Here is a 114338-nt window from a genome sequence, read left to right as displayed (position 1 = left end):
GCTCGCTCGCATTTGGGTTGTTCCGATGACAGGTGGGGTCATCATCGTCGGCGCCGGACATGCCGGCTTCCAGCTCGCGGCGTCACTGCGCCAGGCCGGATTTTCCGAGCGCATCGCGCTGATCAATGACGAAGGCCATTTGCCGTATCAGCGGCCGCCTTTGTCGAAGGCTTACCTGAAGGGGACCGGCGGGCCGGAGACCCTGATGTTCCGGCCCGAGAAGTTCTACCAGGACAACAAGATCGAGCTGATCACTGATCGGGCGCACGCGATCGACCGCCATGCGCGGAAAGTGGCGCTCGGCTCCGGCGCATCGCTCGACTACAGCCATCTGGTGTTCGCGACCGGCGCGCGGAACCGGCTGCTCGATATCCCCAACGCGAAGCTCGACGCGGTCCGCTACCTGCGCATCCTCGACGAGAGCGAGGCGCTGCGCCATTTGATCGCACCCGGCATGCGCGTCGTCGTGATCGGCGCCGGCTTCATCGGGCTCGAATTCGCGGCGACCGCGCGTGGCAAGGGCCTCGAGGTCGACGTGGTCGAGCTCGCCTCCCGGGTGATGGCGCGGGCGGTCACCGCGGAGATCTCCGAGTTCTCGCAGTCCCGCCACAGCGCGGCCGGCATCCGGATTCATCTCGGCGTGCAGGTCACGGCGATCGAGGCCGACGGCGCCAAGGTCACCGGCGTCAGCCTGAGCAACGGCACGCATATCCCGGCCGATCTCGTCGTGGTCGGCGTCGGCGTGCTGCCGAATGTCGAGCTTGCGGGCGAGGCCGGGCTGCCGGTCGCATCCGGCATTATCGTCGATGAGCATCTGTCGACCGCCGATCCGAATGTCTCCGCGATCGGCGATTGCGCGCTCTACACCAGCAAGCGCTTCGGCGGATCGCTGCGGCTGGAGTCGGTGCAGAATGCGACCGATCACGCGCGCTGCGTGGCGGCGCGGCTGACCGGCAAGACCGAGGTCTATGACGGGCTGCCGTGGTTCTGGAGCGACCAGGGCCCCGACAAGCTGCAGATGGCGGGCCTCACCACCGGCTACGATCGCGTCGTGCTGCGTGGCGACCGCGCGCAGGGGGCGTTCTCGGCGTTCTGCTATCGCGGCGACAGGCTGCTCGGCATCGAGTCGGTCAATCGCGCCGGCGATCACATGTTCGGCCGCAGGCTGCTCGGCGCCGGCGGTTCGATCACGCCGGAGCAGGCGGCGGACCCGGGTTTTGATCTCAAGGGTGCGCTGGCGTGACGAACAGATTCGTCGTCCCGGCGAAGGCCGGGACCCATTACCTCAAATCTCAATTGTTGCGCGACGCTGGGGCGACGATCCCGTTCATCACTGAATGCGGTGGTTATGGGTCCCGGCTCCGTGCGCAATCGCGCACTCGGCCGGGACGACGTGTGGAAAGAGCGTCCTCCACTTCCCGTGCCGTCGGCATCGACGGCGCGGCCCCCATCCGTTGCACGCAAATCGAGGCGGCGGCGTTGGCGTAGGCCAGCGCGTCGCCGAGCGGCTTGCCGATGGCGAGCTGGGAGGCGAGGGCACCGACGAAGCAGTCGCCGGCGCCTGTGGTGTCGACGGCCTTGACCTCGCGCCCCGGCACCAGCAGCGGTTGGTCCTCGACCAGCGCCAGCACGCCGCGCTTGCCGAGCGTGACGCAGACGATCTTGCCATGCCCCAGGGTCCGCGCCGCCTCGGAGAAGCGCTCCGGCGCGTCGTTGTCCCGCAGCTCCGTTCCGGTCAGGAAGCCAAGCTCGGTCTCGTTGAGAACAAGGATGTCGACGAGATCGAGCAGCGCCCTGTCGGCCTGTTTCGCCGGGGCCGGATTGAGGATCGTGGTGGCGCCGGCGGCGCGGGCGCGCCTGAAGAACGCCGTGATCGTCGGCAGCGGGATCTCGAACTGGCTGACCGCGACGTCACCCTTGGCAAGTACGGGTGCCGCGACATCGTCGGCATCGACCAGCCCGTTGGCGCCCGGAACGACGACGATCATGTTGTCGGCATTGGCAAGCGTGATGATCGCCGTGCCCGAATGCGTGCCGGCCGTGTCCTTGACCAAGCTGAGATCGACGCCTTGCGCGGCAAGGAAGGTTCGCAGCTCCTTCCCGAACGCATCGGTGCCGAGCCGGCCGATCAGCGTGGTCGGTATGCCCTGCTTGGCCGATGCCACGGCCTGGTTGGCGCCCTTGCCGCCGGGAAAATAAAGTACGGCCTCGCCGGCGACGGTTTCGCCGACCCGCGGATGGCGCTCGGCGGTCGCCACCACGTCCATGTTGATGCTGCCGGCGACGAAGACCCGCCCCATGGCCTAACCTCGCCAACGCGCGATGATCGCGCTTTGGCTCCCTTGTTTGCGCATGATCTCCGCGCCAACGCGTTCCGCGTTTGTCGCGAGGAAAAACCACTTCACACTTTTCCGGATCATGCGATCGGCCCGGTCAGGCCTCGGTGCGAAACTCCTGCTTGACCGCCGCGATATCGGCGAGCGTCGGCAGGCCGGCCTCGTTGCCGAGCTTCTGGATCTTGAAGGTCGAAGCGGCGCGCGCGAACTTGAAATGCTCATGCCAGCCTTTGCTCGGGTTCGAAAGGTAAGAGTAGATGTAGGCGCCGTGGAAAACGTCGCCCGCGCCGTTGGTGTCGATCACCCGCTCGCGCGGGATCGGAAACGCCGGCAGCGTGCGCACCGTGCCCGCCTCGTCATACCAGAGCAGGCCGCGCTCGCCCATGGTGATGCCGCCGACCCGGCAGCCGCGGCTCTTCAGATACTCGAGCATCTGCTCCGGTGTCTTGTCCATCTGCTCGCACAGCCGCTCGGCGACGATCGCAACGTCGATGAACTCGAGCAGCTCATGGGTGTTGGTGCGCAGGCCGCCGCCGTCGAGCGAGGTCATGATGCCGTCCTCGCGGCAGAGCCTTGCGTAGTGGATCGCGGCGTCCGGCTGATGGCCGTCGATATGCAGCGCCCGGCAGCCCTTGATGTTCAGCAGCGGAAAGGGATGGATGTGCTGGTCGTCGCGGCAGCGGACAATCGCGCGCTTGCCGTCGTTGGGCATGATGAAGGACAACGAGGAGGAGTTGACCTTACGGGGATGGAACGAGATGCCGTACCTGTCGGCCATGTCCCAGAACATCCGCCCCAGCCAGTCATTGGCCATGGTGGCGATCAGGTCCGGCTGGATGCCGAGCTTGGCGCAGCAGAACGCCGCGGTCACCGCGTTGCCGCCGAACGACACCGCATAGGCGTCGGCGACGTGTTTTTCGTCGCCAACGGGCATGTGGTCGGTGATGAAGGTGACGTCGATATAGGTCTGTCCGATGAAGAGAGCCTGCATTCGCTTTCCGTCGTGGCTTGCTGTGGTCCCGGCCACCATCCAGACTAGAGCATTTTCGGTTCTGATTGAAATCAGAACCGAAGCTCTAGATTCAGGCATTTGCGCGTTTTCTTCACGCGAACCGGTGTCCACTTCGCTCGAAAACGTTTTGGCACCGCTGGTCGGCCGGTATCACTGAAATTATTCGCATCCCTGCTTGGTTTGCGGGTAGAGATGTGGCGGGCGAGCGGATCGAGGGCCGCTCTGGCATGCGGCATAACGGCCGGCCGCGGTCCACGGTTCCTGGTTGCACAGGGGAGAGCACAATGACGGCAGATTCGGGGAGGCCGCTTCCATGATCACCGGCCTCGATCACGTCGTCGTCCTGACCGGCGACATCACCTCGGCCAGCGCCGCCTATCAGACGCTGTTCGCGCGGGCGCCGGCCTGGCGCAACAGCGGCGACGGCGCGGACCGCGTGCTGTTCACGCTCGACAACACCACGCTGGAATCGATGGCGCCGCGTGGCGATGATGCCGCCGCGCAGCGTGTCCGCGGCGCGCTCGTGACCCAGGGCGAGGGGCTCGCGAGCCTCTGCTTCCGCACCAGCGATATCGCGAAAACACACCGTCGGCTGGAGCGGCTGACGCTGAAGCCCGAGCCGATCGCCGAGGTCGAGAGCCGCGACGAGACCACCGGCGCCACGCTGTCATGGAAGCGCACGCGCGCTGCGACCGATACGACGCGGGGCGTGCGCATGTTCTTCCTGGAAAGGGAGCAGGAACGGCCTCTGTCGGTGCGCACCACGCCCGGCTCGATCACCGCGATGGATCATGTGGTGGTCTCGACCGCCGATCCCGAGCGCGCCGCCGCGCTCTATGGCGCGCGGCTCGGGCTCGACATGGCGCTTGACCGGTCGCATCCCGAATGGGGCCGGCTGATGTTCTTCCGCTGCGGTGACCTCGTGGTCGAGGTCACGCACCGGCCGGGCAAAGCGGAGGCGGACGCGCCGGACCGGCTGCGCGGCATCTGCTGGCGCGTTACCGACATCGATGCCACCCGTGCGCGACTGATTGCCGCTGGCGTCGACGTCTCCGAGATTCGCACCGGCCGCAAGCCGGGCACGCGCGTGATGACGGTGCGCAACGGCACGTGCGGCGTGCCGACGCTTCTGGTGCAGCCTTCGCAGGGAAAACCAGACTAGGTCGGATTTCATCCGCGCGTCGTCTCGGCAACGTGCGCGGCGGGCAAATGAATTTCATTTGTCATTCCGGGGCGTGCGCAGCACGAACCCGGAATCCATCGAGCAACATGTTCCGTGGATGAATGGATTCCGGGCCCGCGCCAAATAGCGCGCCCTCAGGTGCGCAATTGCGCACCGGGGAATAACGAAAGCGGCAGCTGCGACAAATATTCCCGCGCGACCATCACAACAACATTCGTTCTCAAACGTCGCGTGTCATGCTACATTCATCAACCCAGCATCACGGGCGATCGATTTGGCCAAGGCAAAGCGAATACAGCGATGGCAGCGCGACCCTGCGGGGATGCGGCTGCGGATTCTCGAGGCGGCCAAGCAGGAATTCGCCGCCCATGGCCTCGCCGGCGCGCGGGTCGACCGCATCGCGGCCAATGCCGACGCCAACAAGCGCATGCTGTACTACCACGTCGGCAACAAGGAGGACCTCTATCTCGAGGTGCTGGAAGGTGCCTATGAGAAGATCCGCGCCGAGGAGCGTGCGCTCGATCTCGAGCACCTCGATCCGCCCGAGGCGATCGGGCGCCTGATCGACTTCACGTGGAACTACTTCCTGCGCAATCCCGAGTTCTTGGCATTGCTGAACACGGAAAACCTTGCCAAGGCAAAGCACCTGAAGCGCTCGACCAAGGTCAAGTCGATGCACTCGCCCTTTGTCGAGATGATCCGCACCGTGGTGACGCGCGGGGTCGAAAGCGGCGATTTCCGCGTCGCGGTCGATCCGGTGCAGCTCTATATCTCGATCGCCGGGCTGGCGTTCTTCTATCTCTCCAACAGCGCCACGCTGAGCGTGATCTTCGGCCGCGACCTGCTCAAGAAGGACGCCCGCGACGAGCGCCTCGAGCACATGACTGCGCTGGTGCTAGCGGCGCTGACCGGCAAGTCCACGGCCGCCTTTAGCGGCGCGATGCCAGTGCTGCGCGCGGCGGAACACCGGGTGGTGTGAACGCTGGCAGCCCGCAGCCCGGATGAGCGAAGCGACATCCGAGGAGCTGCATCCGGGGATAATCCGGTCCCGGATTTCGCTTCGCTCATCCGGGCTACAGAGCATTCAAGCCCAAAAAATCTCGCCTGACGAAAGTAGCGTGCTTCGCCGCGATTTTGCCGCGCGCGAGGGGCTGGACAGTATTTATCCAACGGGTTAATTTCGTCGCGAGCAGAAAGACTGCAAGAAAGACCGTGAGGGAGCGTGACGTGGCGGAGGCAAAAAGCCCTTCGGGCGTATCGAAGGTGCTGAACGCGGCGTGGCTGCGCCCGTTCCTGTTCCTGGTCGTCATCGTGGCCGCCTGGGACCTCGCGATCCGCCTGTTCCACATCCCGGCCTATCAGATCCCGTCGCCCGGCGACGTCGTCGCGGTGCTCTGGAGCGACTGGCCGGAGTTGCTGCGGCAGTCCTGGCCGACCACTTACGCAACGATCTGCGGCTTCCTGCTCTCGGCGCTGTTCGGCATTCCCACAGCGATGCTGATCGCGGGCTCGAAGACGGTCGAGAGCTACGTCTATCCGCTCCTGGTGTTCTCCCAATCGGTACCGAAGATCGCGATCGCGCCGCTGTTCGTGGTGTGGTTCGGCTTCGGCATCATCCCCAAGGTGATCTCCGCCTTCCTGCTCGGCTTCTTCCCGGTCGTGGTCTCCGCGGTGCAAGGCTTCAAGTCGGTCGACCCCGACATGGTCGATCTGGCGCGCGCGATGCAGGGCAGCCGCTTCCAGGTGTTCCGCGCGGTCAACCTGCCGCACGCGATGCCCGCGATCTTCTCCGGCCTGAAGGTCTCGGTGACGCTCGCCGTGGTCGGCGCCGTCGTCGGCGAGTTCGTCGGCTCGAATTCCGGCATCGGCTACGTGATGCAGCGCTCTATCGGCACCTTCGACCTGCCGACGATGTTTGCGGCGCTGGTGATCCTGGCGCTGCTCGGCGTCATCCTGTTCTGGATCGTCGACCGCATCGAGCGGCTGGTGATCCCTTGGCACGTCAGCCAGCGCGACGACATCAGTTTCGCTTCCTAGGAGCTTGTCTGGATAGTCGCTGTTCAAATCTGGTCGGGTCTGATTCAACATTGGGCGATGAGCAAGTATTTTCGGCCTTGGAACATCGATCAGACGCTGCTTCTGCCGCCGAATGTGCAGGACTTCGTGCCGAAAGGCCATGTCTCGCGGTTTATGGTTGATCTGGTGCGGGAGAGCCTCGATCTCAGGGAGATCATGGGCAGCTATGTGAGCGGGCTTGGGCAGCCGCCGTTTGATCCGCGGATGATGGTGGCGCTGCTGCTGCATAGCTATGCGAGTGGGCTGTATTCGTCGCGTCGGATTGCCAAGGCCTGCCGGGAGCGGAACGATTTTGTGATGATCGTGGCGCTGGATGCGCCGGATTTTCGGACGATCAGCGACTTTCGCAAGCGACATTTGAAGGCGCTCGGCGCGCTATTCGTGCAGGTTCTGAAGTTGTGCGAGACGGCCGGGCTGGTCAAGCTCGGTCATGTCGCGCTGGATGGTACGAAGATCAAGGCGAACGCGTCGAAACACAAGGCGATGAGTTATGAGCGCATGAAGAAGCGCGAGGCGGAATTGAAGGCCGAGGTCGCTCGCATGCTGGCGGCCGCCGAGGCGGCGGATGCCTCGGAGGATGAGACTTTCGGCAACAGCGACGAACTGCCGGACTGGACCGTCGACAAGCAGAAACGGCTGGCGAAGATCCAGCAAGCGATGGCGGCGCTGGAAGCGGACGCCAAACTGGCGGCGGAGGAAGAGCGCCGCATCGAGGCCGAAAAGGAACAGCAGCGCCAGGCCGAAGGCCGCAAGAAGCCGGGCAAACCGGCGGCGCTGCCATCGGAGGAACCCAATCCCAAGGCGCAACGCAACTTCACCGATCCGGAAAGCCGCATCATGAAGTCGAAGGATGGCTTCGTTCAGGCCTATAATGCCCAGGCGGCCGTCGATGCACATGCCCAGATCATTGTCGCGCAAGAACTGACCCAGCACGGCAGCGATCAGGGCCAGTTGGTGCCCCTGATCGAGGCCATCGAGAGCAATCTTGGCCGCAAGCCGCGGCAGGCCTCAGCGGATTCCGGCTACTGCAGCGAAGCCAATCTCGAAGCGCTCGACACACGCAGCATCGATGGCTATGTCGCGCCCGGACGCGCCAAGCACCCGACAGTAGCGAACGGAAAAGTCGGCGGCCCGCTGACACAGGCCATGCGAAAGAAGATCGACGATGGCGGCTTCGAAACACCCTACCGATTGCGAAAGCAAGTGGTGGAGCCGGTGTTCGGACAGATCAAACAGGCAAGAGGCTTCCGCCAGTTCCTGTTGCGGGGCATCGAGAAAGTGCGCGCCGAGTGGACAATGATCTGCACCGTCCATAACCTCCTCAAGCTGTTCAACCTCGCAAACGCAGCCTGAGCCTGCTACTCTACAACAAATGCCCGTCACGAAAACATATCTGGACGGGCTCCTAGCGCAGCAACCGGACAAGCGGCCCACGCAAGGGCCGCGGCACAATAAGGGGAGAACAATCATGAAGCGATTGATTGCGGTGGCCGGCGCCGCGCTGGCCTGGACCGCGCTTGCGGTGGCTCCGGTATCCGCGGCCGACAAGGTCGTGCTGATGCTGAACTGGTACGTCTATGGCGAGCACGCGCCGTTCTACTACGGCAAGGCCAAGGGCATCTATGCCGCCGAAGGCATCGACCTCGAGATCCAGGAAGGCCGCGGCTCAGCTGCGACCACGCAAGCCGTGGCCGCCAAGACCGCGGATTTCGGCTATGTCGATGTGCCGACGATGATGCGCGCGGCGGTGAAGGGCGCGCCTGTGATCGCCACCGGCGTGCTGCTGCAGACCAGCCCGATGTCGGCGATGAGCCTTGCCGACAAGAACATCCGGAAGCCCGAGGACATCAAGGGCAAGACGGTTGCGATCACGCCGGCGGATTCGATGACGCAGATCTGGCCGCTGTTCCTGAAGAAGACCGGCCTGAAGGAAAGCGACTTCCAGACCGTCGCCGGCGACGGCCAGACCAAGCTCAATGCGGTCATCAACGGCCAGGCCGATCTGCTGCCCGGCTACGTCATGGACCAGTCGATGAAGATCAAGGACGCCACGGCTAAGGACGTCTATCCGATCAAGTTCGCCGACTACGGCATCAACATGGTGTCGTCGGGTATCATCGCGAACTCCGACTATGTGAAGGCCAATGCCGATCTGGTCCGCCGCTTCATGTCGGCGACGACAAAGGCGGTGGAAGCCGCGGAGAAGGAGCCGAAGGCCGCCGCGCAGTCGATCCTCGACGCCAATCCGAAGGGCGGCAAGATCGACACGCTGACGCAAGGCTTCGAGCTGACGATCCCGCTCTATCGCACGCCGGAGACCAAGGCCAAGCGGCCGTTCCAGGTCACCGACCAGAACATGACCGAGTCGGTCAATCTGATGGTCGAGTATGGCGGCCTCGACGCCAAGGCCAAGGCCAATCCGAAGGCGTTCTACACCAACGACTATCTGCCGAAGGGTGACTCGTAAGCCATGAAATCGGCGATCAAGAGTGCTGCCGAGCAGCCCGCCGCGCATCTGCGCCTGGTATCGGACCGCGCGGCCGGCGCTGCGCCGGGCATCAAGCTCTCGGGAGTGTCGAAGACGTACCGGTCGCGCGACGGCGACGTGCCGTCGCTGCGGCCGCTCGACTTCACCATCAATGACGGTGAGTTCTTTGTCGTGGTCGGGCCGTCCGGCTGCGGCAAGTCCACGCTGCTCAAGATGATCTCGGGCCTGTTGCCGCCGACGACGGGCGAGGTGCTGGTCGACGGCGAGCCCGTGACCAGGCCGCACGGCAATGTCGGCATCGTGTTTCAGAACGCGCTGCTGCTGCCGTGGCGCAACATCCTCTCCAACGTGATGCTGCCGATCGACATGAAGCAGCTGCCCCGGGACAAATATCGCGCCCGTGCCAGGGAGCTCTTGAAGCTGGTCGGGCTCGAAGGTTTTGAGAAGAAGCTGCCGTGGCAGCTGTCCGGCGGCATGCAGCAGCGCGCCTCGATCTGCCGCGCGCTGGTGCACGATCCCAAGATCATGCTGATGGACGAGCCGTTCGGGGCGCTCGATGCCATGACGCGGGAGCGGATGAATGTCGAGCTGATGCGGATCCAGCGCGAGACCGGCAAGACCGTGCTCCTGATCACGCACTCGATTCCCGAGGCCGTGTTCCTCGCCGACCGCGTGCTCGTGATGACCGAGCGCCCCGGCGCGATCGCCGCGATCTACGACGTGCCGATGCCGCGGCCGCGCTCGCTCGACACGATGTCCGATCCTGTTTTCACCGAGCTGGTGCAGCGGATCCGGAAGCATTTCTTCACGCAAGGGACGCTGGACTAGGGCCAGACCGATCGATGCCGCTTCGCCTCGCCGTCAACGATATCGCCTTCTTCGAACGACCGCTGGTGTTCGCGCGGCCGTTCCGCTTTGGTGCCGTGACGATCACGGCGTCGACGCAAATGTTCGTGCGGGTCGAGATCGAGGTGGAGGGCAAGGGCCGGGCGACCGGCGCCAGCGCCGAAATGCTGGCGCCGAAATGGTTCGACAAGCGGCCGCATTTGACGGAAGCGCAGTCGCTCGACGGACTTCGCCGCTCACTTGCGAGTGCGCGCGAGCTCTATCTGGCGAACAAGGGTTTTGATACCGCGTTCGGCCTGCACGCCCGATGTATCGGCCCGCAGCTTGCGGCCTGTGCTGCAGAAGACATTCCGCCGCTCGCCGCCAGCTTTGGCCCGGCCGAGATCGACAAGGCGATCCTGGATGGGCTTCTGCGCGCGGCCGGCGTGAGCGTTTTCGATGGCATCGCCGGAAACATCGCCGGCATCGACGCGCGGTTGACGCCCGATCTCGATGATCGGGCAATCACGGGCTTCCTTTCGGCGCGCAATCGGCTCGATCGCGTCGCGGTCAGGCACACCGTCGGGATGGACGACAAGGTTGAAGGCGAGGGCGGCGTCGCCGACACCAACGAGAATGCCGGCGCGCGCTATTTCAAGCTCAAGCTGAACGGCGATCCCGCGCACGACGCGGCGCGGCTCGCGCGGATCGGCAACGAGCTCGCACGGCTGCCTTACGGCATCAAGGTCACGCTCGACGCTAACGAGCAGTATGCCGACCTCACCGCACTGAACGCGCTGGTCGACCGGCTCGACCATGACGTGGCGCTTCAGCCCATCGCCGCAAACCTGCTCTACATCGAGCAGCCGATGCCGCGCGATATCACAAAGACGTCGCCGCTCGGGGAGCTGGCTACACGCAGCTTCATTATCGACGAAGCCGACGATTCCTATGACGCGTTTCCGGCGGCGCGCGCGCTCGGCTATCGAGGCATCTCGTCGAAATCGTGCAAAGGCATCTACAAGTCGATCATCAACGCCACGCGCGCCGCTGCGTGGAGCGCGGACGACGCCGGGTATTTCATCAGCGGCGAGGACTTGACCTGCCAGGCCGGGCTTGGCGTGCAGCAGGACCTCGCGCTCGGCGCGCTGATCGGCGTCACCCACGCCGAACGCAACGGACACCACTATGTCGACGGCTTTGCCGACACGCCAGCGAACGAAGCGGATGCCTTCCTCACCGCGCATCCCGATCTCTACACCCGCGCGGGCGGCAAGGTCCGCCTCGCGATCCATGACGGCGATCTCCTGACGGGATCGATCGCTGCCGCACCGGGCTTTGCCAGTTCGGTCCATCCGGACTGGTCCATCATGCAGCCGCTCAAGCGGCCAACACCACGCGTTTCGCAGGAGCAGACAGCATGACGACAAAACGCCTCGGCCTGATCATGAACGGCGTCACCGGCCGGATGGGGCTGAACCAGCATCTGATCCGCTCGATCGTCGCGATCCGCGAGCAGGGCGGTGTGCAACTCGCGAACGGCGACCGCATCATGCCCGATCCGATCCTGGTCGGCCGCGACGCCGAGAAGGTCGCCGCATTGGCCAAGCGCTTCAGCATCGAACGTCATACCACCGACCTTGATCGCGCGCTGGCCGACAAGGGCGATACGGTGTTCTTCGACGCCGCGACCACGCAGGCACGGCCCTCGCTGCTGACCAGGGCGATCAATGCCGGCAAGCACGTCTATTGCGAGAAGCCGATCGCCACCAACCTCGAGGAAGCCGTTGCGGTCGTGAAGCTTGCGAACGCAAAAGGCCTCAAGCACGGCACGGTGCAGGACAAGCTGTTCCTGCCGGGCCTGAAGAAGCTCGCCTTCCTGCGCGACTCCGGTTTCTTCGGCCGCATGCTCTCGGTGCGCGGCGAGTTCGGCTACTGGGTGTTCGAGGGCGGCTGGCAGGAAGCGCAGCGGCCGTCCTGGAACTACCGCGCCGAGGACGGCGGCGGCATCATCCTGGATATGGTCTGCCACTGGCGCTACGTGCTCGACAATCTGTTCGGCGAAGTCGAGAGCGTGGTCTGCATCGGCACCACCGACATTCCCGAGCGTTATGACGAAAAGGGCAGGAAGTATCAGGCGACGGCCGACGATTCCGCCTACGCGACCTTCCGCCTGAAGGGCGGCGTGATCGCGCATATCAACATGAGCTGGGTAACGCGGGTCTATCGCGACGATCTCGTCACCTTCCAGGTCGACGGCACCCATGGCTCGGCGGTGGCGGGCCTGACCGACTGCGTGATCCAGGCCCGCCAGGCGACGCCGCGGCCGGTGTGGAATCCGGACGAGAAGCGGCTGCACGACTTCTATGCCGATTGGCAGAAGCTCCCTGAGAACGTCGTCTACGACAACGGGTTCAAGGAGCAGTGGGAGATGTTCATCCGCCATGTCTGCGAGGACGCGCCCTACAAATACACCCTGCTCGAAGGCGCCAAGGGCGTGCAGCTCGCCGAATGTGCGCTGAAGAGCTGGAAGGAGCGGCGCTGGATCGACGTCGCGCCGATCGTGGTCTGAGAAAGGACCCTGCCATGAACAAGCCAGTCCTGCCCAAGCCTGCCCTGACAAAGTCATCGCTGTCGCTGAAGCTGCCGACCGCTGATGGAGGCCTCGAGACTTATCGCCTGGCGGCGTCGCGGACCTTTCCGGCGAAGCTCGGGGGCACGCTGAACCGCGTCGCATTCTCGGCGGCGCATGTGGTGGCCGATCCGCGCGCCGACGTCGATCCATGGCTGTCGGCCGCGATCGACTGGGACAGGACGATCGCGTTCCGCGAGCACGTCTGGGATCTCGGCCTCGGCGTCGCCGAAGCCATGGACACTGCGCAGCGCGGCATGGGGCTGGATTGGGCGACCTCGCTCGAATTGATCCAGCGCTCGGTGAAGGCGGCGAAGGCCAAAGGCAACGCACTGGTGTTTTCCGGCGCCGGCACGGATCACCTCGCGGTGGAGAATGCAAAATCGATCGACGATGTGATCCGCGCCTATGAGGAGCAGATCGAGGCGGTGGAAAAGGCCGGCGGCCGTATCATCCTGATGGCCTCGCGCGCGCTGGCAAAGCTTGGGAAGAGCGCGGACGACTACGCGAAGGTCTATGACCGTGTGCTGGCGCAGGTCCGCGAGCCCGTGATCATCCATTGGCTCGGCGACATGTTCGATCCGGCGCTGACGGGCTACTGGGGCACCGCCGATCTCGACAAGGCGATGGATACGGCGGTCAAAATCATCAACGCCAGTGCGGCCAAGGTTGATGGCGTGAAAGTCTCGCTGCTCGACAAGCAGCGCGAGATCGACATGCGGCGGCGGCTCGACAGCAAAGTGAAGATGTATACCGGCGACGACTTCAACTATGCCGAACTGATCGCCGGCGACGACAGGGGATTTTCCCACGCGCTGCTCGGTATCTTCGATGCGATCGCACCGGCTGCGTCCTACGCGCTGTCGCGGCTGGCTGCGGGCGATGAGGCCGGCTTCCACGACGTGCTGGGACCCACGGTGCCGCTGTCGCGCCACATCTTCAAGGCGCCGACGCGGTTCTACAAGACCGGCATCGTGTTCATGGCTTACCTCAACGGCCACCAGGATCACTTCACGATGGTCGGCGGACAGGAGAGCGCGCGTTCGACCTTGCATCTCGCCGAGCTGTTCCGGCTCGCCGACAAGGCGGGGCTGCTCGCCAATCCGGAAGCCGCGACGCGCCGGATGGCGACGATCCTGGCGACGCGCGGCATCGACGCCTGATGCGCGATTTTTCCAGAGATCACCGCTGGCTGTCGCTGAACACGGCGACGGTCCGCAAGCAGGGCGACCTCACAGCCATCATCGAGGCCTGCGCGCGCCACGGCATCCGCGCCATCGATCCTTGGCGCGACCAGGTCGCCAGCGTCGGCCTCGATCGTGCCGTCCGCGCGGTCAAGGACGCCGGGCTCGATCTGTCAGGCTATTGCCGCGGCGGCATGTTTACCGCTGACGGCGCGCACCGCAGCGAGGCGCGCGACGACAACCGTCGGGCGGTCGATGAGGCAGCCGCGCTCGGCGCGCCCTGCATCGTGCTCGTCGCCGGCGGGCTGCCGCAATATTCCCGGCCGGGCAGCGTAGCGTCCAGGAATATCGCTGCGGCACGGTCGCAGGTCCATGACGGGATCGCCGAGATGCTCGAGTATGCAAAACAGGCAAAACTGCCGCTTGCGATCGAGCCGCTGCATCCGGCCTATGCCGCCGACCGCGCCTGCGTGAATACCACAAGGCACGCGCTCGATATCTGCGACGCGCTCGATCCTGGCCGCACCGGCGCGCTCGGCGTCGCGCTCGACGTCTATCACATCTGGTGGGATCCGGAGTTGATGAGTCAGATCGCGCGCGCCGGCAAGGATCGCCTGCTCGCGTTCCACGTCTGCGACTGGCTGGTGCCGACCAGGGACATCCTCAACGATCGCGGCATGATGGGCGACGGCGTGATCGACATCAGATCGGTGCGTGCGGCGGTCGAGGCGCAGGGCTTTGCCGGCTATTCGGAGATCGAGATCTTTTCGAATGACTGGTGGACGAAGCCGATGGATGTGGTCCTGACGACATGTATCGAGCGGCACCGCTCGGTGGTTTGACCCAACGAGAGGTTCAGTGGACAAGGCGAAGCGTGCCCGTTATTCCGGATGCTGCGGGTGTGAACGGCACTGGGGGCCGTTGAACTCCCCGGTCCGGACCTTCGGAGCACGACATGCGTTTGAGCGATTGCCACAATTTCCATGACTTCCGCGAGCTGGCGAGGCGGCGGCTTCCGGGGCCGATCTTCGATTATATCGACGGCGGGGCGGACGATGAGGCGACGCTTCGGCAGAACACCGCGAGCTTTGAGCATTGCGATCTGGTGCCCAATGTCCTGCGCGGCGTGGAGAACGTCGATCTCTCGGTCACCGTGATGGGACAGAAGCTTGCGACGCCGTTCTATTGTTCGCCAACTGCGCTGCAGCGTCTGTTCCATCATCAGGGCGAACGGGCCGTCGCCGCCGCGGCGGCGAAGTACGGGACGATGTTTGGCGTGTCCTCGCTCGGCACCGTGAGCCTGGAGGAATTGCGCAAGGCCTACGCTACGCCGCAGGTCTATCAGTTCTATTTCCACCGGGATCGGGGCCTGAACACGGCGATGATGCAGCGCGCCAAGCAGGCCGGCGTCGACGTGATGATGTTGACCGTCGACAGCATCACCGGCGGCAACCGCGAGCGCGACCTGCGCACCGGGTTTTCGATTCCTTTCAGGCTCACGCTCGGCGGTATGCTGCAATTCGCCATCAAGCCGGCGTGGGCCATCAACTACGTCACCCATGAAAGCTTCAAGCTGCCGCAACTCGACGAGCATGTCGACATGAGCGGCGGTGCCATGTCGATCGGGCGCTATTTCACGGAGATGCTCGATCCGGCCATGACATGGGACGACGTCGCGCAAATGGTCCGGCAGTGGAATGGCCAGTTTTGCCTGAAGGGCGTCATGTCGGTTGAAGATGCCAAGCGCGCGGTCGAGATCGGCTGCACCGGCATCATTCTGTCCAACCACGGCGGCCGGCAGCTCGACGGCTCGCGGGCGGCGTTCGATCAGCTGGCCGAGATCGTCGATGCCGTGGGCGACCGGATCGATGTGATGATGGACGGCGGCATCAAGCGGGGCAGCCATGTGCTGAAAGCACTGTCGCTGGGTGCCAAGGCCGTCGGCCTCGGACGCTTCTATCTCTATCCGCTGGCATCGGCCGGCCAGGCCGGAGTCGAGCGGGCGCTTGGTCTGTTGCAGGCGGAGCTGGTGCGGGACATGCGGCTGATGGGGTGTTCCTCGATCAGCCAGCTCTCCCGCGCAAATCTGCGGTTCAGATAGCCGCCCACCTCGCCGTCACGAAAGGTCCTGCGTCAACGCGGCGCCGATCTGCTCCAGTGCCCAATCGACCTGATCGGGCGTAATCACCAGCGGCGGGGCGATGCGGATGGTGTGGTCATGGGTGTCCTTGGCAAGGATGCCTTTCTCGCGCAGCACCTCGCAATAGCGCCGGGCAGGGCCGGCCTCGGGGTGAAGCTCGACCGCGAGCATCAGCCCGCGACCGCGCACCTCGCTGATGGTGTTGGCACGGATGCTTCGCAGGCCTTCGAGGAAGCGCGCACCCTGGGCGGCCGCGTTCTCGATCATCCCTTCGTCGACCAGCACGCGGAGCGCCGCGCGTGCCACCGCGCAGGCGAGCGGATTGCCGCCGAAGGTCGAGCCGTGCTGACCGGGCTTCAGTGTGCCGAGGACTTCGTTGTTGGAGAGCACCGCGGAGACCGGGTAGAAGCCGCCGGACAGCGCCTTGCCGAGCAGCGTCACGTCGGCCTCGACGCCCTCGTGCTGTTCCGCCAGCAGTTTGCCGGTGCGGCCGAGCCCGGTCTGGATCTCGTCGAGGATCAGCATGATGTTATTGCCAGTGCAGAGTTCGCGGACCCGGGTGAAATAGCCTGACGGCGGGATGATGACGCCGGCTTCGCCCTGGATCGGCTCGACCAGGAACGCGACCGTGTTCGGCGTGATCGCATCCTCCAGTGCCCCGGCATCGCCGAAGGGAATGATCTTGAAGCCCGGCGCAAACGGTCCGAAATGCGCGCGTGTGTCCGGATCGGTGCTGAAGCCGACGATCGCAAGCGTGCGTCCGTGGAAATTGTCGGCGCAGACGATGATCTCGGCCTCGCCATCAGGCACGCCCTTGACCTCGTAGCCCCATTTGCGCACCGACTTGATCGCACTCTCCACGGCCTCGGCGCCGCTGTTCATCGGCAGGACCTTGTGGGAGCCGGTCAGCTCGGCGAGTTCCTCGTAGAACGGGGCGAGCTGGTCGTTGTGGAAGGCACGCGAGGTCAGTGTCAGCCGGCCGGCCTGTTCCACCATGGCGGCAAGGATTTTTGGATGGCAATGGCCTTGATTGACCGCCGAATAGGCCGACAGGCAATCGAGGTAGCGCTTGCCATCGGTGTCCCAAACCCAGACGCCTTCGCCGCGCGACAGCACGACGCCGAGCGGCGCGTAGTTCTGGGCGCCAAACTGCGCTTCCCTTGCGATGAAATCGGTGACTGGCGGACGCATGTCTCGTCACTCCAGTTGTGCCGGCACCACGGAGGTGCCGTCCTGCACCTTATCACTGATTTGGGTATCGGCTGGCGCGGCTTAAAGGATTGCTGTGGACCAAATTCGGTCCATCCTGGTGGCGTTGCGCGTCAGTCCTGATCGCGGTGCGCGATCTCGAGGGTGACGAGCCGCGCCAGCAGCGTCGCGGGATAGAGCTGGCCGAAGATCGCCTCGACATTGCACAGGCTGCGCGCGATCGGGTGCAGCGGCGCCACGTCGCCATAGCCGGTCGTCGTCAGCGTGGCGAAGGAGAAATAAATCAGCTGGCTCGCGAGCGACGGGCGGTCCTCGACCTTCATGCCGGCAAACGCATCCGGCACCAGCGTGCCGATGAAGGTGAAGAGCGCCGCGAAGATCACCGCGACCGTGAGATAAAGCAGCACCGCGCCGATCACCCGGTGATAGGTGACGCGTCCCGGCGCGAAGGTCGCCTGCGCGACCGTCACCGCCATCGTGATGCCGACCAAAAGCCAGGCGCCGGCGAACAGATTAAGGTCGAGGATCGAAGGCGAGCGAAGCCGGAGGATCGCGCCGGTCACGATCATCGCAAGCGCGACCAGCATCGTGACGACGGCAAGTGCGCTGCCCGACATCACGAACACGCCGCCGACCAGGAAGACGGCGAGCAGCAGCTCGAATACCTGAAACTCGAACAGGCCGAGCGCCTGCAACGGCGCCACCACAAACATCATGACCAGCAGGAGGACGGTCAGCACTGTCAGCAGCGAATCGCCCCAGCGATCGCGGATTTGCCTTGTCGTCATCGGATCACGCGTCGCGCCGGCATGGCACGCTGAGGAAGCCGCGGAAGCGCACCCGTCCGCCCCGCACCGGCTCGCCGTCGAGCACATAGTTCGGCAAACGCTTGAGGAATCGCGAGATCGCGATGGCGCCTTCGAGGCGCGCCAGCGCCATGCCCGCGCATTGATGCGCGCCGGTGCCGAAGGCGAGATGGCGGTTCGGCGTGCGCGCGACGTCGAAGCGTTCTGGGTCGGGGAATTGCGCGGGGTCGCGGTTGGCGGCGCCGATGCACAGCGTGACCAGCGTGCCGGCCGGCAGCTTGATGCCGCCGAGCTCGGTCTCCTCGACGATCATGCGGTTGCCGAGCTGGTTCGAGCTTTCGTAGCGCAGCATCTCCTCGACCGCGGTCTTGATCAGCTCGGGCCGCGCGATCAGCCGCTGCTTCTCGTCGGGGTATTGGGTCAGCGTCACCAGCCCGTTGCCGATCAGATTGGTCGTGGTCTCGTGGCCGGCGTTGAGCAGGAAGATGCAATTGTGCAGCAATTCCTTCGCGGTCAGCCGCTCGCCATTGTCCTCACCCTGGATCAGCCGGGTCAGCACGTCGCGCTCGGGATTGCCTGGCTTCAAACGGCGGCGTTCGACCAGGGTTTCGAGATAGGCGAGGAAATCCTTGACCGCATTATTGCCGCGGTCGAACGCCTCCTTGCCGATCACCGGCTCCAGCGCCCCCAAGATCGCCAGCGACCAGTCGCGCAGCCGCTCGCGTTCGTCGTGCGGCACGTCGAGCAGATTGCCGATCACCTCGACCGGGATCGCCGACGCGAAGTCGCCGATCAGCTCGAAACGCTCTTTGGTCTCGATCCGGTCGAGCAGGCTGTCGACCAGCGCGATCAGGTCCGGCTCCATGCCGGCGATCGCCCGCGGCGACAATGCGCCCATGATCAACCGCCGCACGCGGGTGTGCGCCGGCGGATCGTTGAAGACGAGGCTCGTCGTGTGGTGCTCATAGAGCAGCGAGTTGCCGTATTTCGGCAGGAACTCCTTCTTCTTGTCGGAGGAGAACGCCTTGGTGTTCTTGTAGGCGGCGATCAGGTCGTCGTAGCGGGTGAGAAAGTAGCAGCCGTTCGGCAGCCGCTTGACCGGCGCAGTCTCGCGCAGCGCCCGATAGGTCGGGTAGGGATTGGCGTAGAAGTCTGGCGTCAGCTTCTCCAGGTTGAAACCGTCAGCCAGCTCTCGCGCGTGCCCGTCCATGGCGGATATCCAACCCTTATTAGTTTCACTTGCAACTATCGTAAGCCGCAGGCGGCGACCGCGCAACACAATTTGCAGGCCGCGGGAACAGCGCGGCGGGCGCGATCCGATGCGAGTAAATCGCAGAGCCATATGCGGTTTTGCGCTTTGATGAAGCGCGCGCGCCCCACTACAGTCGCGGCCAAACAATAGAGACCGGAAACGCCGATGCATGCCCGTGCCGAGACCGCGGCCTCCTGGCCCGAGGAGATTTTCTCGATATTGCAGCGCTTCGAGGTGCGCCAGGTGCCTTACGTGCCGGACGCCGGGCATTCGGAGCTGATCGAGCGCGTGCTGGGCTCGTCCTCGATGCGCGGCATTGCGCTGACCACCGAGGAGGAGGGCGTGGCGCTGCTCGCAGGCGCCTGGGCCGGCGGCCAGCGCGGCGTGCTGCTGATGCAGTCGAGCGGGGTCGGCAATTGCATCAACATGCTGTCGCTGGTGCAGATCTTCCGCTTGCCGTTCCTCACGCTGGTGACGATGCGCGGCGAATGGGGCGAGTTCAATCCGTGGCAGGTGCCGATGGGTTCGAACACCCAAGGCATTCTCGAATTGTCGGGGATCAAGGTGCTGCGCGCCTCGCATCCTGATGAGGTGCGCGAAGTCGTCGAGGCCGGCGCCGCGCAAGCGTACAACGCCTGCACGCCAACCGCCGTGCTGCTGTCGCAGCGCCTGATCGGGGCAAAGGTCTTTACCAAATGAGCAAAGCCAATCTCCTCGACCGCCGCGCCGTCGTTTCCGAGCTGCTGAGGAATCGCAACGGCGCGTTCGCCGTCGGCGGCCTCGGCGCTTCCACCTATGACATCGCCGCCGCCGGCGACCATGACCGCAACTTCTATCTCTGGGGCGGCATGGGTGGCGCCGTGATGATCGGGCTCGGCCTGGCGCTGGCCCAGCCGACGCTGCCGGTCGTCGTGATCACCGGCGATGGCGAGATGCTGATGGGGATGGGGAGCCTCGCGACCGTCGGCCTGCAACAGCCCAAAAACCTCTCGATCATCGTGCTGGACAACGAGGCCTATGGCGAGACCGGCGGCCAGTCCAGCCATACCGGCGGGCCCGCCGACCTCGTCGGTGTTGCCAAAGCCTGCGGAATCGGGGATAGCCGTTCGATCAGCACGATGGCCGAGGTCGAGGCTTTTTCTTCGACTTTGCAAGATGTTACGGCGGGGCCGCGGTTCGCCAGCGCGAAGATCGACGGGGCCAACCTGGAACGCGTGCTGTCCAGCCGGGACGGCACCTACATCGTCAACCGCATCCGCGGGTCTGTCGGCCACACTCCAATTTAAAGTGGCTTTCGCGGTGCAATAGAACCTTGACTTTTGGTAAAGTGAGTGATTACTCACGACCCAAATGTCTACCTTACGCATGACGAGTGACTTGCGGCGTCAGTTGATCCTGAGCGCTGCCAAGCGATGCTTCGCCCGGAACGGCTTTGCCGGCACCACGACAAAGAGCGTGGCGGCCGCGGCTGCCATTTCGGAAGGGCTGTTGTTCAAGCACTTCCCGTCGAAGGCGGCGCTCTACGCCGAAATCCTTGCCGAAGAGTGCGAGGCCGATCCCGACCTCGCGCATCTGCTCGGCCAGGAGCCGTCGACCGCGACGCTGGTCGAACTGGTGCAGGGCATGGTCGGCCACTTCATGCAACTGCGGGATGCGCCGGACCAGGAAGAGGCGCAGCGGATGCGGCTGATGGTGACGAGCCATCTCGATGACGGCGAGTTTGCGCGCCTGCTCTACGACAAGGTCGGCAAGCTGATCGGTCCGACCTTCGCCGCCTCGCTCGAACGGGCGATCGCTGCCGGCGACGCCACGCAGATCGGCGACCAGCTGCTCAACCTGTTCTGGTTTGCGCACCACACCGTGCTTATGAGCGCGTTGACGCAGCTGCCTGCGACACCGTGTCTCCCCTACGGCGATGCCGCCGCGGCCGAGCGGCAGCTTTGCCAATTCATCCTTCGCGGCATCGGACTTACCGAGGCCGCAATCTCAACTCATTTGGGCCGCCAGCCATCGCCGATCGCAGGACCGTCGGTAACTGCAGAAAGTGCATGACATGAATATCCAGACCGAAAGTCACATCTCGGGACAACCGCTCAAGGAAAAACAGGCCAAGCGCCCCGTCCGCATGGTGCGCTGGTTCTTCATCGTAGGCCTGTTGCTGGTTCTGCTGGTCGGCGCGCTGGTCGGCTTCAACGCCTTCCGCAGCCACATGATCGCGCAGTTCTTCGCCAACAATAAGCCGCCGCCGTCGAACGTGACCGCCGTCGAGGCGAAGTCCGAGGTGATTCCGAACCTGTTGAGTGCGGTCGGCGATCTCGTCGCCGTGCACCAGGTCAACGTCACCACCGACGTGTCGGGCCGCATCACCGAGATTCTGTTCACCGCCGGCAGCCATGTGAAGGCGGGGACGCCGCTGGTGCAGCTGTTCGATGCGCCTGAGCAGGGCGACCTCGCCAGCTTCAAGGCGCAGGCGACCGTCGGCGAGCAGCAGCTCGACCGCGCCAAGCAACTCGCGTCACGCCAGTTCGGACCGCAGTCGACCGTCGACACCGCGCAGGCGACCTACGACCAGGCCAAGGCGGGCATCGCCAGGACCGAAGCGCTGATCTCGCAGAAGCTGGTGCGCGCGCCGTTCGAAGGCGATCTCGGCGTTCGCCAGGTCGAAGTCGGCCAGTATCTGACGGCCGGCACGCAGATCGTGTCGCTCACCGATCTGTCGGTGCTGTACGCCAACCTGACCGTGACCGAGAAGCAGAGCTCGCAGATCAAGGTCGGCCAGACCGTGCGGATCGCGGTCGATGCCTATCCGGGCCGCACCTTCGAGGGCAAGCTCACGACCATCGAGCCGCAGATCTCGACCGACACCCGCAACATCCGGGTCCAGGCCACGATCCAGAATCCGGACAGCATCCTCAAGCCCGGCATGTTCGCGACCACCACGATCGTGCTGCCCGAGAAGCCGCCGGTCGTCACTGTCCCTGAGACGGCGGTCGACTACACGCTGTACGGCGACTCGGTGTTCCTGATCACCGAGAAGAAGGGCGACGACGGCAAGACCACGCTGACCGCGGACCGCACCTTCGTGAAGACCGGCAACCGTGTCGAGGGTCGCGTCGAGATCCTCAAGGGTCTCAAGGCCGGAGACAAGGTCGTCGCCGTCGGGCAGATCAAGTTGCAGTCGGGCATGGCGGTCGCGATCTCGACCGATCCGCCGCCGCCGATTCCGGCCGAGCCGCCGCGCTACTGATCTCCATTATCTGAACTCGGAGGGCCGATTGGCCCTCCGTCCCATGCCGCAACCGGCAGACAACACGAATCGAGTTGGCGATGGCCTTCACTGATATTTTCATCAAGCGCCCGGTGCTGTCGGTCGTCGTCAGCCTGCTGATCCTGCTGATCGGCTTGCGCGCGGCGATGGTGCTGCCGATCCGGCAATATCCGAATCTCTCGAACACCGTGGTGACGATCACCACGTCATATCCCGGTGCGTCGCCGGAGTTGATCAACGGCTTCATCACCACGCCGATCGAGCAGGCCGTCGCTTCGGCTGAGGGCGTCGACTACATGACGTCGAACTCGGTGCTCGGCACCTCGACGATTCAGGTCTACGTCAAGCTCAACCACGATCCGAACCAGGCGCTGACCGAGGTGCTCGCCAAGGTCAACTCGGTCAAATATTTGATCCCGAAGGAAGCGTTCGATCCTGTCGTGAGCAAGGCGACCGGTGACACCATCGCGGTGATGTATCTCGGCTTCTCCAGCGAAGAGCTGACCGGATCGGCGATCTCCGACTATCTGACCCGCGTCGTGCAGCCGGTGCTCTCGACGGTCGACGGCGTCGCCTCGGCCGACATCCTGGGCGGCCAGACCTTCGCGATGCGCGTCTGGCTCGATCCGACCCGCATGGCCGGACGCGGCGTGTCGCCCAACGACGTTGCCGCCGCAATCGCCGCCAACAACTTCCAGGCGGCTGCCGGCCAGACCAAGGGCTTCTTCATCGTCTCCAACGTCTCGGCCAATACCGACCTTCAGAACATCGATCAGTTCAAGCGCATGATCGTGAAGTCGAAGGACGGCGGGTTCGTGCGTATCGAGGACATCGCGACGGTGGAACTCGCGGCGCAGAGCACGGATGCCAGCGTCGCCTTCAACGGCGAGCATGCGATCTTCATCGGCATCAAGGCGACGCCGCAGGGCAACCCGCTGACCCTGGTGCAGGGCGTGCGGGCGCTGTTTCCCAGCCTCGAGCGCAACCTGCCGCCGTCGATGAAGATGAAGGTGGCCTATGACTCCACCAAGTTCATCCAATCGTCGATCGACGAGGTCGAGAAGACGCTCACCGAAGCGGTCCTGATCGTCGTCGTCGTGATCTTCCTGTTCCTGGCGTCGCTTCGCTCGGTGATCATCCCCGTCGTCACCATTCCGCTGTCGCTGATCGGCGTCTGCATCCTGATGCTGGCCGCAGGCTTCAGCTTCAACCTGCTGACGCTGCTGGCGATGGTGCTGGCAATCGGCCTCGTGGTCGACGACGCCATCGTGGTGGTGGAGAACATCCATCGACATCTCGAGGAGGGCCTGCCACCGGTGCAGGCATCGCTGAAAGGTGCCCGCGAGATCGTCGGCCCGGTCGTCTCGATGACGATCACGCTGGCGGCGGTGTACGCGCCGATCGGCTTCCTTGGCGGCGTGACCGGTACGCTGTTCCGCGAATTCGCCTTCACGCTGGCGGGCTCGGTGATTGTGTCGGGCGTGATCGCGCTGACGCTGTCGCCGATGATGTGCTCGGTGTTCCTCAAGAGTGCGGAAGAGGGGCGTTTCGCCAAGCTGGTCAATCGCGTGTTCGGCGCGATCACTCGCGGCTATGGCCGTCTGCTCGACCGCTCGCTCGACTATCGCCCGATCACGGCGCTGTTCGCCCTCACCATCCTCGGCCTGGTCGGCTTCCTCTATATGCATATCCAGAAGGAGCTAGCGCCGCAGGAAGACCAGGGCATCGTGTTCGCGATCACCAAGGCGCCGAAATACGCCAACATCGACTACATCGATTTCTACAGCGACAAGATGGACAAGGAGTTCCAGAAGTTCCCCGAGACCGACCTGCGGTTCATCCTGAACGGCATCACCGGTCCGCAGGGCGGCTTCGCCGGCGCACTGCTTAAGCCGTGGGACGAGCGCAAGCGGAGTGCGCAGGCGCTACAGCCGTTAATGCAGGCCGAGCTGTCCAAGATCGAGGGTGTCAGCGCGTTCGCGTTCAGCCTGCCGCCGCTGCCCGGCGGACCCGGCGGTCTGCCGGTGCAGATGGTGATCAGCTCGACGGCCGGCTTCCAGCAGGTGTTCGACCAGATGAACAAGCTCAAGGATGCCGCGCGCAAGAGCGGCCTGTTCATCGTCACCGACAGCGATCTCGACTTCAACCAGCCGGTGGTCCGGGTGAAGGTCGATCGTTCCAAGGCGAGCGACCTCGGCATCACAATGCAGTCGATCGGCGGCGCGCTGGCGACGCTGCTCGGCGGCAACTACGTCAACCGCTTCAACCTGGAAGGACGCTCCTATCAGGTGATCCCGCAGGTGCCGCGCGCCAGCCGGCTCGCGCCGGAATCGTTCGACAACTACTACGTCCCGACCGCGACCGGGCAGCTGGTGCGGCTGTCGACCGTGGTTACGGTCGAGACCGGTGTCGATCCGAACGCGCTGACTCACTACAACCAGCTCAACTCGTCGACCTTCCAGGCCGTGCCGATGCCCGGCGTCTCGATGGGGCAGGCGGTGGAGTTCCTGCAGGGTGAAGCCAAGAAGCTGCCGTCCGGCTTCACCTACGACTTCCTGGCCGACTCCCGGCAATACGTCCATGAAGGCAACCAGCTGCTGGTCACCTTCGCGTTCGCCATCATCATCATCTTCCTGGTGCTGGCGGCGCAGTTCGAGAGCCTGCGCGATCCGTTCGTGATCATGATCTCCGTGCCGATGGCGATCGTCGGCGCCTTGATCCCGCTGTTCTTCGGCGTCGCCACCATGAACATCTACACCCAGGTCGGCCTGCTGACGCTGGTCGGACTGATCACCAAGCACGGCATCCTGATGGTGGAGTTCGCCAACGAACTGCAGCTCAACGAGGGACTGGACCGCCGCTCGGCGATCGAGATGGCGGCCCGGATTCGTCTGCGTCCGATCCTGATGACGACGGCGGCCATGGTCACCGGCCTGCTGCCGCTGCTCACCGCATCGGGCGCGGGCGCCGCCAGCCGCTTCTCGATCGGGCTCGTGGTCGTCACCGGCATGACGATTGGCACGCTGTTTACCCTGTTCGTGCTGCCGATGGTCTACACGGTGATCGCGACCGACCACCAGGCCGCGGCCCGTTCCGACCGCGCCAAGCAGATCGCCGACTACGAGCTCGGCGGTGGCAGTGCGCTCAAACCGACCTGAGCCCTCCAAGCTCATGCTCGCAGGAGAGGCGGCACTGGCGAAAGCCACTGCCGCCTTTTCTTTGTCCTGTGACGGGCCTTGCCGACGGGGGCGCAGAGGACTCTTTGGTTTGACGCGTTTTCTTCACGCGAACCGGGAGACCACTTCGCTCGAAAGCGCTATGCTCCTCACAAGATCTGGAGGAAACAGGCGAGGAAACAGGCATGGCGAGCGAGTTTGCGGCGGGCAATTACCGGTTCATTCCGGCGGTGTTTCAGTATTCAAGCGGCGCGCAGGCGAATGCGGGCTATGAGATCGAGCGGGTCCGCTTCGATCGATTGCTGCCGCTTGCGGAAGGTTTTGCGCAGATTGCGGCCTACATCCGGGATGCCGGCCGGCCGCTGACCTCGTTCTGCGCCTGCGAGTTGCGCTCGCCGGCCGCATTCACCGAGGACGGTTTCCGCGCCTTCAACCAGCACTATGTCAAGACGCTCGCCGAATGGGGCCTGTTCGACGGCACCATCAATCCGGTGGCGCGCAGCAATGTCTGTCCCGAGATCGATCCGCCGGCCGAGCCGTCGTTCTATGCGTTCTCGTTCACGCGGCCGAGCACGAGCGCGTCGCCGTCCTTCGTAATCGCGGGTGGCGCCGAGGCACGCGGCGGCGCCGGCAGCTATCCCGAGCGCATCGTTTGCTATCGCGATCTCAGTCCCGGCGCGTGGCGGGAGAAGGTCCGTTTCACCACGGGCGAGATGGAGCGGCGTCTTGCCGAGTTCAGCTTTGGCTGGCCGGAGACGACGGCGGTGCAGGCCTACACCGTGCACGATGTCCATCCCGTCATGGTCGACGAGCTGGTCCGCCGCGGCGCCACCCGCTCGGGCCTGACCTGGCACTTCTGCCGCCCGCCGGTGGTCGATCTCGAATACGAGATGGATTGCCGAAGGGTGCTGAGAGAAGTGGTGATTTAGCTTCCGCCGTCATTGCGAGGAGCTCGCGGCAAAATTGTAAAGCAATTTTGCGTTGAAGCGAGGAAGCAATCCATGGCTCCGCATACTCGATGACAATGGATTGCTTCGCTTCGCTCGCAATGACGTGGATAGAGCTACGCGCACAATCTTTCTCCGTCATCCTGAGGTGCGAGCTCTTGCGAGCCTCGAAGGATGCACGGCCACCAGCGGGGGCCCGTCGATCCTTCGAGACGCGCTACGCGCTCCTCTGGATGACGGGAAAGGACTAGCTGCGGCCGCTGCGACGGTTACCGCGCCTTCGGGTCCAGCGCGTCGCGCAGGCCGTCGCCGATCAAATTGAACGACAGCACGACCAGGAAGATCGCAAGTCCCGGCCAGACCGCTATCCATGGCGCATTGGTGAGGAAGCGCTGCGCGGCGTTGAGCATGCTGCCCCAGGACGGCGCCGGCGGCTGCTGGCCGAGGCCGAGGAAGGAGAGTGCGGCTTCCGCAATGATCGCAGCCGCGATCGACAGCGTCGCCTGCACCAAAAGCGCCGGCAGGATGTTCGGCAGGATATGGACCAGCGCGATCCGCCAGCGCGGATTGCCCATCGCGCGCGCGGCTTCGACATAGTCCTCGACCTTGATGCTCATCACCTGACCTCGGGTCAGGCGAACGAAGATCGGGGTCGCCGAGATGCCGATCGCGATCATCGCATTGCCGAGGCTCGGGCCGAGGAAGGCGGAAAGCGCGATCGCCAGGATCAGGAACGGGCAGGCCAGCATCGCATCAGTGATACGGCCGATCAGCGCGTCGATGAAGCCGCCGCGATAGCCGGCGAGCAGGCCGAGCGGCACGCCGATCGAAAGCGCGATGCTGACCGAGATGAGGCCCGCCAGCAGCGAGGCGCGGGCGCCGTACACGACACGCGCCAGCACGTCGCGACCGAGTTCGTCGGTGCCGAACCAGTGCTGCGCCGACGGCGCCTTGCGCACCAGCGACCAGCTCGTCGCGATCGGATCGTAGGGCACGATCAGCGGCGCGAACACCGCGAGCAGGATGAAGGTCGCGATCACGACGAGGCCGGCGACGGCGCCCTTGCGCTTCATCAGCCGTCGCCAGGCGCGGCGCGACGGGCTCTCCAGTGCTTCGGAGGCAGCAAGCGGGACCATGCTGAGAGCGGTGTCGGTCACAGGGTCAGCCCCTCAGCCGCGGGTTGACGAGGATATAGGCGATGTCGGCGATCAGATTGAGCGCGATGTAGATCGTCGCGGTGGTCAGCACCTCGCCTTGCACCACCGCGTAATCGCGGTTGAACACCGCATCCACGATCAGCTTGCCGAAGCCGGGGATCGAGAAGATCTGCTCGGTGAGGACCGCGCCTGATAGCAGCGTGCCAAGCTCGAGCGCGCCGAGCGTGATGATCGGCGTCAGCGCGTTGCGCATCGCATGCTTGAGGATCACCGTGCGCTCCGAGAGCCCCTTGGCGCGCGCGGTGCGGACATAGTCGCTCTCCAGCACCTGCAGCATGGCGCTGCGGGTATGCCGCATCAGGATCGCCGCGATCGCATTGCCGAGCACGAAGGCCGGCATGATCGACGCCGCAAGACTGGCGCGCCAGTTCTCGCTCAAAGGCACGTAGCCGGAAGCCGGCAGCCAGCCAAGCTCGATCGAGAACAGGAAGATCAGCATGATGCCGAGCCAGAAATTCGGCGTTGAGATGCCCCACAGCGCGAACAAATTGGCGCCGTAGTCCCAGGCGGAGCCCTTCTTCACGGCCGAGACGATGCCGGCAGGAACCCCGATCAGGAAGGCGATCACGATCGCCATGCCGCCGATCTGCAGCGTCACCGGCAGCTTCTGCGCGATCAGGCTGAGCACCGGCATCTTGTTGCGCAAGGACTCGCCGAAATCGCCCGACAGCACGCCCTTGATCCAGTAGACATATTGCACCGGGATCGGCTGATCGAGGTGATACTGCTGGCGGATCTGCTCGATCACGGCCGGATCGCGCTCCTCGCCGGCCATCACCAGCGCGGGATCGCCCGGCAGCAAATGCTGCAGCGAGAAGATCAAGATCGACACGAAGAACAGCGTCGGGACGAGCTGAACCAGCCGCTTGGCGAGGAAGTTCAGCATTGCCAGCCCTGCGTCTCTGGTGGCGCGACGGTCATTTCAGCTTCAGCCCGACCACGCGCACCAGGCCATCGGGCATCTGCCGGTAACCGTCGACCTTGGCGGTGTGCGCGATCAGCAGCTTGCGGTGATAGAGGTAGATGATGGGCCCGTCATTGAGCAGGATCTTGGTCAGCTTCTCGTAGATCGCCTTGCGCTGCGCGGGATCAGCGGTCAGCCGCGCGTCCTCCATCAGTCTGTCGGCTTCCGGATTGGAATAGCCGCCGTCGTTCTGCGGGGCCTTTGAGTGCATGAAGATGTAGGAATTGCCGTCGGGATCGATCCGGCCGCTCCAGTTGATCTGGAATATTTGGAATTCGCCGGCCTGGGCCTGCTTGAAAGTGGTGGCAAACTCGACAACACGGATCTTGATGTCAAAGCCGGCTTCGGCCGCCATCGACTGGACCACCTGTGCCACCGCTTCATACTCCGTGCCCTTGGGCACCATGTAGTCGACGGTAACCGGCAGCGCGACACCGGCCTCCTTCAACAGCGCCTTGGCCTTGGCGACGTCGCTGCCGCGAACCGGAAACGCCTTCTGGTAATAGGGATGGGTGGGAGAGACCCATTGATTGCCCGGCGTGAACTCGCCGTTGAACACGACCTGGTTGAGCGCCTCACGATCGATCGCCAGATCCAGCGCCTGGCGCACCTTCTCCGACTGGCTGAGCGGTCCCTTGGCCTTGTCGTTGGCAATGTTGATGGTGAGGCCGAGATAGCCGAGCTCGGGCGCCGTCGACAGCACGAGCTTCGGGTCGGCGCGAACATCCTTGATATCGGTCGCCAGCACCCGCTCGATCAGATCGAGCCCGCCGGATTTCAGATTGGCCAGCCGCACGGTGGCATCCACGATCGGCAGATACACGATGCGGTCGATGAAGACGTTGTCCCTGTTCCAGTAGTCGGCGAATTTCTCGAACACGATGCGGTCCTGCTGCACGCGCTCGACGAATTTGTACGGTCCGGCGCAGACCGGATGCAGGCCGAACTTGTCGCCGGCCTCCTTCGCCGCTTTCGGCGACACCATCATGCCGGCACGGTCGGTGAGCTGGGCGATCAGGGGAGAGTATCGCGTCTTCAGCACCAGCTTGATGGTGAGCGGATCGATCACCTCGACATGATCGAGGCTCGCAAGCTCCGACTTGCGGAACGAGGTCGGCAGCGTCATGTGGCGGTCGAGCGAGAACTTGGCCGCTTCCGCATCGAACGGTTCGCCATCCTGGAACTTGACGCCGGGCCGGAGCTTGATCGTGACCTCCTTGCCGTCGGCGGATGTCTCGTGCGACAGCGCGAGCTGCGGCACGATGTTGAGCTTTTCGTCGATGTCGAACAGCTTGTCGCAGAACGCGGCAAACACGATACGGCCGACATAGGTGCGTGCGGTCGAGGGATCGAGGATGTCGGGATCCTCGGCAAGGCCGATGCGCAGCGTGGTCTGGGCTTGAGCCCGGGTTTGGGCGCCCGCGCCGAGCGCGAGCAACAGCGCGGCTGCCGCCGCTAAACGAAGCATCTTCATCACACCGTTCCCCATGTTCACGCGCCGACCTTAAGTCCCGACTGTACCAACCCCGGGACGTCCGGCTCCTTCCGCCGCGCCAAAGGCCGCCAACAGTTTTTCCAGCGTCGGCGAGAAGCCGCCGTCAGACGGGACGATCGCATCGTCCCGCGGCAGCTCCGCCGTCCGGTGACACGCCGTTGCATGTCCGGTGCCATCTTCAGCGAGCGTGGCGCTTCGCTGCGGCAGCGCTCGATCGCATAGGGACATCTTGTGTGGAATCGGCAGCCCGCGGGCGGATGCAGCGCACTCGGCAGCTCGCCCTGCAGCACAATCCGGCTGCGCTTTGCCTTTGGTTTAGGCACCGGGATCGCCGACAACAGCGCGCGGCTGTAGGGATGGCGTGGGGCGGCGAACAGCGCCTGTGCATCCGCCGTCTCGACGATGGTGCCGAGATTCATCACGGCGACGCGATCGGCGATGTGCTTCACGACCGCGAGATCGTGCGACACGAAGATGTAGGCGAGCTTCAGGCGATCCTGCAGGTCGCGCAGCAGGTTAAGGATCTGCGAGCGGATCGAGACGTCCAGCGCCGACACCGGCTCGTCGCAGATGATCAGCTTCGGCTCGACCGCGAGCGCCCGCGCAATCGCGATGCGCTGGCGCTGGCCGCCGGAGAATTCGTGCGGGTAGCGGCGCGCAAAGCGCGGCTCGAGGCCGACCAGGCGCAGAAGCTCCTCGACCCGCTCGCGGCGGCGTGCCGGCGGTACCAGGTCGTGCAGCGCCAGCGGCTCGGTCAGGATCTGGCTCACCGTCATGCGCGGGTTGAGCGAGGCGTAGGGGTCCTGGAAGATCAGCTGCGCGTCGCGGCGGAACGCGCGCAACTGCTCGGCATTGAGCGCGCCGAGGTCGCGGCCCTCAAAACGGACGCGCCCGGCGTCCGGCTCGATCAGCCGCAGCACCAGGCGGCTGACGGTAGATTTGCCGCAGCCGGATTCGCCGACCAGTGCCAGTGTCTTGCCGGCCTCGACCGTGAAGCTGACGCCGTCGACCGCTTTCACATGGGCGGTCGGCCGCCCGAACATCGACCGTTCGGCGACGAAATGCTTCACCAGCCCTTCGACCTCGAGCAGCACGGTCATCGGTGTTGCCCTCCGTGTCCCGGGCGCAGTGCAACGCGAAGTGTTGCGCTGCTGAACCGGGACCCATGTCTCGTGACGCTCGCTGTGGGCCCCGGTCCAGCAGTGCACCACCGCGCTGCGCTTGTGCTGCACTGCGCCCGGGGCACGAGAGTGAGGAGCCCAGCCGTCATGACACCAGCTGCTCCAGCGGCGCCCTGATGCAGCGCGAGGCGTGGGTCGCGCTCAGCATCGCGAGCGGCGGCGGCGCTTTGGTGCAGGCATTCTCCACGAACGGGCAACGCGCGGCAAAGCGACAGCCCGCGGGCGGGTTCGCCATGTTCGGCACCATGCCCTCGATGGTGGCGAGATGGCTGGTGCGGCGGTCGAGCCGCGGGATCGAGCCGAGCAGGCCGACCGTGTAGGGATGCTGCGGATTGGCGAACAGCTCGTCGACCGGCGCGCGCTCGACGATCTCGCCGGCATACATCACCGCGACCTCGTCGCAGACTTCAGCGACAACGCCGAGATCGTGGGTGATCAGGATGATCGCAGGCTCGGCTCGCGGCCTTCAGCTCGCGCATTAGATCGAGGATCTGCGCCTGCAGCGTGACGTCGAGCGCGGTGGTCGGCTCGTCGGCGATCAGAAGCTGCGGATCGCAGGCCAGCGCCATCGCGATCATCACGCGCTGGCGCATGCCGCCGGACAGCTTGTGCGGGAACTCGTCGATGCGTTTCTCGGGCGAGGGGATATGCACGCGGCGGAGCAGCTCGATGGTGCGCTCGCGCGCCGCGCGGCGGGAGCCGCCGCGGTGACGCAAGATGGTCTCGGTGATCTGGTCGCCGATCGTGAAGCTCGGGTTGAGCGAGGTCATCGGCTCCTGGAAGATCATGGCGAGACGGTTGCCGCGCAGGTCGCGCAGCGTCGCGTCCGGCACGTCGAGCAGGTCGAAGCCGTCGAAGCGGATCGCGCCGGAGACTTCAGCCGATTGCTTCGGCAACAACCCCATGATGGCGAGCGAGGTCACGCTCTTGCCGCAGCCGGACTCGCCGACCAGGCCGAGCGTGGCGCCGTTGGCGACGGACAGATCGACGCTATCGACCGCGTGCGTAATGCGGCCGTCGTCGCCGTGGAACGTGACGCGCAGGCCTTCGATCTCGATCAGCGGGCCTGCAGTCATTCGCGGCTCGTGGTTGCCGCAGCGATGCCGGCATCGATCTTGGCGCGGTCGCTGGTTCCGGCCGGATTGCCTCGGGTCGGCATGAAGTTCCGGAACGGCACCCAGTGCTCGCGGCTGACGGCTTCCAGCCGCTCCAGCTCGCGCAAGGGATCGGCGTGATCGTCGACCCGCAGGTCGAGCAGCGGCCATTCCTCCGCGCCGTGGATCAGGAGTGCCGCCGATTGCTTGCCGCGCTTGTCGCCGCCGGCCGCTTCGCCGGCGAACATCGCCTTGATCAGCCGCTCGGCGAACGGGAGTTTTTCGCCTGCGGAATACACACGCGCGGTCTCGTCAAGCACAGCGGGGCCGGCCAGCATGTTGCCGGCGATCGAGAAGCCATCGCCCGCGATATGGCCGAACCAGTCGATGCAGTCCTTGCCGGAATGCGCAGCGAAGTGACCCGTGCTGTCCATGACATGGACCTGCCGACTCTCGCGGCCGCTGTCGGTCGCAAGCAGCGCCGCGATCGCCTCATGCGGGCTCTTGCCCTCGCGCAGCAGCGCGAGGCCGTCGATGCCGTAATAGGGATTGACCAGCGCCTGCGTCGCGACCGCGATGCCGAGCTGGCCGGTGGCGCTGTCGCGGGCGATGATCGACCAGGTCATCTCGTGTCTCTTCTCCCTCTCCCCGCTCTTCGCGGGGAGAGGGCTGGGGTGAGGGGCTCGTTCCGCGAAAGCGGCAGATATCGAGTTTGCGGAGGCTCCCCCTCACCCGGATCGCATCTGCGATGCGATCCGACCTCTCCCCGCAAGCGCAGGGCTGTCCGGGGAATGATTCACTGTGTCGCGGTGCATGCTCGGCAAAACCGAGGCAAATCGGTCTTTTCTGGTTGTCGAGACACAGAAGGCCGAGCATGCGATTTCGCGATAGCATTTTTAGTAGGCTGCTTGAACCGATCAATCGGCGGCAGTTTCAGACGGCTGTGGATCGTCTGGACGGGGATGCCTACGACAAGTCGTTCAAGAGCTGGGATCACCTGGTAGCGCTGATCTATGCGCAGTTGAGCGGGAACAACAGCCTGCGCGCCGTGGTGACCGGCTTCAACGCCAATCCTCAGCATCACTATCATCTGGGCACCGGCAGGTTGTCCCGCTCGACGCGGTCGGATGCCAATACCCGCCGCCCGTCCAGCATTTTTGCGCAAACCTTTGCACGATTGTCGGCGATGGCAAGCCGGCAGTTGCGGGGCGAAGGCAAGGAGATGGTGCGCCTGATCGACGCCAGTCCGATCCCGCTTGGCAAAGTTTGCACCTGGGCGGTGTGGAACGGCCGCATCCGCGGCATGAAGCTGCACGTGGTCTACGATCCCAAGGGCGATATCCCGAAGTGCGTCGAGGTGACGGCTGCCAACGTCAACGATATCGAGATCGGTCGCCAGACTCCGATCCAGGCCGGCACAACCTACGTGTTCGACAAGGGATATTGCCGTTTCGACTGGTGGCAGAAGATCAATGATAGCAAGGCTTTCTTCGTGACCCGGCCGAAGACGAGCATCCGGCTACGCGCGGTCAGGCATCGCGCCATCCGCAACAGCAAGGGGGACGGCTTCAGGATCATCGTCGACGACGAGGTGAAGCTCACCAGTAAGGGCGACTCGCGTTTGCCGATACCGCTGCGGCGCATCAAGGTCAGGCGGGAGAACGGCGGCGTGATCACGCTTCTCACCAACGATACGACCCGAACGGCCGTCGAGATCGCCGCCCTCTACAAGAGCCGGTGGCAGATCGAACTGCTGTTCCGCTGGATCAAGCAGCACCTCGACATCCGCAAGTTCCTCGGCACCAACGACAATGCAATCCGCCTGCAAGTGCTTGCTGCGATGATTGCCTACCTACTGTTGCGCATTGCCGCGCGGACCAACTGCATCAAAATGCTGCCGCTCAGGCTCGCCGAACTCGTCAGCCAGTTCCTGTTCACCCGGCGAGCCTTCGCCAGCATCGACAAGCCTCCGCCAATCAACCCTAGTACCCAGAATCATAGCTGAGTGATACGGCGGCCTTTGAAACGGCGTTGACGGACCTTTTTCTTGGTCCAGACGAAGGGCTCGGCTCTGTCGTTGTATGCGTTGACGTAGGCATCGATGTGCTCCTGAAGCTGCGTGAGGCTTGTGAAGGAGGTGCCGCTGAGCGACTGCCCCTGCAAGATCGAAAACCATACCTCGACCTGATTGAGCCAAGACGCACTTGTCGGCGTGAAATGAAATTGCACGTTGGGGTGGGCCTTGAGCCAATGCTCGTTCTTCTTGTGGGTGTTGAGGTTGTCGAGGATGACGTGAAGCTTCCGGTTCGGAAAAGCCGCGGTGACGCTGTTCATGAAGTCGAGAAACTCGACGCGGCGTCGGCGTTTTGAATGCGCCGCGATGATCTTTCCGGTGGCGACTTCGAGCGCCGCAAACAATGTTGTGGTGCCATGCCGCTTGTAATCGTGGCTCTGGCCGGTCAAGGCGCGGCCATTGGGCAACTTCAGATAACCCTGCGCTCGCTCCAAAGCCTGGATCGAGGGCTTCTCGTCCACGCACAGCACAATGGCCTTCGCGGGCGGGGCGACATAGAGGCCGACAACATCGGCGGCTTTGGCCGTAAAGTTCGGGTCGTTGCTCTCACACCAGGACTTACGAGCCGCGAGGTCAATCTTGTGGCTGCGCAGGAACCGCCAGACATATTGGACGTCAACATCGCCCAGCGCCCCGGCCAGCAGGGGCCCGGTCCAGCGTGCGAACCCGTCCGGCGGCGGCTTGTCCAGCAGCTTCAGAATCCGCTTGTCGGTGGCCTTCGTATAGATTGGCTGCTTGCCCGGTCGCGGCTTGTCTTGCAGCCCTTCAAGGCCTTGGTCGGCATAGCGATGCCGCCAAAGGCTGACAATCCGCGGCTGGACCCCAACTTCCTTGGCGATCGACCGAGTGCTGCGTCCATCCGCCGCCAACAGAACTATCCGCGCCCGCTTCAAATCGCGCTGCAACGTCACCGGGGAGCGGCAACACGCCTCAAGCACCTTGCGATCTTTCCTCGAAAGGTGGACTTCTCTTGCTTCGGGTATCATCCCGACCTTGAATCACGACTCACGCTTTAAGAACAGTAGGTACTAGCCGCCGCAAATGCAGAACGCCCCTCAACCAGATGGAACTCTGCTATGGTTGAATTTCCCCGGACAGCCCTGCCGCAAGCGGGGCGAGGTGGAGTTTGAGGCTCGGTCTGCAATTCGATCCGACGTCATCATGATACGATGGTCATCTCGTCTAGCGGCCCGCGGCATAACCCTGCATGCCGCGCGGGTTGGCCGCGGCACGGCGGCGGGGGCCGACCTTGGAGGCGGCGGTGAGGCGGCCTTCCGACCAATCGGGGCCGATCTCCACCACATGGCCGCGGCGCTTCAATTCGTCGACGGTCGATTTCGGCACGCGGTTTTCCAGCACCAGCACGCCGGGCCGCGCGGTGCGCGGCCAGAACGAGATCGGGAAATGCTCGGAGTGCCATGCCGGCGCGTCGATCGCCTCCTGCAGATTGAGCCGGGCGTGGACATGGCGCAGGAAGAACTGCGTGATCCACTGGTCCTGCTGGTCGCCGCCGGGCGAGCCCCAGGAGAGATACGGCTCGCCGTCGCGCAGCGCCATGGTCGGCGACAGCGTGGTGCGGGGCCGCTTGCCCGGCGCGAGCGCGGCAGGGTGGTTCTCCTCTAGCCAGAACATCTGGGCGCGGCTGCCGAGGCAGAATCCGATCTCGGGAATCTCCGGCGAGGATTGCAGCCAGCCGCCGGACGGTGTCGCCGAGATCATGTTGCCGGCCTTGTCGATGATGTCGAAATGCACGGTGTCGCCGCGCACCTCGCCGAACCGGCCGACAGTCGGCTCGCCCGCGCCCATGGCGCCGACCGCCTCGCGATGCCCCTCGGCGCGCCGCAATTTCACGACGCCGCCGAAGCCTTCGAGCGAGCCGGGGCGGAAGTCGAGCGAGGCATGCTCTTTCGAGATCAGCTTGCGCCGTTCGTTGTTATAGGCATCGGACAGCAGCGTTCCGATCGGGATATCGGTGAACTTGGGGTCGCCATAGAATGTCTCGCGATCGGCATAAGCGAGCTTGGCAGCTTCGATCTGCAGATGGATGAAGTCGGGGCCTGCCGGATCGAGCCCGTCGAGTTCAAAACCCTTGAGCAGCGCGAGCTGCTGCAGCATCACCGGGCCCTGGCTCCAGACGCCGGCCTTCTGCACGGTGTAGCGGCCGTAATCATAGGTGAGTGGCGCCTCGATGGTCGGTTGCCAGCGCGCCATGTCGTCGGCCGACAGCACGCCGCGATGCGGCGAGCCGGAGACGTCCATCACCTCCTGGGTGCGGCAGAACTTATCGATCGCCTCGGCGACGAAGCCTTTCGACCAGGCCTGCCGCGCGCGCTCGATCTGCGCGACGCGGTCGTGGCCTGCGCTCTCCGCCTCGCTCAGGATACGGGTGTAAGTCTCCGCGAGCTTCTTGTTGGTGAAGATGGTGCCGGGCTTCGGCACCTCGCCGTTCGGCAGATAGACGTCGGCCGACGTGGTCCAGTATTTCCGGAACAGCTGCTCGACGGTCTGGATGGTCGCAGACGCACGCTCGACCAGCGGATAGCCGTCACGGGCATAGGCGATTGCAGGCTCCAGCACGTCGCGCAGCTTCATCGTGCCGTAGTCGCGCAGCAGCAGCATCCAGGTTTCGAACGTGCCAGGCACGCAGGCCGCGAGCAGGCCGGTGCCGGGCACCATATCGAGGCCCTCGCTGCGGTAATGCGCGATGGTTGCCTTCGCCGGCGCCGGGCCCTGGCCGCAGATCACCTCGCTTTTGCCGCGCTTGACGTCGTGCACGATAACAGGCACGTCGCCGCCGGGCCCGTTCAGATGCGGTTCGACCACCTGCAGCGTGAAGGCGGTGGCGACCCCCGCATCAAAGGCGTTGCCGCCTTTCTCCAGCGCCGCCATGCCGACCGCGGTGGCGATCCAGTGCGTCGAGGTGACGACGCCGAAAGTGCCTTCGATCTCGGGCCTTGTGGTGAACGGATCGGGGTTGACGTTGCTCATGACGATTGACCGTTTGGCGGCTTGTTGGGTTTCTTGTGCGCGCGCACTTGATCACAGGTGGGCTGGTATGCCAACCGCTTGGTAGACATAGCCGCTCCCATCCGCGTGATCATGCCGGAACGGCGGCGGCAGCATTGTTGACGGCGTGGCAGGCGACGCCATCGATCAGTTCCGGCGTCCTCTCACGGCAGAGATCGAAGGCGAGCGGACAGCGCGGGTTGAACGAGCAACCCGGCGGCGGATCGATCGGGTTGGGAATCTCGCCCTTGACCGGGATGCGCTGGCGCCCGGACATCGCAAGATCGGGAACCGCGCCGAGCAGCATCCTGGTGTAGGGCATCCGCGGGGTCTCGAACAGTTTTCGGCCCTCGGCGATCTCGACGATGCGGCCGAGATACATCACGCCGATCCGGCTCGCCATATGACGGACCACCGCGAGATTGTGACTGATGAAGAGATAGGTCAGGCCGAACTTGTCCTGCAAATCGCGCATCAGATTGAGGATCTGCGCCTGCACGGAGACGTCGAGCGCCGAGGTCGGCTCGTCGCAGACGATGAACTCGGCCTCCGACGCCAGCGCGCGGGCGATCGCGATGCGCTGGCGCTGGCCGCCGGAAAATTCGTGCGGGAATTTTTGGCCGTCGTCGGGGTGCAGGCCGACCAGCGAGAGCAATTCGCCGACCCGGGCCTTGATATCGCGCTCGCCCTGGATCAGGTCGAAGGCGCGGATCGGCTCGGCGACGATGGCGGCGACCCGGTAACGCGGATTGAGGCTCGCATAGGGATCCTGAAAAACCATCTGGATGCGCCGGCGCAGCCGGCGGCGCGCCTGGGCCTGCCGCGGATCGGTCATCGAGACGCCGTCGATAATGACTTCGCCCGAACTCGGCGGCAGCAGGCCGACGACCATGCGCGCAACGGTGGTCTTGCCGGAGCCGGATTCGCCGACCAGCGCAAAGGTCTCGCCGCGCTTGATGTCGAAGCTGACGCCGTCGACGGCCTTCAGGAATTCGAGATGGCCACCCTCGATCACGCGATTGAGCCACGGCTTCGAGACGTCGAAGACACGGCGCAGGTTCTTGACCTCGATCAGCGCCGTGCTCATGCCGCCGTCTCCTTGGCGGGCTCGAACAGATGGCAGGCGACGGATTGTGTGCCCTGCCGGATCGGCTCGGGCCGCTCGACGCGGCAGCGATCGAAGGCAAACGCACAGCGCGGATTGAATGGGCAGCCCGGCGGGATCGCCGACAACCGCGGCATCGAGCCGGGAATCTGCACCAGGCGCTTGTCCTCGCCCGCGAGCGTCGGGATCGCGCCCATCAGGCCCTTGGCGTAGGGATGCAGCGGATTGCGCACCACCTCCTGCACCGGGCCGATCTCGGCGATGCGGCCGGAATACATCACCGCGACGCGGTCGCAGGTCTCGGCGATCACGCCCATGTCGTGGGTCACCAGCATCACGGCGGTGCCATGGTCGCGGCCGAGCCGCTTGATCAGCGCGATGATCTGCGCCTGCACGGAAACATCGAGTGCGGTGGTCGGCTCGTCGGCGATGATCAGCTCGGGCTCGGCGCAGATCGCGAGCGCAATGACGACGCGCTGGCGCATGCCGCCGGAGAATTCGTGCGGGTAGCCGTCGATGCGCTTCTCCGGCGCGGGGATGCCGACCTCGGCCAATAGATCGATGGCGCGCTTGCGCGCGGCGCTTTCGCTGAGATTGGTGTGGGTGCGGATGGTCTCGATGATCTGGTCGCCGATCCGGTAGAGCGGATTGAGGCTGGTCAGCGGATCCTGGAAGATCATGCCGATCCGCTTGCCCCTGACGCGGCGGATCTCCTCCGGCGGAAGATGGTCGATCCGGGTGCCCGACAGCTCGATCTCGCCAGCGGAGATGCGGCCGGGCGGATCGATCAGCCCAATCACCGCCAGGCCCGTGACCGATTTGCCGGCGCGGGATTCGCCGACCACGCCAAGCACCTCGCCCTTGGCGATGTCGAACGACACGCCGTTGATGGCGCGCAACGTCGCGCGGCGGGTGACGAATTCCACCTCGAGGTTGCGTACGGAGAGGACAGGTTTGCTCATCGGAGCTTCGGATTGAGGGCGTCGCGCAGCCAGTCGCCGACGAGGTTGATGGAGAGGATCAGGCCTGCCAGCGCAATGCCCGGGAAGGCGACGATCCACCATTCGCCGGCAAACAAATAGTTGTTGCCGATCCGGATCAGGGTGCCGAGCGAGGGCATGGTATCGGGCATGCCGGCGCCGAGGAACGACAGCGTCGCCTCGGTGATGATCGCGAGCGCCAGATTGATAGTGGCGATGACGAGGATGGGACCCATCGTGTTCGGCAGCACGTGCCGCAGCATGATCGTCGGCGCCGGCAGCCCGATCAGCTGCGCCGCCGCTACATAATCCCTGTTCTTCTCGACCATCACCGAACCGCGCACGGTGCGGGCATATTGCACCCAGAAACTGAGTCCGATCGCGACGATCAGCACGCCGAGCGTGCTCATCTCGTCGAGCCGGTTGCCGAGCAGCGATTTGACGACGCCATTGACCAACAACGCGATCAGGATCGCCGGGAAGGTGAGCTGCACGTCGGCGATCCGCATGATCACACTGTCGACCGCGCCGCCGAAATATCCGGCGACCAGCCCGAGCGCGATGCCGAGCGCGCCGGCGAAGATCACGCCGGCTATGCCGACCGCAAGCGAGATGCGCAGGCCGTAGAGGATCGCCGAGAGAACATCACGCCCCTGCTCGTCGGTGCCGAGCAGGAACGGGCTTTGGCCGTCGGCGGTCCACAGCGGCGCGATTCGCGAGTTCATCAGCTGCAGCTGTGCCGGATCGAACGGGTTCTGCACCGCGAGCCACGACGCGAAGACCGCCAGCAGGAAAAACAGCAGCGTGATCAAGGCGGCGACCATCGTCAGCCGGGAACGGCGGAACGAATAGAAGATATCGCTGTCAAGCGCGCGCCTGAACCAGCCGGCAGGTACATGCGCCTGGTCTTCGGAGCGATGCGGGACGACGGCGTCGGACATCGGTCAGCCCCTCACGCCGCACGGCCGACGGTCGACCGCAAGCGCGGGTCGACCACGGTGTAGAGGATGTCGACCACGAGATTGATGGTGACGAAGATCAGCGAGACCATCAACAGATACGCAGCCATGATCGGGATATCGACGTTTTGCACGGCCTGTACGAACAGAAGTCCCATGCCCGGCCATTGGAACACGGTTTCCGTGATGATCGAGAAAGCAATAACCGAGCCAAACTGCAGCCCAGCCACCGTGATTACCGGGACCAGGGTATTCTTCAGCGCATGGCCGAAATGGATCGCGCGCGTGGTCAGCCCGCGGGCGCGGGCGAAGCGGATATAGTCGGTCCGCAGCACTTCCAGCATTTCGGCGCGCACCAGCCGCATGATCAGGGTCATCTGGAACAGCCCGAGCGTGATCGACGGCATGATCAGCGCTTTCAGGCCGGAAACGGTCAGCAGCCCGGTGGTCCACCAGCCGAGCTTCACCACCTCGCCGCGGCCGAAGGAGGGCAGCCAGCCCAGCGTCACCGCGAACAGATAGATCAGCAGGATCCCGATCAGGAAGGTCGGCAGCGAAATGCCGATCAGCGATACCGCCTGGAATAATTTGGCGAGCACGGTGTCACGGCGCAGCGCCGAATAGACCCCCATCAGGATGCCAGCCACCATGGCGAACAGCGTCGCGCAGATCGCAAGCTCCAGCGTCGCCGGCAGCCGCTCCGCCAGCAGCGAGGAGACCGGCAGGCGGAACTGGTAGGACACGCCGAACTTGAACTGCACAGCATTGATGAAATAGCGGCCGAACTGCACCAGCACGGGATCGTCAAGGCCGAGCGATTGCCGGATCTCGGCGCGCTGCGCGGCCGAGGTGTCGATCGAGACGATCTGGTTCACCGGGTCGCCGGCAAAGCGGAACATCGAGAACGCAATGACGCCCACGGCGAGCATGACGCCGATCGCCTGCAACACGCGGCGAAGAGTGAAAGCCAGCATCTCTACCTTTCACTGCTCTTGGCACTTGTCAGTACACTTGGCACGCGGCATTGCGCGCCCGGAAAGCAAGAGGTCCCGGAAGCAGGGGCTTCCGGGACCCAATTCGCCAAAACCACTATTCACCCTGTTTGGTTGCCCAGTAAAGCAGGACCTGGTTGTCCGCACGCTGGGTCAGCTTGACCTTTTTCGATACGCCCCATGCCAGCGACTGCTGGTGCAGCGGGATGTAGCCGTAGTCCTTGATGACGATCTCGTAGGCCTGCTTGATCAGCTGGTTGCGTTTGGCATCGTCGGGCTCGACCAGAACCTTGTCGGTCAGCGCGTCGACCTCCTTGTTGCAATAGCCGCCCAGATTGGCTTCACCCCTTGTGGAATCCTTCGGGTCGGGGCGGCAGCCGAAAATGTCGTGCAGCACGTTGTGGGAATCCGAGGTCGCCGGCGTCCAGCCCAGCATGAAGAACGAGGTCTGGTAGCCGCCGAGCTTCAGCACCTTGGCGAAATACTGCGCCTTCGGCTGCGCCAGCAGGTTCACCTTGATGCCGATGCGCGCCAGCATGCCGACCACCGCCTGGCAGATCGCGGCGTCGTTGACGTAACGGTCGTTCGGGCAATCCATCGTGACTTCGAAGCCGTTCGGATAGCCGGCGTCGGCCAGCAGCTTCTTGGCGCCGTCCGGATCGAGCTTGGGCCGGGTGAACTCCTTCGACAGCGGATAGAGCTCGGGGGCGATCATCAGCGTCGAGGGCGTCGACATGCCGCGCATGACGCGGGTCTTGATCAGGTCGACGTCGATCGTCTTGTAGAAGGCCTCGCGGACGCGGATGTCCTTGAACGGGTTCTTGCCCTTGATATTGGAGAACAGCAGCTCATCGCGCGCGATGTCCATGCCGATGAAGATGGTGCGGATCTCCGGCCCGGTCAGGACGGTTGCGGTGCCGCTCGAATTGACCCGCTGGATGTCCTGGATCGGAACCGGCTCGATCACGTCGACTTCGCCCGAGAGCAGCGCGGCGACGCGGGTGGCGTCGGATGCGATCGGGGTGAAGATAATTTCCTTGAGATTGTGCTCCGGCTTGCGCCAGTAGTCCGGGTAGACCTTGAAGACGGTCTTGACGCCGGGCTGGTGGCTCTCGATTGTGAAGGGGCCAGTACCGTTCTCGTGCAGCGTCGCGTAGCTGGGCGTGGTCGCGGAGGCCGGCGTCGGTGCGACGGCGTTGTTCTCCTCGCACCACTTCTTATCCATGATGTACCAGCCATCCCACTGCGCAGTCAGGATGGGATTGGGCGAGTCCAGCGTCACGTCGACCGTGTAGTCGTCGACCTTGGTGAACTTGGCGTCGGCCGGGACGTTGAGGAAGTTGGAGCCCTTGGCGCGGACGCGTTCGGCGGAGAACAGCACGTCGTCGGCGGTGAAGGGGTCGCCATTGTGAAATTTCACGCCCTTGCGCAGATGAAAGCGCCATTGAGTCGGGCTCAGCGCCTCCCAGCTTTCCGCCAGTGCCGGAATGATCTTCAGGTCCTTGTCGCGCGCAACCAGTCCCTCATAGACATGGCCATGATGCGCGATCGTCGTGGTTTCCTTCAGTGTGTAGGGATCCAGTGACTTGAGCTCGCCCTGGTTGGCATATTTCAACGTCTGGGCCGATGCCGGCAAAGCAAAGGCAACGAGTGCGACGGCAGCCGCCGCAAACAAACTCCAACGTACCGACATGTGATCCCGCGTCCCCGTTTTTGTCCGCCGGCTGCTTTGTCCGGCTGGTATTATTGGCCATGTTGCCAGAGTTTGCAGGCCACGCAAGCGCGATTTCCCAAAGGGTTAACCGGTTTGCGCGGGTGCAGCGCAATGAACAGGATCGTGAGAATAGGCGGTCGGCGCGAACGCGTGACATTCGACTTTCGGAGTGCCGTATTGGCCGCAATGGCGATCACCGGCAGGCGCCGTTTGCGCCGGCCACGGGTGAACGGTTTAGTTGACCATAACGGATGATTGAGGCCGACTGTACCTCGGGGCAGATACGGCTCGCTTGCGTGACTCCCCCCGTCGCGGTGATACTGAGGCGGGCCAGGCGCATTTGAGGAGGCGGATATGAAAGTCAACGTCGAGATAGATTGTACGCCCCTTGAAGCGCGGCAGTTCTTCGGCCTGCCGGATGTGGCGCCGATGCAGAACGCCGTGATGGACAAGCTGCAGCAGCAGATGCTGTCGAACATCGACAAGATTTCACCGGAATCGCTGATGCAGAGCTGGTTCACCTTCGATCCCAAGCTCGCTGAGCGCTTCCAGGACATGTTCGTGGCGATGGCCGGCTTCGGCGGCGCGAGCAAGAAGAAGTAGTGGCCGACATGGACAGGAGCATCGAGGGTACCGGACGCCGGCTGCGCCCGCCAGGCCTGTTCCTGATGCTGGCGGAAGCGCGCGGCGTGCTCGAGCTCAATTCGAGCCTGCTGCTCTCGCCACTCCTGATGCAGGCGCCGAAGGGCGACGGTCATCCGGTGCTGGCGCTGCCGGGCTTCCTCGCCAGCGACCTTTCGATGGCGCCGATGCGGCGCTATTTGAAGGAGCTCGGCTACGACGCCTACGCCTGGAACATGGGCCGCAATTTCGGCGGCATCGCCTCCAGGCGCAATGCGCTGCGCGACCTCCTGAAGCGGATACACGAGGCTTCCGGGCGCAAAGTCTCGATCATCGGCTGGAGCCTCGGCGGCGTCTACGCGCGCGACCTGGCGTCGCAGATGCCGGAGCTGGTGCGTTCCATCATCACGCTGGGCAGCCCGTTCGCCGACGACATCCGCGCCACCAATGCGACACGGCTCTATGAGCTGTTGTCCGGCGAGGGGGTGGACGACATCCCCGAGATACGCGCCGCGATCGCCGGCGACATGCCGGTGCCGACCACCTCGATCTATTCCCGCACCGACGGCATCGTGAATTGGCGGACCTCGCGGCTGCGGCCTTCGGCCACCGCCGAGAACATCGAGGTGCATTTCGCCAGCCATCTCGGCCTCGGCGTCAACCCCGCAGCCTTGTGGGCGATCGCGAACCGGCTAGCGCAGCCGGAAGGGGAGTTCCGGCATTTTGACCGGTCGGGCCCCTTTGCCATTGCCTACGGGGCGGCAGAACAGGCACTATCCTAAACCAGACGACGAGAAGCGCCGCCAAGGCGCCCGCGTCAATTGGCTCTCGGGAGGAGATCATGAGCGACGCCAAGAAGCTGTCCTCGTTGGACGCATCGTTTCTCTATCTGGAAACGCCGGAAATGCCGATGCATGTCGGCAGCATGGCGATCTTCCGCCTGCCCGACGGCTACAAGGGCGACTTCTTCGAGGAGTTCAAGGCGATGATCGCCTCGCGGCTGCACGTCGCGCCGATCCTCAAGGCGCGCCTGCAGAAGGCGCCGCTCGATATCGATCATCCGTCCTGGGTCGAGGACGACCAGTTCGACATCGACCGCCACATCTTCCGCGCCAGCCTGCCTGCGCCGCGCGACCGCGCCACGCTGGAGCGCATCGTCGGCTGGATGCACGCCAAGCTGTTGAATCGCGCCCGCCCGCTCTGGGAGTTCTACGTCTTCGAGGGCATGAAGGACAACGAGATCGGGCTCTATTCCAAGATGCACCACGCCTGCATCGACGGCGGCGCCGGCGCGGCGCTGACCAGCATGATCTACGACCTGACGCCGGTGCCGCGGCAGATCGATCCGCCGAGCGCGAAAAAGGTCGCGCAGGAGCCGCGCGACATCGCGGCCAATCTGATCGACGCCTATCAGCAGCTCTGGACCCAGCCGTTCGAGGCGGCCGCCGCCGCGCAGAAGAGCCTGGAGCTGCCGCGCTCGGGCAAGAGCGATCTCGGCTCGATCCTGTTCGACAATGCCATGTTCCAGATCGAGAGCGCGGTGAAATTCGCCGGCTCGATGCCGACCGTGCTCAAGAGCCTGTCCGACGTCGTCGCCAAGGTCGCCGATCCCAGGTCGCGCGAGAGCCTGCAGGCGATGGCCTCGCCGCCGACCATCCTCAACAAGGCGATCTCGTCCGAGCGCAGCTTTGCCGGCACCTCGATCTCGCTGTCGCGGGCCAAGGCGCTGGCGAAGGCCTCGGGCGGCAAGCTCAACGACGTCGTGCTGGCGCTCGCCTCCGGCGTGGTGCGGCGCTATCTGATCGGCCAGGGCGCGCTGCCTAACAAGTCGCTGACGGCCGGCGTGCCGATCTCGCTGCGCGAGGAGGGCAATGCCGAATCCAACAACCAGGTGTTCGGCATGATCTGCTCGATCGCGACCGACGTCGAGGACCCCAAGAAGCGGCTCGAGACCATCATCGCGCAATCCACCAAGTCCAAAGAGATGTCGCATCCGCTGCGCGCCCTCGTGCCGCAGGTCTCCAACATCTCGCTGCTGGGTGCGCCGATCGTGGTGCAGGTCTTGGCGCTGCTCTACAGCCGTTCCGACCTCTCCAACGTGCTGCCGCCGGCGACCAACATCACGGTGTCGAACGTGCCGGGGCCGCGGCAGACGCTCTACGCCGCGGGTGCGGAGCTGCTGCACATCTTCCCGGTTTCGATCTCGACCCATAGCGTGGCGCTCAACATCACGGTGCAGAGCTATCGCGATCAGCTTGATTTCGGCTTCATTGTCGGTGCCAACATCATTCCCCATGTGCAGGTGATGTGCGACATGCTGCCGCTCGAATTCGATGCACTCGAGGCGGCGTTCGCGCCCCCGCCTGCTGACATCAAGGGCGCGGCCGAATAGGAATTTCACAATGATCGAGATGCCACCGCTGCAGTTCGCCGAGACGAACGGCATCCGCATGGGGTTTTACGAATCGGGCCCCAAGACCGACACGCCGCCGGTGGTGCTGTGCCATGGCTGGCCCGAACTGGCGTTCTCCTGGCGCCACCAGATCAAGGCGCTCGGCGAGGCCGGCATCCGGGTGATTGCGCCGGATCAGCGCGGCTACGGCGCGACCGACCGGCCGGAGCCGGTCGAAGCCTACGACATGGAGCACCTGACCGGCGATCTCGTCGGCCTGCTCGACCATCTCAAGATCGACAAGGCGATCTTCGTCGGTCACGACTGGGGCGGCTTTGTCGTCTGGCAAATGCCGCTCAGGCATCCTTCGCGCGTCGCCGGCGTCGTCGGCGTCAACACGCCGCATTGGGACCGTGCGCCGATGGACCCGATCGCGCTGTTCCGCCAGCGCTTCGGCGACCACATGTACATCGTCCAGTTCCAGGATCCGGCGCGCGAGCCCGACCGTATCTTCGGCAGCCGCGTCGAGCAGACTTTCGACGCCTTCATGCGCAAGCCGGTGGCGCGCCCGCCCGGCACGCCGGAAGAACAGCCGATCGCCGGCGTCGGGGCGTCGGCTCGGCTCAATCTGGCGTTTCCGCAGATGATCGCGAACTACGACGCCAGGCACGACCCGCGCACGCCGATCCTGTCGGCGGACGAGAAGAAAGTGTTCGTCGATACGTTCTCCAAGACCGGCTTCACCGGCGGCATCAACTGGTACCGCAATTTCACCCGCAACTGGGAACGCTCGGCCGGGCTGGACCATCATGTGCGGGTGCCGTCGCTGATGATCATGGCCGAGAACGACGCGGTGCTGCCGCCGTCGGCCGCCGACGGCATGGAGAAGCTGGTGCCGGACCTCGAAAAGTATCTGGTCCACGACAGCGGCCATTGGACGCAGCAGGAAAAGCCTGACGAAGTCAGCGCCAAGCTGATTGAGTGGCGTAAGCGAAAATTCGGACAGGCGTCATCCTGAGGTGCGCGCCGGCCTCGGCGCGCCTCGAAGGATGAGAGGGACAGGAGCAAGCGGCCATCCTTCGAGACGCGCGCGTTGCGCGCTCCTCAGGATGACGCGCATAGTGAGGGGGCACTTCCGAAGATGGCGTCCGGCAACAGACTGAGTCCGATCCCGCATCCGCCGACGAAGCCGGTGGTCGGCAACATGCTGTCGCTGGATTCGACCGCGCCGGTGCAGCATCTGGTGAAGCTCTCCAAGGAGCTCGGGCCGATCTTCTGGCTCGACATGATGGGTTCGCCGATCGTGATCGTCTCCGGCCACGATCTGGTCGACGAGCTCTCCGACGAGAAGCGCTTCGACAAGGCGGTGCGCGGCTCGCTGCGCCGCGTGCGCGCGGTCGGCGGCGACGGGCTGTTCACCGCCGACACCAAGGAGCCGAACTGGAGCAAGGCGCACAACATCCTGATGCAGCCGTTCGGCAACCGCGCCATGCAGTCGTACCACCCGAGCATGGTCGATATCGCTGAGCAGCTGGTCAAGAAATGGGAGCGCCTCAACGCCGACGAGGAGATCGAAGTCGTCCACGACATGACGGCGCTGACCCTCGACACCATCGGGCTCTGCGGCTTCGACTACCGCTTCAATTCGTTCTACCGGCGCGACTACCATCCTTTCGTGGAATCGCTGGTGCGCTCGCTCGAGACGATCATGATGACCCGCGGCCTGCCGCTCGAGGGCCTGTGGATGCAGAAGCGGCGCAAGACGCTCACTGACGACGTCGGCTTCATGAACAAGATGGTCGACGAGATCATTGCGGAGCGGCGCGGCAATGCCGACGTGACCAGCGACAAGAAGGACATGCTGGCCGCGATGATGACCGGCGTCGACCGCGCGACCGGCGAGCAGCTCGACGACGTCAACATCCGCTACCAGATCAACACCTTTCTGATCGCCGGCCATGAGACCACCAGCGGCCTGTTGTCGTGCACGATCTATGCGCTGTTGAAGCATCCCGAGGTGCTCAAGAAGGCCTATGAGGAGGTCGACCGCGTCCTCGGTCCCGACCTCGATGCGAGGCCGACCTATCAGCAGGTGACGCAGCTCAGCTACATCACGCAATGCCTGAAGGAGGCGCTGCGGCTGTGGCCGCCGGCGCCGGCCTACGGCATCGCGCCGCTCAGCGACGAGACCATCGGCGGAAAGTACAAATTAAAGAAGAACACCTTCATCACCGTGCTGGTGATGGCGCTGCATCGCGACCCCTCGGTCTGGGGACCGAAACCCGACGTGTTCGATCCGGAGAATTTCAGCCGCGAGGCGGAGGCAAAGCGCCCGATCAACGCCTGGAAGCCGTTCGGCAACGGCCAGCGCGCCTGCATCGGCCGCGGCTTTGCCATGCACGAGGCGGCGCTCGCAATCGGCATGATCCTGCAACGCTTCAAGCTGCTCGACGTGCATCGCTACCAGATGCATCTGAAGGAGACGCTGACCGTCAAGCCCGACGGCTTCAGGATCAAGGTACGGCCGCGCGACGACAAGGATCGCGGCGCGTTCGCGGGAAGCACGGGCGCTGTTGCGGCCGCGCCAAAGGCGCCGCGCGCGCCGACCACGCGCCCCGGCCACAACACGCCGATGCTGGTGCTCTACGGCTCCAATCTCGGCTCCGCCGAGGAGCTGGCGACCCGCATGGCGGATCTGTCCGAGATCAATGGTTTCGCAGTGCGTCTCGGGCCGCTGGACGATTATGTCGGCAAGCTGCCGGAGGAGGGCGGCGTCCTGATCATCTGCGCCTCCTACAATGGCGCGGCGCCCGACAATGCCACGCAATTCGTCAAATGGCTCGAAAACGATCTGCCGAAGGATGCCTTCGCCAAGGTGCGCTATGCGGTGTTCGGCTGCGGCAACAGCGATTGGGCCGCAACCTACCAGTCGGTGCCGCGCTTCATCGACGAGCATTTGACCAGGCATGGCGCGCGCGCCGTCTATCCGCGCGGCGAGGGCGATGCGCGCAGCGATCTCGATGGCCAGTTCCAGAAATGGTTCCCGGAGGCGGCGAAGGTCGCGACCAAGGAATTCGGCATCGACTGGAATTTCACGCGTACCGCCGAGGACGAGCCGCTTTATGCGATCGAGCCGGTGGCGCAGGGCGCGGTCAACACCATCGTGACGCAGGGCGGCGCGGTGCCGATGAAGGTGTTCGCCAACAACGAGCTGCAGAACAGGGAAGGTGCCCATCCGTCGGAACGTTCGACGCGGCACATCGAGGTCGAACTGCCGGCCAATCTCAGATATCGCGTCGGCGATCATCTCAGCGTGGTGCCGCGCAACGACCCGACCCTGGTCGATTCCGTGGCGCGCCGGTTCGGCTTCCTGCCGGCCGATCAGATACGCCTGCAAGTCAGTGAAGGCCGGCGCGCGCAACTGCCGGTCGGCAACGCGGTGTCGGTTGGGCGGCTGCTCACCGAGTTCGTCGAGCTGCAGCAGGTCGCGACCCGCAAGCAGATCCAGATCATGGCGGAGCACACCCGCTGCCCGATGACCAAGCCGAAGCTGATGGCCTATGTCGGCGACGATGAGGCCTCGGCCGGGCGCTACCGCACCGAGGTGCTGTCCAAGCGCAAATCGGTGTTCGACTTGGTCGAGGAACATCCGGCCTGCGAGCTGCCGTTCCATCTTTACCTCGAGATGCTGTCGCTGCTGGCGCCGCGCTACTACTCGATCTCGTCGTCTCCGGCCGGCGAGGCACAGCGCTGCAGCGTCACGGTCGGCGTGGTGGAAGCCCCCGCAAGCTCCGGCCGCGGCATCTACAAAGGCGTGTGCTCGAACTACCTGGCACGCCGGCGCGCCGGCGACACCGTCCACGCCACCATCAAGGAAACCAAGGCGGGCTTCCGCCTGCCCGATGACAACGCCGTGCCGATCATCATGGTCGGGCCGGGCACGGGCTTGGCTCCGTTCCGCGGATTCCTGCAGGAGCGCGCCGCGCGCAAGGCGCATGGTGCGACGCTGGGCCCTGCGATGCTGTTCTTCGGCTGCCGCCATCCGGAGCAGGATTTCATCTATGGAGATGAGCTGAAGGCGTTCGCAGCCGACGGCGTCAGTGAACTCTACACCGCCTTCTCGCGTACCGATGGGCCGAAGACCTATGTGCAGCATCTCGTCGCCGCGCAGAAGGATCGGGTTTGGGAGCTCATCGAGAAGGGCGCAATCGTCTATGTCTGCGGCGACGGCAGCAAGATGGAGCCCGACGTCAAGGCGACCCTGATGTCGATCTATCGCGAGCGCGCCGGCGCCGACACTGACGGCGCCGCGCGCTGGATCGAGGAGATGGGCACCAGGAACCGCTACGTGCTCGACGTCTGGGCCGGCGGGTAGCCTGGCGTCTTCGGGCAAGGTACCGGCCATGCTACAAGCCGCCGCATGATTCCTTGGGACAAGATCGATACCGCGCGCATTCCCGGCACCGAAGGCGAATTGCGTTTGATGCGGCGCGGCCGCGAATTCTCGATCATGCTCGGTACCAACGAGCTGATGAACAGTCACCTGTCGGGCTCGGAAGCCGCACTCGCGACCCTTGCCGCGAAGAAGATCGAGAAGATCGCGAAGCCGCATTTGCTCATTGGCGGCCTCGGCATGGGCTTTACGCTGCGGGCGGCGCTCGCCGTGCTCGGCCCCGAAGCGCAGATCGTGGTGGCCGAACTGGTGCCGGCGGTCGTTGCCTGGGCGAGAGGTCCGATGGCGGAGATTTTCGGCGACAGCCTGAACGATCCGCGCGTCAGCATTCAGGAGGTTGACGTTGCCGACGTGATCGAGCGCCATCCGCGCACCTTCGATGCCATTCTCCTCGATGTCGATAACGGCCCCGAAGGCCTGACCCGCAAGGCCAATGACGCGCTGTATGATGTCTCCGGACTGAAGGTCGCGCACACCGCGTTGCGGCGCGGCGGCGTGCTCGCGGTCTGGTCGTCCGGGCCGAATGCCAAATTCCCAAAATCCCTGTCGCGGGCCGGGTTCGCCGTCAACGAAGTTGCCGTGCGCGCCACCGGCCGAGGCCGCGGCGTACGCCACGTGATCTGGATCGCGGTCAAGCAATAGCAGGCGTCGCTGTTGCGACGCAGCAAGGCTGCCGGGGCTCTCGTTCGGTTCGATTGTATTGAAAATCGAGGGCTGTTGGGCTTCACTCGACGGCACCGAAGCCTCGAGCCCTTGGTCTGTCGGATGCAGGCGACGTCGAATTTTGGGGTGCAGGAGACGCACGGGATCCTGAACCGCTTCCAGGCCGAATTCCGCGGCTCGAGCGAGGGGCTCGGCTGGTCGTCCGCGTATGCCTCGGTCCAGCGTGAACGGCCGTTTGACGGGCACTTCCATGCCCTTTCCGACAATCTGATGGTGCTGCATCGGGGTGGCCCCGTCGACATCACCTATGTGATGGACGGCAAGTCGGTTGCCCGCCAGATTCCGCGCGGCGGCGTGTTCTTCCTGCCGGCGGGACATGCCTGCAACGTCGTCCTGCGTGAAGCGCTTGAATCCACCCACATCTATCTGCGGTCCGATCTGTTCGCGGGCCGGGATGGGGCGTCCAGCCTGATCGGCGGGCTTGCGCCGATGCTCGGCGATCAGGATGCCGTGCTGGAGCATCTCGCTGCGGCGATCGGCGACACCATCACCAGCAGCCTGCCGGCCTCGTCGCTGTTCGTCGATCCGATCGCCCAGGCGATCGCCAACCGCTTTGTTGCGATCAATTTCCACAAGCCGAGCGTGGAGGCCGGCAAGCATCCGAACCTGCTCAGCAACAGGCAGATGGCGCGGATCCGCGAATTCGTCGACACCAATCTCGAGACCGATATCCGGCTCGACCAGCTGGCGGAGCTTTGCGGCCGCAGCACCGAATATTTCGTGCGCCTGTTCAAGGCGACCAGCGGCATTTCACCCTACCAATATGTGATCAATCTGCGCATCGAGCGCGCCAGGGCGTTGCTCGCCGACGAGACGCAGAGCCTGGCCGACATCGCGCTGGCCTGCGGCTTCTCCCACCAGGAGCATTTTACGCGCATGTTCCGCCGCTTCACCGGCGTGACGCCGGGACGATACCGGCGCAGCCACTAGGCGTGTACTCATAAATTTGGAACGCGCGTGCGGTGATAGCGAGGTCCGGATCGCCCTCGAAAGCAGACGTCGAACGATGCCAAGTGAATGTCCGCTAAGGGCCTTAGCGGACATTGATTGGCCTTCCGCGTTCTCCGGAAAACGGAGTAGGCTACGCCAGCTTTCGGCTATGGACCCAGGCCGTGTGAAAATCGTGTAACTTGCGGCGCACTGGTGCATTTCGCGGCCGCCGAGCTTCTAATTCGGTGGAAGCGAGCCCAGTGGCAACCAGGAACTTCATGTAGGCGCGGACTTGGTCGCGCGGAGGTCGGCCTCACGCCCGCATCGCCTCCAGCAATCCGCCTACGCCCAGGATCATCATCACGCGTTTCATGTTGTAGGCGAGCACGTTGAGCGCCATCTCGGCGGCCACCTTTGGCAGCTTTTTCGTGAGAAAGTGCGTTGCTCCCATCCAACACTTCAACGTGCCGAACGGATGCTCCACTGTCCGGCGGCGGACACCCATTGCATTGGCGCTGTGGTCGAGCCGATCCTGAACTTTCTCCAGAACGGCCTCGTGCTCCCAGCGTGAGATGCGGCGCTCGGGGCCTGTCGTGCACTGAGCTTTTAGCGCGCAGGTTTTGCAGGTGCTTGTCCAATAGCGACGCAGTGTCTTTCCATCCTCTACGTTCGTATAGTGATAAGTTAGTTGCTCGCCGGCGGGACAGCGATAAACATCTTCGGCGGCGACATAGACGAAGTCCTGTTTGCCGAAGCGGCCAGCAGCTTTGGCGCCCGAAGTCATCGGCTTCGGCAACGTCACCGTTATGTCGGCTTCCTCGCAGGCCCTGATCTCCTCTCCATCGTAATAGCCGCGGTCTGCCACGACTTCGAGGGTTTCGACAGCCATCTCGTCGCGTGCCTGCCCGGCCATTTTGGCGAGTTGGTGGCGATCGGTGCCCACGTTGGTCACCTCGTGAGCCACGATGAGATGATGTTGCGTATCAACTGCAATCTGCACGTTATAGCCAACAATCCCGGTGTCCTTGCCACTGGTCGCCATCGAGCGCGCGTCAGGATCGGTCAGCGAGATCTGCTTGTCCTCTTTCTTCATCATCTCCGCATTGATCGCATTGAGCCGACCGGTCTCCTCCTTGAGCTTCTCGATCTTGCCCTTCAACCTCGCAACTTTCGCCTCTGGCACTGTATCGCCATGCCGATCGGCGGTCTCGAGCTGCGAGAGATAGCGGGCGATGCTCTCGTCGATCCGCTCGAGGCGCCGCTTCATCTTCGCCTCGGTGAAGTTCTTGTCTCGCGCATTGACAGCCTTGAACTTCGATCCATCGATGGCGACGCTTGCTCCAACAAGCAGATCAAGCTTGCGGCACAGCGCGACGAACTCGCGGCAGACCTCACGAATGGCCTTGCCATTGTCCTTGCGGAAATCCGCGATAGTCTTGAAGTCCGGCGCCAACTGCCCGGTCAGCCAGATCATCTCGATATTGCGCTGGCATTCCCGCTCCAGGCGTCGGCTCGACGGCACGCGATTGAGGTAGCCGTAGATGTAGAGCTTGAGCATCATGCCGGGATGGTAGCCGGGTCGCCCCATGTCGAGTGGCTGGACGCCAACGAAGCCGAGCTTATCCAGATCGAGCCCCTCGACGAACACATCAACCGCACGCACCGGATTGTCCTCGGCCACGTAGTCGTCGAGCAGTGCGGGAAACAACGTGCTCTGCCCGCGATCAACCCCCTCCACGAATCCCGCCATCGCCCGTCCCCACCGATTCATTGGAGAATAATAGCAGAGACGGAGTTTTCACACGGCCTGGACCAGAAGCTGACGCGCGCAGCTTCCCGCCGACCAGAGTCATTTTGTGAGATAGGAAATCCCTACTCGCGGCCTATGAGCCGACCTTGACCACCTGCGGCACCTTCCAGCTTCCGTCGATGATCGAAGGGGCAATGTCCTTGGGCCAGTACATTCGCAGCATCAGGACAAAATCGCCCTTGGGGGCCGGCAGCCAGTTCGACGCCTTGTCAAGACCCGGCGACTCGTTCTGAAAGTAGAGGGTCAGCGAGCCGTCCGGATTGAACTTCGGATTGTCGCGCATGCTAACGGTGAATCTGTTCAGCGGATTGGGAACGAACCACCAGCCCTGGTCGATCATGTACATGGTGAACGACCAGAAGCCGTTGACGGGTGGTGTTGCATCCTTTGCAAACGTCAATGTGTATTTGTTTGCACCGGTCAGCTTCTGTCCTGTCGAGTCCTTCTCGGTATTCGGATAGACCGCATCGCGCTCCTGATTTGCGGGCCAACCGAAGGCCGCTACCACTGCGCGCTTCATGTAATCGGAGGGGCCGTAGGTGCCGAGACCCTTCGTGATCGACCAACCGTTGACGATCCCACCGAGGTTCTCCTTGTTGGCTTCGATTTTTTTAAGAGCGATATTGGGGATGTCTTTCAGCGCTGCTTGTACTGCCGGATCGAGCTTGCTTATCTCGAATGGCTTGCCGGGCACGATGCCGATCTTCGCCATGCTTGCGAGCATCGGTGTATCTGCCGCGGCTGCAGGTGCCGTCGAAGCCATGAGCTTGGCCATCAGATTGAAGTACCCCTCCGTTCCCATGGCGAGAATGACCGTCTGCGGCTTGTCGGTCATGCTGAAGCCCGGATTGGGATTCACCGGGGGCGTGACCGGCGTGTATGGCTTGCCCCACGCCGAAAGCGGCGTGATCTTGTATTGCGCCTGCAGCGCGTTGACGGCCTTGTAGTCAGCCTCCGTGCCGTCCGCATAGGTGCGACCGAGAATGACCATGTTGCGCGTCGCCATCGGGAAATGTTTCATGTCCGCTGGCACCTCGCCCTTCCAGCCCGGGCCGGTGAAGAGGTAGTTGGCGGCCTTGCCGCTGGCCGTCCGCTTGCTCGGTGAGTGCTCGGAATCCGACATCCACAGATCAGTGATCTCAAAGAGATAGAAGCGATCGCCCATATCCGGATGACTGAATACCTGCGGCTCGGTAAGGTCGAGCCAGGCAACGGAATACAGCGTATCGGCATTGGGCGCGGAAACGCCGCGATAATCCGCAGGCGGATAGCGAGGAACGTTGACGAACTGACCGGTGGGACTGTTGAACCCCTCGACCTTGGGCACGTTGCTCATCTGCACGCGGGTTACTTCAGTCGTAATCAACGAATAACCGTAGACATAAGCATCGACGGCAATCTGCTGGGCATCCGCGGGCGATAGGGATTGCGCGTTTGCCGGTGCAGCCGCTGTGAAGCACGTCGATACGGCAAGGGTAATGGCGAGAAGAGAACGTCGATTAATTGCGTTCATAAAATCTACCTCTTAGCTTTTTGTCCGATGCGAAGGTCGGTGGCGGTAATCGGCGCCGCTGACAGCCTGAAGCAAATTCATTCGAACAACAGCGCCGATGAAAGCCCATTGATTCAGATCAACGACGTCCGGTTTGGGTCACAAGGCGACATCCCTGCGGTCGAGGCCGCTTGTCTGCTTTACCCCTCGAAAGCGGACATTCCGGATTTATGAGTGTGCCCTAGTACCCAGAATCAGAGCTGAGTGATACGGCGGCCTTTGAAACGGCGTTGACGGACCTTTTTCTTGGTCCAGACGAAGGGCTCGGCTCTGTCGTTGTATGCGTTGACGTAGGCATCGATGTGCTCCTGAAGCTGCGTGAGGCTTGTGAAGGAGGTGCCGCTGAGCGACTGCCCCTGCAAGATCGAAAACCATACCTCGACCTGATTGAGCCAAGACGCACTTGTCGGCGTGAAATGAAATTGCACGTTGGGGTGGGCCTTGAGCCAATGCTCGTTCTTCTTGTGGGTGTTGAGGTTGTCGAGGATGACGTGAAGCTTCCGGTTCGGAAAAGCCGCGGTGACGCTGTTCATGAAGTCGAGAAACTCGACGCGGCGTCGGCGTTTTGAATGCGCCGCGATGATCTTTCCGGTGGCGACTTCGAGCGCCGCAAACAATGTTGTGGTGCCATGCCGCTTGTAATCGTGGCTCTGGCCGGTCAAGGCGCGGCCATTGGGCAACTTCAGATAACCCTGCGCTCGCTCCAAAGCCTGGATCGAGGGCTTCTCGTCCACGCACAGCACAATGGCCTTCGCGGGCGGGGCGACATAGAGGCCGACAACATCGGCGGCTTTGGCCGTAAAGTTCGGGTCGTTGCTCTCACACCAGGACTTACGAGCCGCGAGGTCAATCTTGTGGCTGCGCAGGAACCGCCAGACATATTGGACGTCAACATCGCCCAGCGCCCCGGCCAGCAGGGGCCCGGTCCAGCGTGCGAACCCGTCCGGCGGCGGCTTGTCCAGCAGCTTCAGAATCCGCTTGTCGGTGGCCTTCGTATAGATTGGCTGCTTGCCCGGTCGCGGCTTGTCTTGCAGCCCTTCAAGGCCTTGGTCGGCATAGCGATGCCGCCAAAGGCTGACAATCCGCGGCTGGACCCCAACTTCCTTGGCGATCGACCGAGTGCTGCGTCCATCCGCCGCCAACAGAACTATCCGCGCCCGCTTCAAATCGCGCTGCAACGTCACCGGGGAGCGGCAACACGCCTCAAGCACCTTGCGATCTTTCCTCGAAAGGTGGACTTCTCTTGCTTCGGGTATCATCCCGACCTTGAATCACGACTCACGCTTTAAGAACAGTAGGTACTAGCTCCCGGCGATTGGCGACTGGGTCAGGCGCGGGCGCACAACCGGCCCCGTCTCGACGGATGATTTTTCCGGTTTTGTGCAGATTTTCTCCGGTTTCGTGCAGGCCCGCCGCGGCCGCCCGCCGCTAGCATTCTCCCAACAAGACGAGATCGCCGGTTCGCCGGCCCGGGAGGAATGCCATGAGCGTCGCAATGCACGATGCCGGAGGCGCATCCATTGCCCCCGTTGCGGCGGCCGGTGATGCCGGCCACGGCGCCTTTGCCTATTGCTCGCAGCAATATCGTGTGGTGTTCGGCGCCGGCACCTCAACGCGGCTTGGCGAGGAAACCGAGCGCCTCGGCATCAAGCGGGCGCTGGTGCTCACCACAAGCGAGCAGCAGGATCTCGGACGTCAGTTGGGCGCCGGCCTCGGCGATAAGCTCGCCGGCCTGTTCGCCGGCGCGCGCACGCATACGCCGGTCGAGGTCACCAACGAAGCGCTTGGCATCGTCGAATCCCATGACATCGACGGGCTGGTCGCAATCGGCGGCGGTTCGACGGTCGGGCTCGGCAAGGCGCTGTCGCTGCGCACCGGGCTGCCGCACATCGCGATGCCGACCACCTATGCCGGCTCGGAGATGACGCCGATCCTGGGTGAGACCACCAACGGCATCAAGACCACACAGCATTCCCAGGATCTGGTGCCAGACACCGTCATCTACGACGTCGATCTCACCGTTAGCCTGCCGCCGCACATCTCCGCCGCCAGCGGCCTGAACGCGATTGCCCACGCGGTCGAGGCGCTTTATGCGCCCGACGCCAATCCGTTGACCTCGCTGATGGCGGAGGAAGGCATCGCCGCGCTCGCCCTTGCGCTGCCGCGCATCATGACTGCGCCCGCCGATCCTGGCGCGCGGCGCGATGCGCTCTACGGCGCCTGGCTGTGCGGCGTCTGCCTCGGCGCGGTCGGGATGTCGCTGCATCACAAGCTCTGCCACGTGCTGGGCGGCATGTTCGACCTGCCGCACGCCGAAACCCATGCGATCGTGCTGCCGCACGCCGCCGCCTACAACGCAGCCGCCACGCCCGAGGCGATGACCCGCGTCGCGCGAGCGCTGCACAGCGCCAACGCACCGCAGGGCCTGTTTGATCTTGCCCGGCAGCTCGCGCTGCCGCGTGCGCTCTCCGACATCGGGATGCCCGAGGGCGGCATCGCACGCGCCGCGGAGATGGCGGTGCGCAACCCCTATGCCAATCCGAGAGCGGTCGATCGCGCCCCGATCGAGCAGCTGATCGCGGCGGCCTGGCGCGGCGACGCGCCCGTGCAGCACTGAACCTCAGAGATCAAGGACAACATGATGGCCAATTTCAACGAGCATGACCTCACCGACGAGGTGCTTCGCAGCATCGCCAACACGCCGAACAAGCGGCTCAAGTTCCTCATCGAGGAGACGGTCAAGTCGCTGCACGATCTGGTGCGCCGCACCGAGCTCACCTTCGAGGAATGGAATCAGGCGATCGAATTCCTGACCCGCACCGGCCAGACCTGCACGCCGCTGCGCCAGGAGTTCATCCTGCTCTCCGACGTGCTCGGCGTCTCGATGCTGGTCGACGCCGTCAATCACCGCGAGCGCGAAGGCGCGACCGAGACCACGGTGCTTGGCCCGTTCTATGTCGGCGAGCACCGCGTCACGCCGCACGGCGCCAACATTTCGGAAGGCATCGACGGCGAGGTGATGTTCGTGCAGAGCCGCGTCACCGACCTTGCCGGCAAGCCGCTCGCCGCCGCCGAGATCGACGTCTGGCACGCCGACGACGACGGCTTCTACGATTCGCAGAAGGCCGACTACGCGACCCACGGCCCATCGCTGCGCGCACGTTTCGTCACCGATGCCGATGGCCGCTTCTCGTTCCGCACCATCCTGCCGTGCAGCTATCCGATCCCGACCGATGGCCCGGTCGGAGATCTCATCACCGCCACGCAGCGTCATCCGATGCGGCCCGCGCACGTCCACTTCCTGGTCAAGGCCGAGGGCTACGAGCCGCTGATCACCCACGTCTTCCTCGATAGCGACCAATATCTGCGCAGCGACGTGGTGTTCGGCGTCAAGGACGAGCTCATCGCGCGCGTCGAGCCCCGCAGCGAACCGGCGTTGCCGAATGGCGACCGCGTGTCCGCACCGTGGCACCTGATGACCTACGACTTCCAGATGAGGCCCGGAGCTGGGCTGGTGCCGAAGCCGATGATGGCCGCGGAATGACGATCGCAACCAACAAGACGACCAGGGAGAGGATGATGACCAGCAAACCGATCGAGACCGACGTGCTTGTCGTCGGCAGCGGCCCGGCCGGCGCGACGGCGGCGGCGCTGCTTGGCATGTACGGCGTCAAGCACATCATGGTGACCAAATACGGCTGGCTGGCCGACACGCCGCGCGCCCACATCACCAACCAGCGTGCGATGGAGGTGCTGCGTGATCTCGGCCTCGAGGACAAGGCGGTCGCGCAGGCGGTGCCGCAGCATCTGATGGCCAACAACGTGTTCTGCGAGAGCCTCGCCGGCGAGGAGTTCGGCCGGCTCTACTCCTGGGGCAATCATCCCTCGCGCAAGGCGGATTACGATCTCGCCAGCCCGACCCGGATCTGCGACCTGCCGCAGAATTTCCTCGAGCCGATCCTGATCGAGGCCGCTGGCTAGCGCGGTACCTCGCTGTGCTTCAACACCGAGTTTGTCGACCTGGTACAGGATGCCGACGGCGTCACGGCAACGGTGAAGGATCGGCTATCCGGCGAGACCTACCAGATCCGCGCCAAATATCTGATCGGTGCCGACGGCGGCCGCAGCCGCGTCGCCGAGGTGATCGGGCTGCCGATGGAGGGCCAGATGGGCCGCGCCGGCAGCATGAACATCATCGTGCAGGCGGATCTGAGCAAGTATGTCGCGCACCGGCCGAGCGTGCTGTACTGGGTGCTGCAGCCCGGCGCCGAGATCGGCGGCATCGGCGCCGGCCTGATCCGCATGGTGCGGCCGTGGAACGAATGGCTGATCATCTGGGGCTACGACATCGAGCAGGGCGAGCGCAAGCTCTCCAACGACGAGGCGATCTCGATCGTGCGCAATCTCGTCGGGGACGAGACGCTCGAGGTCAAGGTGACCTCGACCTCGACCTGGACCGTGAACGAGATGTATGCCGGCCACTACACGTCCGGCCGCGTGTTCTGCGTCGGCGATGCCGTGCACCGCCATCCGCCGACCAATGGCCTGGGCTCCAACACCTCGATCCAGGATGCCTACAATCTCTGCTGGAAGCTCAAGCTCGTGCTCGAGGGCCACGCGGCGCCGTCGCTGCTCGAGACCTATTCGGCCCCAGCCGGTCGGCAAGCAGATCGTGACCCGCGCCAACAAGAGCATCGGCGATTTCCCGCCGATCTTCGAGGCGGTGGGGCTGGTCGCCTCGACCGATCCGGCCGAAGCGCGCAAGGCGATCGCCGCGCGCAAGGCCCCGACCGCCGAGGGCAAAGCGCGCCGCAAGAAGCTCTATGAGGCCATCGCCAACAAGAGCTACGAGTTCAACTGCCACGGCGTCGAGATGAACCAGCGTTACGGGTCGACCGCCGTGGTGTCCGACGGCACGCCGATGCCGGCCTTCACTCGCGATCACGAACTCTATTATCAGGCCACCACGTGGCCCGGCGCGCATTTGCCGCATGTCTGGATCGAGCATCAGGGCCAGCGCAAGTCGACGCTCGATCTCGCCGGCAAGGGCCGCTTCACGCTGCTCACCGGGATCGGCGGCGACGGCTGGAAGACGGCCGCTGCCGCGGTCGAGAAGGCCTACGGCCTGCCGGTCGATGTCGTCACCATCGGCCCGCAGGGCTGCGACGCACTCGACATCTATGCGGACTGGTATCACCAGAGCGAGGTCGACGAGGATGGCTGCGTGCTGGTGCGTCCCGACACGTATGTCGCCTGGCGCGCCAGGGAGGCGGCGGCTGACGCCTCCGATGTGCTGCTCGACGTGTTCGGCCAGATCCTTGGCCGCAGCGCGAAGGCGCAGACGAAGTCCATCGCCGCCGCGTGATGCGGCGCGACGCCGGTAATTTCTCAGAACGGAATGAACGGCAGCCGGTGTGAAAACCGGCTCGCCTCAAGGGAGGGGAAAATGACCAAGGACCATTTGAACGCCAAGGACCACTTGAACGCCAAGGATCACTTGAACGTGATGTCTTTCGATCGCCGCCGCGTGCTGCAGGGCATCGCCGGTGGTTTCGCGGCCGCAGGTACGACGACATTGTTTGCGCCGGCGGTGCCGGCGGCCAACAAGCCGATCAAGATCGGCTATGTCTCGCCGAAGAGCGGTCCATTGGCCGCGTTCGCCGAAGCCGACGATTTCGTGCTCGGCGAGTTCAGAAAGTTCATCAAGGATGGCGTCAAGGTCGGATCGCAGACCTACTCGGTCGAGGTGGTGACCAAGGACAGCCAGTCGAATCCGAACCGCGCCGCAGAGGTCGCCAAGGAGCTGATCACCCGCGACAATGTCAGCCTGATCGTGGTCGGCGCCACGCCCGAAACCAATAATCCAGTGGCGACGCAGTGCGAGCTCGAGCAGGTGCCGTGCATCTCTTCCGTCGCGCCGTGGCAGACCAACTTCATCGGCCGGCAGGCCAATCCGGGCGATCCCAAGAGCTGGAAGCCGTTCGAATACACCTTCCACTATTTCTGGGGGCTCGAGGACGTGATCGGCGTCTTCACCAGCATGTGGAGTCAGGTCGCGACCAACAAATCGGTCGGCGCGCTGTTCCCCAACGATGCCGACGGCAACGCCTGGGGCGACACCACGATCGGCTTCCCGCCTGTGATGGCCAAGCAGGGTTTCAAGCTCACCGATCCCGGCCGCTTCCAGAATCTGACCGACGATTTCAGCTCGCAGATCGCCGCGTTCCGCGGTGCCGATGCCGAGATCATCACCGGCGTGATCATCCCGCCCGACTTCACCACGTTCTGGAACCAGGCGCGGCAGAAGGGGCTGAAGCCGAAGGTCGTGTCGGTGGCCAAGGCGCTGCTGTTCCCGGCGTCAGTGCAGGCGCTCGGCAAGGGTGGCAACAACATCTCGACCGAGGTGTGGTGGACGCCGACGCATCCCTACAAATCGAGCCTCAGCGGCGTCAGCGCAGCCGATCTCGCCAAGGGTTATGAGCAGGCGTCCGGCAAGCAATGGACCCAGCCGATCGGCTTCGTGCATTCGCTGTTCGAGGTCGCGATCGATGCGATCAAGCGCTCCGGCGACCCGGCCGACGGCGCGGCGCTCGCGAAGGCCATCGGCGCCACCAAGCTCGATACGATCGTGGGCCAGATCGCGTTCGGCTCCAGCGCCGTGCCGCCATTCGCAGCGAAGAACATCGCCAAGACACCACTGGTCGGCGGGCAGTGGCGGCTCAATGGCGACAAGTACAACATGGTGATCACGGACAACAAGCTAGCGCCGCAGATCCCGCTTGGCGGTGACATGCAGGCGCTGAGCTAGCGCGAGCCAGCTGCTTCATCGAAGGCAGGAGATGCGCGGCAGTGCTGCGCATCTCCTCTCCGCCGAAACCATACAATGGACGACCATGCTCGAACTCCATGCCATCTCGAAAAGGTTCGGCGCCATCGTCGTTGCCGACGCGATCGACCTGACGCTTGTGTCCGGCGAGGCGCTGGGTGTGATCGGGCCGAACGGCGCCGGCAAGTCGTCGCTGTTCAATTTGATCACCGGGCTGCTGCGCCCCGATGCCGGCCGCGTCGTCCTCGATGGCGTCGACATCACAGGTCTGTCGCCCGAGGCACGCTGTCGCGCGGGCATCGGGCGCTCATTCCAGATCCCGCAACCGTTCGACCATCTCTCGGTGTTCGAGAATCTTGCGGCCGCCGCGTTGTTTGGCGGCGGCCTGTCGGAAGCGGACGCGATCCAGCATTGCGGCCGCATGCTCGATCTGACCGGCCTCGAGGCCAAGGGCAACCGGCTGGCCGGCAGCCTGCCGCTGCTCGATCGCAAGCGGCTCGAGCTGGCGCGGGCGCTCGCCACCCGACCGCGCACGCTGCTGCTCGACGAGATCGCCGGCGGCCTCACCGATGCCGAATGTCATGAACTGGTCGAGACCATCCGCACCATCCACGCCGAAGGCGTCGCCATCATTTGGATCGAGCATGTGGTGCACGCGCTGCTCGCCGTGGTGCAGCGGCTGGTTGTCTTGAACTTCGGCAAGGTCGTCGCCCAGGGCGCACCAGTCGAGGTGATGCGCTCGCGCGAGGTCGAGACCATCTACATGGGCGTGCCGGCATGACAGCGCTGCTCAATGTCGCAGCGCTCGATGCCTTCTACGGCGACTTCCAGGCGCTGTTCGGTATCGACTTCGAGCTGAATGAGGGCGAGGCGGTCGCGGTGATCGGCGCCAACGGCGCCGGCAAGTCGACCATGCTGAAGTCGCTGGCCGGGCTCGTGAAGAGCCACCCCGATTCCATCCGCCTGAGTGGTCGATCGATCGGCGATGCGTCCGCCGCTACCATCGTGCGGCTCGGCCTCGCGCTGGTGCCCGAGGGCCGACAATTGTTTCCCTCGCTCAGCGTCGAGGAAAACCTGCTGATCGGCGCTTACGGCGGCGAACGCAGCGCGCCGTGGGATCTCGCCGCGGTCTACCGCATGTTCCCGGTGCTGAAGGAGCGGCGGCGCAGCGCCGTGACGGCGCTGTCGGGCGGCCAGCAGCAGATGGTGGCGATCGGCCGCGCGCTGATGTCCAACCCGTCGGTCCTGCTGTGCGACGAGATCAGCCTCGGCCTCGCGCCGATCGTGGTGGAGGACATTTACCGCATGCTGCCGCAGATCCGCGCCGGCGGCACCGCGGTCGTGCTGGTCGAGCAGGACATTGCCCGCGCGCTGCGGGCGGCGGATCGCTTCTACTGTTTGCAGGAGGGACGGGTGACGCTGAGCGGACGGCCAAAGGATGTGGGTCAGGACACCATCCGCGCGGCCTATTTCGGAACGTGAGGGAGCGATGAGCGGGTTCGACACCATCATCGAAGGCGTGCTGCTCGGCGGGGTCTATGCGCTGTTCGCGCTCGGCCTGTCGCTGATCTTCGGGATCATGCGCCTTGTCAATCTGGCGCATGGCGATCTGATCCTGCTTGCGGCCTATCTGGTGCTCAGCGCCACCACCGCGCTCGGCCTGCCGCTTGCGGCGGCATCCCTGCTGGTCGTCGTGGCGATGTTCGCGCTCTTCGTGCTGCAGCGGCTCGTGCTGGAGCGGGTGCTCGGCGACGACATCCTGCCGCCGCTGCTCGTCACCTTCGGCCTGTCGATCGTGATCCAGAACGGGCTGCTGCTCGGCTACGGCGCCGACAGCCGCCGCCTGCAGGCAGGCGCCTTCGAATCCTCATCGGTGACGCTGGCCCCGGGCCTGAGCGTCGGACTGGCGCCGCTGACCGCGCTGGTGACGGCGATCGCCGCCGTCGCGCTGCTGCAGCTGATCTTCTATCGCACCTCGCTCGGCCGCGCCTTCCGCGCCACCGCCGACAATCCCGCGATCGCGCAATTGATGGGCGTCAATGAGCGCAATGTCTACGCCATCGCGGTGGGACTATCGCTTGCGGTGTCGGTGATTGCGGCGATCGTGTTCGGCATCCGCGCCAGCTTCGATCCGTCGATCGGCCCGGCGCGGCTGCTCTACGCGTTCGAGGCCGTGATCATCGGCGGCCTCGGCAGCCTGTGGGGAACGCTGGCCGGTGGCATCGTGCTCGGGCTCGCCCAGGCGATCGGGGCGCGGATCAATCCGGAATGGCAGATCCTGGCCGGCCATCTCGCCTTTCTTGCCGTGCTGATGGTGCGGCCGCGCGGTCTGTTCCCGGCGAGGCGGACATGAGTGTCGAAAGCATCCCTATCCCGGCAAGCCGGGAGGAGCGCCCGGCGGATGCGCCGGTGTGGCAGGTTCGGGTCGGCACGCGGTTGTCGCGTATTGCGGCCGTGGCCGGCATTGCGCTGGTCGTGGTGCTGGCCGCGCTGCCCGCGATCGCATCGCGCAACCTGATCCAGGACCTGATCTTCGTCTTCACCATGCTGACGCTGGCGCAGCTCTGGAACGTGCTGGCCGGGTGGGGCGGTCTGGTGTCGGTCGGGCAGCAGGCGTTTGTCGGGCTCGGCGCCTATGCGCTGTTTGCCGGCATCGTGGTGGCCGGGTTCGATCCCGTTGCGGCGATCCCGCTGGCCGGACTGTTCGCGGCGCTGATCGCGGCGGTGCTCGGGCCGCTGCTGTTCCGGCTGGAAGGGCCATATTTCGCGATCGGCAGCTGGGTTGCCGCCGAAGCGCTGCGGCTGATCTGCGCCCAGTTCAAGTCGCTGGGCGGCGGCACCGGGATGTCGATCTCGCCCAGCGAGCTGTCGCAGATGGTCGGGCTGAAGGCGGTGCAGGCGCTGCTCGGCCTGCGGCCGGCGGCAGCGCGCGACGTGCTGGTGTACTGGCTTGCGCTGTTAATCGCCGTGCTGGTGACGCTCGGCATCTACGCCTTCATGCGCTCGCGGCTTGGCCTCGCGCTGGCGGCAAGCCGCGACAATGCGGCGGCGGCGCGCAGCGTCGGCGTCCGCACCGCGCGGATCCGCCACGTGCTGTGGATCGCAGTTGCGTTCGCGACCGGCATGGTCGGCGCGCTGGTCTATCTGCAGAAGGCGCGGATATCGCCCGACGCCGGGTTCAGCGTCACCGACTGGACCGCTTATGTGATCTTCATCGTGGTGATCGGCGGTGTACGCACCATCGAAGGACCGATGGTCGGTGTGCTCCTGCTCTGGGGGCTCCTGACCTATCTCGCCCAGTATGGCAGCCTGTATCTGGTGGTGCTCGGGACGCTCGCCATCCTGATCATGCTGTTCATGCCGAGGGGTGTGTGGGGCGAGGCCGCGCGTCGCTGGCAGCTGCAGCTGTTTCCGACACAGCGCTGGCTTGGCCGTACTCCTGGCGCGAGTTAGATGGTCCTCCTCGTGAGAGGATGTGAGGCCATATCCTTGTCCACCGCTGTCATCGCCCGGCTGGACCGGGCGATCCAGTACGCCGCGGCCCCTCGGCTCAAGCACTGCGGTCTCTGGAATACTGGATCACCCGCATGCGCGGGTGATGACACTGAGCAAGCTGAGCAATCACCCGTCGTCCCGGCGCAAAGGCTTCGCCTTTGTCGCTGGAGGAGCCCGCCGGAGCGGGCGTCTCGAAGGAGGAGGCCACAGATCGGGCCTCAAGGTTCGAGACGCTCGGAGCCTGTCATCGGGCCGCGCTTCGCGCGGACCCGTTGGCGCTCCTCACCATGAGGAAATCCGATCCCGTCGCAACAAATCAGAACATCGTGTTGCTGTTCGCCGGATTTTCCGGAACGGGCTGCACCACGTCCCAATGCTCGACGATCTTCCCGCCCTCGAGCTTGAAGATGTCGACGATCGCATTGCCGCGGGTGCCGGGCTCGCGCACGGCATGGACGTGCAGGATCACGTAGTCGCCGTCGACGAACGAACGCTTGATCTCGCTGTGCGAGTTGGGAAACTTCTCGCGCAGGAAGCCGATGAACTTGCGGAAGCCGTCGGGGCCGTCGGCAGCGCCGGGATTGTGCTGCACATAGCGGTTGCCGACATAGGCGAGCGCCGCGTCGGCGTCCTTCTGGTTCAGCCCCTTCTCGTAGAAGGCCAGCACCGCCTTGCGGTTGGCTTCCTGCTGCGCTTCGCTGGTGGCGGCCATCGCGGTGGATGACGCGAGCGCGAGGAGGAGAGCGGCGACCGCTGTCCGCGGCCGGAGGATGGTGTTCATCTGGGGACTCCCGAGGCTGATGGCGCGCGACCCGCACGCTGCACTGCGTTCTCTACAGCCTCTACGCGGCGCCCGGAAGAACGCACCCCTGGCTCACATGGTTACCGGGAGATACCAGAGCCCTTTCCGTTCCGATTGAATCGGAACGGGGCTTTATCACGCGAACCGGTATCCACTTCGCTCGAAAACGCTCCGGCCTCACGCGGCCTTGGCCGCCGCGCCATGCGCGTGCTTGTCGATGGCGTCGATGATCTGCGGCCACATCGGGATCGGCAGCGCATGGCCCATGCCCTCGACCATCACGAGCTTTGCGCCCGGGATCGAGACCGCAGTGTCCTTGCCGCCTTCGGGATGCACCAGCGGATCGACGGTGCCGTGGATCACCAGCGTCGGCGCCTTGACGCCGCGCAGCCGTTCCTTGCGGCTGCCGGAGGCGAGGATGGCGCGCAGCTGGCGGCCGACGCCTTCCGGATTGAGGCCGCGCTCAAAGGTGCGCCGCGCGCGCTCGGGGTCGAGCGCCTCATCCTCGGGGAACGAGCCGTTGCGCAGCACCTTCCAGGTCTGACCGAAGCGCGCGAAGTATTCCTCCTTGCTCTTAGGCGGCGGCGCCATCAGCACCGCGGTCGCTTCGCGGGTCGGCCCAGGTATCTTCGGGTTGCCCGTAGTCGACATGATCGAGGTCAGCGAGCGCACGCGCTCGGGGAAAGTGATCGCAACCTCCTGCGCGATCATGCCGCCCATCGAGGCGCCGACCAGATGCGCGGTGCGGATGCCGAGTGCGTCCATCGAGCCGACGGTGTCCCGCGCCATGTCGATCAGCCGGTACGGCGCGGCGACCGGGATCTTCAGGAAACGCAGCTTGAGCAGCTCGAGCGCGGACAGCCGCTTGCCGCCGCTCAGGCGGGAGGACTTGCCGATATCCCTGTTGTCGAATCGGATCACGCGAAAGCCGCGCGCGGCGAGCTGCCGGCAGAATCCGTCGTCCCAATGGATCATCTGGGCGCCGAGCCCCATGATCAGCAGCAGCGGCTCGGCATTCGCATCGCCAAAAATCTCGTAGCAGATGTCGATGCCATTGGCGCGGGCGAGCTGCGGCGGCTGATGGGCGAGCGTGGTCACGGGCATCCCCTGCTGGTATCGCGGTCAGGAACCTCTATGCCACGCTTTGATGCGGCGCAGAAGGGCTTCGACGCCGTGGGTCGGGCCGTGCTGTTGACCGATCCACGGCAACAGTGTCGTATGGCGGAAACAAGCGGAAGCGCGGCAAGCGCTCGGATTTGGTGTGGAGGAGCGCCGCATGGCCGACAAGGGCAACGACCCTGCCGTGATCTGGCAGACGATGATGGGTGAGATGGAGAAGGGGTTCAACTCCTTCGGCAACCAGTTAATGGCATCGCCGGAATTCTCCAAGTTGATGAATCAGGCCGGCGGTGCCGCGGCGGGCGCGCAGCGGCAGCTCGGCGAACTGATGGAGAAATATCTTCTCGCGATGAACCTGCCGAGCCGCGCCCAGCTCGTCGGCATGGCCGAGCGCCTGCAGTCGATGGAGAACCAGCTCAACGAGATCAAGACGCTCTTGCAGCAGGTGCACCACAATTCGCTGGCGCCGGGGGATGGCTTCGGCGCAACGCCACGGCCGCCGCGCACCAAACGCCCGCCATCCGAGGGAGAGCCCAAATGAACGCTTCCACGGGGTTTGACGTCGCCTCGATCGCGGAGCGGGTGCAGTCCGAGGTGCAGCGCGCGATCCAGCGCAGCATCAAGGGCGTCGAGTACATCTCGAGCTCTGGTCCCTCGCTCGGCTTGACGCCGAAGGACGTGCTGTATTCGCGCGGCACCATGAATCTCTATCACTACCGGCCGATGGCGAGCGAAGTCTATCGCGTGCCGATCCTGATCGTGATGGCGACCACCAACCGCGGCTACATCCTCGATCTGGTGCCGGGCCAAAGCTTCATCGAGTTCATGCTCAAGCGCGGCTACGACGTCTACATGCTGGACTGGACCGCGCCGAAGCCGGAGGAGAAAACGCTGAGCATGGAGGACTACGTCCTGGATTTCATCCCGGAGTCGGTCCGCCGCGTGCAGCAGGACTCCGGCGAGCAGGACGTCTCGGTGATCGGCTATTGCTTCGGCGGCGTGCTGTCGCTGCTCTACGGCTCGATCTTCAACGACGGGCCGATGAAGAACCTGATCTGCTTCACCACGCCGATCGATTTCCGCGAGATGAAGCTGTTCCAGAATTTCTCCGACCGGCGATATTTCGACGTCGACAAGCTGGTCGACAGCGTCGGCAACGTGCCGGGCGACATGATCATGACGTCGTTCGATATGCTGCGGCCGGCGTCGCGCGTATTCAGCCAGGTGCAGTTGTGGGACAACATCTGGAACGACGAATACGTCAAGGGCTACCGGATGATGGATCGCTGGGGCACGGACACGCTGCCGCTGGCGGGCGAATATTTTCGCCAGACCGTCAAGAACCTGATGTGGGACAACAAGCTCTACAACGACAGCATGACGGTCGGCGGCCGCGAGGCGAAGCTTGCCAACATCAAGGTGCCGATCCTGCACGCGGTCGCCGAGCACGACCACATCGTGCCGTATGACGCGGCAAAGCACCTCATCCCCAAGATCGGCTCCGAGGACAAGGAGGAGGTGATGCTGAAAGGCGGTCACGTCTCGCTGGTCGCCGGCGCCAATGCAATCAAGCGGCTGTGGCCGAAACTGGACTCCTGGTTGGGCAAGAGATCGACATGACCGAACAACGTTCCTATCCGCGCCACGTCAAGACCGAGGCCGGCGATATCGAGTTCCGCTTGATGGCGAGGGCCGACGAGGCCGCGGTGCTGGCCTTCGCGCAAAAGCTGCCGACGCACGATCTGCTGTTCCTGCCGCGCAACATCAGCCAGCCGAAGGTGCTGTCGGCCTGGGTCAACGAGATCGATCGCGGCGACATCACGAGCCTGCTCGCGATCAAGGATGGCAAGGTGGTCGGCTGCGGCACGCTGGTGCGCGATCCGCACTCCTGGTCGCCGCATGTCGGCGAGATCCGCATGTTGGTGTCGCTCGACGTCCGCGGGCAGGGCGTCGGCCGGGCGCTGTCGCAGGAGACCTTCGCCATCGCGCTCGGCGCCGGCTTGGAGAAGTTCTCGGTGCAGATGACAGTCGACCAGCGGGCGGCGATCGCGTTGTTCGAAAGCCTCGGCTTCAAGGCGGAGGCCCTGCTGCGCGACCATGTCCGCGATGTCGAGGGCAAGACCCACGACATCGTCGTGCTTGGGCACAATGTGGCGCAGGTCCGCGCCCAGATGGAGGCTTATGGGCTGCCCGGCGCGGTTGGGGGTGGCTAAATACCTTAAGCTGCTGGTTCCGTAGGCAGTTTGCCGGATATTCTCGCTTCTCACGTGTTTGTGATATCGCGCTGCAACATCTATGTTGCGGCGCACCATAGGATGTGTCATAACACTTTTGCCCCGGGCCAATCCGGACGGGGTGAGCCCATAGCTCAAACCTGAGGATGGAGAGACCCCAATGACCACCGAAACCAATTCCGTGCTGAACAGCGTCAAGGAAGCCTTCGCGCCCGTCACCGAGGCGTTCACCAAGCTCCAGAACCTGGAAGTTCCGGAAGCCGCCCGTGAGTTCGTGAAGAAGCAGGCCGAGGCCGCCAAGACCCGTGCCGCCGACGCGTATGCCGGCTCCGAGAAGGTGACCAACGTGATCGAGACCGCTGTTGCCGGTTCGGTGACCGAAGCCGCCAAGATCAGCCGCAACATCCAGCAGGCGCTCTACCAGGACGCCGAGGCGTTCTTCGCCGGCATCGACAAGCTCGCGTCGGCCAAGTCGCTGAGCGAAGCCGCCCAGATCCAGTCGGACATGGTCCGTGCGCGTGGCGAACTGTTCGTCTCGCGGGCGAAGGCCACGACCGAGTATCTCGGCAAGCTCGTCACCGACGGTGCGAAGACCGCGCAGGACAACTTCGCCAAGGTCTACAGCAAGACCGCCTGATCGCGCTTGCACCGACCACTGCCCTTTTCGAAGGCCCGCCATTTTGCGGGCCTTCTTTTTTGCCCCCTCCGACGTCATCCTGAGGTGCGAGCGGAGCGAGCCTCGAAGGATGGGAGCTAGCGACGGTGCTTGTGGCCATCCTTCGAGGCGCGCAAAGTGCGCGCACCTCAGGATGACGCCCGGGCGTGTGGCACCTAGGTAAACTAGCGTTCACTCGAAAGTCCCGATGACCCTTCCCGCCGCCCTCATCGCAACGCCCGTCGACGCCGAACGCGCGGCCGAGCTGCGGCGCGTCAAGTGGCTGGCGACCGGCGTGCTGGCGGCAACCTTCATCATTTTCATGGCGTCGAAGGCGCTGTTGTCGACGCATCCGGTGTTCGGCTTCATCGCGGCGTTTGCCGAGGCCGCGACCATCGGCGGGCTCGCCGACTGGTATGCCGTCGTTGCGCTGTTCAAGCGGCCGCTGGGGCTGCCGATCCCGCACACCGCGATCATCCAGAGCAATCAGGAACGCATCGCCGAGAAGCTCGGCGAATTCATCGAGAACAATTTCCTTGAATCCGGTCCGGTCGAGGCCAAGCTGCGCGAGATCGACTTCGGTTCGTTCATCGCCGACTGGCTGCGCGACCGCAAACGATCGGAGGATCTGGCCCGCTTCGTACTGCGGATGTTGCCCGAAGCGTTCGCGGCAACCGAGAGCTCAGGCTTGATGCAGTTCATCAGCCGCCGCATCACGACGCAGGCGCTCTCGATCGATCTCGCGCCACTTGCGGCCGGCGCGCTGCGCGGCTTCGTGCAGGAGGGCAAGCATGCCGGCCTGCTCGACGACATCCTGCGCGTGCTGCACCAGACGCTGACGCAGCAGGAGACCATGGCCGTGATCCGCGACAAGGTCCGCGCCGAGATGCCGACGCTGCTGAGACTTTATCGCGCCGACAAATTCGTGGTGAACCGCATCATCGCCTCGGCCACGAAATTCTTCGAGGAAGTGCGCAACGATCCGCAGCATCCGTTCCGCGGCGAGTTCGACCGCATGCTGCTGTCGTTCGTCGACCGTCTCGGCAGCGACAAGGCGTTCTCCGATCGCATCGAAGGTCTCAAGCGCGACCTCTTGGCGCGGCCGGAGCTCGCCAATCTCGGCCGCACCATCTGGGCCAACGTCAAGGATTTCATCGAGCGCAGCGCCTCGGGCGAGTCGCAGGTGCTGCAACATCAGCTGGCGAGAATGTTCGTCGAGGCCGGCGAGGCACTCGACGGCGACGCCGACATGCGCGGCGAGATCAACCAGGGGCTGGTCGCGATCCTGCGCACCGTCGTGGCCGAGCAGAAGAGCGGCGTCTCGACCTTCATCGCCGACCAGATGAAGAGCTGGGACATGGAGCAATTGCTGCAGCTGATCGAGGTCAATGTCGGCAAGGATCTGCAATACATCCGCTTCAACGGCTCGCTGATCGGCGGACTTGCCGGTCTCGCACTTTACACCCTGGAATATGTGCTTCGGCTGCTGTGACCGATTGGGCACGGAGGTCACTTAAGTTGTGGCAAGTGTGACCCGGACCGCTTGCACGGAAGTGATCGGTTCCCTAGCTTTTCAAGTTGATTGTTGCGTTGCGGAACGATTCCGCCGGGTTTGCGTCAATCCTGTTGACCCATTCCCGCTGATCCCATTGCCGGCCGCCGCGACGTCAGGGGCCGTGCGCCAAAGAGGAGTTGAAATGTCCGTTGCTGCGCAGACGCTACGCCCGCCGTCCAGGACGCTGATGTTTCTGGAAGGCCGCGCCATTCATGAGCTCGGTGCCTTCCTTGGTGCATTGCCGCTGTTGAGCCTCGCGCCGCGCGGCGATGGGCATCCGGTGCTGGTGCTGCCTGGGCTGATCGCCTCTGACACGTCGACCCGGCCGCTGCGCTCCTTCCTCAGGAGCAAGGGCTACGCCGTCAGTGGCTGGCGCCAGGGCCGCAACCTCGGGCTTCGTTCTGGCGTGCAGGACGGGATGGTCGAGCTGCTGCAGGAGATGAATGAAACCAGCGGCCGCAAGGTCTCGGTGATCGGCTGGAGTCTCGGCGGCCTCTATGCGCGCCAGCTCGCCAAGATGATGCCGGAGCGCGTGCGGCAGGTGATCACGCTCGGCAGCCCGTTTGCCGCGGGTCCGAAGTCGACCAATGCCTGGCGCGTCTACGAGATGGCCAGCGGCCGCCGCGCCGAGCAAGAGGACCAGCGTTTCGGCGGCTCGCTCGCCAGCACACCGCCGGTGCCGACCACCGCGATCTTCAGCCGCACCGACGGCGTCTGTGCCTGGCAGGGCTGCCGCGAGCAGAGTTCGTCGATGACCGAAAGCATCGAGGTCGAGAGCAGCCATTGCGGCATGGGCCATCACCCGGCCGTTGTCTACGCGGTCGCCGATCGCCTTGCGCAGAAGGAAGGCGAGTGGGCGCCGTTCGATCGCAGCGGCTGGCGCAGCGTCGTCTATCCGGATCCGAATCGATAAGCGTTGCGAAGGTCTCTCTTCACCTCGCCCCGCTTGCGGGGAGAGGTCGGATTGCGAAGCAATCCGGGTGAGGGGGACTCTCCACGTCTGGGTCTCTCACCGTATTTGCGGAGGCTCCCCCTCATCCCGACCTTCTCCCCGCACGCGGGGAGAAGGAGAAGATGCCCGCATTGTCGTGAATCGACAAAACGCGCTATGCGTTGAGGCATGCCGCAGCCGCTTGCCCGCATCGTCGACCAGCTGAAGCGCGAGCCGTCACGCACGGGCTCGATCATCATCACCGTGTTCGGCGATTCCATCGTGCCGCGTGGCGGCTCGGTGTGGCTCGGCACGCTGCTCGAGTTCTTCAAGTCGCTCGACATCGACGGCAATGTGGTGCGGACTGCGATGTCGCGGCTCGCCGCCGACGGCTGGCTCGAGCGGAACAAGGTCGGCCGCAACAGCTTCTATAGGTTGAACGCCCGCGGACGGCAGACCTTCGACACCGCGACGCGGCACATCTACGATCCGCCGCCTTCGGACTGGACCGGCCGCTTCGAGCTGCTGTTGATCGGCAATGCCGAGGACCGCGACGCCGCGCGCGAGGCGCTGAAGAATGCCGGCTTCGGCAGCCCGCTGCCCGGCGTGTGGGTCGCGCCCTCGGGCGTGCCGATCCCCGACGAGGCGTCGCGCGCGATCCGTCTCGAAGTCTCCGCGGAAGACGACAGCGGGCGCCGGCTGCTCAGCGAGAGCTGGCCGCTCGATCGCACCGCAGACGCCTATCTGAAATTCATGAAGACGTTCGAGCCGCTGCACGGCTGGATCATCAGAGGCGAGACGCTGAGCGACGCCGATGCCTTCACCGCACGCATCCTTCTGATCCACCACTACCGCCGCGTCGTGCTGCGCGATCCGCTGCTGCCGGCGCCTCTGTTGCCGAAGGATTGGCCGGGCAGGGCCGCGCGGAAGCTCTGCGGCGAGATCTATCGCGGGCTGCTTTCGCCGTCGGAACAATGGCTTGACGACCACGCCACCAACGAGGCCGGGCCGCTGCCGAAACCCAACGGGGCCGTGGCGCGCCGTTTCGAGGGCGTCTGAACATATTACAAAAAGTTCTTGCATTCGAAAATTTGTGTTATATATTCCCGCCCAACAACACACTGGGAGGTCGGCCATGTATACGCAGGCGCTCAACTCATCCGACGGCGACGATCGCGGCGTCGAGGATGTCGCCCGTGCCAGTCAGTTCCAGGCCCGCATCGATGCCGACGAGCGCATCGAGCCGAATGACTGGATGCCGGCAGCGTACCGCAAGACGCTGACCCGGCAGATTTCCCAGCACGCCCACTCCGAAATCGTCGGCATGCTTCCCGAGGGCAACTGGATCACCCGTGCGCCGTCGCTGCGCCGCAAGGCCGCGCTGCTGGCCAAGGTGCAGGACGAATGTGGCCACGGGCTATACCTCTATGCCGCCGCCGAGACGCTCGGCACCTCGCGCGAGGAGCTCGTCGACGCGATGCTGTCGGGCAAGGCGAAATATTCCTCGATCTTCAATTATCCGACGCTGACCTGGGCTGACATCGGCACCGTCGGCTGGCTGGTCGACGGCGCGGCGATCATGAACCAGATTCCGCTGTGCCGCTGTTCCTACGGGCCCTATGCGCGCGCGATGATCCGCGTCTGCAAGGAGGAGTCGTTCCATCAGCGCCAGGGCTTCGAGATCATGGTGACGTTGTGCCGCGGCACCGCGGAGCAGAAGGCGATGGCGCAGAACGCGCTCGATCGCTGGTGGTGGCCGGTGCTGATGATGTTCGGCCCACCGGACCAGGTGAGCCAGCACAGCGACACCTCGACCAAATGGAAGATCAAGCGCTTCTCCAATGACGAGCTGCGCCAGAAATTCATCGACGCCACCGTACCGCAAGCCGAGTTCCTCGGGCTGACGATTCCCGATCCCGGCATGAAGCAGAACGAAAACGGCAATTGGGAACACAGCCCGATCGACTGGGACGAGTTCAAGCAGGTGCTGGCAGGCAACGGTCCCTGCAACCGCGATCGCCTTGCCGCCCGCCGCAAGGCGCATGAAGAAGGCGCCTGGGTGCGTGAAGCCGCGATGGCCTATGCCGAGAAGCGCAAGAGCCGCCAGCTCGCGCAAGCCGCAGAATAGGGAGCGCCGCCATGGCCACGCCGAACGTTCCGCTCTGGGAAGTCTTCATCCGCAGCCGCAACGGGCTTGCGCACAAGCATGTCGGCTCGCTGCACGCGGCCGACGCCACGCTGGCGCTGCAGGCCGCGCGCGACATCTACACCCGGCGCGGCGAGGGGCTGTCGATCTGGGTGGTGCCCTCGAACGCGATCACCGCGTCCGATCCGTCCGAGAAGGGCATGATGTTCGAGCCGGCAGAATCCAAGATCTACCGTCACCCGACCTTCTACGACGTCCCCGACGAAGTCGGGCATATGTGACTCTCATCCGTCATGGTGAGGAGGCGCGTAGCGCCGTCTCGAACCATGACGCCCCGATCGCAATCGCGGCCATCCTTCGAGACGCCTGCTGCGCAGGCTCCTCAGGATGACGTCGAGCAAGTGGATGCAGGTGGAATAGAGAACATGGCAACCGCCAATATCGAAGTCTCCGAAACGCCGCTGGTGCTCTACGCGCTGCGCCGCGCCGACGATGCGCTGATCCTCGGCCATCGCCTCTCCGAATGGTGCGGCCATGCGCCCGCGATGGAAGAGGACATGGCGCTCGCCAATATGGGTCTCGACCTGCTCGGCCAGGCCCGCGAGCTCTACACTTATGCTGCCAAGGTCGAAGGCCGCGGCAATGACGAAGACAAGTTCGCCTATCTGCGCGACGTCAGGCAGTATCGCAATCTCCTGCTGGTCGAGCAGCCGAATGGCGACTTCGCCCGCACCATGGTGCGGCAGTTCTTCCACGCGGCGTTCGCCGATCTCTACTGGCGCGCGATGATGGCGTCGTCAGATCCGACCTTCGCCGCGATCGCGGCGAAGTCGGAGAAGGAGAGTGCCTATCACCTGCGGCATTCGTCGGAATGGATCGTCCGCCTCGGTGACGGCACCGAGGAGAGCCATCGCCGCGCGCAGGATGCGATCGACGACCTCTGGGCCTATACCGGCGAGATGTTCGCGGTCGACGACGGCGAGCGCAGCCTGATCGATGCCGGCATCGCAATCGACCCGGCGGCGCTGCAGCCGCGCTGGCTGAAGACGGTTACAGGCATCGTCAACGAGGCGACGCTGGCGCTGCCATCCGGCAACTGGATGCAGCAGGGCGGCCGCAGCGGCCGGCACAGCGAGCATCTCGGCCATCTCCTCAGCGAGCTGCAGTCGATGCAGCGGACCTTCCCGGGGGCAACATGGTGACGGTGGCGATCAGCGATGCCGATCTGCGCCGGCGCGCCTGGAGCGCGGCCGCGCAGGTGGTCGATCCCGAGATTCCGGTGCTGACCATTGCCGATCTCGGCGTGCTGCGCGATGTCGCCGTCCACGACGGCCATGTCGAGGTCGCGATCACGCCGACCTATTCCGGCTGTCCGGCGATGAACATGATCGCGCTCGAGATCGAGCTCGCACTGGAGCGCGAAGGCATTCACCGGCCGAAGGTGCGCACCGTGCTGTCGCCGGCCTGGACCACCGACTGGATGAGCGAGGACGGCCGGCGCAAGCTCAGGGAATACGGCATCGCGCCGCCGCTGCCGGGCTCCTCGCGCCGCGCGCTGTTCGGCGAGCAGCAGGTGCCGTGCCCGCAATGCGGATCGGGCGATACCGAACTGCTGTCCGAATTCGGCTCGACCTCCTGCAAGGCGCTGTGGCGTTGCAAGAGCTGCCGTGAACCCTTCGACTACTTCAAGTGTCATTGACCATGTCGACCCCGCGCTTTCACCGTCTGTCCGTCAGCGATCTGCGCCGCGAGGCGTCGGACGCCATCTCGATGACTTTTGCGATCCCCGACGATCTGCAAGGCGACTACCGCTTCACGCCGGGACAATATCTGACGCTGCGCACCACGATGGACGGCGAGGAAGTCCGCCGCTCCTATTCGATCTGCTCGGGTCCCGACGATGGCGAGCTGCGCATCGCGGTGAAGAAGGTCGACGGCGGCGCCTTCTCGAACTGGGCCGCCGATGAGATCAAGGCCGGCGACGAGCTCGACGTGATGACGCCGACCGGCCGTTTCGGCGTCGCGCATGCGCCGGGTGAAGCGCGGACCTATGTCGGCTTCGCTGCTGGCAGCGGCATCACGCCGATCCTCTCGATCATCAAGGGCGTGCTGGCGCGCGAGCCGGACAGCCGGTTCTTCCTGTTCTACGGCAATCGCTCGACCGAAGGCGTCATGTTCCGCGAGGCGCTGGAGGAGCTGAAGGACCGCTTCATGCAGCGGCTGTCGGTGTTCCACGTGATCTCGGGCGAGGAGCAGGACATTCCGATCCTGCACGGCCGGCTCGACGGCGAGAAGGTGCGGGTACTGCTGCGCTCGCTGGTGCCGGCTGCGACCGTCGATCACGTCTTCGTCTGCGGCCCGGCCGCGATGAGCGAGACCATCGAGGCGACCTGCCGCGAGATCGGCATCGCCGACGAGCGCATCCATGTCGAACGCTTCGTGTCGGAATTCGGCGGCAAGCCGCGTCCGAAAGTAGTCGTTCCCGCCGGCGCGCCGCCGAAGGCAATCGCCGGATTGATCATCGACGGCAAGCGCCGCGAGGTCCCGGTCGCCGACGGCGAGTCGATCCTCGACGCCGCGCTGCGCGCCGGCATGGATCTGCCGTTCGCCTGCAAGGGCGGCATGTGCTCGACCTGCCGAGCCAAGCTGGTCGAAGGCGAAGCGCCGATGGATCTGAACTATTCGCTGGAGCCGTGGGAGCTGAAGGCGGGGTTCATCCTCACCTGCCAGGCCAAGCCGTGCTCCGGCAAGGTCGTGGTCGACTACGACCACGTCTGATTGTTGATCGTCATTCCGGGGCGATGCGCAGCGTCGAACCGCAGATGCGCAATGGCGCATCGGGGAATCTCGAGATTTCGGGTCTGGTCCTTCGGACCATCCCGGAATGACGGAAGTAGTGTTGACGTCGCAGGCGCTGCACTGAAGATTTGAAATCAGAGAGGCCCGTTGCAACGGGCCCGCGCACAGGGAGTTCGATGTGAACGTGAAGGCCACGCTATCGCCCGAGGACATCGCCCGCGCCTGCGCGGATGCGATGTGGAAGGAAGACGACGCCAGCAAGGGCCTCGGCATGGAGCTCGTCGAGATCAGGCCGGGGCGGGCCGTGATGGCGATGACGGTGCAGCCGCACATGGTCAACGGCCAGCGCATCTGCCATGGCGGCTACATCTTCACGCTGGCGGATTCCGCCTTCGCCTTTGCCTGCAACAGCCGCAACGATCGCGCGGTGGCGGCGCAGGGCAACATCACCTTCATCCGGCCCGGCAAGCTCGGCGACCGTCTGGTGGCGAGCGCGCACGAGATCTCGCGCAGCGGCCGCTCTGGAATCTACGACGTGCGCGTCACTGCCGGCGACAGCGTGATCGCCGAATTCCGCGGGCATTCGCGGGTGATACAAGGCACGTGGCTGCCGGATACGGACATCAAGGCATCATGATTTCGGGAGACATGTGATGGTGACGGCAAAGCTCAAGGTCAGGGATGGCGGCTATCACGCCGAGCTCGACGCCGCCGAACGGGCCTCGCGCGACGAGATCATGGCGTTGCAGACCAGGCGGCTCGCATGGTCGCTCAAGCACGCCTATGACAATGTCGCGCATTACAAGAAGAGCTTCGACGCCGCCGGCGTTCACCCGTCCGACTTCAGGCAGCTCTCCGATCTCGGCAAATTCCCGCTCACCGTGAAGACCGATCTGCGCGACAATTACCCCTTCAACATGTTCGCGGTGCCGCGCGAACAGCTGGTGCGGGTTCATGCCTCGTCGGGCACGACCGGCAAGCCGATCGTGGTCGGCTACACCAGGGCCGACATCGACACCTGGGCGGATGTGATGGCGCGCTCGATCCGCGCCGCCGGCGGCCGCACCGGCATGCTGATGCACAATGCCTACGGCTACGGCCTGTTCACCGGCGGCCTCGGCGCGCATTACGGCGCCGAGCGACTCGGCTGCACGGTGATCCCGATCTCCGGCGGCATGACCGAGCGGCAAGTGCAGCTCATCAACGATTTCAGGCCCGACATCATCACGGTGACGCCGAGCTACATGCTGGCGATCCTCGACGAGTTCAAGCGGCAAGGGCTCGACCCGCGCAAATCGTCGCTGAAGTTCGGCATCTTCGGCGCCGAGCCCTGGACCAACGCGATGCGCGTCGAGATCGAGCACGCCTTCGACATGGACGCCACCGATATCTATGGTCTGTCGGAGGTGATCGGTCCCGGTGTCGCGCAGGAATGCGTGGAGACCAAGGACGGCCTGCACATCTGGGAGGATCACTTCTACCCCGAAGTGATCGATCCCGTGACCGGCAAGGTGCTTGCCGATGGCGAGAAGGGCGAACTGGTGTTCACCTCGCTGACCAAGGAAGGCTTTCCGATCATCCGCTACCGCACCCGTGACCTGACGCGGCTGTTGCCCGGCACGGCGCGGCCCGGCATGCGGCGGATGGAGAAGGTGACCGGCCGTTCCGACGACATGATCATCCTGCGCGGCGTCAACGTGTTCCCGACCCAGATCGAGGAAGCGCTGCTGGCGACCGACTGGTGCGGCGGCCATTTTGTGATTGAATTGACCCGCGAGGGCCGGATGGACGAGATGACGGTGCTAGCCGAAGCCCGTCCCGAAAGCTGGGACGGCGAAGGGCTGACCGCGCACGCCGAGAAGCTCTCCGCCTTCATCAAGAACACGATCGGCATCTCCACCCGCATCCGCGTCGTCGCCCCCGAGACGCTAGAACGGTCGCTCGGCAAGGCGAAACGTGTTTACGACAAGCGGCCGAAGGCCTAGCCTTGCGCCCACAGCAAGAGGGCGCAGGGTTCGATGGCAAATTCGACTGAAACGACCGCCGCTGAGATCGTGGCGGCGATCCGCGACGGGAAGGTGACGGCGGTCAGCGTCGTCGAGGCGGCGCTCGATCGCGCCGAGCGGCTCAAGGACCTCAACGCATTCATCGTGCTGAACCGCGACGGCGCACTTGCCGCCGCGCGCCAGGTCGATGCCGGGACGCGGACCGGCGTGCTGGCCGGGCTTCCGATCGTCGTCAAGGACAATATCAACACTGCCGATCTGCCGACATCGGGCGGCACGCCGGCACTGCAACACGCGCGGCCTGCACGCAATGCACCGTCGCTGCAGAAGCTGCTCGACGCGGGTGCCGTCGTCATCGGCAAGACCAATTTGCACGAGCTCGCCTTCGGCATCACCAGCACCAATCTCGCGCCGTTCGCGGGGCCCGTGAGGAATCCGTACGACACCAGCCGGATTCCGGGCGGGTCATCCGGCGGAACGTCGGCGGCGATCGCCGCGCGCATCGTCAGCTGTGGCCTCGGATCCGATACCGGCGGCTCGACCCGCGTGCCCGCGGCGCTGACTGGGACCGTTGGCCTCAGGCCTTCGGTCGGCAATGGCGGCGCCGAGCGGCGCTACCACGATGACAATGAGGTAGTTCCGATCAGCCATACCCGCGACACCGTCGGCCCGATGGGCCGCACGGTCGCCGACGTCGCGCTGCTCGATGCCGTGATATCAGGCACGCCGCTGGCCACTAGCATTCCGTTACGCGGCGTGCGTCTCGGCATTCCCGCCTGTTTCTGGGCCGGCCTCGATCGCGATGTCGAGGCCGTCGCCCGCGCAGCCTGCGCCCGGCTCACAGCGGCTGGCGTGGTGCTGGTCGATGTCGATATGCCTGATCTGTTCGAGCAGAACGGCAAGGTGTCCTTCGTCGTCGCACTGCATGAGCCGATCGCCGATATCCCGGCCTGGCTCGCCGCATCCGGGATCGAGGGAATCACGCTTGCCGATATCGCCGCCAAGGTCGCCAGCCCCGACGTCGTCGGCGCATTCGGCGCCATCACCACGGACGCCTTCGGCGCCGCCTATGACGATGCGATCAAGGTGCAGCGGCCGGCGCTGCAGGCGATCTATGCCGCGTATGTCAGGGACAACAAACTGGATGCCATCCTGTTTCCGACCACGATCGCGCCTGCACCGGTCATCGACGAAAAGAGCGGGTCCGGCGATATGTCGATCAATGGCGGCGAGCCGACGCCGACTTTCGGCTCCATGATCCGGAACACTGATCCCGGCAGCAACGCCGGCCTTCCCGGATTGTCGCTCTATGCCGGCATGACGCCGGGCGGCCTGCCAGTCGGGCTCGAGATCGATGGTCCGGTCGGGAGCGATGCCAGACTGCTCGGGCTTGGCTTGTCGATCGAGGCGATCCTGGGCACGGCGCCGCCGCCGAAGCTCTGAGTCCGCCGGCCGCAACAAGCCCCTTGAATTGATTGGTCAGTCGATTAGTCATGGCGTTGGAGCGTGGCCTCGCGTCACGCAACACGACCAAGACTGGATTCTCCATGCCGTCGGCTCTCCATCCCAATCCCAATCCTGATCAGGTCGAAGCGCGTTGCGTGCGCCTGTTGACCAAGGCGGAGAACGCGGCTGCGGTGGCGCCGGTGGTCGAGACGCACGCGCTGTCGCGCGGCCCCGACGATCTGCTGATCGAGGTGAAGGCCGCCGCGGTCAATCCGTCTGATGTCAAGGCCGCAACCGGGCTGATGCCCTATGCCGTGTTCCCGCGCACGTCCGGCCGCGACTACGCCGGTGTCGTGATCGATGGCCCCTCGGACCTGATCGGCCGCGAGGTGTTCGGTTCGTCCGGCGACCTCGGCATCCGCCGCGACGGCACCCATGCCACGCACCTGGTGGTCGAGCGTGCTGCGGTGGTGGAAAAACCCGCCGGCATCTCCTGGGACGAAGCCGCCGGGATCGGCGTGCCCTTTGTCACCGCGATGGAAGGCCTGCGCCGCGCCGGACTGCCGAAGACGGGTGAGACCGTGCTGGTGATGGGCGTCAACGGCAAGGTCGGCCAGGCTGTGGTGCAGATCGCAAGCTGGCACGGCGCGCACGTGATCGGCGTGGTGCGCAAGCGCGAGCCCTATGAGGGCCACAGCAATTCGCCGGTCGAGGTGATCGATGCCTCCACCACCGATGTCGCGGCGCGGGTGCGCGAGCTGACCGGCGGCAAGGGCGCGGACATCGTCTACAACACGGTCGGCGATCCCTATTTCCAGGCCGCGCACAAGTCGCTGGCGCTGCGCGGCCGGCAGATCCTGATCGCCGCGGTCGACCGCATCGTGCAGTTCAACATCCTCGAATTCTACCGCGGACAGCACACCTATGTCGGCATCGACACGCTCGCGCTGTCGTCGGTTGCGACCGGCGAGGTACTGCGCGAGCTCGCGCCGGGCTTTGCCGGCGGACATCTGAAGCCGTTTCCGATCAGGCAGAGCGCGATCTATCCGCTGGAACAGGCCAAGGCGGCGTTTGTTGCCGTGGCGGGATCGTCGCGCGACCGCGTGATCTTGCGACCGTAATTCACCGTCATTGCGAGGAGCGAAGCGACGAAGCAATCAATTCTCTCCCGTTGTGGTGATATGGATCGCTTCGCTCGCAATGACGAACTCTTGAGGACCCTTGCATGGACCCCGCCACGATCGTCGTCCTCGCCGCCCTCGTCATCGGCCTGATCTACGGCTCGGTCGGGCTTATCAGCGGCTTCTGCATGATGAGCGGCCTGCGCGGCTTGTGGGCGGAGGGCGACGGCCGCTTGGGGCGTACCTACGCGTTGGCGATGGGCGTTGCGATCGCGGCCTCGCAGCTGCTCGCGGCGGCGGGCCTCGTCGATCTCGGCAAGTCGATCTATCTGCAACCGTCATTTTCGGCGCCGGTGATGTTCCTCGGCGGGTTGCTGTTCGGTTACGGCATGGTGCTGTCGAACGGCTGCGGCTCACGCGCGCTGGTGCTGCTCGGGCGCGGCAATCTGCGTTCCCTGATGGTCGTGATCGTGCTCGGCATTTTCGCCGAGATGACGCTCAAGGGCCTGATTGCGCCGGCGCGGATCGCGATGGTTCAGGCCTCGCAGGCCACGGTCGCCGCCAATTCGGTGCCGTCACTGCTGACAAGCGCCGGCCTCGGCGCGGTGCCGGCGCGGATGATCGCGGCCTCGGTGCTCGCCGCCGTGCTGATCATCTTCGCCTTCGCCCATGCGCCGTTCCGGAAATCGCCCGGCCAGATCGCGGCCGGCCTGATCGTCGGCCTGCTGGTGGCGGCAGGCTGGTACGCGACCGGCTATCTCGGCGCCGACGATTTCAATCCGGTGCCGGTGACGTCGCTGACCTTCATCGCGCCGATCGCCGACGCACTGCAATACGTGATGCTGTCGACCGGCTCGACGCTCAATTTCGGCATCGTCACGGTGTACGGCGTGTTTGCCGGCAGCCTGATTACGGCGCTTGCCACCGGACGCTTCGAGCTCGAAGGCTATCGATCGCCGCAGCACATGCTGCGCTCGGCCGGCGGCGCCGCGCTGATGGGGGCGGGCGGCGTCATGGCCTTCGGCTGCTCGGTCGGGCAGGGGCTGACCGGGCTGTCGACGCTGTCGCTGTCGTCCTTTATCGCGATCGCCGGGATCATGCTCGGCACCGGCGCCGGCCTGCGCGGTGCGCTGCGGGTCAGGCCGCTAGCAGCTGCCTAGCCCGTCCTATTCGTGAGAGTGCGTTTTTTTAGTCCGATTGATGTGGCCGCACATCTGCTCTGACGAGGCGCGCGGGATTGCCTTCGGCTTTTCACCGCCTGACGACCGGTACTTTGCAACGCGCTTGAGGTGTAGGTTGGGCGAACGGGGGGCGGACGCCCCGCCGGTCAAGGACCGAGCGGCAGCAGCGCGCCTGGCAAGCCGCGGATCAGGTCGGCTTCGGGACAGGCCGCGGCAAACGCAAGGCGAATGCGGCTCGTGGTCTCGACGACACGGGCAGCGAGTTTCAAGAGACGAAGACGCAGCGTCGCGAACTCGGCTGTGGCCAATTCCCGGGCTTTGGGAATCGCGTCGCGCACGGTCAGCATCAGCCAATAAGCGGCGGTGTGGAGAACGAGGCGGACTTGATTGGCGAGCGCCGAACGGCAGCTGGTGCGATCGGAGGCGAGCTGTGTCTTATGCAGCTTGATCAGATTCTCGGCTTGGCCGCGCGCGCAATACAGGCTGTCGTAGATCCACTCGGCCGAGCCGACATCGAGGCTGGTGACGACGAAACGGATGTCGAGGCCGAGCATCGTCGCCTCAATACGGGCGACGGTACGCCGTTCGCGATCCCAGGACTTGGCCTTGTGGCGCGTCTCGGTATAGCCACGCAGAACCGGCAGGTTCTCGATGGCGCGTCGCGTGCGGATGTCGTCGGCGGCCTCGTCGAGTTTTCTGGCGAGCGGCTTGGTGCCGGACAGACCGAAGATGTAGTCGATGCCGTTGGTCTCGCACCACGCCATTGCCTCCGGCCGGGCATAGTGCCCGTCGCCACGGAACGTAATTCGCGTGTTGTGCCACCGCGTCCGGATATGCCGTATCAGGCGGCGCAGATGGGCACGCACCTCGACGCCGCCCGGCGTCTTGCCGGGCCGCAACACGACCGCCACGGGCCGGCTCTTCTCCGTGTCGTAGACGTGGATCGGCAGGAAGCAGCGTTCGTCATAATGAGCGTTGAACAGCGAGAGCTGCTGATGGCCGTGGACGACATCGCAGGTATCATCGATGTCGAGCGTGACGGATGCCGGCTCGCGCGGGTAGCTATCCATCCATGCGTCGACCAAAGTGTAGGTCAGTCGGATCACGTCGCGCAGGCGCGGAGCATTCTCCAGCCGCGACAGCGTCGGTTGGGAACACAGATCGCGACCCGTGTCCGGCAGCCGTCCGCAGGCCAGCTTGAATGCGGGATCGGACCGCAGATGATCGAGGTCGTCGGCGTCCTCGTAGCCGCAGCAGATCGCGAACATGCGCGCGCGGAACATATCGACAAGGCTGTGCACGACCCGCGTCGGATCGCGCCGATCCGGGAACACCCGGGCCAAATTGTCGGCCAAGCCGAGACGCCGCTCGGCCATCGCCAGAAGCATCACGCCCCCGTTCGAGGTCAGCCGACCGCCATCGAAGGCAGCTGTGACTTTCTTGGCGTGAACGGCTGGAAACGAGAAGGGCAGAATCGTATCATCGGTCATGGCGGGCCTGGCGTTCGCGGTTGAGGTGATGGGGTTGGCTTTGCAACCGAATCCTACGCCGCATCAGCGCTTTACACCACGCTCGCCAGCCTCTCAGGCGCACTCTGACGAATAAGACGGGCTAGCTAGGGCGTGTACTTCATAATCGTCGGCTTCCAGTCATAAAGCGGAAGTTGCCCAGTTCGGTAGTTATCGGCGGCTTATGACCCGAAGCGGTCATTTTGCTCCCCACCAATTCGACTTGCTTCTGCAATCGAAACAGGCCGCTTTGACTCTGCCGGTGAGCCATCGATAGAATGCATTTTATGAGCGACAGTCAGCCTCTTCTTGATTTCAATCCAGACTTTTGCCGCAAGATTGCCAAGAGGGGAGCAATCATCAGCTTTGCGTGGTTGGGGATCGCTATTTGCATTCTCGCCCTCGTCCATCCTGGTAGCCAATGTCCAGCTTGGACCATTTACGACAAGAACGGTGAGGCTACGTCGTTGTGGGTGATTGTGGGCTTCTTTATGGGCCTTCCCACAATCTTGCTTTGCTTCATTGTTATGCGATGGAAGGGCTTCACCCGAATGATCAACGATAGCGGCGCGGACAGTTATAGGCGCTTTCTAGCGTCGAAGGGGTCGGATTACCAAAACAAACCTGCCGCCTATACTTTTCCTATGAACTCGGTGTTCGTGATGGCCATCGGGATGTGGAGCCTGTTTTGCTCAATACCTCTCTGGGCGATGATCCTGCCTTGCTTTTAGAGACGGTGACCCAAAGCCTGCCCCGATGTCTTCAAGTGGCCCTATTCGGACCTGCCGCACTGGCTATCGAAAGTCCGGTGTCGGGGGTGAAGCGGACTTCACGGTTGTGCGTTCCGACTTCCGAGTGTGACTCAAAGCGGTAGTCTGCATGGCGTGGGGCTCGATCATCGAAAGGCGATATAGGTGATGATCAAGCCTATGATGAGGAGGGCCGTCAGAGTGCCCGGTGCGCGCTCAACAGCTACGCTCATGAAAACATAAAAAATGATGATGCCACCGAAGATCACGAACCCGTAGAAGAGAACTAAGAAAGCCCCCGCGCCCATAGGTGGCCCCGGCATGGCGCGCCTCCGCTAATTGAATGCCGTTCGACGTAGCCCGGACGACGGCTAGAGCATTTTCCGACCGGAATGAATCGGGTGGGGATTCCCAAAACGGCGCGAGTCAGATTCAAGCTGCATGCTGGCGAGGGAGGCCAGCATGTATGGCCAGGGCGCTTTCGGTTGATCTTCGTCAAAGGGTGATAGCCGCGATTGACGGTGGCATGTCCTGTCGACAGGCTGCTGAGCGCTTTGGTGTCAGCGCGGCCAGTGCGATCCGCTGGCGCGGTCGCCTCAAGGAAGTTGGCGACATCGTTCCTAAACGCCAGGGCGGTGACCGCAAATCGCAGCGCATCGAAGCGCATTCGCAATTGATTCTGGAGGCAGTGACAGCGAAGCCGGATATCACGCTCGCCGAGTTGCGAGAACTGTTGAAACGTCGTGGAATATCGACTGGCATCGCGTCGCTCTGGCGTTTTTTCCAGCGCAGAAAGATCACACTTAAAAAAAGACAGCGCACGCCGCCGAGCAACGGCGCGGCGATATAAATGCCGCGCGTGAGGAGTGGTTCGAAGGGCAAATCGATCTTGACCCTGAGCGTCTCGTCTTCATCGACGAAACCAGCGCCAACACCAAAATGGCGCGGCTTTACGGCCGCTCGCCACGCGGCGAGCGATGTCGTGCAGCTATCCCACACGGACATTGGAAGACGACGACATTCACCGCTGGATTGCGCTCCGACGGTCTGATCGCGCCGCTTGTTCTGGACGGTCCAATGGATGGCGACGCTTTCCTGGCCTACGTCGAGCAATTGCTCGCCCCATCGCTGCGGCCGGGCGATACCGTTATCATGGACAACTTGCCCGCTCACAAGGTCCATGGCGTTCGAGAGGCCATCCGGGCGGTCGGAGCAAGCCTGCTCTATCTTCCGCCCTACAGTCCAGACTTCAACCCGATCGAAATGGCCTTCTCTAAACTGAAAGCCCTGTTGCGGGCCGCCGCAGCGCGCACCATGCCCGATCTCTGGCAAGCAATCGCCAACGCTCTCAAGCGCTTCTCACCCGAGGAATGCCAAAATTATCTCGTCGCGGCTGGTTACGACGCAACGTGATCGGAAAATGCTCTAGTTCCGTGCAAGCCGAACAAATGTCCGGGCCGCTCCATTCGGTAATGGCACGCATAGATTGTCAAAATTGACGGACCGTCGGTTGCTTTTTGCGCATCGGATTCAGTCATGGTTAAGGTCGCCTACGGCCCCTTCGGACCTCATCGCGCGGCCTGCGGATGACTGCTCACCGGGGACTAGCGGACTTCGGTCGAATGGCCGCCGACTTCCGAGTGTGGCCCGAAGCCGACATTTGATCTTCTCGTCGCGGTAGCTACGATCACCTTCAGTGATTAGTCCTCGACGAAAAGGCGAGACAGTATGACGGAAAGCGAAAAGACGTTGTTGGCTGCTCTAGCCAATATGGTCGATCAATACCTCGACAGCTATAAGGGCTCCGTTGACCCGCAGGCAATGTCTGCCGCAGAACATGCGGTACAGGCTTTGGCGGATTTTGGCTTGATGAAGGTGCTCAGCTCGCGGGAAGCCCAATGGACTGATGCGGGCAGCAAGCTCCTCGAAGAAGCTCGTAGCGCAATACTCGAGGACATAAGGTCTCCGACCAAGAGGACAGATCGCATCATCGCCCTGAAACCGAGAGACGTGCACCCGGCTGATGAGACGCCAGACGTTGAACGAACTTCAATGTCGCCTTTTGGCCCTTTTCGGACGTGCCGCACTGGCTGTCGAAAGTCCGGTGTCGGGTGAAGGGGACCTCACGGTTGCGCGGTCCGACTTCCGAGTTTGACCCAAGGCAGACATGCAGGCACTGTCTAATTCTATCGGTCCGCGCGGCTGACATGCGCCCAACACGATAGAACCATCATGAAACGACACCTTCTCTTCTGCTTGTTGTTAACGTTGGCTCGGGTCGGGCCAGCTAACGCCTGTAGGGACTACACCCACACACTTCTAAATCGACTGCCTGCCGCCGCACTCACAGAGCCTGTGGTCGCAGTTATCGAGGTGATCGAACTACTGCCCCCACCTTGGCCGAAAAATGATAGGTGGGACTATACGTCACTTTTCAGAGTACGGGTCGCTAAAGCAATACAAGGTGTTTCAGAAGGGCAGGTATTTGTTGTCGATACGGGCGGCTGGATGTGTGGGGATCGTTCGTCTTCGAAATACCCACAGTTTCCAGGAAAGCGGCATTTCTACATCGCGGGTCAATTTAAGAACAACAGTGAGGGCGATGTCAGATTTGTTGGCGATTGGATACGAGACGATGTCAATGGCTACGTAAAGGTCAGGACCATCGGGCGCTAACATGCATGGCTGATTTCCGCTTCTGGCCCAGGCCGTGTGAAAATCGTGTAACTTGCGGCGCACTGGTGCATTTCGCGGCCGCCGAGCTTCTAATTCGGTGGAAGCGAGCCCAGTGGCAACCAGGAATTTCATGTAGGCGCGGACTTGGTCGCGCGGAGGTCGGCCTCACGCCCGCATCGCCTCCAGCAATCCGCCTACGCCCAGGATCATCATCACGCGTTTCATGTTGTAGGCGAGCACGTTGAGCGCCATCTCGGCGGCCACCTTTGGCAGCTTTTTCGTGAGAAAGTGCGTTGCTCCCATCCAACACTTCAACGTGCCGAACGGATGCTCCACTGTCCGGCGGCGGACACCCATTGCATTGGCGCTGTGGTCGAGCCGATCCTGAACTTTCTCCAGAACGGCCTCGTGCTCCCAGCGTGAGATGCGGCGCTCGGGGCCTGTCGTGCACTGAGCTTTTAGCGCGCAGGTTTTGCAGGTGCTTGTCCAATAGCGACGCAGTGTCTTTCCATCCTCTACGTTCGTATAGTGATAAGTTAGTTGCTCGCCGGCGGGACAGCGATAAACATCTTCGGCGGCGACATAGACGAAGTCCTGTTTGCCGAAGCGGCCAGCAGCTTTGGCGCCCGAAGTCATCGGCTTCGGCAACGTCACCGTTATGTCGGCTTCCTCGCAGGCCCTGATCTCCTCTCCATCGTAATAGCCGCGGTCTGCCACGACTTCGAGGGTTTCGACAGCCATCTCGTCGCGTGCCTGCCCGGCCATTTTGGCGAGTTGGTGGCGATCGGTGCCCACGTTGGTCACCTCGTGAGCCACGATGAGATGATGTTGCGTATCAACTGCAATCTGCACGTTATAGCCAACAATCCCGGTGTCCTTGCCACTGGTCGCCATCGAGCGCGCGTCAGGATCGGTCAGCGAGATCTGCTTGTCCTCTTTCTTCATCATCTCCGCATTGATCGCATTGAGCCGACCGGTCTCCTCCTTGAGCTTCTCGATCTTGCCCTTCAACCTCGCAACTTTCGCCTCTGGCACTGTATCGCCATGCCGATCGGCGGTCTCGAGCTGCGAGAGATAGCGGGCGATGCTCTCGTCGATCCGCTCGAGGCGCCGCTTCATCTTCGCCTCGGTGAAGTTCTTGTCTCGCGCATTGACAGCCTTGAACTTCGATCCATCGATGGCGACGCTCGCTCCAACAAGCAGATCAAGCTTGCGGCACAGCGCGACGAACTCGCGGCAGACCTCACGAATGGCCTTGCCATTGTCCTTGCGGAAATCCGCGATAGTCTTGAAGTCCGGCGCCAACTGCCCGGTCAGCCAGATCATCTCGATATTGCGCTGGCATTCCCGCTCCAGGCGTCGGCTCGACGGCACGCGATTGAGGTAGCCGTAGATGTAGAGCTTGAGCATCATGCCGGGATGGTAGCCGGGTCGCCCCATGTCGAGTGGCTGGACGCCAACGAAGCCGAGCTTATCCAGATCGAGCCCCTCGACGAACACATCAACCGCACGCACCGGATTGTCCTCGGCCACGTAGTCGTCGAGCAGTGCGGGAAACAACGTGCTCTGCCCGCGATCAACCCCCTCCACGAATCCCGCCATCGCCCGTCCCCACCGATTCATTGGAGAATAATAGCAGAGACGGAGTTTTCACACGGCCTGGGCCCTTTTCGGAAGTGCCGCACTGGCTATCGAAAGTCCGGTGTCGGGGGTGAAGCGGACTTCACGGTTGTGCGTTCCGACTTCCGAGTGTGACCCGTTGCAGAAGTCGCAATCGCTTCATCATCGTTCAGCACGCCGATCTATCGGGGTTGACTGAGCTGGCTCCGGTTGTCTGAACAGATTTTCCGCGTCGATAAGTGGAGCCTCTGCCATGGTTAGGCTGCCAAGCGGAGTGGCAGCGGGTTGAAGTAGGCTTGATCGGGGGTGACGCCGTCAAGGCTCGAATGCGGGCGCCGACCGTTGTAGAAGTCGAGGTATCGGCCGATCGACGCGAGGGCCTCGCTGACGCTGTCATAGGCCCGCAGATACACCTCCTCGTATTTGACGCTGCGCCATAGCCGTTCGACAAACACGTTGTCCCGCCAGGCTCCCTTGCCGTCCATGCTGATCGCAATGCCGTTGTCGGCGAGCACGCCGTTAAAAGCCTGTCCGGTGAACTGCGAGCCCTGATCCGTATTGAAGACGTCCGGCTTGCCGTGACGAGCCAGGGCATCCTGAAGCGTCGCGACACAGAACGCCGCCTCCATGGTGATCGATACGCGCCACGACAGCACGCGGCGGCTGAACCAGTCGAGCACAACCGCCAGATAGACGAAGCCTCGCGCCATCGGGATGTAGGTGATGTCCATCGCCCACACCTGGTTCGGCCGCGTGATCTCCATCCCGCGCAGCAGGTACGGGTAGATCTTGTGGCCCGGCTCGGGCTTTGTCGTGCGTGGACGGCGATAGAGCGCTTCTATCCCCATCCGCCGCATCAACGTCTTCACATGCCGACGGCCGATCTTGCACCCATCGGCAGCCAGCAGCCCTCGCAACATGCGAGAGCCGGCAAAAGGGAACTCCAGATGCAGCCGGTCGAGGCGCTGCATGATCGCAAGGTCGGCGTCCGGCACCGGCCGCGGCAGGTAGTACACGCTGCCGCGGCTGATGTTCAAAGCCTCCGCCTGCCTGGTGATCGACAGCTCGTGCTCACGGTCGATCATCGCTTTGCGCTCAGCAATCCCGCCTTGGTGAGCGCTCCTTCTAAAAAACTATGCGCGGCGATGCGCTCCCCCTGTGGGATAGAAACGGACCGGCGCTAGATTGCCGACCGGGAGGGAGCGGCCGATACGATTTTGGTGGCACGTGACCCCGTTAAAAAACCTGGTCCATGGGTTGTCGCGCACTTGAGAGTGGTGACGCCATCCGGCGATCCCGTTTAGGAATCTGACGTATAGCGCAGCCCAGCCCTTCCGCCGCCGTCAGCAGGAGGATTAGAGATGAACCCCAAAAGATCGAAGTCGAGGAACGGAGGTAAGATGCAGATGGTGCACCCGGACGCGGCTGCCATCGACGTCGGAGCGACTATGCACATGGCTGCCGTGAGGGCAGATCGCGCACCGGAGCCAGTCCGCAGCTTCGGTACCTTCACGGCTGATCTGCATCGGCTAGTCGACTGGTTTACTGAATGCGGCGTCGAGACTGTCGTCATGGAATCGACCAGCGTCTACTGGATTCCGATCTTCGAGCTTCTCGATGCCCGGGGATTTAACGTGTTTCTTGTCAACGCGCGCGATGCCAAGCACGTGCCGGGGCGCAAGACCGATGTCAGCGATGCGCAATGGCTGCAGCGGCTCCATTCATTCGGGTTGCTGCGGGCCAGCTTTCGGCCCAAAGGGCAGATTGCCGAGCTGCGAGCCTACGTGCGTCAGCGCGAGCGTCTGCTGGAGTACGCGGCCTCACACATCCAGCATATGCAGAAGGCCTTGACGGAGATGAATCTTCAGCTGCACCACGTCGTCACCGACATCACCGGCGTGACCGGCCTGCGTATCATACGGGCGATCCTTGCCGGCGAGCGCGATCCTGAGGCGCTGGCGTGCTTGCGCCATTATAGTTGCCGCTCCAGCGCCGAGACGATCGCGAAGGCGCTCACCGGAAGCTACCGCGCCGAGCATCTGTTTGCGCTCGAGCAGGCACTTGCGCTTTACGACGCCTACCACGAGAAGGCATCTGCCTGCGACGCCCGAATTGAAGCCGTGTTGAAGGAACTGAGCTTCCATCGGGGGCATGGCCACGGATCAGCGCCGCGGGTCTCGCGGCGTCGGAATCGAACCGATCAGGCGAACGCTCCAGCTTTCGATGTCCGCGAGGCGCTGTTCGCGTTGCTCGGAAAGGACCTCACCGCGATCGACGGCCTCGGTCCTTACCTCTCGCTGAAGCTGATCGCTGAATGCGGCGACGACCTCTCCTCGTGGCCAAGTGCAAAGCATTTTACCTCCTGGCTGGGACTGGCGCCGAGCAACAAGGTCTCCGGCGGCAAAATGCTCTCGTCCCGAACGCGCCGATCCGGCGGCCGAGCGGCGGCACTTCTGCGCCTTGCTGCCGTGACCGTGGGTCGTACAGACACTGCGCTCGGCGCCTTTTATAGACGGCTCTCAGCGCGCATCGGCAAGGCCAAGGCCGTGACCGCCACGGCCCGGAAGATCGCAGTTCTGTTCTACAATGCTGTGCGATACGGAATGGACTATGTCGATCCCGGGGCCTCGTCCTACGAGACGCGTTACCGGACGCGAGTGGTCAACAATTTGCATCGGCGTGCCAAGGCATTCGGCTTTGTTCTCCATCCCTTGGAGCCGAAAGTAGATGCTGCCGTTTCTTAGGAATCGTTCTCCAGCGTCAGTTCGCCGATCTTGGCGTGCAGCGACTTCACGTCGATGGCTGCTTGCTCCGCTCCGGAGCCGCCGCCGGGACCGAACGCATCGGCGGCCTTGCTTTCAAGCTGAGCCTTCCACGCCGTGATCTGATTGGGGTGGACGTCGAACTGCTCGGCAAGCTGAGCCAGCGTTCGATCGCCCTTCACGGCGGCGAGCGCCACCTTCGCCTTGAAGGCCGGTGTGTGGTTCCGGCGTGTTCTTCTGCTCATTGTCGCTCCTGATTCGCAGGCACAGCGTGCCCGCTGTCAGGCAGAAACTCCACTTATCGCCCTGTGCAGAATTCCGGGGCCGGCTCTGACAGAGCGGCTTGCTACAACCTATCGCTAAGCATCAATACTCGCGCAGGGCTGACAGCCATATGACTTACCTTATCGATGCAGCCGTTATCTTCTTCTATACGATAGCTGCTTGCGCGATGTGTGGTGCGACGATAGTTCAGGCGAAGTTCTTAAAGGCGGCCGGGTTGCCGCTTCCAAACCTTATCAGAAGACCGTGGATGGGAATGGCGGTTATGGCTGATCACCGCAGGGTCTTTGCTGCCTCCGGTCAGATCAAGAGGTTCGTGATCTATGGACTGTTGTTGTTCACGGCTTTTGCCGCGTTGGTGATTGGACGATCTATTCAGTTAGATCATTCGCCCTTTTGAAGCGCGTCATGTCGCGCAACCCTTACACTAAGTCCACTCAATGACTGCCTCTGGCCCATTGAAAGCGGACATTCGGTGAGCGTCATGCGGAGACCACGCGCTGAGGGTTGATCTGGTCGGCTAGGAAGATCTCGCGGAATGGTTTGTCGCGAGGTCACAATGTCAAAGGATAGTCGTAAGGATAGCGATAAGGATAGGCATATGCCTATCCTCGAACACGGCGCCGACACGCTGCAGCGTGTCGAGATCATCACCGGGACGGGCCGACGTCGGCGCTGGTCGACCGATGCGAAGGCGGCGATTGTTGCGGAGAGTTTTGCGCCGGGTGCAAGCGTGTCCGCAGTGGCGCGGCGACACGACATCAGTCCAAGCCTGTTGTTTCTCTGGCGTCGCCAGGCTACGCGGGCGCAGGTCGCGGAGCGCGGGGACAGAGGCATGCCACCTGGCTTTGTGCCGGTCGCGATCACCGGCTGTGGGCGCCCGAGTGAGGAGCAGGCGGCGATCGAGATCGAGGTCGGCGCGATTCGCATCCGTGTCAGGGGGACAGTCGACCGGGAGGCACTGTGCGAGGTGCTGGCGGCGGTCGGGACGGTTGGTCGATGATCGGGCTTCGAGCTGGGTTGTCGATCTGGATTGCGACGCAGCCGGTCGATTTCCGCCGCGGCATGGACTCGCTGGCGATGCTGGTGAGCGAGGCCTTTGGAGCCGATCCGTTCGACGGCGGACTTTATGTCTTCCGCTCCAAGCGCCGAGATCGCGTGAAGATCCTGACTTGGGATGGAAGCGGCCTTGTCCTTTACTACAAAAGAATCGAGGGGCAGTTCACCTGGCCGCCGATCAAGGAAGGCGTCATGTCGCTATCTCATGCTCAGCTCTCGGTGCTGCTCGATGGCTCGGACTAGAAGCGTGTGCCGATGCGAGTTGTGGATCAGCCGATGCGAGCTGGTTGATCATTATCAAGAGTCGTTCGTCACTCATGCGGAGTTGTTGTAGAATCGCTCTGCATGAGTGATTTGCCTTCCGATCCAGCATTGCTCCGACAAGCCGTGATGACGCTATCGTCACGGCTTGCGGCGTTGTCGGAGGAATGCAGCACGCTGGCGACCGAGCGTGATGCAGCGATCGCCCAACGCGACGCTGCGATCCAGGAGAACGACAAGCTCCTGATGATCCTGTCCCAGTACAAGCGCACGATCTTCGGTCCGCGCTCCGAGACACTGGATATCGGACAGCTGTCTCTCTTCACCATCAGGGCACAGGCGGTTCGTGCCGCCGCCAACGACGACGTGACCGGAGGCAGGCTGCCTGACGGAGCGGAGGGCCGTGGAAAGCGACCGGCGCGACGCAACCGGGGGAAGCTTCCGGAGCATTTGCCGCGCATCGATGTCGTGATCGATATCGAGAGCCACATCTGCCCTTGCTGCGGCGAGCAGCTGCACAAGATCGGGGAGACCGTCAAGGAAGCCTTCGACGTCATTCCGATGCAGTACCGGGTCAAGCGCATCATGCGTCCACGGTACGGCTGCCGGGGATGCCGCCAGGGTGTTCTGCAGGCACCCGCGCCGGCCCAGGCGATCGACGGTGGAATGGTGACGGAAGCCTTGCTGGCCCACGTCGCGGTGATGAAATACGGCTACCAGCTGCCGCTGTATCGCCAGGAACAGATGTTTGCCGCCCAAGGCATCACGCTCGACCGGCAAACGCTGGCCTCGTGGATGGGCCGCGTCGCCTGGTGGCTGAAGCCGCTTCACGCGCTGTTGCGCCGCGCAGTGATGTCCTACCCGCGGCTGTTTGCCGACGAGACGCCGCTGCCAGTTCTCGATCCCGGCCGTGGCAGAACCAAAGTCTGCCAGTTCTGGGCGATCGCCACCGACGACCGCCCGTGGGGCGGCCCGGCGCCGCCGGCAGTAGTCTACGTGTTCGCCGAGGATCGCAAGGCAATCCGCGCCAGGCAGCTGTTTGGAGACTACGACGGCATCCTGCAGGTCGACGGCTACGCCGGGTACAAGGGGCTGATTAAAAACGGCGGCCGTCTGGTACAACTGGCGTTCTGCTTCGCGCATGCGCGGCGGAAGTTCTGGGACGTCCACATCGCGACGAAATCGCCGATTGCCGCGGAAGCGCTGCAGCGGATCGCGATGTTCTACGCCATTGAGGATCGCATTCGCGGTTTGCCGGCGACGCAGCGAGCTGCGGTGCGACAATCCGACACCAGACCGCTGATCGAGGACTTCAAGCCCTGGCTCGAGGCGCGACTGCTGGAAGTCTCGAAGAAATCCGGCCTTGGCAAGGCGATCCGCTACACCCTCAACCATTGGGATGGCCTGACGCGATTCATCGATGATGGGCGCATCGAGATCGACAGCAATACGGTCGAACGCAGCATCAAGCCGATCGGGCTGGGAAAGAAAAACTATCTGTTCGCAGGCAGTGAGGGCGGCGCCGAAACCTGGGCCACTCTCGCATCACTCATCAACTCCGCAAAGCTTCACGACATCGACCCACGGCACTATTTTACTGATGTTCTCGAGCGCATCGTCTCCGGACGTACCAAGATCAATCAGCTGAACACGCTGCTGCCGTGGAATTGGAAAGCCGAGCGCGATGGTTCGGAGCCAAAGCTCGCCGCTTGATCAGTTCGACGGCACGGCGTCGGGAACTTCCTGCGCATCGCTGGCGTCGTCGTAGATCTCTTCGCGGATCACGCGCAGCGTTACCTCGTGCAGATACACTTGCAGCGCACCCTCCAGCTCGGTGAACTCGGGCAGCAGGACTCGATCAACGAAGCCCCGTGACGCACGGACCATCACCGTGTTACGTCGCTGTCGGCGATAACGAAACGGCCGCAGCCCATATCGGCGGCAAAGCGCCAGAAACAGGTGCCGAGACCACTGGTCGGGAAGTGAGAATTGCTGTTCGATCGGTGGATCGTGGCGAGCAAGTTCCTCGACCCGGGCCCGCACCCGCTGCAGCGCGGCTTCCGCTGCAAGGCGCTCACCAGCAGTTCCGGCCCCCACGAACAACGCCTCGATCTTCCGAAGCTTCTCGCGCAGCTGCGACTCGCTGGTCATTCTGATCCCCGTTGCCCGCTCCGAACCGGGATCAACCCATCACCGCGCGCCGGCGGCGTCAATCATCCCGACCGCGCTATCCAGAGCATTCCGCGCAAGTCAAGCCCAGGCACCCGTGATCCTCTCGTGACGCTCACGACATTCGGAAGGCTTGCAGGGCGATGAGGTGGCCGGGCTCACGCCCGGCTCTCCCATGGGATACAGCTACCATTGGTGGGCCATGCCGCACGGGCCGACCGGCATCCACGCCGCTGTTCGAAACACCTGTTCCGCCGGTTGTGGCTCTTCACGGACATGGCCGGACCTGTGGCTGATGTCGCCTTCTGACCCCGAGCGGACCTCGTGGACTGTTAACAAATCCGCTACCATCTCGATACCAATATGCCAGCATGCGCATTCTAGTTGCCTCTTTTGCAATTTTAGCTCTGAGCCGCGTAGCATTCGCGCTCGACGTTCAGGTAGGCGATCAGGTCATCGCGGTTAACGACGGCATCGGGTGTTCGGGGTGGGCCTCCTTTGAAGCCCTTCACGACACTGATCCACGAACGCTGAAGAACAAACTCCCCGCTGGATGTCTGATAGTTCACGGCGCGCCGCCCGCCTTGTTAGTCGTTGATGCAGTGAAGGAAGGCGCCGCCGCTATCTGCGTTCGTGTGAATGCCTCCTCGGCGCCCTGCTTTTGGTTTTCGCTCGACAAGATTAGAACGCTGTTGTCCGCCGGTCAGAGCAGGACTTAGTGGCAAGCTGAGTTTGAGGGCTATTCCGCTGATGGCCCAAGGCCGACATGCAGCGACGTCGGTTTCGACGTCAGCTTCCGAGACCGAAGCGGACGTGACGAATCTATGAGTACAGGCCCTACTTACGCCCGCGAGGGCGCGTCCGCGAGCGAGCTCAGCGCAATCCCGCCGACAATCAGGGCCGCAGCAATTGCCAGCGACAGATCAATCGGCTCGCCGAGCAGCAGCGCCGCGGTCACGATGCCGACGATCGGCGTCGCCGTGGTGCCGAGCGAGGTGGTCAGCGCCGGCAGGCTCTTGTTGACCATCGACATCGCCCAATAGGCCAGCGCAGTGCCGATGAAGCCGGAATAGAGGAACAGCAGCACGAGGTGCGGCGACCAATTCACCTCGGGCACGCCCTCGGTGACCAGCGCCGTCGTCGTCAGCACCAGCGTCGCGACGAGCACCTGCCACAGCAGGAGCTGCAGCGGCGTCGCGATCCAGCGGTGCGAGCGGATATAGATGATGTTGGCGGCCCAGCAGATCGCAGCGACGATGATCATGCCGGCGCCGGCGATGATGTGCAGATTGCTCCAGTCCAGCGACGCCGGGTTGAGGATCACGCAGAGGCCGGCGAGCCCCGACGCGACCCCGACCAGCTTCAATGTACCGAGCCGTTCGGTGCGCGCGGCACCGGCGGCAAGAGCGACCCAGAGCGGCGTGGTGTAGCCGAGCACCACGCCCTTGCTCGCCGGCAGATAGCGCAGGCCGGCGGCGGTCAGTGTCGAGAAGAACGTCATGTGCAGCAGCGCGACGCTGAGCACGACAGGGACATCGGCGATCCGCGGAATGATCAGATTGCCGCTGGCGCGCAGGATCACCAGCAGGGCGATCAGCGCGATCCAGCTGCGGATCGACGCGGTCCATAGCAGCGGCACCGCCTGGACCAGCGATTTCGTCACCGACCAGTTGATGCCCCAGGCCAGCACCACGACGATGAACAAAGCGGCGGCTTTGGCCGGCGACAGCGATTGATTCACGGCAGCGTCCTTGCAGGCGATACCGCTTGTGAATGGATCATGCTGGCTCTCTCGAAAGGGCCAGATTTGATAGACTGAAGGAGCCAGATTGATTCTCGCCGAATTGCTCGCGCTGAAGCGGTCGGATGATGCCGGCCTGGCCGCGCAGCTGACGGGGCAGCCGCGCGCGCTGATGGCAAGCGGCCGGATCAGGAGCGGCGCCGTGCTGCCGTCGAGCCGCACGCTCTCGGCCGAACTCGACGTGTCGCGCAACACGGTGACGCATGCCTATGAGCAGCTCGCGGCCGAGGGATATCTGCGCGTCGCCGCGCGGCGCCGGCCGGTGGTGACCGACGATATCGAAGCGCGCTTTGCCAAGGCTATGCCGGCGCCACGGCGTGATGCCGCGCGCAAACCGTTGCTGTCGCCCTGGGCCTTGCAGCTCTCCGACACGGATTGGCCGCTGTCCTATCAGGCCGATTTCCGGCCGCTGCGTCCCGGGCTCGCGGACGCGCGCGAGTTTCCGCACGAGATCTGGGCGCGCTGCCTGCGCCGCAGCGCACTGCGCCGCCGCTTCAACGACCAGACCGTGGTCAACCGGCCAGCGCTGCGCGAAGCCTTGCTCGACTACCTCGAAATCAACAGAGGCGTGCACACTGAGGCCGATCAGATCCTGATCCTGCCGACGGCGCAGGCGGCGCTGACGCTGATCGCCGCGACCACGATCGTGCCTGATGATACGGTCTGGACCGAGGATCCCGGCTATCCCGGCGCTGCGGCGGCGTTTCGTGCGGCCGGCGCCGACGTCGTCGGAGTTAGGCTGGATCAATGGGGCATGATGCGGACGCGCGCGGCGCGTGCGCCGAAGCTGATCTTCACGACGCCGTCGCATCAGCACCCGACCGGACGGGTGATGCCGGTTGCACGCCGCACCGAGCTGCTGGCGTTGGCCGAGCCCGGCAATACCTGGATCGTCGAGGACGATTACGACGGCGAGTTTCACTATGACAGCCGCCCGATGCCGGCCCTGCAAGGGCTCGATCGCGAGGGGCGGGTGCTCTATCTCGGCACCTTCGCCAAGGCGATGACCGCCGATATCCGGATCGGCTATCTGGTGGTGCCGCTGTCACTGGCGCGGACGATGGAGATCGCGCAGCGGCATCTCGGGCTGATCGCTTCCGTCCATGTCCAGGAGGCGCTGGCCGGTTTCATGGCCGACGGGCATTTTCTGGCGCATGTCAGGCGGATGCGGCGGATCTATCGCTCGCGCCGGGACCATCTCGCTGCGGCACTGGCGCGGCACCTCGACGCCGTGCTTGCGGCGGAGGTGCCGCCGGGCGGCATGCAGCTGATTGCCCGCTTCAAGGACGGCGCCGCGGACCAGAGCGCGGTGGCGCGGCTGGTTGCCGCCGGCGTCGAGGTGCGCGCGTTGTCAAGCCTCGCACTAGAGCGGCCGCGCGACCACGGCCTGTTGCTCGGCTTCGCCGCCTGGCGCGAGAACGAGATCGGCGCCGCGGTGCGGACCATGGCGAATTGCCTGACGGGGAAGCGCGCGGCGCGTGAGTAGAGGGGCGCTCGCACGATTTCTGAATAATGGAAAAATATCCCTGAGTTGCCCGACGTGTCAAGTTGCCTTGTCGAACGCCGGCGGCCGCCGGCTACTTTGCATGGGGTTGTTTTCGATATTTTTCAGCGCGCTCCTGCGACGGCCCGCAAGCGGGAGGGGGGATGCAGCTGACATGCTGCTACGGCTCTGCCCGTCTCGCTGCGTCGAGGGCTTAATCCGCTGCCTTGGTGACGATCCGCACCTCCGACGTCAGCGTCTTGTGCACCGGGCATTTGTCGGCGATCTCCATCAGCCGCTTGCGCTGGTCGAAATCGAGATCACCCTCGATCCTGATGACACGGTCGATCTGGTCGAGCATGCCTTCGCGCGTCTCGCACTCCTTCGCATAGATCTTGTTGTGCGTGAGCGTCACGGTGATGCGATCGACGGGCAGCGACTTGCGGTCGGCGTACATCCGCATCGTCATCGAGGTGCAGGCGCCGAGCCCGGTCAGCAGAAAATCATAGGGGCCAGGGCCGGTATCCTGGCCGCCAGCCGCGACCGGTTCGTCGGCCACGAGCCGATGTGGCCCGGTCGTGACGATTTGCTGGAATTTGCCGTTGCGCGTCTCCTGCACGACAACATTGCGCGGGGTGCTGCCGGCATCAGCTACTGGCTGCGGCGCGAGATCGACGTAGCGTTCCGCCCAGGCGCCGATCACGTCGGCGACATAGGCGGCGTCCTGCTTGCCGCTCAGGAGATGGTCCGCACCCGCAAGCGAGACGAAGCTCTTGGGATGCTTGGCGGCGATGAAGATATTGGTGGCGTTGTCGATACTGACGGTGTCGTCGGTCGGCGAGTGCATGACCAACAGCGCCTTGTGCAGCGTTTTGACCTGCGCCATCAGATTCTGCTCGGCGACGTCGTCGAGGAATTCGCGCTTGATGCGGAACGGTCGGCCGGCGAGCGACACTTCGCCTTCACCCTGCGTGCGGATGTCCTCGAGGCGGTCCTTGAAAAAATGCGTGACATGGGCGGGATCGGAGGGCGCGGCGATGGTGGCGACCGCCTTCGCCTCGGGGATCCGGCCTGCGGCTGCGAGGATCGCGGCGCCGCCCAGGCTGTGGCCAATCAGGATCGCGGGCGCCTTGCGCGTCTCGCGCAAATGGTCGGCGGCGCGGACGAGGTCGGCGACGTTCGACGAGAAGGTCGAGTTGGCGAAATCGCCCTCGCTGGAGCCGAGGCCGGTGAAATCGAACCGCAACGTGGCGATGCCCTTGGCGGCGAGCGCGACCGCGATGCGCTTTGCCGCCAGCACGTCCTTGCCGCAGGTGAAGCAGTGCGCGAACAGCGCATAGGCCTTGATCGGCCCGTCGGGCGCATCAAGTGCTGCGGCCAGCTGATGGCCGTCCACACCGGTGAATTGAAAGCGTTCGTGCGGCACGGGCAGGCTCCATTTTTCTTGGTGGTTGTCAGTCGCCAGAATAGCGCTGTTCGGCCCAGGGATCACCGCGATTGTGATAGCCGCGCACCTCCCAGAAGCCCGGCGCATCTTCGGTCAGGAATTCGATGCGCTGCAGCCATTTGGCGCTCTTCCAGAAATAGAGATGCGGCACCACCAGCCGCACCGGCCCGCCATGCTCATGCTCCAATGGCTTGCCCGACCAGCTATGGGCGAGCAGCGCGTCCTCGGCGGCAAAATCCTCGAGTGGCAGGTTTGTCGTATAACCGTCATAGGACTGCAGCGCGACGAAGCGCGCGTCCTCGCGCGGCCGGCAGGCGGTGAGCAGGTCGCGAGTGGCGAGCCCCTCCCACTGATTGTCGTAGCGCGACCAGGTGGTGACGCAGTGGATGTCGGAGACGAATTGCGTCTGCGGCTGCGCCATGAATTGCGGCCAGCTCCAGTAGATCGTCTGCTCCACCGCACCGTAGACATCGAGCCGCCAGCGCTCCTGCGTGACGTTGGGCATCAGCCCGAGATCGAGCACCGGCCAGTCCGCCGTCAAATGCTGGCCCGGCGGCAGGCGCTGCTCCTCCGGCCGGGTGATCTTGCCGGTGAGGAACTTGCCTTCGCGCGCCCAGCGCTGCTTGCTGCGCGTCAGCTTGCTCTCGGGCGGTTCCTGGTCCTCGGTCATTGGCGTTGCGCCATCATTCGTGGCGATGCATCGCGGATTCGTGCTTGGTGTCGCGCATCGTCGAGTAGATCAAGAGCGACAGGAAGATCATGCCGCTGAGGTAATAATAGAACCAGTCCTCGTGCCCGACGCTCTTGAAATAGAGCGCGACCGCGGGCGCGGTGCCGCCGAAGATCGATACCGTGATGGCATAGGGCAGGCCGACGCCGAGTGCGCGGACGTTGGTCGGGAACAGCTCGGCCTTCACGATTGCATTGATCGAGGTGTAGCCGGCGACGAAGATCCAGGCACCGCAGATCAAGAGGAAGGCGATGAACGGCGACTTGGTGTCCTTCAGCGCTGTCAGGATCGGCACTGTCGAGATCGTGCCGACGACGCCGAAGAAGATCAAAAGCGGCTTGCGGCCGATGCGGTCGGAGAGGCCGCCATAGATCGGTTGCAGGATGGTCGCGAAGATCAGCGAGCCGAAGATCACGAAAGTGGTCTGGTCCTCGGTCAGCCCGACCGACAGTTTGACGAAGGTCTGCATGTAGGTGGTGAAGGTGTAGAACGCCGCGGTGCCGCCGGCGGTGAGGCCGACCACCAGCAGCAATTCGCGCGGGTAGTTCAACAGGCCGATGATCGAGCCGGTCGGCTTGGAGACCTTCTTGGCCTCCTCGAACGCCTCGGTCTCGTGCAGGCCGCGCCGCATCACCGCTGCGAAGATCGCAAGCCCGGCGCCGATCACGAACGGAATCCGCCAGCCCCAGGCCTTCAGCTCGTCCGAAGTCAGGAATACCTTCTGCAGCAGCAAGAGCACGATGATCGCGGTGAGCTGGCCGCCGATCAGGGTGACGTATTGGAAGCTCGAATAGAAGCCGCGGTGCTTGGGGTCGGCGACCTCGCTGAGATAGGTGGCGCTGGCGCCATATTCGCCGCCGAGGCTCAACCCCTCGATGATGCGGGCCAGCGCCAGGATCGCCGGCGCGGCAATGCCGATGCTGGCATAGGTCGGCGTCACTGCGATGATCAGCGAGCCGAAGCACATGCAGACCACGGATAACGTCAGCGACAGCCGGCGGCCGTAGCGGTCGGCGATGTAGCCGAACAGCCAGCCGCCGAGCGGGCGCATCAGGAAGGTCGCGGCAAACAGCACGGCGGCATTGAGCTGCTGCACCACCGGATCGCTGTGCGGGAAGAACGCCGGTGCGAAATAGAGCGCGAAGGCGGTATAGGCGTAGAAATCATACCACTCGACGAGATTGCCGACCGAGCCGATGAAGATCGCCTTCACCCGCCGCTCGACGTCGTGGATGTCGAGATGATCGCTCGCGGATTGAGCGGTTTGATCGGTCATAAGCTAGCCTCCCGGACTCGTCGGTTCGATTCCGGGGCAAGCTACCTCATTGAATGGTGCGATGTAACTGCTGTGTCCGGCCGCTCAGGCGGTCTTGCCGAACAGAACAGGCAGTTGACGCGGCCCGCGCACCGTGCCTTCGGACCAGGTGACCTTGCCGGCTGGATCGAGCCGGAAATCCGGAATCCGCTTCAGCCATTCCTCGATCGCGACCTGCATCTCCATCCGCGCCAGATTGGAACCGACGCAGCGGTGAATGCCGAGGCCGTGGCGGTTCTCCTTGCGGTCGATCACCACCTTGTCCGCGTTGGGGAACATGGCGGGGTCGCGATTCGCCGCCGGGAACGACAGCAGCACCATGTTGCCGGCCTTCACCGGGCAACCGGAGATCGTGGTCTCCTTCATCACCTCGCGCGCCATCGTCACCGGCGCATAGGCGCGCAGGAATTCCTCGATCGCAGTCGGGATCAGTGCCGGCTCCGCAATCAGCCGCTCGCGATCGGCCGGCGTCTTGGCGAGGTGCCAGAGCGAGGAGCCGATCGCGCTCCAGGTGGTGTCGATGCCGGCGATCAAAAGCAGCCGCAGCGAGCCGAGCACGTGCTCGTCGGTGAGCGGCTGGCCGCCGGGGCCCTTGGCCCGCAGCAGCTGCGAGATCAGGTCGTCGCCCGGCGCAACCTTGCGCTGCTCGAGATGGGCCATGAAATAGCCGGTCATCTCGCGCACGCCGTTCATCAGCTCGTCTTCGTTCTTGATGCCGAGCTCGAGGATCTGGTGGATCCATTTGATGAAGAGGTCGCCGTCCTTCTCGGGGATGCCGAGCATGTGGGCGATGGCGCGCACCGGGATGTGCTTGGTGTAGCGCGCCGCGGCGTCGCAATGGCCATCGGCGATGAATTCGTCGATCAGCTCGTTGCAGATCGCGCGCACCCGCGGCTCCAGCCGCGCCATCGCGTCCGGCGTGAACGGCGGCAGCAGCACCTGCTTGGCGGGCTTGTGCTCCGGCGGATCCGAGGTGATCGGCGGCGCGCGGGCGGTGATCTCGGGGCGGACGTCGCGCACGATGACGCGGCGCGAGGAGAAATGTTCGGTGTCGTAGGCGATTTCCTTCACCGCCTGATAGGTGGTCGGCATGTAGCAGCCGAGGAAGCGCTCGGTATGCACGACCGGCGAGGCTGAGCGCAGCGTCTCCCAGATCGGGAACGGATCGTCGGTCCAGACCGGGTCGGTGTGGTCGAAATCATGGACCCAGTCGGTGACCGGGGGATGCTCGGGCAGATAGGTTGCGGACGGGGAATCGGACATCAGCTCGTTCCTTCTCGTTCGATCAAACGCTTGGGCTCAACGGGAGGCGCGCGGCCGCCCCGGCTGGCCGTCATTCCTCGGTGACTTCGATCGCGATTTCCGGGCAATTGGTCTGTGCGAGCCAGGCCTTGTCCTCGAGCCCGGCCGGAACGGTCCCGTCGCCGGCCTCATGGGCATTGCCGTATTCGTCGAGCTCGAACAGTTCGGGGGCGAGTGATTTGCAGCGGGCGTGACCCTGGCATTTGTCCTGGTCGACGCGGATTCTGAGCTTGGACATGCAAGCACTCTCCCTCGGCTCTGGCGCACCGCAGGGCGCGCCGGGTTCCTCATGTCTTGATTACGCAAGTTCTAGCTTGCTTGGGCGGCCGGCCTCTTAACCTGACCGCCAAGTTATAGCATATTACATTATCGTCGCGCTTGCGCGTCAAGCAAAAATTCAGCGATCATTGCCGCAATGGGACAAATCGTTCATAAGCCGTTCAAAACCTACCACCATGGCGACCTCCGCGAAGCCCTGATTCAGGCCGCGTTGCGCGAGGTCGAGCTTGGTGGTCCCGAAGCGATCAGCATCAAGGCGCTGGCCAAGCAGCTCGGCGTCTCGCAGCCGGCGCCGTACCGGCATTTCGCCGACCGCGAGGCGCTGCTCGAGGCGGTGACCGCGGAAGCGTTCCGGCAGTTCAACGTGATCATGCGCGAGGCGATCGAGCAGCCGGGCAAGGGATCGAAACTGTCGCGGTTTGCCCAGGCCGCACTGGCCTTCGGGCTCCAGCGCCACGGCATCTACCGGCTGATGTTCGCATCGCGCACCATGGCCTGCGCGCCTGTTGGCAGCGAGCTGCACACCGCAGCGATGGAAACGCTCGCGCTGCTGATCGAGTCGTTCGAGGCGCCGGCCGTCGGGCTGTTGCGCGAGCGGCAGGCGCTGAAGATCTGGGCCGGGCTGCACGGTATCGTGATGCTGGCCGAGCAGGGCCTGCTTACCGGCGAGTCCGCCCAGATCAGCCGTGAGGAGCTGTTGGACGAGATCGTCGAGCAGACCAAGCTCGCACTCACCGTCGCGCTCAAGGCGACGGAAGACAAGGCATAAAGCATGATCCGGAAAAGTGCGAAGCGGTTTTCCGAGAAGATCATGCTCAAACAAAGACCTAAAGCACGGCGATGATTCAACCCAATCTCATCGCGCTTTAGGCTGCTTTATCTCGGCGGCCGCGGATCGATCGGGGTGGTGCCGCGCACGCCCAAAATATCCTCCAGCACCTTCGCACCGGCCAGAAGCTGCGCCTCGGCACGCGGTTTGGCGACCACCTGCAGGCCGACCGGCAGACCCGACGCGGTGAAGCCGCAGGGCAGCGACAGCGCCGGACAGCAGGCCAGCGTGATCGCATAGACGATGCCGAGCCATTCGACGTAGTTGTCGAACGTCTTGCCGTCGCATTCGGCAACATAGCGGTTCTCGACCGGGAATGGCGGCACGATGGTCGCGGGCGCCAGCAGCAGATCGTAGGTCTCGAAGAATTCGAGCGCACGCGCGGTCATCGCGACGCGCTGCGCTTCAGCGCGCTCGAGCTTCTCGACCGTGAGCTTGAGGCCCTCCTCGATGTTCCAGATCACCTCGGGCTTGAGCAGGTCGCGCTTGGTGCGCAGCAATTCGGCCTTGCTGATCGCAAAATCGAACGCGCGCAGCACGTGGAAGCATTCATGGGCCTCGCGCAAATCGGGATGCGCCTCCTCGACGATCGCGCCGGCTTCGGCAAAGCGCTCCGCCGCCTTGCGGGTCACCGCCTTGACCTCGGGATCAACGGGCGTGATGCCGAGATCGGGCGAATAGGCAATGCGCTTCGGCTTGCTGCCGGAGCGTGTCGCCGAGAGGAACGACGTCGGCAGCGCGGGCAGCGACAGCGGATCGGCGGCATGCTCGCCGCTCATTGCGTCCAGCAGCAACGCGAGGTCTTCGACATTGCGCGCCATCGGTCCCTGCACGCCGAGCGTGCGGTCGACGCCGAATTTCGGCGTGTGCGCGACGCGGCCGATTGACGGCCGCAAGCCCACGATGCCGCAGAAGCTTGCGGGGTTGCGCAAGCTGCCGCCCATGTCGGAGCCGTGGGCGAGCCACGCGGTGCCGCTCGCCAGTGCCGCCGCGGCGCCGCCGGAGGAGCCGGCGGCCGAGCGCGACGTGTCCCAGGGATTGCGGGTCGGGCCGAACACCTCGTTGAAGGTGTTGGCGCCGGCGCCGAATTCCGGCGTGTTCGACTTGGCGTAGATCACGCCGCCGTTCTGTTCGAGACGCTCGACCAGAATGTCGGACTTCGCCGGGATGTTGTCCTTGAAGATCGGCGAGCCCAGCGTGGTCAGCACGCCTGACACGGCGGTGAGATCCTTGATCGGAACGGGAAGGCCGGCGAGCAGGCCGCGCTCGCTGACCGGCTTCTGCATCAGGGCCTTGGCGTGGCTGCGGGCGCGATCGAAGCAGAGTGTGGGCAGGGCGTTGACCTTGCCGTCGACCTCGGCGATGCGCTTTTCCAGCACATCGAGCAGATCGAGCGGCGTGACGTCACCGGCCTTCAGTTTCCCGACGACGGCACACGCCGTTTCCTTCACCAAGCCCTGATCAGCCATGCACCGTTGCTCCTATGTGTTCTGTTTGCTTGTGCTGTAGAACATTTCCTGCCGTTGTGGCAATGCGACGAGAACCGAAGGGGCAGAGATGGCAGCGTTGTTTTCCGCGCTGGACTGGCGCGCGATGAGCCAGCAGGAGCGCGACCTCGGCCTGAACAACGGCGTTGCCGTCAAGGGCAGCGTCGAGATCGCCGCCGGCTGGGAGCAGCGCTCGGCGGCACTGCGGCAGCAGCATTCCGACCATCTCGATCTCAGATACGGCCCGCGTGAGCGCAACCGGATCGACTTCCTCAAAGTCCGCGACGGCGCGCCGACGCTGCTGTTCATCCACGGCGGCTACTGGCAGACCCGTGCCAAGGAAGTGTTCACGATCTTTGCCGAGGGGCCGATGGCGCACGGCATCAATGTCGCGCTGATCGGCTACACGCTGGCACCGGATGCGATGGTCGATGAGATCGTCGCCGAGATTCATGCCGGGATCGATTTTCTTGCGCAGCAATTGCCGGGCCTCGGTGCCGCTGCCGATGGTATGGTCGTCTCCGGCTGGTCGGCCGGCGGGCATCTAACCTCGATGGCGCTGTCGAACCCCAATGTCCGGGCCGGCATGGCGATCTCAGGCATCTACGACCTCGAGCCGATCAGGTACTCCTACCTCAACGACAAGCTCCGACTTGATGAGGCGATGTCGCGGCGCAATTCGCCGATGATGCAGCAGGGCGGCACGGCAAAGCCGTTGTCGCTGGTGGTCGGCAGCGCCGAGCTGCCGCTGCTGCGCAAGCAAACCGCCGATTTCGCCGGCCATCGCGCCCACTACGGCTTGCCGCTGACCTATGAAGAGATCCCCGGCGCCGATCATTTCTCGATCATGCACCAGATGCAGGCGCCGCAGGGCCGGATCACGACGCTGATCCGGCAATTGTTCGAGCGGACCGCGTCATCCTGAGGTGCGAGCCTCTTCGGCGAGCCTCGAAGGATGACGCAGCCCGTGGCCCATCCTTCGAGACGCCGCTTCGCGGCTCCTCCAGCGACAATGGCGAAGCCATTGCGCGGGGATGACGGTGGAACAAGTGGCACGATCTCGGACTAGCCCCACCCCGACGTAAGCCCCCCATCGACCGTGTAGATCACGCCCGACGTATACCCGGCGCGGTCGGACGCCAAAAACGCCATCAGATCGCCGATCTCGCGCGCATGCGCGGGACGGCCGAGCGGCATGCCTTTCTGGAATTCCTTGTAGCGGTTCTCGTCGCCGAACTGATGCTTGGCGCGGGTCTTGAGCAGGGTGACGTGGCGGTCGGTGCCGACCGGACCGGGATTGATGCCGACGACGCGGATGTTGTCGGCGAGGCTCTTGCCGCCGAGCGCGCGGGTGAACGCCATCAGTGCCGCATTGCCGGCGCTGCCGCAGATGTAGTTGGCGTCGAACTTCTCGCCGGCCGCGCCGATGTCGTTGACGATCACACCGCCGCCGCGCGCCTTCATCTGGGCATAGATCGCGCGCGTCAAATTGACATAGCCGAACACCTTGAGCTCCCAGGCGTGCCGCCAGGTCGCCTCGTCGATCTTGTCGATCGAGCCGCCCGGGATGTCGCCGGCATTGTTGACCAGGATGTCGATGTCGACGGCCTCTTTTGCCAACCGCGCCAGGTCTTCCGATTTGCGCAGATCGACCACGCTGGTCGCGGCGTCGATCTGGTGCGCGGAGCGCAGCCGCTCCGCCAGCGCCTTGAGCTGGTCGCCGTTGCGGGCGGCGAGCAGCAGGTTGGCGCCTTCCTCGGCAAAGGCTTCGGCGGCGGCCGCGCCAATGCCCTTGGAGGCGCCGGTGATCAGGACACGTTTGCCGCGCAGATGCAGATCCATGGGATGTCTCGCTTGTTATGAGGAACGGATATCGGCGAATTTGGTGGGGCAGGGTCGCGCCGCGGTCAACACTGCACTGCAGCGTTGCGCTGGCGCGAAGTTTGGTCCATTGCAGGGCCATCAGGATAGGCGGCATTGCCGGCCGGGCAAATCACAAGGGTGTTCTCGATGAGCAGCAAGAAGCAGTATCGGATTGCGGTCATTCCCGGCGACGGTATCGGCAAGGAAGTGATGCCGGAGGGCCTGCGCGTCATCGAGGCGGCGGCAAAGAAGCACGGCGTCGACGTGAAGTTCGACCATTTCGACTTCGCCTCCTACGACTATTACGAGAAGCACGGCGAGATGATGCCGGCCGACTGGAAGGAAAAGATCGGCAAGCATGACGCGATCTATTTCGGTGCGGTCGGCTGGCCGGCGAAAATACCTGACCATATTTCGTTGTGGGGTTCGCTGATCAAATTCCGCCGCGAATTCGACCAGTACGTCAATCTGCGCCCGGTGCGGCTGATGCCCGGCGTGCCGTCGCCGCTGGCGAACCGCAAGCCCGGCGACATCGATTTCTGGGTGGTGCGCGAGAACACCGAGGGTGAGTATTCCTCGGTCGGAGGCCGCATGTTCCCGGACACGGACCGCGAATTCGTCACGCAGCAGACGGTGATGACCCGCATCGGCGTCGACCGCATCCTGAAGTTTGCGTTCGATCTGGCGCAGTCGCGGCCGAAGAAGCATCTGACCTCGGCGACCAAGTCGAACGGCATCTCCATCACGATGCCCTATTGGGACGAGCGCGTGGAGGCGATGGCCAAGAAGTATCCGGGTGTGAAGTGGGACAAGTACCACATCGACATCCTCACCGCGAACTTCGTGCTGCATCCGGACTGGTTCGACGTCGTGGTCGGCTCCAATCTGTTCGGGGACATCCTCTCCGACCTCGGCCCGGCCTGCACCGGCACGATCGGCATCGCGCCGTCGGGCAACATCAATCCTGAAGGCGATTTTCCCTCGGTGTTCGAGCCGGTGCACGGCTCGGCGCCTGATATTGCGGGCCAAGGCATCGCCAACCCGATCGGCATGATCTGGTCGGGCGCGATGATGCTGGAGCATCTCGGCGAGAAGCAGGCGGCGGACGCCATCGTCGGCGCGATCGAGCGCACCCTCGGCGAACGCACGCTGCGCACCCGCGACCTCGGCGGCAACGCCGACACCACGGCCTGCGGCAAGGCCGTCGCGGAGATGGTGGATTAAGCTGCGCTGTCAATCACGGGGTCGTCCTGGCGAAAGCCAGGACCCATTACCCCGAGTGCTTGTTGTCTTGATAGGCCTGACCACCGCCCTGCGCGATGACACAGGCCGGTGGTAATGGGTCCTGGATCGCGCTCGCTACGCTCGCTTGTCCAGGACGACGTCGATAATTAAATTACTTCACGATCCTTCGGCAATGCTCCCATGCCGCGTGGATCAAATTCTCGCTCGCTTCGGGCGTGCGGAAGGCGGAATGCGCCGACAGCGTCACGTTCGGGATCTTCGTCAGCGGGTGATCCTTCGGCAACGGCTCGATGTTGTAGACGTCGAGGCCGGCGTGGCGGATGTGGCCCGAGTTGAGCGCATCGATCATCGCCTGCTCGTCGACGATGGCGCCGCGGGCGGTGTTGATCAGCACCACGCCCTTCTTCATCTGCGCGATCCTGTCGCGCGTGATCATCCCGCGGGTCTCGTCGTTCAGCAAGAGATGGATCGAGACCACGTCGCTCTGCGCCAGCACCGTGTCGAGATCGACGAATTCGATGTCCGGATGGCTCTTGGGCGACCGGTTCCAGGCGATCACCTTCATGCCGCTGCCGAGCGCGATGCGCGCGACCTCGGCGGCGATGCCGCCGAAGCCGACCAGGCCGAGCGTCTTGTCGGTCAGCTGCATGCCGTCCTCGCGCAGCCAGTTGCCGGCGCGCATCTCGCGATCCATCTGCGCGATCACGCGCGCCGAGGACCACATCAGCGCGATCGCGGACTCCGCGACCGCGGTGTCGCCATAGCCCTTGATCAGGTGCACGGCGATGCCGAGCTCGGCGAGCTCCTCCGGGTTCATGTAGCTGCGCGCGCCGGTGCCGAGGAACACGACATGCTTCAGGCCGGCACACTTCTTGGCGACGTCAGTCGGTAATGCAGTGTGATCGACGACCGCGATCTCGGCGCCGTCGAGCACCGCCGGATAGTCGTCGGGCTTGATGTCCGGGTTGCGGTTGATCCGCATCTTCGGACCGCCTGGTTTCTCCAGCCGCTCCGTGATCACCGCAAGCGATTCATTGGCGTCGACGAAAACTGCGCGCATGCGCACCTCCAGGTAAAGGGGATCAGAGGATCACGACGCGACGCCGGCGAGCGCCAGCACCGTATGCATCAGGACGTTGGCGCCGGCGGCGCAATCGGTCTGTGTCGCGTCTTCCAGCTCGTTATGGCTGATGCCGTCCTTGCAGGGCACGAACACCATCGCTGCCGGCATCACCGTGTTGAGGTTGCAGGCGTCGTGGCCGGCGCCGGAGGTGATGCGGCGATGCGAATAGCCGAGCTGCTTGGCCGCGTTCTCCACGGCGTCGACCAGCTTCGGATCGAAATGCGTCGGCGCCTTGCGCCAGACCAGATCGAGCTGAACCTCGACCTTGCGCCGCGCGGCGATCTCGGTGACCGCTGCCCGCAGGTCGCGATCCAGCGCATCCATGATCGCGGCATCGGCGCTGCGGCAATCCACCGTGAAGGCGATCTCGCCGGGGATGACGTTGCGCGAGGGCGCAGCGATCACCGCCTCGCCGATGGTGCCAACCGCCTTCGGGCCATGCTTTTTGGCGATGCTTTCCATCGCCAGCACGATCTCCGACAGCGTCGCCAGCGCATCGCGGCGCAGCGGCATCGGGGTCGAGCCGGCATGGCTCTCGAAGCCGGTGATCTTGCCGTCGTACCACAACACGCCCTGGCCGGAATCGACCACGCCGATGGTCTTGCCCTCGGCCTCCAGGATCGGGCCCTGCTCGATATGCAGCTCGACAAAGCTGGTGAATTTCTGGCGGCCGACCGGGGCATCGCCGCGATAACCAATCGAGTCGAGTGCCTGCGCCACCGTGACGCCTTCGGCGTCCTTGCGCGACAGGATGTCGTCGGTGGTGAAATCGCCGACATAGGCGGCCGAGGCCATCATCGCCGGCGCAAAGCGCGAGCCTTCCTCATTGGTCCAGTTGCAGATGCAGATCGGCAGCTCAGTCTCGATGCCGGCATCGTTGAGCGTGCGCACCAGTTCGAGCCCGGCCAGCGTGCCGAGGATGCCGTCATATTTGCCGCCGGTCGGCTGGGTGTCGAGATGCGAGCCGACGCCGATCGGTGGCTTCGACATATCCCGTCCTTTCCGCAACCCGAACATCGAGCCGAGCGCATCGACCTGCACTTCGAGGCCGGCGTTCTCGCACGCCTTGCGGAACCAGTCGCGCACCTGCTTGTCCTCGGCGCTCAGGGTCAGGCGCCGCACGCCGCCCTTCTGTGTTGCGCCGAACTGCGCGGTTTCGTGGATGCTGCCCCAGAGGCGGGCGGAATCGATCTGCAGGTTGGTCGCGGCTCGGCTCATGTCGTCAGTCCATTTCAGCTGTCATTCCGGGGTGGCTCGAAGAGCCGAACCCGGAATCTCGAGATTCCGGGTTCGATGCTGACGCATCGCCCCGGAATGACGTTTGATTATCCGGCACTTGTTCAATGACGCGCCGCTTCCACCGCGTCAACCGCCACGCTCGCCTGCGCGATCTGCCTGGCGAGATGAGCGACGCGCTCGATGGCGACCGCATCGGGGGAGGCGAGCCAGCTTGCGGTGAAGGTGAGGGGCGGCAGCTTGAGGTCGGTATCGAGCAGTTGCAACCGCCCGTCGGCAAGCTCGTTCTCGACGATCGCCGATGGAATCACCGCAATGCCAAGGCCTTCATTGGCCATATGGATCCCGGTTGCGAGCGAGGTCGAGGCATGCAGCCGGATCGGCGGCAGATCGGGGGCGTTGAACAATGCGCGCACGGTCTCATAGGGCTGGGTCTTGCGCGGAAAGGTGATGATCGGAAACCGCGCCAGATCCTGCCGCGCCACCGGGCCGTCGCCGAGGCCGAGCGCCGGGCTGGCCAGGAAGCCGATCGGATAATCGCACAGCACATGGTTATGCACGCCGGAGGCCGAGACCGGTCCGAGCACGAAGGCGAGTTCGATCTCCTGCGCCAGCAGCCGCGGGGTCAGGTTCGGCGTGATGTCGACCTCGATCTCCAGCGACAGGTTCGGATAGATTTCGTTGACGCTCTTGACCAGCCGCGGCAGCCAGGTGTGCACGATGGTCTCCGCGACACCGAGCCGCAGCGCGCCGCGCATCGCCGAACGGTCGCCGACCTCGGCCATCATCTCCGAGCGCAGGCCGATCAGCTTCTCGGCGTAGGTCATCATCAGCCGGCCGCTCGGCGTCGGCGAGGCCACGCGATGATCGCGGTTCAACAGCTTGACGCCCATCTCGCGCTCGAGCTGGGCAATGCGCTGGGAGATCGCCGGCTGGGTGGTGTTGAGCCGCTGGGCGGCGCCGCGGAAGCTGCCGAGCTTGACGACCCAGAGGAAGGTTT

The 114338-nt window shown here is 64.1% G+C and carries 101 protein-coding genes and 5 pseudogenes (1 of these 106 cut by a window edge); 65 read left to right on the top strand and 41 right to left on the bottom strand.

The genetic code is table 11. The annotated features are described in order from the left end of the window. The first annotated feature begins 25 nt into the window (after positions 1–25). Positions 26–1243 carry an NAD(P)/FAD-dependent oxidoreductase gene (locus HAP54_RS45220; protein WP_166297863.1) on the top strand — a complete coding sequence of 406 codons (1218 nt, stop codon included), beginning with the start codon at positions 26–28 and terminating at the stop codon, positions 1241–1243. A gap of 103 nt (positions 1244–1346) precedes the next feature. Here the strand turns inward: HAP54_RS45220 and rbsK are convergent, their stop codons facing one another. Next, complete coding sequence (gene rbsK / locus HAP54_RS45215) at positions 1347–2300, bottom strand: ribokinase (RefSeq protein ID WP_166297862.1); 954 nt, start codon at positions 2298–2300, stop codon at positions 1347–1349. Between the two features lie 133 nt (positions 2301–2433). Further along, entirely contained in the window at positions 2434–3327 is an 894-nt protein-coding gene (locus HAP54_RS45210; RefSeq protein WP_166297861.1) for a sugar kinase, read from the bottom strand. Positions 3328–3661: 334 nt separating this feature from the next. On the opposite strand from HAP54_RS45210, the gene HAP54_RS45205 reads away from it, so the two are divergent. From HAP54_RS45205 to HAP54_RS45155, 11 genes are all read left to right on the top strand, one after another. Next, the gene (locus HAP54_RS45205) at positions 3662–4510 is read left to right on the top strand and encodes a VOC family protein (protein WP_166297860.1); all 849 of its coding nucleotides are present in this window, start codon (positions 3662–3664) and stop codon (positions 4508–4510) included. Positions 4511–4853: 343 nt separating this feature from the next. Then, positions 4854–5510, top strand: coding sequence for a TetR/AcrR family transcriptional regulator (locus HAP54_RS45200; protein WP_166307074.1), 657 nt, complete (start codon positions 4854–4856; stop codon positions 5508–5510). A 248-nt stretch (positions 5511–5758) separates the two neighbouring features. Then, the gene (locus HAP54_RS45195) at positions 5759–6568 is read left to right on the top strand and encodes an ABC transporter permease (RefSeq protein ID WP_029078113.1); all 810 of its coding nucleotides are present in this window, start codon (positions 5759–5761) and stop codon (positions 6566–6568) included. 57 nt (positions 6569–6625) lie between these two features. After that, entirely contained in the window at positions 6626–7960 is a 1335-nt protein-coding gene (locus HAP54_RS45190) for an IS1182 family transposase (RefSeq protein WP_166202952.1), read from the top strand. 115 nt (positions 7961–8075) lie between these two features. Continuing rightward, positions 8076–9074, top strand: coding sequence for an ABC transporter substrate-binding protein (locus HAP54_RS45185; protein WP_166297859.1), 999 nt, complete (start codon positions 8076–8078; stop codon positions 9072–9074). 3 nt (positions 9075–9077) lie between these two features. Next, the gene (locus tag HAP54_RS45180) at positions 9078–9923 is read left to right on the top strand and encodes an ABC transporter ATP-binding protein (protein ID WP_166297858.1); all 846 of its coding nucleotides are present in this window, start codon (positions 9078–9080) and stop codon (positions 9921–9923) included. Positions 9924–9937: 14 nt separating this feature from the next. After that, complete coding sequence (locus HAP54_RS45175; protein WP_166297857.1) at positions 9938–11344, top strand: hypothetical protein; 1407 nt, start codon at positions 9938–9940, stop codon at positions 11342–11344. Beyond that, a complete protein-coding gene (locus HAP54_RS45170; RefSeq protein WP_166297856.1) occupies positions 11341–12492 on the top strand; it encodes a Gfo/Idh/MocA family protein in 1152 nt (383 codons plus the stop codon). The genes HAP54_RS45175 and HAP54_RS45170 overlap by 4 nt, the downstream gene beginning before the upstream one ends. Positions 12493–12506: 14 nt before the next feature. After that, positions 12507–13715 carry a dihydrodipicolinate synthase family protein gene (locus HAP54_RS45165; RefSeq protein WP_166297855.1) on the top strand — a complete coding sequence of 403 codons (1209 nt, stop codon included), beginning with the start codon at positions 12507–12509 and terminating at the stop codon, positions 13713–13715. Next, positions 13715–14578: a sugar phosphate isomerase/epimerase family protein gene (locus HAP54_RS45160; RefSeq protein WP_166297854.1), complete on the top strand. Its 864-nt coding sequence runs from the start codon at positions 13715–13717 to the stop codon at positions 14576–14578. Before HAP54_RS45165 ends, HAP54_RS45160 begins: the two co-directional genes overlap by 1 nt. Before the next feature lie 113 nt (positions 14579–14691). Further along, positions 14692–15837, top strand: a complete 1146-nt coding sequence (locus HAP54_RS45155; protein WP_166297853.1) for an alpha-hydroxy acid oxidase — start codon at positions 14692–14694, stop codon at positions 15835–15837. Positions 15838–15852: 15 nt separating this feature from the next. Here HAP54_RS45155 and rocD read toward each other — a convergent pair whose 3' ends face one another. From rocD to HAP54_RS45140, 3 genes are all read right to left on the bottom strand, one after another. Continuing rightward, a complete protein-coding gene (gene rocD / locus HAP54_RS45150; RefSeq protein WP_166297852.1) occupies positions 15853–17067 on the bottom strand; it encodes an ornithine--oxo-acid transaminase in 1215 nt (404 codons plus the stop codon). A 131-nt stretch (positions 17068–17198) separates the two neighbouring features. Then, the gene (locus tag HAP54_RS45145) at positions 17199–17873 is read right to left on the bottom strand and encodes a potassium channel family protein (RefSeq protein WP_166297851.1); all 675 of its coding nucleotides are present in this window, start codon (positions 17871–17873) and stop codon (positions 17199–17201) included. Positions 17874–17877: 4 nt separating this feature from the next. Next, on the bottom strand, positions 17878–19101 hold the full coding sequence (locus tag HAP54_RS45140; RefSeq protein ID WP_166297850.1) for a cytochrome P450: 1224 nt from the start codon (positions 19099–19101) through the stop codon (positions 17878–17880). Positions 19102–19308: 207 nt separating this feature from the next. Here HAP54_RS45140 and HAP54_RS45135 point away from each other — a divergent pair, with 207 nt between their 5' ends. The 6 genes from HAP54_RS45135 to cnbZ all read left to right on the top strand — a co-directional run bounded on the left by HAP54_RS45135 (position 19309) and on the right by cnbZ (position 26516). Further along, the gene (locus HAP54_RS45135) at positions 19309–19842 is read left to right on the top strand and encodes a thiamine pyrophosphate-binding protein (RefSeq protein WP_029078102.1); all 534 of its coding nucleotides are present in this window, start codon (positions 19309–19311) and stop codon (positions 19840–19842) included. Continuing rightward, the gene (locus HAP54_RS45130) at positions 19839–20429 is read left to right on the top strand and encodes a thiamine pyrophosphate-dependent enzyme (RefSeq protein ID WP_166297849.1); all 591 of its coding nucleotides are present in this window, start codon (positions 19839–19841) and stop codon (positions 20427–20429) included. Before HAP54_RS45135 ends, HAP54_RS45130 begins: the two co-directional genes overlap by 4 nt. Positions 20430–20493: 64 nt before the next feature. Further along, entirely contained in the window at positions 20494–21195 is a 702-nt protein-coding gene (locus HAP54_RS45125; RefSeq protein WP_166297848.1) for a TetR/AcrR family transcriptional regulator, read from the top strand. Position 21196: 1 nt separating this feature from the next. Further along, entirely contained in the window at positions 21197–22390 is a 1194-nt protein-coding gene (locus tag HAP54_RS45120) for an efflux RND transporter periplasmic adaptor subunit (RefSeq protein ID WP_166297847.1), read from the top strand. Positions 22391–22470: 80 nt separating this feature from the next. After that, positions 22471–25569: a multidrug efflux RND transporter permease subunit gene (locus tag HAP54_RS45115; protein ID WP_166297846.1), complete on the top strand. Its 3099-nt coding sequence runs from the start codon at positions 22471–22473 to the stop codon at positions 25567–25569. A 203-nt stretch (positions 25570–25772) separates the two neighbouring features. Further along, entirely contained in the window at positions 25773–26516 is a 744-nt protein-coding gene (gene cnbZ / locus HAP54_RS45110) for a 2-amino-5-chloromuconate deaminase CnbZ (RefSeq protein WP_166297845.1), read from the top strand. A 287-nt stretch (positions 26517–26803) separates the two neighbouring features. On the opposite strand, the gene HAP54_RS45105 is transcribed toward cnbZ, so the two are convergent. The 6 genes and pseudogenes from HAP54_RS45105 to HAP54_RS45080 form a co-directional block, all read right to left on the bottom strand. Then, entirely contained in the window at positions 26804–27670 is an 867-nt protein-coding gene (locus HAP54_RS45105; RefSeq protein WP_166307071.1) for an ABC transporter permease, read from the bottom strand. A 25-nt stretch (positions 27671–27695) separates the two neighbouring features. Further along, positions 27696–28637: an ABC transporter permease gene (locus HAP54_RS45100; RefSeq protein ID WP_166297844.1), complete on the bottom strand. Its 942-nt coding sequence runs from the start codon at positions 28635–28637 to the stop codon at positions 27696–27698. A 31-nt stretch (positions 28638–28668) separates the two neighbouring features. After that, complete coding sequence (locus HAP54_RS45095; RefSeq protein WP_166297843.1) at positions 28669–30189, bottom strand: ABC transporter substrate-binding protein; 1521 nt, start codon at positions 30187–30189, stop codon at positions 28669–28671. A gap of 30 nt (positions 30190–30219) precedes the next feature. Continuing rightward, positions 30220–31310: pseudogene (locus HAP54_RS45090) on the bottom strand (ABC transporter ATP-binding protein). A gap of 166 nt (positions 31311–31476) precedes the next feature. Next, positions 31477–32467: pseudogene (locus HAP54_RS45085) on the bottom strand (ABC transporter ATP-binding protein). Further along, the gene (locus HAP54_RS45080; RefSeq protein ID WP_166297842.1) at positions 32464–33111 is read right to left on the bottom strand and encodes a DUF1028 domain-containing protein; all 648 of its coding nucleotides are present in this window, start codon (positions 33109–33111) and stop codon (positions 32464–32466) included. Before HAP54_RS45080 ends, HAP54_RS45085 begins: the two are co-directional and overlap by 4 nt. A 248-nt stretch (positions 33112–33359) precedes the next feature. On the opposite strand from HAP54_RS45080, the gene HAP54_RS45075 reads away from it, so the two are divergent. Continuing rightward, on the top strand, positions 33360–34490 hold the full coding sequence (locus tag HAP54_RS45075; RefSeq protein ID WP_166297841.1) for an IS4 family transposase: 1131 nt from the start codon (positions 33360–33362) through the stop codon (positions 34488–34490). Here the strand turns inward: HAP54_RS45075 and HAP54_RS45070 are convergent. The 7 genes from HAP54_RS45070 to HAP54_RS45040 form a co-directional block, all read right to left on the bottom strand. Next, positions 34481–35545 (bottom strand): IS630 family transposase, encoded by a 1065-nt coding sequence (locus HAP54_RS45070; RefSeq protein WP_166204319.1) that lies wholly within the window; start codon positions 35543–35545, stop codon positions 34481–34483. The two genes, HAP54_RS45075 and HAP54_RS45070, sit on opposite strands and share 10 nt — an antisense overlap. 196 nt (positions 35546–35741) lie before the next feature. Further along, positions 35742–37547, bottom strand: a complete 1806-nt coding sequence (locus tag HAP54_RS45065) for a gamma-glutamyltransferase family protein (protein WP_166297840.1) — start codon at positions 37545–37547, stop codon at positions 35742–35744. Between the two features lie 109 nt (positions 37548–37656). Beyond that, positions 37657–38652 carry an ABC transporter ATP-binding protein gene (locus tag HAP54_RS45060; protein ID WP_166297839.1) on the bottom strand — a complete coding sequence of 332 codons (996 nt, stop codon included), beginning with the start codon at positions 38650–38652 and terminating at the stop codon, positions 37657–37659. After that, positions 38649–39632, bottom strand: coding sequence for an ABC transporter ATP-binding protein (locus HAP54_RS45055; protein ID WP_166297838.1), 984 nt, complete (start codon positions 39630–39632; stop codon positions 38649–38651). Before HAP54_RS45055 ends, HAP54_RS45060 begins: the two co-directional genes overlap by 4 nt. Next, positions 39629–40591 (bottom strand): ABC transporter permease, encoded by a 963-nt coding sequence (locus tag HAP54_RS45050; RefSeq protein WP_166297837.1) that lies wholly within the window; start codon positions 40589–40591, stop codon positions 39629–39631. The genes HAP54_RS45055 and HAP54_RS45050 overlap by 4 nt, the downstream gene beginning before the upstream one ends. A gap of 11 nt (positions 40592–40602) precedes the next feature. After that, on the bottom strand, positions 40603–41583 hold the full coding sequence (locus tag HAP54_RS45045) for an ABC transporter permease (protein ID WP_166297836.1): 981 nt from the start codon (positions 41581–41583) through the stop codon (positions 40603–40605). 115 nt (positions 41584–41698) lie between these two features. After that, positions 41699–43294 (bottom strand): ABC transporter substrate-binding protein, encoded by a 1596-nt coding sequence (locus HAP54_RS45040; RefSeq protein ID WP_166297835.1) that lies wholly within the window; start codon positions 43292–43294, stop codon positions 41699–41701. Positions 43295–43669: 375 nt separating this feature from the next. Here HAP54_RS45040 and HAP54_RS45035 point away from each other — a divergent pair, with 375 nt between their 5' ends. From HAP54_RS45035 to HAP54_RS45005, 7 genes are all read left to right on the top strand, one after another. Then, positions 43670–43918, top strand: a complete 249-nt coding sequence (locus HAP54_RS45035) for a DUF6489 family protein (RefSeq protein WP_166297834.1) — start codon at positions 43670–43672, stop codon at positions 43916–43918. Positions 43919–43926: 8 nt separating this feature from the next. Then, positions 43927–44718, top strand: a complete 792-nt coding sequence (locus HAP54_RS45030) for an alpha/beta hydrolase (RefSeq protein ID WP_166307068.1) — start codon at positions 43927–43929, stop codon at positions 44716–44718. Positions 44719–44777: 59 nt separating this feature from the next. Beyond that, on the top strand, positions 44778–46328 hold the full coding sequence (locus HAP54_RS45025) for a WS/DGAT/MGAT family O-acyltransferase (RefSeq protein WP_166297833.1): 1551 nt from the start codon (positions 44778–44780) through the stop codon (positions 46326–46328). Between the two features lie 10 nt (positions 46329–46338). Further along, complete coding sequence (locus HAP54_RS45020; protein ID WP_166297832.1) at positions 46339–47346, top strand: alpha/beta fold hydrolase; 1008 nt, start codon at positions 46339–46341, stop codon at positions 47344–47346. Positions 47347–47469: 123 nt separating this feature from the next. Next, entirely contained in the window at positions 47470–50703 is a 3234-nt protein-coding gene (locus HAP54_RS45015) for a bifunctional cytochrome P450/NADPH--P450 reductase (protein ID WP_166297831.1), read from the top strand. A 45-nt stretch (positions 50704–50748) separates the two neighbouring features. Further along, positions 50749–51423: a spermidine synthase gene (locus tag HAP54_RS45010; protein ID WP_166297830.1), complete on the top strand. Its 675-nt coding sequence runs from the start codon at positions 50749–50751 to the stop codon at positions 51421–51423. Positions 51424–51546: 123 nt separating this feature from the next. Beyond that, the gene (locus tag HAP54_RS45005; protein WP_166297829.1) at positions 51547–52434 is read left to right on the top strand and encodes a helix-turn-helix domain-containing protein; all 888 of its coding nucleotides are present in this window, start codon (positions 51547–51549) and stop codon (positions 52432–52434) included. Positions 52435–52747: 313 nt separating this feature from the next. Here HAP54_RS45005 and HAP54_RS45000 read toward each other — a convergent pair whose 3' ends face one another. Next, positions 52748–54184, bottom strand: a complete 1437-nt coding sequence (locus HAP54_RS45000) for an IS1182 family transposase (RefSeq protein ID WP_166294431.1) — start codon at positions 54182–54184, stop codon at positions 52748–52750. A 133-nt stretch (positions 54185–54317) separates the two neighbouring features. Next, the gene (locus HAP54_RS44995) at positions 54318–55757 is read right to left on the bottom strand and encodes a DUF1254 domain-containing protein (protein WP_166297828.1); all 1440 of its coding nucleotides are present in this window, start codon (positions 55755–55757) and stop codon (positions 54318–54320) included. A gap of 39 nt (positions 55758–55796) precedes the next feature. Between HAP54_RS44995 and HAP54_RS44990 the strand changes: the two genes are divergently transcribed. Continuing rightward, complete coding sequence (locus HAP54_RS44990; protein WP_166297827.1) at positions 55797–55970, top strand: hypothetical protein; 174 nt, start codon at positions 55797–55799, stop codon at positions 55968–55970. A gap of 20 nt (positions 55971–55990) precedes the next feature. Here the strand turns inward: HAP54_RS44990 and HAP54_RS44985 are convergent, their stop codons facing one another. Beyond that, complete coding sequence (locus tag HAP54_RS44985) at positions 55991–57055, bottom strand: IS630 family transposase (RefSeq protein WP_166204319.1); 1065 nt, start codon at positions 57053–57055, stop codon at positions 55991–55993. A 236-nt stretch (positions 57056–57291) separates the two neighbouring features. On the opposite strand from HAP54_RS44985, the gene HAP54_RS44980 reads away from it, so the two are divergent. From HAP54_RS44980 to HAP54_RS44940, 8 genes and pseudogenes are all read left to right on the top strand, one after another. Next, complete coding sequence (locus HAP54_RS44980; protein WP_166307065.1) at positions 57292–58413, top strand: maleylacetate reductase; 1122 nt, start codon at positions 57292–57294, stop codon at positions 58411–58413. Between the two features lie 24 nt (positions 58414–58437). Beyond that, positions 58438–59340: an intradiol ring-cleavage dioxygenase gene (locus tag HAP54_RS44975; RefSeq protein ID WP_166297826.1), complete on the top strand. Its 903-nt coding sequence runs from the start codon at positions 58438–58440 to the stop codon at positions 59338–59340. A 35-nt stretch (positions 59341–59375) separates the two neighbouring features. Further along, positions 59376–61161, top strand: a pseudogene (locus tag HAP54_RS44970) (FAD-dependent oxidoreductase). A gap of 141 nt (positions 61162–61302) precedes the next feature. Next, positions 61303–62604, top strand: a complete 1302-nt coding sequence (locus tag HAP54_RS44960; protein ID WP_166307062.1) for an ABC transporter substrate-binding protein — start codon at positions 61303–61305, stop codon at positions 62602–62604. An 85-nt stretch (positions 62605–62689) separates the two neighbouring features. After that, on the top strand, positions 62690–63403 hold the full coding sequence (locus tag HAP54_RS44955) for an ABC transporter ATP-binding protein (RefSeq protein WP_166297825.1): 714 nt from the start codon (positions 62690–62692) through the stop codon (positions 63401–63403). After that, positions 63400–64104 (top strand): ABC transporter ATP-binding protein, encoded by a 705-nt coding sequence (locus HAP54_RS44950; RefSeq protein WP_166297824.1) that lies wholly within the window; start codon positions 63400–63402, stop codon positions 64102–64104. Before HAP54_RS44955 ends, HAP54_RS44950 begins: the two co-directional genes overlap by 4 nt. Positions 64105–64111: 7 nt before the next feature. Further along, on the top strand, positions 64112–64975 hold the full coding sequence (locus tag HAP54_RS44945) for a branched-chain amino acid ABC transporter permease (RefSeq protein ID WP_166297823.1): 864 nt from the start codon (positions 64112–64114) through the stop codon (positions 64973–64975). Continuing rightward, the gene (locus tag HAP54_RS44940; protein WP_166297822.1) at positions 64972–66075 is read left to right on the top strand and encodes a branched-chain amino acid ABC transporter permease; all 1104 of its coding nucleotides are present in this window, start codon (positions 64972–64974) and stop codon (positions 66073–66075) included. Before HAP54_RS44945 ends, HAP54_RS44940 begins: the two co-directional genes overlap by 4 nt. 358 nt (positions 66076–66433) lie before the next feature. Here the strand turns inward: HAP54_RS44940 and HAP54_RS44935 are convergent, their stop codons facing one another. Then, positions 66434–66829: a nuclear transport factor 2 family protein gene (locus tag HAP54_RS44935; RefSeq protein ID WP_414645753.1), complete on the bottom strand. Its 396-nt coding sequence runs from the start codon at positions 66827–66829 to the stop codon at positions 66434–66436. A 267-nt stretch (positions 66830–67096) separates the two neighbouring features. Beyond that, on the bottom strand, positions 67097–68023 hold the full coding sequence (locus tag HAP54_RS44930; protein ID WP_175619320.1) for an alpha/beta fold hydrolase: 927 nt from the start codon (positions 68021–68023) through the stop codon (positions 67097–67099). A gap of 172 nt (positions 68024–68195) precedes the next feature. On the opposite strand from HAP54_RS44930, the gene HAP54_RS44925 reads away from it, so the two are divergent. The 17 genes from HAP54_RS44925 to HAP54_RS44845 all read left to right on the top strand — a co-directional run bounded on the left by HAP54_RS44925 (position 68196) and on the right by HAP54_RS44845 (position 84091). Next, positions 68196–68579, top strand: coding sequence for a hypothetical protein (locus tag HAP54_RS44925; RefSeq protein ID WP_029078068.1), 384 nt, complete (start codon positions 68196–68198; stop codon positions 68577–68579). Further along, positions 68576–69658: a PHA/PHB synthase family protein gene (locus HAP54_RS44920; protein ID WP_166297820.1), complete on the top strand. Its 1083-nt coding sequence runs from the start codon at positions 68576–68578 to the stop codon at positions 69656–69658. The genes HAP54_RS44925 and HAP54_RS44920 overlap by 4 nt, the downstream gene beginning before the upstream one ends. Continuing rightward, the gene (locus HAP54_RS44915) at positions 69655–70251 is read left to right on the top strand and encodes a GNAT family N-acetyltransferase (RefSeq protein ID WP_166297819.1); all 597 of its coding nucleotides are present in this window, start codon (positions 69655–69657) and stop codon (positions 70249–70251) included. The genes HAP54_RS44920 and HAP54_RS44915 overlap by 4 nt, the downstream gene beginning before the upstream one ends. 181 nt (positions 70252–70432) lie before the next feature. Next, positions 70433–70909 (top strand): phasin, encoded by a 477-nt coding sequence (locus HAP54_RS44910; protein ID WP_166297818.1) that lies wholly within the window; start codon positions 70433–70435, stop codon positions 70907–70909. A gap of 226 nt (positions 70910–71135) precedes the next feature. Beyond that, positions 71136–72419: a DUF445 domain-containing protein gene (locus tag HAP54_RS44905; protein ID WP_166297817.1), complete on the top strand. Its 1284-nt coding sequence runs from the start codon at positions 71136–71138 to the stop codon at positions 72417–72419. A 205-nt stretch (positions 72420–72624) separates the two neighbouring features. Continuing rightward, complete coding sequence (locus HAP54_RS44900) at positions 72625–73395, top strand: esterase/lipase family protein (protein ID WP_166297816.1); 771 nt, start codon at positions 72625–72627, stop codon at positions 73393–73395. Positions 73396–73602: 207 nt separating this feature from the next. Next, complete coding sequence (gene paaX / locus HAP54_RS44895; RefSeq protein WP_166297815.1) at positions 73603–74472, top strand: phenylacetic acid degradation operon negative regulatory protein PaaX; 870 nt, start codon at positions 73603–73605, stop codon at positions 74470–74472. Positions 74473–74548: 76 nt separating this feature from the next. Then, positions 74549–75541, top strand: a complete 993-nt coding sequence (paaA, locus tag HAP54_RS44890) for a 1,2-phenylacetyl-CoA epoxidase subunit PaaA (RefSeq protein WP_166297814.1) — start codon at positions 74549–74551, stop codon at positions 75539–75541. Between the two features lie 11 nt (positions 75542–75552). Further along, entirely contained in the window at positions 75553–75840 is a 288-nt protein-coding gene (gene paaB / locus HAP54_RS44885) for a 1,2-phenylacetyl-CoA epoxidase subunit PaaB (protein WP_016842890.1), read from the top strand. A 144-nt stretch (positions 75841–75984) separates the two neighbouring features. Then, on the top strand, positions 75985–76761 hold the full coding sequence (gene paaC / locus HAP54_RS44880; protein ID WP_166297813.1) for a 1,2-phenylacetyl-CoA epoxidase subunit PaaC: 777 nt from the start codon (positions 75985–75987) through the stop codon (positions 76759–76761). Continuing rightward, positions 76755–77258, top strand: a complete 504-nt coding sequence (gene paaD / locus HAP54_RS44875; RefSeq protein ID WP_166297812.1) for a 1,2-phenylacetyl-CoA epoxidase subunit PaaD — start codon at positions 76755–76757, stop codon at positions 77256–77258. The genes paaC and paaD overlap by 7 nt, the downstream gene beginning before the upstream one ends. 2 nt (positions 77259–77260) lie before the next feature. Further along, positions 77261–78337 (top strand): 1,2-phenylacetyl-CoA epoxidase subunit PaaE, encoded by a 1077-nt coding sequence (gene paaE, locus HAP54_RS44870; RefSeq protein WP_166297811.1) that lies wholly within the window; start codon positions 77261–77263, stop codon positions 78335–78337. 199 nt (positions 78338–78536) lie between these two features. Next, entirely contained in the window at positions 78537–78995 is a 459-nt protein-coding gene (gene paaI, locus HAP54_RS44865) for a hydroxyphenylacetyl-CoA thioesterase PaaI (RefSeq protein ID WP_166297810.1), read from the top strand. 16 nt (positions 78996–79011) lie between these two features. Next, positions 79012–80343 carry a phenylacetate--CoA ligase PaaK gene (gene paaK, locus HAP54_RS44860; RefSeq protein ID WP_166297809.1) on the top strand — a complete coding sequence of 444 codons (1332 nt, stop codon included), beginning with the start codon at positions 79012–79014 and terminating at the stop codon, positions 80341–80343. A 33-nt stretch (positions 80344–80376) separates the two neighbouring features. Further along, the gene (gene iaaH / locus HAP54_RS44855) at positions 80377–81807 is read left to right on the top strand and encodes an indoleacetamide hydrolase (protein WP_166297808.1); all 1431 of its coding nucleotides are present in this window, start codon (positions 80377–80379) and stop codon (positions 81805–81807) included. 104 nt (positions 81808–81911) lie between these two features. Further along, positions 81912–82931 carry a quinone oxidoreductase family protein gene (locus HAP54_RS44850; RefSeq protein WP_166297807.1) on the top strand — a complete coding sequence of 340 codons (1020 nt, stop codon included), beginning with the start codon at positions 81912–81914 and terminating at the stop codon, positions 82929–82931. Positions 82932–83035: 104 nt separating this feature from the next. Then, positions 83036–84091 carry a YeeE/YedE family protein gene (locus tag HAP54_RS44845; protein WP_166297806.1) on the top strand — a complete coding sequence of 352 codons (1056 nt, stop codon included), beginning with the start codon at positions 83036–83038 and terminating at the stop codon, positions 84089–84091. 167 nt (positions 84092–84258) lie between these two features. On the opposite strand, the gene HAP54_RS44840 is transcribed toward HAP54_RS44845, so the two are convergent. Then, positions 84259–85602, bottom strand: coding sequence for an IS1380-like element ISBdi2 family transposase (locus HAP54_RS44840; RefSeq protein ID WP_166204320.1), 1344 nt, complete (start codon positions 85600–85602; stop codon positions 84259–84261). Between the two features lie 305 nt (positions 85603–85907). Here HAP54_RS44840 and HAP54_RS44835 point away from each other — a divergent pair, with 305 nt between their 5' ends. Further along, positions 85908–86351, top strand: coding sequence for a hypothetical protein (locus tag HAP54_RS44835; RefSeq protein ID WP_166297805.1), 444 nt, complete (start codon positions 85908–85910; stop codon positions 86349–86351). Positions 86352–86515: 164 nt separating this feature from the next. Here HAP54_RS44835 and HAP54_RS44830 read toward each other — a convergent pair whose 3' ends face one another. After that, positions 86516–86692 (bottom strand): hypothetical protein, encoded by a 177-nt coding sequence (locus HAP54_RS44830; protein WP_166297804.1) that lies wholly within the window; start codon positions 86690–86692, stop codon positions 86516–86518. Between the two features lie 143 nt (positions 86693–86835). Here HAP54_RS44830 and HAP54_RS44825 point away from each other — a divergent pair. After that, a protein-coding gene (locus HAP54_RS44825; RefSeq protein ID WP_166293531.1) for an IS630 family transposase occupies positions 86836–87782 on the top strand; the annotation gives its coding sequence in 2 pieces (ribosomal slippage) (positions 86836–87175 and positions 87175–87782; 948 coding nt in all). A gap of 315 nt (positions 87783–88097) precedes the next feature. Continuing rightward, positions 88098–88484 (top strand): hypothetical protein, encoded by a 387-nt coding sequence (locus tag HAP54_RS44820; RefSeq protein ID WP_166297803.1) that lies wholly within the window; start codon positions 88098–88100, stop codon positions 88482–88484. Between the two features lie 354 nt (positions 88485–88838). Here the strand turns inward: HAP54_RS44820 and HAP54_RS44815 are convergent, their stop codons facing one another. The 3 genes and pseudogenes from HAP54_RS44815 to HAP54_RS44805 all read right to left on the bottom strand — a co-directional run. Further along, positions 88839–89177: a hypothetical protein gene (locus tag HAP54_RS44815; protein WP_166297802.1), complete on the bottom strand. Its 339-nt coding sequence runs from the start codon at positions 89175–89177 to the stop codon at positions 88839–88841. A gap of 33 nt (positions 89178–89210) precedes the next feature. Beyond that, the gene (locus tag HAP54_RS44810) at positions 89211–90647 is read right to left on the bottom strand and encodes an IS1182 family transposase (RefSeq protein ID WP_166294431.1); all 1437 of its coding nucleotides are present in this window, start codon (positions 90645–90647) and stop codon (positions 89211–89213) included. 275 nt (positions 90648–90922) lie between these two features. Then, positions 90923–91798: pseudogene (locus HAP54_RS44805) on the bottom strand (IS3 family transposase); the annotation flags it as partial. A 228-nt stretch (positions 91799–92026) separates the two neighbouring features. Here HAP54_RS44805 and HAP54_RS44800 point away from each other — a divergent pair. After that, complete coding sequence (locus HAP54_RS44800; protein ID WP_166298319.1) at positions 92027–93409, top strand: IS110 family transposase; 1383 nt, start codon at positions 92027–92029, stop codon at positions 93407–93409. A gap of 2 nt (positions 93410–93411) precedes the next feature. On the opposite strand, the pseudogene HAP54_RS44795 reads toward HAP54_RS44800, so the two are convergent. Further along, positions 93412–93672, bottom strand: a pseudogene (locus HAP54_RS44795) (transposase); the annotation flags it as partial. Positions 93673–93821: 149 nt separating this feature from the next. On the opposite strand from HAP54_RS44795, the gene HAP54_RS44790 reads away from it, so the two are divergent. The 4 genes from HAP54_RS44790 (at position 93822) to tnpC (ending at position 96742) form a co-directional block, all read left to right on the top strand. Further along, positions 93822–94109: a hypothetical protein gene (locus HAP54_RS44790; RefSeq protein WP_166297801.1), complete on the top strand. Its 288-nt coding sequence runs from the start codon at positions 93822–93824 to the stop codon at positions 94107–94109. Positions 94110–94310: 201 nt separating this feature from the next. Next, complete coding sequence (gene tnpA, locus HAP54_RS44785; protein WP_166202958.1) at positions 94311–94712, top strand: IS66-like element accessory protein TnpA; 402 nt, start codon at positions 94311–94313, stop codon at positions 94710–94712. Then, positions 94709–95011 (top strand): IS66 family insertion sequence element accessory protein TnpB, encoded by a 303-nt coding sequence (gene tnpB, locus HAP54_RS44780; protein ID WP_166297800.1) that lies wholly within the window; start codon positions 94709–94711, stop codon positions 95009–95011. The genes tnpA and tnpB overlap by 4 nt, the downstream gene beginning before the upstream one ends. Positions 95012–95158: 147 nt before the next feature. Next, positions 95159–96742: an IS66 family transposase gene (tnpC, locus tag HAP54_RS44775; protein ID WP_166215215.1), complete on the top strand. Its 1584-nt coding sequence runs from the start codon at positions 95159–95161 to the stop codon at positions 96740–96742. Here tnpC and HAP54_RS44770 read toward each other — a convergent pair whose 3' ends face one another. Next, positions 96743–97180, bottom strand: coding sequence for a hypothetical protein (locus tag HAP54_RS44770; protein ID WP_166202962.1), 438 nt, complete (start codon positions 97178–97180; stop codon positions 96743–96745). It lies immediately after the preceding gene. A 389-nt stretch (positions 97181–97569) separates the two neighbouring features. Here HAP54_RS44770 and HAP54_RS44765 point away from each other — a divergent pair, with 389 nt between their 5' ends. Next, positions 97570–97917, top strand: a complete 348-nt coding sequence (locus HAP54_RS44765; protein ID WP_166297799.1) for a hypothetical protein — start codon at positions 97570–97572, stop codon at positions 97915–97917. A 122-nt stretch (positions 97918–98039) separates the two neighbouring features. Here HAP54_RS44765 and HAP54_RS44760 read toward each other — a convergent pair whose 3' ends face one another. After that, positions 98040–98939, bottom strand: a complete 900-nt coding sequence (locus tag HAP54_RS44760; protein WP_166297798.1) for a DMT family transporter — start codon at positions 98937–98939, stop codon at positions 98040–98042. Between the two features lie 88 nt (positions 98940–99027). On the opposite strand from HAP54_RS44760, the gene HAP54_RS44755 reads away from it, so the two are divergent. Beyond that, positions 99028–100485 (top strand): PLP-dependent aminotransferase family protein, encoded by a 1458-nt coding sequence (locus HAP54_RS44755; RefSeq protein ID WP_166297797.1) that lies wholly within the window; start codon positions 99028–99030, stop codon positions 100483–100485. A 211-nt stretch (positions 100486–100696) separates the two neighbouring features. Here HAP54_RS44755 and HAP54_RS44750 read toward each other — a convergent pair whose 3' ends face one another. The 5 genes from HAP54_RS44750 to HAP54_RS44730 form a co-directional block, all read right to left on the bottom strand. Beyond that, positions 100697–101908: a bifunctional alpha/beta hydrolase/OsmC family protein gene (locus HAP54_RS44750; RefSeq protein WP_166297796.1), complete on the bottom strand. Its 1212-nt coding sequence runs from the start codon at positions 101906–101908 to the stop codon at positions 100697–100699. A gap of 28 nt (positions 101909–101936) precedes the next feature. Next, positions 101937–102599 (bottom strand): sulfite oxidase-like oxidoreductase, encoded by a 663-nt coding sequence (locus HAP54_RS44745; RefSeq protein WP_166297795.1) that lies wholly within the window; start codon positions 102597–102599, stop codon positions 101937–101939. A gap of 13 nt (positions 102600–102612) precedes the next feature. Beyond that, complete coding sequence (locus tag HAP54_RS44740) at positions 102613–103935, bottom strand: MFS transporter (RefSeq protein WP_166297794.1); 1323 nt, start codon at positions 103933–103935, stop codon at positions 102613–102615. 84 nt (positions 103936–104019) lie between these two features. Beyond that, on the bottom strand, positions 104020–105237 hold the full coding sequence (locus tag HAP54_RS44735; protein ID WP_166297793.1) for a cytochrome P450: 1218 nt from the start codon (positions 105235–105237) through the stop codon (positions 104020–104022). Positions 105238–105307: 70 nt separating this feature from the next. Then, the gene (locus HAP54_RS44730) at positions 105308–105514 is read right to left on the bottom strand and encodes a ferredoxin (RefSeq protein ID WP_029078045.1); all 207 of its coding nucleotides are present in this window, start codon (positions 105512–105514) and stop codon (positions 105308–105310) included. Between the two features lie 177 nt (positions 105515–105691). On the opposite strand from HAP54_RS44730, the gene HAP54_RS44725 reads away from it, so the two are divergent. Then, a complete protein-coding gene (locus HAP54_RS44725; RefSeq protein WP_166297792.1) occupies positions 105692–106324 on the top strand; it encodes a TetR/AcrR family transcriptional regulator in 633 nt (210 codons plus the stop codon). A 107-nt stretch (positions 106325–106431) separates the two neighbouring features. On the opposite strand, the gene HAP54_RS44720 is transcribed toward HAP54_RS44725, so the two are convergent. After that, positions 106432–107853 (bottom strand): amidase, encoded by a 1422-nt coding sequence (locus HAP54_RS44720; RefSeq protein ID WP_166297791.1) that lies wholly within the window; start codon positions 107851–107853, stop codon positions 106432–106434. A gap of 88 nt (positions 107854–107941) precedes the next feature. Here HAP54_RS44720 and HAP54_RS44715 point away from each other — a divergent pair, with 88 nt between their 5' ends. Continuing rightward, positions 107942–108796, top strand: coding sequence for an alpha/beta hydrolase (locus HAP54_RS44715; protein WP_166297790.1), 855 nt, complete (start codon positions 107942–107944; stop codon positions 108794–108796). Positions 108797–108936: 140 nt separating this feature from the next. On the opposite strand, the gene HAP54_RS44710 is transcribed toward HAP54_RS44715, so the two are convergent. Continuing rightward, the gene (locus tag HAP54_RS44710; RefSeq protein WP_166203600.1) at positions 108937–109713 is read right to left on the bottom strand and encodes an SDR family oxidoreductase; all 777 of its coding nucleotides are present in this window, start codon (positions 109711–109713) and stop codon (positions 108937–108939) included. Positions 109714–109881: 168 nt separating this feature from the next. Between HAP54_RS44710 and HAP54_RS44705 the strand changes: the two genes are divergently transcribed. Beyond that, positions 109882–110958 carry a tartrate dehydrogenase gene (locus tag HAP54_RS44705; RefSeq protein WP_166203602.1) on the top strand — a complete coding sequence of 359 codons (1077 nt, stop codon included), beginning with the start codon at positions 109882–109884 and terminating at the stop codon, positions 110956–110958. Positions 110959–111130: 172 nt separating this feature from the next. Here HAP54_RS44705 and HAP54_RS44700 read toward each other — a convergent pair whose 3' ends face one another. From HAP54_RS44700 to HAP54_RS44690, 3 genes are all read right to left on the bottom strand, one after another. Continuing rightward, positions 111131–112039 carry an NAD(P)-dependent oxidoreductase gene (locus HAP54_RS44700; protein WP_166203604.1) on the bottom strand — a complete coding sequence of 303 codons (909 nt, stop codon included), beginning with the start codon at positions 112037–112039 and terminating at the stop codon, positions 111131–111133. A gap of 30 nt (positions 112040–112069) precedes the next feature. Then, complete coding sequence (locus tag HAP54_RS44695) at positions 112070–113320, bottom strand: Zn-dependent hydrolase (RefSeq protein ID WP_166203606.1); 1251 nt, start codon at positions 113318–113320, stop codon at positions 112070–112072. 122 nt (positions 113321–113442) lie between these two features. Next, positions 113443–114338: the 3' portion of a LysR family transcriptional regulator gene (locus HAP54_RS44690; protein ID WP_166297789.1), read on the bottom strand. It continues 22 nt past the right edge of the window; the window shows 896 of its 918 coding nt (coding positions 23–918); its start codon lies beyond the right edge, outside the window; the stop codon is at positions 113443–113445.

Origin of the sequence: Bradyrhizobium sp. 2S1 (assembly GCF_011516625.5) — a bacterium.
GTDB lineage: Bacteria > Pseudomonadota > Alphaproteobacteria > Rhizobiales > Xanthobacteraceae > Bradyrhizobium > Bradyrhizobium septentrionale.
The sequence above is the reverse complement of the archived record's forward strand: the minus strand, read 5'-3'. Positions and strand labels throughout refer to the sequence as shown.

Bases quoted from the DNA above. Each gene is read 5' to 3' on its own strand.
- HAP54_RS44850 (WP_166297807.1), top strand. From the start codon at position 81,912: ATGCCGTCGGCTCTCCATCCCAATCCCAATCCTGATCAGGTCGAAGCG.
- tnpB (WP_166297800.1), top strand. From the start codon at position 94,709: ATGATCGGGCTTCGAGCTGGGTTGTCGATCTGGATTGCGACGCAGCCG.
- HAP54_RS44735 (WP_166297793.1), bottom strand. From the start codon at position 105,237: ATGTCCGATTCCCCGTCCGCAACCTATCTGCCCGAGCATCCCCCGGTC.
- HAP54_RS44960 (WP_166307062.1), top strand. From the start codon at position 61,303: ATGTCTTTCGATCGCCGCCGCGTGCTGCAGGGCATCGCCGGTGGTTTC.
- HAP54_RS44730 (WP_029078045.1), bottom strand. From the start codon at position 105,514: ATGTCCAAGCTCAGAATCCGCGTCGACCAGGACAAATGCCAGGGTCAC.
- HAP54_RS45080 (WP_166297842.1), bottom strand. From the start codon at position 33,111: ATGACCTGGTCGATCATCGCCCGCGACAGCGCCACCGGCCAGCTCGGC.
- HAP54_RS44740 (WP_166297794.1), bottom strand. From the start codon at position 103,935: ATGACCGATCAAACCGCTCAATCCGCGAGCGATCATCTCGACATCCAC.
- HAP54_RS44745 (WP_166297795.1), bottom strand. From the start codon at position 102,599: ATGACCGAGGACCAGGAACCGCCCGAGAGCAAGCTGACGCGCAGCAAG.
- HAP54_RS44830 (WP_166297804.1), bottom strand. From the start codon at position 86,692: ATGCCGGGGCCACCTATGGGCGCGGGGGCTTTCTTAGTTCTCTTCTAC.
- HAP54_RS45010 (WP_166297830.1), top strand. From the start codon at position 50,749: ATGATTCCTTGGGACAAGATCGATACCGCGCGCATTCCCGGCACCGAA.
- HAP54_RS44935 (WP_414645753.1), bottom strand. From the start codon at position 66,829: ATGGCCGCCACCAGCGAAGCGCAGCAGGAAGCCAACCGCAAGGCGGTG.
- HAP54_RS45160 (WP_166297854.1), top strand. From the start codon at position 13,715: ATGCGCGATTTTTCCAGAGATCACCGCTGGCTGTCGCTGAACACGGCG.
- HAP54_RS44725 (WP_166297792.1), top strand. From the start codon at position 105,692: ATGGGACAAATCGTTCATAAGCCGTTCAAAACCTACCACCATGGCGAC.
- HAP54_RS45140 (WP_166297850.1), bottom strand. From the start codon at position 19,101: ATGGACGGGCACGCGCGAGAGCTGGCTGACGGTTTCAACCTGGAGAAG.
- HAP54_RS44925 (WP_029078068.1), top strand. From the start codon at position 68,196: ATGGCCGACAAGGGCAACGACCCTGCCGTGATCTGGCAGACGATGATG.
- HAP54_RS45065 (WP_166297840.1), bottom strand. From the start codon at position 37,547: ATGAGCAACGTCAACCCCGATCCGTTCACCACAAGGCCCGAGATCGAA.
- HAP54_RS45105 (WP_166307071.1), bottom strand. From the start codon at position 27,670: ATGGTCCCGCTTGCTGCCTCCGAAGCACTGGAGAGCCCGTCGCGCCGC.
- HAP54_RS44710 (WP_166203600.1), bottom strand. From the start codon at position 109,713: ATGGATCTGCATCTGCGCGGCAAACGTGTCCTGATCACCGGCGCCTCC.
- HAP54_RS44950 (WP_166297824.1), top strand. From the start codon at position 63,400: ATGACAGCGCTGCTCAATGTCGCAGCGCTCGATGCCTTCTACGGCGAC.
- iaaH (WP_166297808.1), top strand. From the start codon at position 80,377: ATGGCAAATTCGACTGAAACGACCGCCGCTGAGATCGTGGCGGCGATC.
- paaC (WP_166297813.1), top strand. From the start codon at position 75,985: ATGGCAACCGCCAATATCGAAGTCTCCGAAACGCCGCTGGTGCTCTAC.
- HAP54_RS44790 (WP_166297801.1), top strand. From the start codon at position 93,822: ATGACTTACCTTATCGATGCAGCCGTTATCTTCTTCTATACGATAGCT.
- HAP54_RS45135 (WP_029078102.1), top strand. From the start codon at position 19,309: ATGCATGCCCGTGCCGAGACCGCGGCCTCCTGGCCCGAGGAGATTTTC.
- HAP54_RS44910 (WP_166297818.1), top strand. From the start codon at position 70,433: ATGACCACCGAAACCAATTCCGTGCTGAACAGCGTCAAGGAAGCCTTC.
- HAP54_RS44810 (WP_166294431.1), bottom strand. From the start codon at position 90,647: ATGGCGGGATTCGTGGAGGGGGTTGATCGCGGGCAGAGCACGTTGTTT.
- tnpA (WP_166202958.1), top strand. From the start codon at position 94,311: ATGCCTATCCTCGAACACGGCGCCGACACGCTGCAGCGTGTCGAGATC.
- HAP54_RS45155 (WP_166297853.1), top strand. From the start codon at position 14,692: ATGCGTTTGAGCGATTGCCACAATTTCCATGACTTCCGCGAGCTGGCG.
- paaK (WP_166297809.1), top strand. From the start codon at position 79,012: ATGGTGACGGCAAAGCTCAAGGTCAGGGATGGCGGCTATCACGCCGAG.
- HAP54_RS44945 (WP_166297823.1), top strand. From the start codon at position 64,112: ATGAGCGGGTTCGACACCATCATCGAAGGCGTGCTGCTCGGCGGGGTC.
- paaA (WP_166297814.1), top strand. From the start codon at position 74,549: ATGTATACGCAGGCGCTCAACTCATCCGACGGCGACGATCGCGGCGTC.
- HAP54_RS45115 (WP_166297846.1), top strand. From the start codon at position 22,471: ATGGCCTTCACTGATATTTTCATCAAGCGCCCGGTGCTGTCGGTCGTC.
- HAP54_RS44940 (WP_166297822.1), top strand. From the start codon at position 64,972: ATGAGTGTCGAAAGCATCCCTATCCCGGCAAGCCGGGAGGAGCGCCCG.
- HAP54_RS45070 (WP_166204319.1), bottom strand. From the start codon at position 35,545: ATGATACCCGAAGCAAGAGAAGTCCACCTTTCGAGGAAAGATCGCAAG.
- HAP54_RS45185 (WP_166297859.1), top strand. From the start codon at position 8,076: ATGAAGCGATTGATTGCGGTGGCCGGCGCCGCGCTGGCCTGGACCGCG.
- HAP54_RS45060 (WP_166297839.1), bottom strand. From the start codon at position 38,652: ATGAGCACGGCGCTGATCGAGGTCAAGAACCTGCGCCGTGTCTTCGAC.
- HAP54_RS45020 (WP_166297832.1), top strand. From the start codon at position 46,339: ATGATCGAGATGCCACCGCTGCAGTTCGCCGAGACGAACGGCATCCGC.
- HAP54_RS45025 (WP_166297833.1), top strand. From the start codon at position 44,778: ATGAGCGACGCCAAGAAGCTGTCCTCGTTGGACGCATCGTTTCTCTAT.
- HAP54_RS45005 (WP_166297829.1), top strand. From the start codon at position 51,547: ATGCAGGCGACGTCGAATTTTGGGGTGCAGGAGACGCACGGGATCCTG.
- HAP54_RS44985 (WP_166204319.1), bottom strand. From the start codon at position 57,055: ATGATACCCGAAGCAAGAGAAGTCCACCTTTCGAGGAAAGATCGCAAG.
- HAP54_RS44835 (WP_166297805.1), top strand. From the start codon at position 85,908: ATGAGCGACAGTCAGCCTCTTCTTGATTTCAATCCAGACTTTTGCCGC.
- HAP54_RS44845 (WP_166297806.1), top strand. From the start codon at position 83,036: ATGGACCCCGCCACGATCGTCGTCCTCGCCGCCCTCGTCATCGGCCTG.
- HAP54_RS44815 (WP_166297802.1), bottom strand. From the start codon at position 89,177: ATGAAATTCCTGGTTGCCACTGGGCTCGCTTCCACCGAATTAGAAGCT.
- HAP54_RS45180 (WP_166297858.1), top strand. From the start codon at position 9,078: ATGAAATCGGCGATCAAGAGTGCTGCCGAGCAGCCCGCCGCGCATCTG.
- HAP54_RS45190 (WP_166202952.1), top strand. From the start codon at position 6,626: ATGAGCAAGTATTTTCGGCCTTGGAACATCGATCAGACGCTGCTTCTG.
- HAP54_RS44905 (WP_166297817.1), top strand. From the start codon at position 71,136: ATGACCCTTCCCGCCGCCCTCATCGCAACGCCCGTCGACGCCGAACGC.
- HAP54_RS44700 (WP_166203604.1), bottom strand. From the start codon at position 112,039: ATGCGCGCAGTTTTCGTCGACGCCAATGAATCGCTTGCGGTGATCACG.
- paaD (WP_166297812.1), top strand. From the start codon at position 76,755: ATGGTGACGGTGGCGATCAGCGATGCCGATCTGCGCCGGCGCGCCTGG.
- HAP54_RS45055 (WP_166297838.1), bottom strand. From the start codon at position 39,632: ATGAGCAAACCTGTCCTCTCCGTACGCAACCTCGAGGTGGAATTCGTC.
- HAP54_RS45045 (WP_166297836.1), bottom strand. From the start codon at position 41,583: ATGCTGGCTTTCACTCTTCGCCGCGTGTTGCAGGCGATCGGCGTCATG.
- HAP54_RS45030 (WP_166307068.1), top strand. From the start codon at position 43,927: ATGGACAGGAGCATCGAGGGTACCGGACGCCGGCTGCGCCCGCCAGGC.
- HAP54_RS45130 (WP_166297849.1), top strand. From the start codon at position 19,839: ATGAGCAAAGCCAATCTCCTCGACCGCCGCGCCGTCGTTTCCGAGCTG.
- HAP54_RS44705 (WP_166203602.1), top strand. From the start codon at position 109,882: ATGAGCAGCAAGAAGCAGTATCGGATTGCGGTCATTCCCGGCGACGGT.
- HAP54_RS45220 (WP_166297863.1), top strand. From the start codon at position 26: ATGACAGGTGGGGTCATCATCGTCGGCGCCGGACATGCCGGCTTCCAG.
- HAP54_RS45170 (WP_166297856.1), top strand. From the start codon at position 11,341: ATGACGACAAAACGCCTCGGCCTGATCATGAACGGCGTCACCGGCCGG.
- HAP54_RS44955 (WP_166297825.1), top strand. From the start codon at position 62,690: ATGCTCGAACTCCATGCCATCTCGAAAAGGTTCGGCGCCATCGTCGTT.
- HAP54_RS45040 (WP_166297835.1), bottom strand. From the start codon at position 43,294: ATGTCGGTACGTTGGAGTTTGTTTGCGGCGGCTGCCGTCGCACTCGTT.
- HAP54_RS45125 (WP_166297848.1), top strand. From the start codon at position 20,494: ATGTCTACCTTACGCATGACGAGTGACTTGCGGCGTCAGTTGATCCTG.
- paaX (WP_166297815.1), top strand. From the start codon at position 73,603: ATGCCGCAGCCGCTTGCCCGCATCGTCGACCAGCTGAAGCGCGAGCCG.
- HAP54_RS44920 (WP_166297820.1), top strand. From the start codon at position 68,576: ATGAACGCTTCCACGGGGTTTGACGTCGCCTCGATCGCGGAGCGGGTG.
- HAP54_RS44995 (WP_166297828.1), bottom strand. From the start codon at position 55,757: ATGAACGCAATTAATCGACGTTCTCTTCTCGCCATTACCCTTGCCGTA.
- HAP54_RS45000 (WP_166294431.1), bottom strand. From the start codon at position 54,184: ATGGCGGGATTCGTGGAGGGGGTTGATCGCGGGCAGAGCACGTTGTTT.
- HAP54_RS44930 (WP_175619320.1), bottom strand. From the start codon at position 68,023: ATGCCCGTGACCACGCTCGCCCATCAGCCGCCGCAGCTCGCCCGCGCC.
- HAP54_RS44820 (WP_166297803.1), top strand. From the start codon at position 88,098: ATGACGGAAAGCGAAAAGACGTTGTTGGCTGCTCTAGCCAATATGGTC.
- HAP54_RS44715 (WP_166297790.1), top strand. From the start codon at position 107,942: ATGGCAGCGTTGTTTTCCGCGCTGGACTGGCGCGCGATGAGCCAGCAG.
- rbsK (WP_166297862.1), bottom strand. From the start codon at position 2,300: ATGGGGCGGGTCTTCGTCGCCGGCAGCATCAACATGGACGTGGTGGCG.
- HAP54_RS44765 (WP_166297799.1), top strand. From the start codon at position 97,570: ATGCGCATTCTAGTTGCCTCTTTTGCAATTTTAGCTCTGAGCCGCGTA.
- HAP54_RS45035 (WP_166297834.1), top strand. From the start codon at position 43,670: ATGAAAGTCAACGTCGAGATAGATTGTACGCCCCTTGAAGCGCGGCAG.
- HAP54_RS44770 (WP_166202962.1), bottom strand. From the start codon at position 97,180: ATGACCAGCGAGTCGCAGCTGCGCGAGAAGCTTCGGAAGATCGAGGCG.
- HAP54_RS44800 (WP_166298319.1), top strand. From the start codon at position 92,027: ATGAACCCCAAAAGATCGAAGTCGAGGAACGGAGGTAAGATGCAGATG.
- HAP54_RS45145 (WP_166297851.1), bottom strand. From the start codon at position 17,873: ATGACGACAAGGCAAATCCGCGATCGCTGGGGCGATTCGCTGCTGACA.
- paaB (WP_016842890.1), top strand. From the start codon at position 75,553: ATGGCCACGCCGAACGTTCCGCTCTGGGAAGTCTTCATCCGCAGCCGC.
- HAP54_RS45015 (WP_166297831.1), top strand. From the start codon at position 47,470: ATGGCGTCCGGCAACAGACTGAGTCCGATCCCGCATCCGCCGACGAAG.
- HAP54_RS45075 (WP_166297841.1), top strand. From the start codon at position 33,360: ATGCGATTTCGCGATAGCATTTTTAGTAGGCTGCTTGAACCGATCAAT.
- HAP54_RS44840 (WP_166204320.1), bottom strand. From the start codon at position 85,602: ATGACCGATGATACGATTCTGCCCTTCTCGTTTCCAGCCGTTCACGCC.
- HAP54_RS45050 (WP_166297837.1), bottom strand. From the start codon at position 40,591: ATGTCCGACGCCGTCGTCCCGCATCGCTCCGAAGACCAGGCGCATGTA.
- HAP54_RS45200 (WP_166307074.1), top strand. From the start codon at position 4,854: ATGCGGCTGCGGATTCTCGAGGCGGCCAAGCAGGAATTCGCCGCCCAT.
- HAP54_RS45205 (WP_166297860.1), top strand. From the start codon at position 3,662: ATGATCACCGGCCTCGATCACGTCGTCGTCCTGACCGGCGACATCACC.
- HAP54_RS45120 (WP_166297847.1), top strand. From the start codon at position 21,197: ATGAATATCCAGACCGAAAGTCACATCTCGGGACAACCGCTCAAGGAA.
- HAP54_RS44980 (WP_166307065.1), top strand. From the start codon at position 57,292: ATGCACGATGCCGGAGGCGCATCCATTGCCCCCGTTGCGGCGGCCGGT.
- rocD (WP_166297852.1), bottom strand. From the start codon at position 17,067: ATGCGTCCGCCAGTCACCGATTTCATCGCAAGGGAAGCGCAGTTTGGC.
- HAP54_RS45165 (WP_166297855.1), top strand. From the start codon at position 12,507: ATGAACAAGCCAGTCCTGCCCAAGCCTGCCCTGACAAAGTCATCGCTG.
- HAP54_RS44915 (WP_166297819.1), top strand. From the start codon at position 69,655: ATGACCGAACAACGTTCCTATCCGCGCCACGTCAAGACCGAGGCCGGC.
- HAP54_RS45210 (WP_166297861.1), bottom strand. From the start codon at position 3,327: ATGCAGGCTCTCTTCATCGGACAGACCTATATCGACGTCACCTTCATC.
- HAP54_RS44720 (WP_166297791.1), bottom strand. From the start codon at position 107,853: ATGGCTGATCAGGGCTTGGTGAAGGAAACGGCGTGTGCCGTCGTCGGG.
- paaE (WP_166297811.1), top strand. From the start codon at position 77,261: ATGTCGACCCCGCGCTTTCACCGTCTGTCCGTCAGCGATCTGCGCCGC.
- HAP54_RS44975 (WP_166297826.1), top strand. From the start codon at position 58,438: ATGGCCAATTTCAACGAGCATGACCTCACCGACGAGGTGCTTCGCAGC.
- HAP54_RS45095 (WP_166297843.1), bottom strand. From the start codon at position 30,189: ATGAAGATGCTTCGTTTAGCGGCGGCAGCCGCGCTGTTGCTCGCGCTC.
- HAP54_RS44695 (WP_166203606.1), bottom strand. From the start codon at position 113,320: ATGAGCCGAGCCGCGACCAACCTGCAGATCGATTCCGCCCGCCTCTGG.
- cnbZ (WP_166297845.1), top strand. From the start codon at position 25,773: ATGGCGAGCGAGTTTGCGGCGGGCAATTACCGGTTCATTCCGGCGGTG.
- HAP54_RS44900 (WP_166297816.1), top strand. From the start codon at position 72,625: ATGTCCGTTGCTGCGCAGACGCTACGCCCGCCGTCCAGGACGCTGATG.
- HAP54_RS45175 (WP_166297857.1), top strand. From the start codon at position 9,938: ATGCCGCTTCGCCTCGCCGTCAACGATATCGCCTTCTTCGAACGACCG.
- HAP54_RS45100 (WP_166297844.1), bottom strand. From the start codon at position 28,637: ATGCTGAACTTCCTCGCCAAGCGGCTGGTTCAGCTCGTCCCGACGCTG.
- tnpC (WP_166215215.1), top strand. From the start codon at position 95,159: ATGACGCTATCGTCACGGCTTGCGGCGTTGTCGGAGGAATGCAGCACG.